Annotated in this window: 108 protein-coding genes and 1 other annotated feature (1 of these 109 running past the window's edge); of the genes, 21 read left to right on the forward strand and 87 right to left on the reverse strand. The window is 44.5% G+C overall.

From position 1 onward, the window contains the following. Positions 1 to 318: 318 nt before the first annotated feature. Positions 319 to 2,091 (reverse strand): methyl-accepting chemotaxis protein, encoded by a 1,773-nt coding sequence (locus GC098_RS18245; protein ID WP_171644625.1) that lies wholly within the window; start codon positions 2,089 to 2,091, stop codon positions 319 to 321. 243 nt (positions 2,092 to 2,334) lie between these two features. On the opposite strand from GC098_RS18245, the gene GC098_RS18250 reads away from it, so the two are divergent. After that, positions 2,335 to 3,270, forward strand: a complete 936-nt coding sequence (locus GC098_RS18250) for a diacylglycerol/lipid kinase family protein (protein WP_171644627.1) — start codon at positions 2,335 to 2,337, stop codon at positions 3,268 to 3,270. A 1-nt stretch (position 3,271) separates the two neighbouring features. On the opposite strand, the gene lplT is transcribed toward GC098_RS18250, so the two are convergent. The 5 genes from lplT to GC098_RS18275 all read right to left on the reverse strand — a co-directional run bounded on the left by lplT (position 3,272) and on the right by GC098_RS18275 (position 8,292). Continuing rightward, positions 3,272 to 4,441: a lysophospholipid transporter LplT gene (gene lplT, locus GC098_RS18255; RefSeq protein ID WP_171644629.1), complete on the reverse strand. Its 1,170-nt coding sequence runs from the start codon at positions 4,439 to 4,441 to the stop codon at positions 3,272 to 3,274. Between the two features lie 15 nt (positions 4,442 to 4,456). Beyond that, the gene (locus tag GC098_RS18260; RefSeq protein ID WP_171644631.1) at positions 4,457 to 6,616 is read right to left on the reverse strand and encodes an AMP-binding protein; all 2,160 of its coding nucleotides are present in this window, start codon (positions 6,614 to 6,616) and stop codon (positions 4,457 to 4,459) included. Positions 6,617 to 6,954: 338 nt separating this feature from the next. After that, complete coding sequence (locus tag GC098_RS18265) at positions 6,955 to 7,113, reverse strand: hypothetical protein (RefSeq protein ID WP_171644633.1); 159 nt, start codon at positions 7,111 to 7,113, stop codon at positions 6,955 to 6,957. Between the two features lie 22 nt (positions 7,114 to 7,135). Next, a complete protein-coding gene (locus tag GC098_RS18270) occupies positions 7,136 to 7,549 on the reverse strand; it encodes a VOC family protein (RefSeq protein ID WP_246358700.1) in 414 nt (137 codons plus the stop codon). An 11-nt stretch (positions 7,550 to 7,560) separates the two neighbouring features. Beyond that, a complete protein-coding gene (locus GC098_RS18275) occupies positions 7,561 to 8,292 on the reverse strand; it encodes a glycerophosphodiester phosphodiesterase (protein ID WP_171644635.1) in 732 nt (243 codons plus the stop codon). 207 nt (positions 8,293 to 8,499) lie between these two features. On the opposite strand from GC098_RS18275, the gene GC098_RS18280 reads away from it, so the two are divergent. The 3 genes from GC098_RS18280 to GC098_RS18290 all read left to right on the forward strand — a co-directional run bounded on the left by GC098_RS18280 (position 8,500) and on the right by GC098_RS18290 (position 11,761). Beyond that, a complete protein-coding gene (locus tag GC098_RS18280; protein ID WP_171644637.1) occupies positions 8,500 to 9,456 on the forward strand; it encodes a carbohydrate ABC transporter permease in 957 nt (318 codons plus the stop codon). Then, positions 9,453 to 10,274, forward strand: coding sequence for a carbohydrate ABC transporter permease (locus GC098_RS18285; protein ID WP_171644640.1), 822 nt, complete (start codon positions 9,453 to 9,455; stop codon positions 10,272 to 10,274). The genes GC098_RS18280 and GC098_RS18285 overlap by 4 nt, the downstream gene beginning before the upstream one ends. A 95-nt stretch (positions 10,275 to 10,369) precedes the next feature. Then, on the forward strand, positions 10,370 to 11,761 hold the full coding sequence (locus tag GC098_RS18290; protein ID WP_171644642.1) for an ABC transporter substrate-binding protein: 1,392 nt from the start codon (positions 10,370 to 10,372) through the stop codon (positions 11,759 to 11,761). Positions 11,762 to 11,894: 133 nt separating this feature from the next. Here GC098_RS18290 and GC098_RS18295 read toward each other — a convergent pair whose 3' ends face one another. The 8 genes from GC098_RS18295 to GC098_RS18330 form a co-directional block, all read right to left on the reverse strand. After that, a complete protein-coding gene (locus GC098_RS18295; protein WP_171644644.1) occupies positions 11,895 to 13,595 on the reverse strand; it encodes a methyl-accepting chemotaxis protein in 1,701 nt (566 codons plus the stop codon). 38 nt (positions 13,596 to 13,633) lie between these two features. Further along, positions 13,634 to 14,491 carry a protein phosphatase 2C domain-containing protein gene (locus GC098_RS18300; RefSeq protein ID WP_171644645.1) on the reverse strand — a complete coding sequence of 286 codons (858 nt, stop codon included), beginning with the start codon at positions 14,489 to 14,491 and terminating at the stop codon, positions 13,634 to 13,636. 41 nt (positions 14,492 to 14,532) lie between these two features. Next, entirely contained in the window at positions 14,533 to 15,771 is a 1,239-nt protein-coding gene (locus GC098_RS18305; protein ID WP_171644647.1) for an extracellular solute-binding protein, read from the reverse strand. Between the two features lie 100 nt (positions 15,772 to 15,871). Then, positions 15,872 to 17,539 (reverse strand): ABC transporter permease, encoded by a 1,668-nt coding sequence (locus GC098_RS18310; RefSeq protein WP_312880197.1) that lies wholly within the window; start codon positions 17,537 to 17,539, stop codon positions 15,872 to 15,874. Next, complete coding sequence (locus tag GC098_RS18315; RefSeq protein WP_171644651.1) at positions 17,526 to 18,626, reverse strand: ABC transporter ATP-binding protein; 1,101 nt, start codon at positions 18,624 to 18,626, stop codon at positions 17,526 to 17,528. Before GC098_RS18315 ends, GC098_RS18310 begins: the two co-directional genes overlap by 14 nt. Positions 18,627 to 18,699: 73 nt before the next feature. Further along, positions 18,700 to 19,761, reverse strand: a complete 1,062-nt coding sequence (locus GC098_RS18320; RefSeq protein ID WP_171644653.1) for an ABC transporter substrate-binding protein — start codon at positions 19,759 to 19,761, stop codon at positions 18,700 to 18,702. Positions 19,762 to 19,918: 157 nt separating this feature from the next. Then, positions 19,919 to 21,520, reverse strand: coding sequence for a response regulator (locus tag GC098_RS18325; protein WP_171644655.1), 1,602 nt, complete (start codon positions 21,518 to 21,520; stop codon positions 19,919 to 19,921). Continuing rightward, positions 21,513 to 23,327, reverse strand: a complete 1,815-nt coding sequence (locus GC098_RS18330) for a sensor histidine kinase (protein ID WP_171644657.1) — start codon at positions 23,325 to 23,327, stop codon at positions 21,513 to 21,515. The genes GC098_RS18325 and GC098_RS18330 overlap by 8 nt, the downstream gene beginning before the upstream one ends. Before the next feature lie 232 nt (positions 23,328 to 23,559). On the opposite strand from GC098_RS18330, the gene GC098_RS18335 reads away from it, so the two are divergent. The 3 genes from GC098_RS18335 to GC098_RS18345 all read left to right on the forward strand — a co-directional run bounded on the left by GC098_RS18335 (position 23,560) and on the right by GC098_RS18345 (position 26,662). Next, on the forward strand, positions 23,560 to 24,450 hold the full coding sequence (locus GC098_RS18335) for a prohibitin family protein (RefSeq protein WP_171644660.1): 891 nt from the start codon (positions 23,560 to 23,562) through the stop codon (positions 24,448 to 24,450). Positions 24,451 to 24,880: 430 nt separating this feature from the next. Further along, positions 24,881 to 25,969: a 3-phosphoserine/phosphohydroxythreonine transaminase gene (serC, locus tag GC098_RS18340; RefSeq protein ID WP_171644662.1), complete on the forward strand. Its 1,089-nt coding sequence runs from the start codon at positions 24,881 to 24,883 to the stop codon at positions 25,967 to 25,969. 108 nt (positions 25,970 to 26,077) lie between these two features. Then, positions 26,078 to 26,662: a YdeI/OmpD-associated family protein gene (locus GC098_RS18345; protein WP_216625321.1), complete on the forward strand. Its 585-nt coding sequence runs from the start codon at positions 26,078 to 26,080 to the stop codon at positions 26,660 to 26,662. An 86-nt stretch (positions 26,663 to 26,748) separates the two neighbouring features. Here the strand turns inward: GC098_RS18345 and lpdA are convergent, their stop codons facing one another. From lpdA to pdhA, 4 genes are all read right to left on the reverse strand, one after another. Further along, positions 26,749 to 28,164, reverse strand: a complete 1,416-nt coding sequence (gene lpdA, locus GC098_RS18350) for a dihydrolipoyl dehydrogenase (protein WP_171644666.1) — start codon at positions 28,162 to 28,164, stop codon at positions 26,749 to 26,751. Positions 28,165 to 28,168: 4 nt separating this feature from the next. Then, a complete protein-coding gene (locus GC098_RS18355; RefSeq protein WP_171644667.1) occupies positions 28,169 to 29,497 on the reverse strand; it encodes a dihydrolipoamide acetyltransferase family protein in 1,329 nt (442 codons plus the stop codon). 31 nt (positions 29,498 to 29,528) lie between these two features. Continuing rightward, positions 29,529 to 30,509, reverse strand: a complete 981-nt coding sequence (locus GC098_RS18360; RefSeq protein WP_171644669.1) for an alpha-ketoacid dehydrogenase subunit beta — start codon at positions 30,507 to 30,509, stop codon at positions 29,529 to 29,531. 96 nt (positions 30,510 to 30,605) lie between these two features. Further along, positions 30,606 to 31,688: a pyruvate dehydrogenase (acetyl-transferring) E1 component subunit alpha gene (gene pdhA / locus GC098_RS18365; protein WP_171644671.1), complete on the reverse strand. Its 1,083-nt coding sequence runs from the start codon at positions 31,686 to 31,688 to the stop codon at positions 30,606 to 30,608. 265 nt (positions 31,689 to 31,953) lie between these two features. Between pdhA and GC098_RS18370 the strand changes: the two genes are divergently transcribed. Beyond that, positions 31,954 to 32,685 (forward strand): alpha/beta hydrolase, encoded by a 732-nt coding sequence (locus tag GC098_RS18370; RefSeq protein ID WP_171644673.1) that lies wholly within the window; start codon positions 31,954 to 31,956, stop codon positions 32,683 to 32,685. Between the two features lie 60 nt (positions 32,686 to 32,745). On the opposite strand, the gene GC098_RS18375 is transcribed toward GC098_RS18370, so the two are convergent. Beyond that, positions 32,746 to 33,570 carry a lipoate--protein ligase family protein gene (locus GC098_RS18375; protein ID WP_171644676.1) on the reverse strand — a complete coding sequence of 275 codons (825 nt, stop codon included), beginning with the start codon at positions 33,568 to 33,570 and terminating at the stop codon, positions 32,746 to 32,748. Positions 33,571 to 33,865: 295 nt separating this feature from the next. On the opposite strand from GC098_RS18375, the gene GC098_RS18380 reads away from it, so the two are divergent. Then, positions 33,866 to 35,080, forward strand: a complete 1,215-nt coding sequence (locus GC098_RS18380; RefSeq protein WP_376773903.1) for an ATP-binding protein — start codon at positions 33,866 to 33,868, stop codon at positions 35,078 to 35,080. Here the strand turns inward: GC098_RS18380 and GC098_RS18385 are convergent. The 10 genes from GC098_RS18385 to alaS form a co-directional block, all read right to left on the reverse strand. Beyond that, the gene (locus GC098_RS18385) at positions 35,066 to 36,880 is read right to left on the reverse strand and encodes a peptidoglycan D,D-transpeptidase FtsI family protein (RefSeq protein ID WP_171644680.1); all 1,815 of its coding nucleotides are present in this window, start codon (positions 36,878 to 36,880) and stop codon (positions 35,066 to 35,068) included. The two genes, GC098_RS18380 and GC098_RS18385, sit on opposite strands and share 15 nt — an antisense overlap. Positions 36,881 to 37,032: 152 nt before the next feature. After that, positions 37,033 to 39,198, reverse strand: coding sequence for a methyl-accepting chemotaxis protein (locus GC098_RS18390; protein WP_171644682.1), 2,166 nt, complete (start codon positions 39,196 to 39,198; stop codon positions 37,033 to 37,035). A 188-nt stretch (positions 39,199 to 39,386) separates the two neighbouring features. Continuing rightward, positions 39,387 to 40,670, reverse strand: coding sequence for a peptidase U32 family protein (locus tag GC098_RS18395; RefSeq protein WP_171644684.1), 1,284 nt, complete (start codon positions 40,668 to 40,670; stop codon positions 39,387 to 39,389). Between the two features lie 26 nt (positions 40,671 to 40,696). Further along, the gene (locus tag GC098_RS18400) at positions 40,697 to 41,626 is read right to left on the reverse strand and encodes a peptidase U32 family protein (RefSeq protein ID WP_171644686.1); all 930 of its coding nucleotides are present in this window, start codon (positions 41,624 to 41,626) and stop codon (positions 40,697 to 40,699) included. Between the two features lie 46 nt (positions 41,627 to 41,672). Continuing rightward, positions 41,673 to 42,770 (reverse strand): endolytic transglycosylase MltG, encoded by a 1,098-nt coding sequence (mltG, locus tag GC098_RS18405; RefSeq protein WP_171644870.1) that lies wholly within the window; start codon positions 42,768 to 42,770, stop codon positions 41,673 to 41,675. 114 nt (positions 42,771 to 42,884) lie between these two features. Continuing rightward, on the reverse strand, positions 42,885 to 43,181 hold the full coding sequence (locus tag GC098_RS18410; protein WP_057306100.1) for a DUF1292 domain-containing protein: 297 nt from the start codon (positions 43,179 to 43,181) through the stop codon (positions 42,885 to 42,887). Then, entirely contained in the window at positions 43,178 to 43,486 is a 309-nt protein-coding gene (locus GC098_RS18415; protein WP_047676265.1) for a DUF1292 domain-containing protein, read from the reverse strand. Before GC098_RS18415 ends, GC098_RS18410 begins: the two co-directional genes overlap by 4 nt. Before the next feature lie 6 nt (positions 43,487 to 43,492). After that, positions 43,493 to 43,909 (reverse strand): Holliday junction resolvase RuvX, encoded by a 417-nt coding sequence (gene ruvX / locus GC098_RS18420; protein WP_171644688.1) that lies wholly within the window; start codon positions 43,907 to 43,909, stop codon positions 43,493 to 43,495. Between the two features lie 18 nt (positions 43,910 to 43,927). Further along, positions 43,928 to 44,188 carry an IreB family regulatory phosphoprotein gene (locus GC098_RS18425; protein WP_028555746.1) on the reverse strand — a complete coding sequence of 87 codons (261 nt, stop codon included), beginning with the start codon at positions 44,186 to 44,188 and terminating at the stop codon, positions 43,928 to 43,930. A 111-nt stretch (positions 44,189 to 44,299) separates the two neighbouring features. Then, positions 44,300 to 46,927 carry an alanine--tRNA ligase gene (gene alaS / locus GC098_RS18430; protein WP_281367090.1) on the reverse strand — a complete coding sequence of 876 codons (2,628 nt, stop codon included), beginning with the start codon at positions 46,925 to 46,927 and terminating at the stop codon, positions 44,300 to 44,302. A gap of 498 nt (positions 46,928 to 47,425) precedes the next feature. Here alaS and GC098_RS18435 point away from each other — a divergent pair, with 498 nt between their 5' ends. Beyond that, the gene (locus GC098_RS18435; RefSeq protein ID WP_246358704.1) at positions 47,426 to 47,671 is read left to right on the forward strand and encodes a DUF3951 domain-containing protein; all 246 of its coding nucleotides are present in this window, start codon (positions 47,426 to 47,428) and stop codon (positions 47,669 to 47,671) included. A 204-nt stretch (positions 47,672 to 47,875) separates the two neighbouring features. Here GC098_RS18435 and GC098_RS18440 read toward each other — a convergent pair whose 3' ends face one another. The 5 genes from GC098_RS18440 to cymR all read right to left on the reverse strand — a co-directional run bounded on the left by GC098_RS18440 (position 47,876) and on the right by cymR (position 51,443). Next, positions 47,876 to 48,946: an AI-2E family transporter gene (locus GC098_RS18440; RefSeq protein ID WP_171644692.1), complete on the reverse strand. Its 1,071-nt coding sequence runs from the start codon at positions 48,944 to 48,946 to the stop codon at positions 47,876 to 47,878. A 158-nt stretch (positions 48,947 to 49,104) separates the two neighbouring features. Beyond that, positions 49,105 to 49,308: a YrzR-like zinc ribbon domain gene (locus GC098_RS18445; protein ID WP_029196901.1), complete on the reverse strand. Its 204-nt coding sequence runs from the start codon at positions 49,306 to 49,308 to the stop codon at positions 49,105 to 49,107. A gap of 7 nt (positions 49,309 to 49,315) precedes the next feature. Beyond that, complete coding sequence (locus GC098_RS18450; RefSeq protein ID WP_171644695.1) at positions 49,316 to 49,837, reverse strand: PRC-barrel domain-containing protein; 522 nt, start codon at positions 49,835 to 49,837, stop codon at positions 49,316 to 49,318. A gap of 28 nt (positions 49,838 to 49,865) precedes the next feature. Beyond that, entirely contained in the window at positions 49,866 to 51,014 is a 1,149-nt protein-coding gene (locus GC098_RS18455) for a cysteine desulfurase family protein (protein ID WP_171644697.1), read from the reverse strand. Between the two features lie 9 nt (positions 51,015 to 51,023). Next, entirely contained in the window at positions 51,024 to 51,443 is a 420-nt protein-coding gene (cymR, locus tag GC098_RS18460) for a cysteine metabolism transcriptional regulator CymR (protein WP_171644699.1), read from the reverse strand. A 311-nt stretch (positions 51,444 to 51,754) separates the two neighbouring features. Here cymR and mnmA point away from each other — a divergent pair, with 311 nt between their 5' ends. From mnmA to GC098_RS18475, 3 genes are all read left to right on the forward strand, one after another. Continuing rightward, on the forward strand, positions 51,755 to 52,843 hold the full coding sequence (mnmA, locus tag GC098_RS18465; protein ID WP_171644701.1) for a tRNA 2-thiouridine(34) synthase MnmA: 1,089 nt from the start codon (positions 51,755 to 51,757) through the stop codon (positions 52,841 to 52,843). A gap of 30 nt (positions 52,844 to 52,873) precedes the next feature. Further along, entirely contained in the window at positions 52,874 to 53,575 is a 702-nt protein-coding gene (locus GC098_RS18470; protein WP_171644703.1) for an AlkZ-related protein, read from the forward strand. Between the two features lie 155 nt (positions 53,576 to 53,730). Next, positions 53,731 to 54,144 (forward strand): DUF3889 domain-containing protein, encoded by a 414-nt coding sequence (locus tag GC098_RS18475; protein ID WP_171644705.1) that lies wholly within the window; start codon positions 53,731 to 53,733, stop codon positions 54,142 to 54,144. Here the strand turns inward: GC098_RS18475 and GC098_RS18480 are convergent. The 7 genes from GC098_RS18480 to GC098_RS18510 all read right to left on the reverse strand — a co-directional run bounded on the left by GC098_RS18480 (position 54,139) and on the right by GC098_RS18510 (position 62,683). Further along, the gene (locus tag GC098_RS18480) at positions 54,139 to 55,458 is read right to left on the reverse strand and encodes a replication-associated recombination protein A (protein ID WP_171644707.1); all 1,320 of its coding nucleotides are present in this window, start codon (positions 55,456 to 55,458) and stop codon (positions 54,139 to 54,141) included. The two genes, GC098_RS18475 and GC098_RS18480, sit on opposite strands and share 6 nt — an antisense overlap. Before the next feature lie 129 nt (positions 55,459 to 55,587). After that, positions 55,588 to 57,123 (reverse strand): MFS transporter, encoded by a 1,536-nt coding sequence (locus tag GC098_RS18485; protein ID WP_312880201.1) that lies wholly within the window; start codon positions 57,121 to 57,123, stop codon positions 55,588 to 55,590. Beyond that, positions 57,116 to 57,670: a PadR family transcriptional regulator gene (locus GC098_RS18490; RefSeq protein ID WP_171644709.1), complete on the reverse strand. Its 555-nt coding sequence runs from the start codon at positions 57,668 to 57,670 to the stop codon at positions 57,116 to 57,118. The genes GC098_RS18485 and GC098_RS18490 overlap by 8 nt, the downstream gene beginning before the upstream one ends. 368 nt (positions 57,671 to 58,038) lie before the next feature. Continuing rightward, positions 58,039 to 58,794, reverse strand: a complete 756-nt coding sequence (locus tag GC098_RS18495) for a tRNA threonylcarbamoyladenosine dehydratase (protein ID WP_029196910.1) — start codon at positions 58,792 to 58,794, stop codon at positions 58,039 to 58,041. Between the two features lie 24 nt (positions 58,795 to 58,818). Beyond that, positions 58,819 to 60,600, reverse strand: a complete 1,782-nt coding sequence (gene aspS / locus GC098_RS18500; RefSeq protein WP_171644711.1) for an aspartate--tRNA ligase — start codon at positions 60,598 to 60,600, stop codon at positions 58,819 to 58,821. Positions 60,601 to 60,663: 63 nt separating this feature from the next. After that, complete coding sequence (gene hisS / locus GC098_RS18505; protein ID WP_171644713.1) at positions 60,664 to 61,929, reverse strand: histidine--tRNA ligase; 1,266 nt, start codon at positions 61,927 to 61,929, stop codon at positions 60,664 to 60,666. A 448-nt stretch (positions 61,930 to 62,377) separates the two neighbouring features. Continuing rightward, on the reverse strand, positions 62,378 to 62,683 hold the full coding sequence (locus GC098_RS18510) for a winged helix-turn-helix transcriptional regulator (protein ID WP_056836252.1): 306 nt from the start codon (positions 62,681 to 62,683) through the stop codon (positions 62,378 to 62,380). Positions 62,684 to 62,805: 122 nt separating this feature from the next. Between GC098_RS18510 and GC098_RS18515 the strand changes: the two genes are divergently transcribed. Both GC098_RS18515 and GC098_RS18520 read left to right on the forward strand, forming a co-directional pair. After that, positions 62,806 to 63,198, forward strand: a complete 393-nt coding sequence (locus tag GC098_RS18515; RefSeq protein ID WP_171644715.1) for a DoxX family protein — start codon at positions 62,806 to 62,808, stop codon at positions 63,196 to 63,198. Between the two features lie 292 nt (positions 63,199 to 63,490). Continuing rightward, positions 63,491 to 63,784 (forward strand): hypothetical protein, encoded by a 294-nt coding sequence (locus GC098_RS18520; protein WP_171644717.1) that lies wholly within the window; start codon positions 63,491 to 63,493, stop codon positions 63,782 to 63,784. A 106-nt stretch (positions 63,785 to 63,890) separates the two neighbouring features. Here GC098_RS18520 and GC098_RS18525 read toward each other — a convergent pair whose 3' ends face one another. From GC098_RS18525 to GC098_RS18570, 10 genes are all read right to left on the reverse strand, one after another. Next, positions 63,891 to 65,846, reverse strand: coding sequence for an FAD-dependent oxidoreductase (locus GC098_RS18525; protein ID WP_171644719.1), 1,956 nt, complete (start codon positions 65,844 to 65,846; stop codon positions 63,891 to 63,893). A gap of 204 nt (positions 65,847 to 66,050) precedes the next feature. Continuing rightward, entirely contained in the window at positions 66,051 to 66,224 is a 174-nt protein-coding gene (locus GC098_RS18530; RefSeq protein ID WP_171644721.1) for a hypothetical protein, read from the reverse strand. Between the two features lie 74 nt (positions 66,225 to 66,298). Next, positions 66,299 to 66,739: a D-aminoacyl-tRNA deacylase gene (gene dtd, locus GC098_RS18535; protein ID WP_171644723.1), complete on the reverse strand. Its 441-nt coding sequence runs from the start codon at positions 66,737 to 66,739 to the stop codon at positions 66,299 to 66,301. Between the two features lie 35 nt (positions 66,740 to 66,774). Beyond that, the gene (locus GC098_RS18540; RefSeq protein WP_171644873.1) at positions 66,775 to 68,961 is read right to left on the reverse strand and encodes a RelA/SpoT family protein; all 2,187 of its coding nucleotides are present in this window, start codon (positions 68,959 to 68,961) and stop codon (positions 66,775 to 66,777) included. Positions 68,962 to 69,152: 191 nt separating this feature from the next. After that, entirely contained in the window at positions 69,153 to 69,665 is a 513-nt protein-coding gene (locus GC098_RS18545) for an adenine phosphoribosyltransferase (RefSeq protein ID WP_171644724.1), read from the reverse strand. Further along, positions 69,662 to 72,109: a single-stranded-DNA-specific exonuclease RecJ gene (gene recJ / locus GC098_RS18550; RefSeq protein WP_171644726.1), complete on the reverse strand. Its 2,448-nt coding sequence runs from the start codon at positions 72,107 to 72,109 to the stop codon at positions 69,662 to 69,664. The genes GC098_RS18545 and recJ overlap by 4 nt, the downstream gene beginning before the upstream one ends. A 108-nt stretch (positions 72,110 to 72,217) precedes the next feature. Then, complete coding sequence (locus tag GC098_RS18555) at positions 72,218 to 73,171, reverse strand: cation diffusion facilitator family transporter (RefSeq protein WP_171644728.1); 954 nt, start codon at positions 73,169 to 73,171, stop codon at positions 72,218 to 72,220. Between the two features lie 65 nt (positions 73,172 to 73,236). Continuing rightward, positions 73,237 to 74,163 (reverse strand): protein translocase subunit SecF, encoded by a 927-nt coding sequence (gene secF, locus GC098_RS18560; protein ID WP_171644730.1) that lies wholly within the window; start codon positions 74,161 to 74,163, stop codon positions 73,237 to 73,239. Further along, positions 74,153 to 75,388, reverse strand: coding sequence for a protein translocase subunit SecD (secD, locus tag GC098_RS18565; RefSeq protein WP_216625326.1), 1,236 nt, complete (start codon positions 75,386 to 75,388; stop codon positions 74,153 to 74,155). Before secD ends, secF begins: the two co-directional genes overlap by 11 nt. A 96-nt stretch (positions 75,389 to 75,484) precedes the next feature. Then, the gene (locus GC098_RS18570; protein ID WP_171644732.1) at positions 75,485 to 75,835 is read right to left on the reverse strand and encodes a post-transcriptional regulator; all 351 of its coding nucleotides are present in this window, start codon (positions 75,833 to 75,835) and stop codon (positions 75,485 to 75,487) included. Between the two features lie 165 nt (positions 75,836 to 76,000). On the opposite strand from GC098_RS18570, the gene spoVB reads away from it, so the two are divergent. Further along, the gene (spoVB, locus tag GC098_RS18575) at positions 76,001 to 77,566 is read left to right on the forward strand and encodes a stage V sporulation protein B (RefSeq protein ID WP_171644734.1); all 1,566 of its coding nucleotides are present in this window, start codon (positions 76,001 to 76,003) and stop codon (positions 77,564 to 77,566) included. An 8-nt stretch (positions 77,567 to 77,574) separates the two neighbouring features. On the opposite strand, the gene GC098_RS18580 is transcribed toward spoVB, so the two are convergent. Then, positions 77,575 to 78,255 (reverse strand): DUF421 domain-containing protein, encoded by a 681-nt coding sequence (locus tag GC098_RS18580; RefSeq protein WP_171644736.1) that lies wholly within the window; start codon positions 78,253 to 78,255, stop codon positions 77,575 to 77,577. 106 nt (positions 78,256 to 78,361) lie between these two features. Beyond that, positions 78,362 to 79,702 carry an ArsB/NhaD family transporter gene (locus GC098_RS18585; RefSeq protein ID WP_171644738.1) on the reverse strand — a complete coding sequence of 447 codons (1,341 nt, stop codon included), beginning with the start codon at positions 79,700 to 79,702 and terminating at the stop codon, positions 78,362 to 78,364. Positions 79,703 to 79,811: 109 nt separating this feature from the next. Between GC098_RS18585 and GC098_RS18590 the strand changes: the two genes are divergently transcribed. After that, on the forward strand, positions 79,812 to 80,192 hold the full coding sequence (locus GC098_RS18590) for a TIGR04086 family membrane protein (protein ID WP_246358713.1): 381 nt from the start codon (positions 79,812 to 79,814) through the stop codon (positions 80,190 to 80,192). Positions 80,193 to 80,287: 95 nt separating this feature from the next. After that, positions 80,288 to 81,124 (forward strand): phosphatase PAP2 family protein, encoded by an 837-nt coding sequence (locus GC098_RS18595; RefSeq protein ID WP_171644742.1) that lies wholly within the window; start codon positions 80,288 to 80,290, stop codon positions 81,122 to 81,124. A 44-nt stretch (positions 81,125 to 81,168) separates the two neighbouring features. On the opposite strand, the gene yajC is transcribed toward GC098_RS18595, so the two are convergent. From yajC to GC098_RS41225, 8 genes are all read right to left on the reverse strand, one after another. Then, positions 81,169 to 81,477, reverse strand: a complete 309-nt coding sequence (yajC, locus tag GC098_RS18600) for a preprotein translocase subunit YajC (RefSeq protein WP_171644744.1) — start codon at positions 81,475 to 81,477, stop codon at positions 81,169 to 81,171. A 15-nt stretch (positions 81,478 to 81,492) separates the two neighbouring features. Continuing rightward, on the reverse strand, positions 81,493 to 82,632 hold the full coding sequence (gene tgt, locus GC098_RS18605) for a tRNA guanosine(34) transglycosylase Tgt (protein ID WP_171644746.1): 1,140 nt from the start codon (positions 82,630 to 82,632) through the stop codon (positions 81,493 to 81,495). 43 nt (positions 82,633 to 82,675) lie between these two features. Then, entirely contained in the window at positions 82,676 to 83,761 is a 1,086-nt protein-coding gene (gene queA, locus GC098_RS18610; RefSeq protein WP_171644748.1) for a tRNA preQ1(34) S-adenosylmethionine ribosyltransferase-isomerase QueA, read from the reverse strand. A 9-nt stretch (positions 83,762 to 83,770) separates the two neighbouring features. Then, the gene (locus tag GC098_RS18615; RefSeq protein WP_171644750.1) at positions 83,771 to 85,969 is read right to left on the reverse strand and encodes a SpoIID/LytB domain-containing protein; all 2,199 of its coding nucleotides are present in this window, start codon (positions 85,967 to 85,969) and stop codon (positions 83,771 to 83,773) included. A 607-nt stretch (positions 85,970 to 86,576) separates the two neighbouring features. After that, the gene (ruvB, locus tag GC098_RS18620; RefSeq protein ID WP_171644752.1) at positions 86,577 to 87,584 is read right to left on the reverse strand and encodes a Holliday junction branch migration DNA helicase RuvB; all 1,008 of its coding nucleotides are present in this window, start codon (positions 87,582 to 87,584) and stop codon (positions 86,577 to 86,579) included. A gap of 77 nt (positions 87,585 to 87,661) precedes the next feature. Then, positions 87,662 to 88,291 (reverse strand): Holliday junction branch migration protein RuvA, encoded by a 630-nt coding sequence (gene ruvA, locus GC098_RS18625; protein WP_171644754.1) that lies wholly within the window; start codon positions 88,289 to 88,291, stop codon positions 87,662 to 87,664. After that, complete coding sequence (ruvC, locus tag GC098_RS18630; RefSeq protein ID WP_057306137.1) at positions 88,288 to 88,791, reverse strand: crossover junction endodeoxyribonuclease RuvC; 504 nt, start codon at positions 88,789 to 88,791, stop codon at positions 88,288 to 88,290. Before ruvC ends, ruvA begins: the two co-directional genes overlap by 4 nt. Before the next feature lie 123 nt (positions 88,792 to 88,914). Then, positions 88,915 to 89,595: a BofC C-terminal domain-containing protein gene (locus GC098_RS41225; protein ID WP_171644756.1), complete on the reverse strand. Its 681-nt coding sequence runs from the start codon at positions 89,593 to 89,595 to the stop codon at positions 88,915 to 88,917. Between the two features lie 562 nt (positions 89,596 to 90,157). On the opposite strand from GC098_RS41225, the gene sigW reads away from it, so the two are divergent. Next, complete coding sequence (sigW, locus tag GC098_RS18640; protein WP_060648579.1) at positions 90,158 to 90,769, forward strand: RNA polymerase sigma factor SigW; 612 nt, start codon at positions 90,158 to 90,160, stop codon at positions 90,767 to 90,769. Between the two features lie 72 nt (positions 90,770 to 90,841). On the opposite strand, the gene GC098_RS18645 is transcribed toward sigW, so the two are convergent. The 5 genes from GC098_RS18645 to thrR all read right to left on the reverse strand — a co-directional run bounded on the left by GC098_RS18645 (position 90,842) and on the right by thrR (position 96,152). Beyond that, positions 90,842 to 92,164 carry a LysM peptidoglycan-binding domain-containing protein gene (locus GC098_RS18645; protein ID WP_171644758.1) on the reverse strand — a complete coding sequence of 441 codons (1,323 nt, stop codon included), beginning with the start codon at positions 92,162 to 92,164 and terminating at the stop codon, positions 90,842 to 90,844. A gap of 322 nt (positions 92,165 to 92,486) precedes the next feature. Further along, a complete protein-coding gene (gene pheA, locus GC098_RS18650; protein ID WP_171644760.1) occupies positions 92,487 to 93,350 on the reverse strand; it encodes a prephenate dehydratase in 864 nt (287 codons plus the stop codon). After that, positions 93,347 to 94,324: a homoserine kinase gene (gene thrB, locus GC098_RS18655; protein ID WP_171644762.1), complete on the reverse strand. Its 978-nt coding sequence runs from the start codon at positions 94,322 to 94,324 to the stop codon at positions 93,347 to 93,349. The genes pheA and thrB overlap by 4 nt, the downstream gene beginning before the upstream one ends. 27 nt (positions 94,325 to 94,351) lie before the next feature. Beyond that, a complete protein-coding gene (locus tag GC098_RS18660; protein WP_171644764.1) occupies positions 94,352 to 95,638 on the reverse strand; it encodes a homoserine dehydrogenase in 1,287 nt (428 codons plus the stop codon). 31 nt (positions 95,639 to 95,669) lie between these two features. Beyond that, positions 95,670 to 96,152 (reverse strand): transcriptional regulator ThrR, encoded by a 483-nt coding sequence (gene thrR, locus GC098_RS18665; RefSeq protein WP_084595049.1) that lies wholly within the window; start codon positions 96,150 to 96,152, stop codon positions 95,670 to 95,672. 166 nt (positions 96,153 to 96,318) lie between these two features. Between thrR and GC098_RS18670 the strand changes: the two genes are divergently transcribed. Beyond that, positions 96,319 to 96,828 (forward strand): NUDIX domain-containing protein, encoded by a 510-nt coding sequence (locus GC098_RS18670; protein WP_057306144.1) that lies wholly within the window; start codon positions 96,319 to 96,321, stop codon positions 96,826 to 96,828. 59 nt (positions 96,829 to 96,887) lie between these two features. Here GC098_RS18670 and GC098_RS18675 read toward each other — a convergent pair whose 3' ends face one another. From GC098_RS18675 to GC098_RS18770, 20 genes are all read right to left on the reverse strand, one after another. Then, a complete protein-coding gene (locus tag GC098_RS18675) occupies positions 96,888 to 97,676 on the reverse strand; it encodes a C40 family peptidase (RefSeq protein ID WP_171644766.1) in 789 nt (262 codons plus the stop codon). A gap of 230 nt (positions 97,677 to 97,906) precedes the next feature. Continuing rightward, a complete protein-coding gene (locus tag GC098_RS18680; RefSeq protein ID WP_171644768.1) occupies positions 97,907 to 98,980 on the reverse strand; it encodes an anthranilate phosphoribosyltransferase in 1,074 nt (357 codons plus the stop codon). Positions 98,981 to 99,367: 387 nt separating this feature from the next. Further along, positions 99,368 to 100,669 (reverse strand): GTPase ObgE, encoded by a 1,302-nt coding sequence (obgE, locus tag GC098_RS18685; protein ID WP_171644771.1) that lies wholly within the window; start codon positions 100,667 to 100,669, stop codon positions 99,368 to 99,370. A gap of 52 nt (positions 100,670 to 100,721) precedes the next feature. Beyond that, complete coding sequence (locus GC098_RS18690; RefSeq protein ID WP_171644773.1) at positions 100,722 to 101,516, reverse strand: Spo0B domain-containing protein; 795 nt, start codon at positions 101,514 to 101,516, stop codon at positions 100,722 to 100,724. Positions 101,517 to 101,668: 152 nt separating this feature from the next. Next, the gene (rpmA, locus tag GC098_RS18695) at positions 101,669 to 101,980 is read right to left on the reverse strand and encodes a 50S ribosomal protein L27 (protein ID WP_029194675.1); all 312 of its coding nucleotides are present in this window, start codon (positions 101,978 to 101,980) and stop codon (positions 101,669 to 101,671) included. Positions 101,981 to 101,984: 4 nt separating this feature from the next. Further along, positions 101,985 to 102,338 (reverse strand): ribosomal-processing cysteine protease Prp, encoded by a 354-nt coding sequence (locus tag GC098_RS18700; RefSeq protein ID WP_029194674.1) that lies wholly within the window; start codon positions 102,336 to 102,338, stop codon positions 101,985 to 101,987. Between the two features lie 11 nt (positions 102,339 to 102,349). Further along, positions 102,350 to 102,661: a 50S ribosomal protein L21 gene (gene rplU / locus GC098_RS18705; protein WP_029194673.1), complete on the reverse strand. Its 312-nt coding sequence runs from the start codon at positions 102,659 to 102,661 to the stop codon at positions 102,350 to 102,352. Positions 102,662 to 102,673: 12 nt separating this feature from the next. After that, positions 102,674 to 102,762: a sequence feature (ribosomal protein L21 leader region), on the reverse strand. A gap of 52 nt (positions 102,763 to 102,814) precedes the next feature. Beyond that, on the reverse strand, positions 102,815 to 103,978 hold the full coding sequence (locus tag GC098_RS18710) for an Rne/Rng family ribonuclease (RefSeq protein WP_171644775.1): 1,164 nt from the start codon (positions 103,976 to 103,978) through the stop codon (positions 102,815 to 102,817). Positions 103,979 to 104,001: 23 nt separating this feature from the next. Further along, positions 104,002 to 104,877, reverse strand: a complete 876-nt coding sequence (locus tag GC098_RS18715) for a M50 family metallopeptidase (RefSeq protein ID WP_246321306.1) — start codon at positions 104,875 to 104,877, stop codon at positions 104,002 to 104,004. Next, positions 104,870 to 105,763, reverse strand: coding sequence for a M23 family metallopeptidase (locus GC098_RS18720; protein ID WP_171644777.1), 894 nt, complete (start codon positions 105,761 to 105,763; stop codon positions 104,870 to 104,872). Before GC098_RS18720 ends, GC098_RS18715 begins: the two co-directional genes overlap by 8 nt. 110 nt (positions 105,764 to 105,873) lie before the next feature. Next, positions 105,874 to 107,022, reverse strand: a complete 1,149-nt coding sequence (locus GC098_RS18725; RefSeq protein ID WP_171644779.1) for an FtsW/RodA/SpoVE family cell cycle protein — start codon at positions 107,020 to 107,022, stop codon at positions 105,874 to 105,876. 7 nt (positions 107,023 to 107,029) lie between these two features. Further along, positions 107,030 to 107,824, reverse strand: coding sequence for a septum site-determining protein MinD (gene minD, locus GC098_RS18730; protein WP_057306153.1), 795 nt, complete (start codon positions 107,822 to 107,824; stop codon positions 107,030 to 107,032). A 40-nt stretch (positions 107,825 to 107,864) separates the two neighbouring features. Further along, positions 107,865 to 108,524 carry a septum site-determining protein MinC gene (minC, locus tag GC098_RS18735; RefSeq protein WP_171644781.1) on the reverse strand — a complete coding sequence of 220 codons (660 nt, stop codon included), beginning with the start codon at positions 108,522 to 108,524 and terminating at the stop codon, positions 107,865 to 107,867. Positions 108,525 to 108,596: 72 nt separating this feature from the next. Further along, on the reverse strand, positions 108,597 to 109,124 hold the full coding sequence (gene mreD, locus GC098_RS18740; RefSeq protein WP_171644782.1) for a rod shape-determining protein MreD: 528 nt from the start codon (positions 109,122 to 109,124) through the stop codon (positions 108,597 to 108,599). A 13-nt stretch (positions 109,125 to 109,137) separates the two neighbouring features. Next, a complete protein-coding gene (gene mreC, locus GC098_RS18745; RefSeq protein WP_246358705.1) occupies positions 109,138 to 110,001 on the reverse strand; it encodes a rod shape-determining protein MreC in 864 nt (287 codons plus the stop codon). A gap of 21 nt (positions 110,002 to 110,022) precedes the next feature. After that, positions 110,023 to 111,057, reverse strand: coding sequence for a rod shape-determining protein (locus GC098_RS18750; protein ID WP_056836326.1), 1,035 nt, complete (start codon positions 111,055 to 111,057; stop codon positions 110,023 to 110,025). A 36-nt stretch (positions 111,058 to 111,093) separates the two neighbouring features. Beyond that, positions 111,094 to 111,783, reverse strand: coding sequence for a RadC family protein (gene radC, locus GC098_RS18755; RefSeq protein WP_171644785.1), 690 nt, complete (start codon positions 111,781 to 111,783; stop codon positions 111,094 to 111,096). A 111-nt stretch (positions 111,784 to 111,894) separates the two neighbouring features. Further along, positions 111,895 to 112,344 (reverse strand): RrF2 family transcriptional regulator, encoded by a 450-nt coding sequence (locus tag GC098_RS18760; RefSeq protein ID WP_057306156.1) that lies wholly within the window; start codon positions 112,342 to 112,344, stop codon positions 111,895 to 111,897. A gap of 120 nt (positions 112,345 to 112,464) precedes the next feature. Further along, positions 112,465 to 113,067: a Maf family protein gene (locus GC098_RS18765; protein ID WP_171644787.1), complete on the reverse strand. Its 603-nt coding sequence runs from the start codon at positions 113,065 to 113,067 to the stop codon at positions 112,465 to 112,467. A gap of 57 nt (positions 113,068 to 113,124) precedes the next feature. Continuing rightward, entirely contained in the window at positions 113,125 to 113,367 is a 243-nt protein-coding gene (locus GC098_RS18770) for a DUF4321 domain-containing protein (RefSeq protein WP_047675969.1), read from the reverse strand. 146 nt (positions 113,368 to 113,513) lie between these two features. Between GC098_RS18770 and GC098_RS18775 the strand changes: the two genes are divergently transcribed. Beyond that, positions 113,514 to 114,758, forward strand: coding sequence for an N-acetylmuramoyl-L-alanine amidase (locus GC098_RS18775; protein WP_171644788.1), 1,245 nt, complete (start codon positions 113,514 to 113,516; stop codon positions 114,756 to 114,758). 49 nt (positions 114,759 to 114,807) lie between these two features. On the opposite strand, the gene GC098_RS18780 is transcribed toward GC098_RS18775, so the two are convergent. Next, positions 114,808 to 115,343: the final stretch of an SPOR domain-containing protein gene (locus GC098_RS18780; protein ID WP_171644789.1), read on the reverse strand. Its footprint extends 814 nt past the window's final position; only the last 536 of its 1,350 coding nucleotides appear in the window; its start codon lies off the right edge, out of view; it ends in the stop codon at positions 114,808 to 114,810.

Below are 115,343 nucleotides of genomic sequence, written 5' to 3' on the forward strand. Positions count from 1 at the left end.
CGCCACTTTTGCTGCATTCCGGTCCTCCGAGACGCCTATTTCTGCCTTCTCAGAACGCAACATGCTACTTTACTTAGAACATCTGAAAAGTGCATTTTGACCTCACATTGCGCTTTAGCACCATTCCCACACTTTAGCAATGAATTTCATCGCCTCAGCAGACATTACGGAGGTTCCGGACGCATACTCCGATTTTAAGCGTGTTTTTCTCACTATCAAGTCTCTTCCACGCGCTCCCCGTACTTTAGCGATGAATACATCCGTTTCCGCGGCAGCACAAACAAAAAAACCGCAGGCAAACCGCCCGCGGTCATCTCTCTAAACCGTAAATTTCTGCAAAGAAATTTGTAATTCCTCGGCCAGTCCTGCCAAGGATTTGGCCGAATTCTCAATTTCCTCGGTCGTCGACATTTGCTGTTGGCTGGCAGCCGATGTCTCTTGACTGACGGAAATCCCTGTTTCCGAAACAGCACTCACGATACCCATCACTTGTTCTATGCGTAAATTAGCATCAACAAGTTGGTGTATATTCGTGTTCACACTCTCCACTTTCGCATTCACTTTCTCAACGGATGATTCGATATGGACGAAGGATTCTTGCGCCTTCCCAGAAATCGATAATCCAACTTCCACTTTGCCTGCTCCTGCATGCATGGAGCTTACAGCGTGATTGATTTGTCTTTGAATCGTGGAAACAAGCTGTGTAATGTTGCGTGCAGACGATGATGATTGCTCAGCAAGCTTACGCACTTCCCCTGCTACAACCGCGAACCCGCGACCCGCTTCACCAGCACGAGCTGCTTCAATTGCAGCATTCAAAGAGAGAAGATTCGTTTGAGTAGAAATTTCGTTGATCACATTGACAATCTCACCGATTTTGTGCGCATTTTTACCTAATGCTTCAATCACATCGTTGACTTCGCGAACAGCATCGGAGATTTCGGTCATTTGACCGGCAATCGAGACAACGGATTGTTTGCCGTTTTGTGCTGCTTGGGTAGCTTGTTCTGCGAGCTCAGCAACCTCTTGGGCTGACTCATCAATGAGCTTCGTACTTGTAAGCATTTGCTGAACAGCCTCATTCGCTTGATTCACGCCAGCAAACTGCTTATCAAAATCTTCGGATAGCTTCTGGCTGGATGTCGCTACCTGCTTCGCAGCCATGGAGCTTTGCTCCGAACTCGCTAAAAGTTCTTCTGAACTCGCTGATAGTGTCAACGCATTCTCAGCAATCTGTTTGACTAAGCTGCGCAAGCTTTCGGTCATGACATTAAAGGAGCCTGTTAATTTACCGACCTCATCCTCATAAGGGTAGTCACCTTTTATAGAGAGATCACCGCTCGCCGCTTTCTCCATATGCTCTTGCAGTTTGCGAATTGGCATCGTAATAATCATATTCAAAGCGAGTGCATTTGCCGTCATTACGATGATTGCGAAAACAATGGTAAGGATAATGACCCAGTGAGAAGTCTTTGAGTCTGCGCTGCTCGAACGCTGAAATTGTTCTGCTGCAAATTCTTTGAGCAGTACCAATTTGTCCAATGCCTCAATCGTTTTATCACCTTGAGGTGAAACCTCATTGTTATACACTTGGTAAGCTACTTGATTATTTTGGGTAGCATGTTCAATCGTTTTAACGATAACATCGCGGTACTTCAGATTCAGTTCCTCAAAGCTTTTAAAAGCATCAGTTTCCTCTTGATTTAAAGCAATTCCCGCTAGTTTAGTAACCAACTCTTTATTCTTGGCACTGTTTTCATCTAATTTAACTTTTAATTTGACCTTGTATTTCACATCAGTCGAAAGCATCATCTCTAGCAGATTCGCTTCGGTTTCATTAAAATTTGATTTCAATTGATTAATCCATTTGACAGATAGCAGACTTTCCTCGTACATTCTAGTAGAATTACTAGACATCTTATCCATATAATAATAACCCGTAATACCTACAATTAGTAGGAACAAAATAGCGATAGCGTTCATAAGCAGCAGTTTAAAACGTAATTTAAGGTTTCGAAGGATGGACAGGTTAGCTCTCATATTTCTTACGTTCTTCAAGTTACTCGCATTCAATTTCGTTTTGAATTTCAAAGTCTCCCGTTCTCCTCCCGAGTGATAGATCTTGTAGTCTTACTACTTGTCCAGTACACTACTAAACCATTCCAATTGCGTAATGTTATGAAACATCACATGAAAGATTTTTAATTAACCTACGGTTTATTCTACAAAACAGTGTTCACGATGTAAAGACAAAATTAGGTAAAAAGTATCATAAAACCAAGAAATTACACATACAATTTATTCCATTTTCATGATAGATCGGAGATAAATGAAATGAAGTTGATCGGAATTATCGTGAATCCTCTTTCGGGGGATGGTAGAGGAGCTAGCATATGGAGAGAAATAGAGACTTATCTACAGTTAAACCATATCTCACATCTGGCAAAAGTAACGACAAAGGCGGGAGAAGCCACTGAGCACGCCATCACTCTTGTTCAAGAGCACCGTGTCGATAAGCTGATCGTGATCGGTGGGGATGGAACGATTCATGAGGCTTCCGGAGGGTTATGGCACATACAAAATACCGGATTAAACTGTCCACTTGCGGTCATTCCTGCTGGAACAGGTAACGACTTCGCCAAAGCTTATGGCATTCCTACTCAACCTTTACAAGCCCTGGAAGCCGCAATATCGGAGACTAAAAAAGTTCAAATTGATATTCTACGTACAAGCAACGGAATGATTGCTGTGAATAGCATTGGGGCAGGTTTCGATGGCATGGTGGCTAAATTGACAAACGAGGCTGGCTACAAAAAATTTCTCAATCGCATTGGTCTCGGTAAACTGTCCTACTTTATCTCGATCCTAAGAGTGTTCGCCACTTATCAACCTTGCACAGCATGGTTAGAAGTTGACGGCACGGTTCATGAATTGCCAAACATGTGGCTGGCAGCTGTCGCCAATATTCCCTTTTACGGTGGCTCCATGCAAATATGCCCTGCTGCCTCTCCTCACGACGGCGTAGCCGATATTGTCGTGATTCAAAGCAGAGGGCGATACCAATTGCTGCCGATTCTTTTCACTGTTTATCAAGGTAAGCATATTCATCATCCCGCTGTTTCTTTCTATAAAGGAACGTCGATTTCACTTCGCACACAAATTCCTTTACTGGTCCAAGCGGACGGAGAATTCGCCGGATCAACACCGCTCCAAATCGAGATTGTACCTTCTGCATTAACTGTAATCGGGTCATCTCTGAATGAAGGTTAACTTACACGACGATTTTCAAGCGTTGACGCTGTATAATCAGGTATCCTACGAAGCCAGCGAGTATAATAGCAATTCCAATGATCGAGATATCAGGTGATAAACCATCCTTGGATATTTGTGTATAAATGCCTACACCTGCAAGCATCATGGAATTTTCGAGGAAATTTTGAACAGCAATTGTTTTGCCTGCCCCCACCATTCCCTGTCCTTTATCTTGAAGCACGGTATTCATCGGTACGATAAATACGCCGCCGCTGAAGCCTACGAGAAGCAGAAGACCTATGGTGACATATAAGTTAGTACTAAGCGGGAACAGCAATATACTGATAATCATGACAATCCCAAATACATAGGAATTATAATATTTGCGAGCCGGAATCAATTTGGGCGTCATGAGTGCGCCAACCATAATACCTATGCCTGTGACGGCAACGAGCATCGAAATCTGATCAACAGACTGTATGCCTAGATGCGCTGGCACCCATGCGATAATCGCAAGACGGACGACGGAGGAAGTCATCCAGAATGAGCCCGTACCTACCAGAGAAAAGCGAGTCGTTCGATCTTTTAGCAAAAGCTTCATATCCGTTAGAAATGCCTTGGCCTCTTTGACGTATCGTATGCTCGAATTGCCTGAAATTCTAGGAATTTGCAGCGTTAAAAGTAATGAAATCAAGTATAGCGCGAAGCAAGCAACAATAGACCCAGTAAGCGAGATTTTCGCCAAAACGCCGCCACACACAGAGCCAATGAGAATAGCCATAATCGTATAGCCCTCAATACGTGCATTGGCTCTCAGCAGTTCGCTTTCCGAATGCGTAAGTGAAGGCAGGATGCCATATTTGGCAGGTGAATATACCGCGGCTCCTATCCCGACAATTCCGTAACTGACAGCAGGATCAAGATGTAGGAACAGGGCTATAATTCCAATGGCTTTGATGGCGTTTCCGACGAGAAGGACCTGTGATTTCGCATTTCTATCTGCAAAAGCCCCAACGAACGGTGCAAAAATGACGAAGGCAATAAGAAAGCAGGCTTGCACAACGCCAATATAATAATCAGGGAATGCCTGTTGTTTAATGATCGCCAAGGTAATGAAGAGAATCATATTATCGGCAAAAGCGGAAAGAAATTGTGTCACATACAGCGTCTGAAGTGGATTCATTTTCATAACTTTTCGCTCCCTTTAGGTTTCGTGATTATCCTTCAAAGCCGATCGCTTGATCGTCACATAGTCTACTTTTCCACTTCCTAGAAGCGGCAGCTTTTCGGCATAACGAAGCTCCGAAGGCATGTAGAAGGAGGGATGACCCTGCTGTTTCATCGACTCTCTGATTTGCTGAAGCTGGACACCGGGGACATTATGATAGACAACAATTCGCTCCCCTTTACGCATATCCGGCACACTAACCGCTGCGCATATCGCCTCAGGCGGCAAGCTTGCAGTCACAAGCTCCTCCACCATCGGCAGTGACACTTTCTCCCCACCAATTTTGGCAAAAGACTGCAACCTTGCTTGAATCGAGATATACCCTTGATCATCCATTTGAACAACATCTCCGCAGCTATACCACTCTGGGCAAGGGACGAAGCCTTGACCATGAATGAGATAACCTTTCATCACATTCGGCCCCTTCACCAACAAGTTACCGCCAAGCTCAATTCCTTCTACCTTTTCCAAACGGTAATCCATACCTGGCAGTATTCGCCCCACTGTACCCTTCTTAGCGTACATAGGTGTGTTAAGCGAAATGACGGGCGCTGTCTCCGTTGTCCCATACCCCTCTAGAATACGAATCCCGAATTTATCAGACCAGGTTTGACGGACCTCCTCCTTCAACTTCTCAGCACCAGCCACGACATATTTCAGCGAGTGGGCAAAATCATACGGATGCGCTGTTCTCGCATAAGCCGATAGAAAAGTTGAAGTCCCAAACAGAATCGTAATATTGTGATCGTAGACTAGCTCCGGAATGACTTTATAATGTAAGGGATTAGGGTAAAGCACGACTTTCATACCGGAAAGGATGGGCAGCATCGTTCCTGCAGTCAATCCAAAGGAATGAAACATCGGCATCGCGCCAAGCACAATATCCGACCCGTTAAAGGCAATTACAGCCTTAGCCTGCTGAATATTAGCAAATACATTGCGGTGTGTAAGGACGACCCCCTTCGGTTTACTCTCACTGCCTGATGTAAAAAGAACAACTTCATTCTTTCCGGAGCCAACAGGTCCTTGAACTTTCCGAAGATAGTGAAAAATCCCGACACATTTATGTTTAAAAGTGATACTTTGTTTAACATCTTCGAGATAAACAATCTTGAAAGCGCCGCTAGCGGTATCAATAAAATCGGCAAGTCCCGCTTTGTCGATAAAAGCTTTAGACGTAATGATCGTCTTCACAGCGGCTGTTTCGCAAGCATCCAACATCGTCTGCTTACCAGCCGAATAATTCAATACCGCCGGTGTTACTCCTAATCGGAATAATGAAAACAAGGTGACCACATGTGCAGCAGCATTAGGCAATAAAACTGCAGCACGGTTCTGTTCCTTAAGAAGCTGCTTTAGAACCCCCGCCATCGTATACGTTGTGAGCAGTAATTTGCGGTATGTTAAAGCGGAGCCACTTATGATGTCTTCACATATAACCGTAGAAATGCCATGAAGTTTGGCAGCTATCAGCATCTCGTTGAATAAATTAAGCTCAGGCTTCATTCGACTTTCCAGCAAATGATTCTGCATGCGGTCGCGAATGATATCCGTTGCCCGCTCCTTCTGAATTCGCCTCGAGATATGTTCACTCATGGGTACTTGAAAAGCTTCGCCAAACGTGATGCTCACTGCCGGAAACCAGAACTGCTTCAATTTGCCGCGAAGATAAGATAGCTTCGAATGCTCAAGTCCATTAATCGCAATTGGCTGCATGCGTGCCTGTGATCTCAGAGCAATATAACCAATCCCACCATACACCTTCATCATGCCACCGGTTGTCGTGATTCGTCCTTCTGGAAAAACAACAAGCGGTGTTCCATTTTGCACGGTTTTCAGCATCTTTCGCACGGAGTATGGGTTCAACGGATCTACCGAGATATGCGTCCGAAAAAGGAGCAGCCAAGCAAAACGCTTTGCAATCCTTGTGTTTACAACAAATGCCACTTCCTTCGGCAGAATCAGAGCTAAAAGCACAGCATCCAGCAACGATACGTGATTAGGAATAAGCACCGTTTTCTCCGTCAAATCGAGCCGCTCCATCCCCCTAACTTTAACCTTAAAGCTTGTCATCAAGACTGGACGCAATAGAGGAAGTAACAGCTTTAACAGAGCAACAAACAACCATTTGATCATTGGGACTCCTCCTAAGAGCTTTGCTTTAGCAAAGCTATCTTCGTAAGCATCGGCTGAGCTTTGCTTTAGCAAAGCTATCTTCGTAAGCAACGACTGAGCTTTGCTTTGGCTAAACTGGATTCGTACGCATAAGCTTTTTAGGCTTCTATTAATACCTGATCATAATTCCATTGTATGCATTTGCCTGGAATCTGATAGTACTAACTTTGCGTAGTACCCGCTCTTGGAGGAATTATTTTCTGTGACTTTAACGTCCAATTTGCTTATTAGGGCGGAACGTCAGTTCGCTATTCGATAATAAATAGCCCTTTTCCGGCTCGAAGAGGAACGACGATTCGCTATTTGCCCTTTTTTGCTTGTTTTGTACAGGATTTGAGCGAAATAGCGAACTGACGTTCCGCAATTTGGTTATTTTCGTTAAAAACATCAAAATAGCGACCTCTCGTTCCGCCAATGAAGCTATCAATGAAAAAAAAGACCCATGCAACCAACTGCATAGGTCTCTCTCTCTAAAACATTTTAATTTCCATTAGGGACGTCACTGGTAATCGCCAAGGTATTTCCCTCTGTATCCCAGAAAAAAGCCATCCAAATATCGAAGCTGCCCATATTAGCTACCATATGCGGCTCACTAATAAAGGACACACCTCGTTCTAGAAAAGCCTCATAGACCTGCTTAATGTCCCCAACCTTATAATAAATGACAGAGCCAGGATGATTAAATTCAGGTTTTTCAGGAAGGCTTATCATCAATCGAATACCATTACAATCAAAAAAAGCCATTTGAGAAGCTTGAAACAAAAACTTCATGCCTAATGTGTCGCGGTAAAAAGCGACGGCTCTTGGAATGTCAGCTGCATTTACTGAAATTTGCCCAATTTGAGTTAAGCTGTTTTCGCTCATACGTTTCCCCTTCCAAACTATGATACCCATATTCTACCATACTACAGGTTTAATAGCTCCCTAAGTCTAGCTGGGTAATCGGTAATTATGCCTGAAACACCGGAAGCAATCATCCTACGATAATCGGCCAAGCTATTTACCGTATAAGGATAAACAGCAAGTCCAGAGGATACTGCCGCAGCAACATCTTCTTGTTCTATGAAGTGGTGATGAGGATGCAACGAAAACACGTCTACACCCATTTGCTCTGCATAAGCTGTATGATCAATAAGGTTTGCAGCGTACAACAACCCTACATTCACCTCTGGCTCGGCCTGCTTAATTCTGCGAATCACCTTGTGATCGAAAGAAGAAATGACCACATCCTCCATTCGGCTGCTTTCACGCAAAAATGCTAGAAGCGCCTTCTCCATTCGTCCTTCATAAGCATGCTTCACTTCCACATTGATGAAGATTCCTCGCGGCAATAAATCGAATACTTCACGCAAAAGTGGCAACCGTTCCCCCGTGAACGCCTCTGAGAACCAAGACCCAGCATCCAACGACGTCAACTCACTCCAACTGTGTTCGCAAATAAGTCCGGAGCCATTCGTCGTTCGATCGAGCGTAGCATCATGACATACGACAATCTCTCCGTCTTTCGTTATATGTACATCTAGTTCAATGCCTTCTGCACCTTGCTCCATAGCTAGTGCAAAAGAAGCTAGTGTATTTTCCGGTGCTTCCCCAGCCGCTCCGCGATGTCCAATTACAATCGGTTTATGTTTGTTCATTGATTGACACTCCCAACGTATAAGCTTCTACTATGATTAAATTATAGATGAAATGACTCGCTCTTGCCCAGTATTCATTCGTAAAGGTTACGTAAACATACTGGAAAAATATACAAATTATTAATCTCTATTTAACACGGGTCAAATAATGCATCGTTAAGCTAAAAACATAGTAATAGTCTAATAATGTTCGTGAAGGAGCACCACATGAATACGATGGATAGAGATTTACCACTTGCAACAACTAAGCCAAAAGCAAAAGCGGGACAACCTCCCCGTACGCTTATCAATCAAAAATTGACGGAAACGCTGATTGGTTATGTTTTCTTACTCCCTTCGATTTTGCTGTTTGCAATCTTTCTTTTTTACCCACTGCTTCAAACCTTTTATCTGAGCTTACACGAGACGGATCCGCGAGGCAGAGTTGCTTCTTACGTCGGTTTTGATAACTTCATTGCTATCTTCACTTCTGAGCGATTTTATAAAAGCTTGGAAGTCACAGGTCTTTTTACACTTCTTACGGTGCCAACTGGCATTGCTCTTGCGCTTTTACTCGCTGCACTTACACACAATCACTTGAAGGGTATGCGAATTTTTCAATTCATTTTCTCGCTGCCTGTTGTTCTATCCGTAGGAACCTCTGCGGTGATCTGGATGATGCTATTTCACCCGAGTGTCGGGATGTTGAATTACTTGCTGAGCATGGTTGGCTTAGAGCCAGTAGCTTGGTTAACAGATCCAAGGTGGGCACTGCTTTCCGTCTCGATGATGACGGTCTGGATGAATCTCGGCTTTACTTACATCGTTCTTCTAAGTGGTCTACAAGGAATTCCAGAAGAAATCTATGATAGCGCCAAAATCGACGGATCAGGTCCATTCCGTACCTTTATCCAAATCGTATTCCCCTTGCTTTCACCGACGGTGTTCTTCGTCACCATTGTGTCGATCATTGGTGCTTTTCAGTCCTTCGGACAGATTCACATTTTGACCAAAGGCGGACCTGTTAATTCCACAGATGTCCTTGTATACAGCTTGTATCAGGATGCTTTCATTAACTTCCGATTCGGGACTGGTAGTGCTCAAGCCCTTGTCCTGTTCACCATCATCCTTATTTTCACCGTTATACAATTTAAAGTTTTTGAAAGGAATGTGCACTATCAATGACCCATCGATTACAAAATACCTTCGTGTATGTACTGCTTGTCGTATTCGCTGCACTCGTTCTGTATCCTATTTTCTATACGTTTACCGCAGCATTCATGACACCGGAGGAAGCATCGGCCTATCCGCCCCGCTTCTGGCCGAGCAGCTTGTATATCGGCAGTATAGTCGCCGTGTTCCAATTAGTCCCCATCGGCAAATTTATAGCCAACAGCTTGGTCGTCTCGATTATCATTACCGCTGGACAGCTCATTACATCCAGCATGGCCGCTTACGCCTTTGCTAACATTCGTTTCAAGGGTAAAGCTATCTTCTTCGCGATATTCATGGCCACCATGATGATTCCATGGGAAGTCACCATCATTCCCAACTATTTGACGGTCAAAAAGTGGGACTGGCTCGATAGCATTCAGGGCTTAACCGTTCCATTCCTGGCGACTGCTTTCGGCACTTTCCTGCTGCGCCAATTTTTCTTACAGCTGCCTAAGGAGCTGTTCGAAGCAGCACGAATTGATGGCTGTGGGCACTTCCGCTGCTTTTTCCGAATTGTGCTGCCCCTAGGCCGCCCGGCACTTGCAACGCTAGCCGTCTATGCGTTCCTAAACTCGTGGAACATGTATTTATGGCCGCTTCTCATTACGAACAGCGAAGAAATGCGAACGGTTCAGATTGGCATCGCCATGCTTCAATTCGAAGAATTAACCGTTTGGAACTTGGTTCTAGCAGGCGTAACTATTGTTTTACTGCCTTCACTATTGCTTTTAGTACTCGGGTTGAAGCAGCTCGTTCGAGGGCTTACTGCTGGTGCTGTGAAAGGTTAGTCCCCATGTGTGATGGCTGCTCTGTTCAGCAATACGCTGACCCAGATTTCCATAAATAAAAAATAAAGAAACCAAAAGGGAGAGAAACAAAAAAAATGAAGACATTGAAAATGAGAAGTACTGCTATCGCAATTACAGCACTCATGGTGCTATTGACTAGCGCATGCGGCAAAGCTGAACCGACGACATCTGGCAGTACAACAGATACCAAATCATCCGCTTCTCCTGCTACCGCAGAAACGAAAAAATCAGCTGAACCAGTTAAGGTCATCTGGTGGCACTCGATGAGCGGTGAGCTCGGCAAAGCTGTAGATAAACTTGTAACAGACTTCAACTCTTCCCAGAAAGATGTTCAAGTAGAAGCTGTTTTTCAAGGCACATACGATGAAAGCTTAAATAAAATGAAAGCATCTATGGATAGCAAAAGCGGTCCTTCTCTTATTCAAGTATACGAAATCGGTTCCCGTTTCATGATCGATTCCAAGGCTATTACACCAGTTCAAAAGTATGTCGATGCTGATAAATTCGATCTCACCCAACTAGAAGATAACATTCTGAATTACTATAAATTCGATGGCAAACTGTATTCCATGCCTTTCAACACATCGAATCCGATCCTCTATTACAACAAAGACATGTTTAAAGCTGCCGGTCTTGATCCTGAAAAGCCACCAACAACCTTTGAAGACGTTGCCAAGGCTTCTCAAGCATTAAGCAAAGACGGTAAAGCAGGCGCATCCTTCGCTATCTACGGATGGTTCTTGGAGCAATTCTTTGCTGGACAAGGTGCCGAGTACCTTAATAATGGTAACGGTCGTACGACCGCAGCTTCGGAATCTATGGTGGGCAGTGAAGCGGGCGTGAAGACTTTGACGTGGTGGAAGCAAATGGTCGACAGCAAAACAGCTACTAACCTAGGACGCAAGACAGACGATACGAAGAAAGCGTTCTTGGCTGGACAAGTCGCTATGACATTAGATTCCACAGCCTCACTCCGCGGGATCGTAAGCGGTGCTGACGGTAAATTCCAAGTCGGAACCAGCACCCTGCCTAAACCAGCTGATGCGAAGGATGGCGGAGTTGTTGTCGGTGGTGCAAGTCTCTACATCTTAAACAACAAATCCGAAGCTGAGCAAAAAGGCGCATGGGAGTTCATTAAATTCCTGACAAACCCACAAACACAAGCTTGGTGGCACGTCAACACTGGCTACTTTCCAATTACAAAGAAAGCTTACGACGAGCAGTTGGTGAAGGATAACCTTGCCAAATATCCGCAATTCCAAACCGCAATTGATCAACTGCATAATACAAAAGCAAATAAAGCCACACAAGGTGCAGTAATGGGTGTCTTCCCAGAAGCGCGTCAGCTTGTAGAAACGGCGATCGAAGAAGCTCTTACAGGTAAGAAGGCGCCGAAAGAAGCACTGGACGCTGCTGCGAAGAGCATCACGGAGAAAATTGCCGCTTATAATAAGACAGTAAAGTAACTTGCAAACAACCAGCAGAAAAAGCAATTAGAAAGATAACTGGCGTCGGGACTACACCGGCGTCAGTTTTTTCGTATAAAAAAAGACCTAACCGATAACAGTTAGATCTTAGACTCTTTTAAGCACAAGATAACTACAGCTTGAACTTAAGGATCAAGTGCTGTAAACTTTCAGCCATACCAGACAGATGTGAGGCGGATGAGGAAATACCTTCCATGGAAACCAACTGCAGATCAGATGCGTTGGCTACAGCCTGGGTGTTATCGTTAGCATTTCTAGCAATGGATGCAGTGGAGATAATAGATGCAGTAATTTGCTCGGATGAGGCGGCCATTTGCTCTGAGATAGCTGAAACCTCTTGAATTTCGTTGTTGATATGCTGAATGGAATCGAGTATAGAGCCGAACTTTTCACTAGTCGTTTCAGCCACAGAGATCCCTATCGTAACTTCACGAGTAACGGATTGTATGGCTTCTACAGCAAGCCTTGTTACTGATTGAATTTCATGGATTAACGCAGCAATTTCGTTAGCGGATGAACTGGATTGTGCAGATAATTTTTTCACTTCATTCGCGACGACCGCGAACCCTCTTCCTCCTGCACCCGCTCTTGCTGCTTCGATGGAGGCATTCAGTGCCAATAAATTCGTCTGGGTTGCAATGTCAGATATCATCGATACAATCGCGCCAATTTCCTCTGATCGCTGCCCCAGCCGCCCAACAAATTCTGCCGTTGTGGTTGCTGAATCTTGAATGAATCCCATTTGAGTAACGACTTGTCGGATAGCTTCATTTCCTTGCTCAGCCTGTGTCGAGGTTTCAACGGACTTTTCCGAAACGACGGAAGACGTTTCTGCAATTCGTCCGATTCCTATTGCCATTTCTTCCATCGCCTTAGCTGCTTCCTCTGTACTGATGAGCTGATCGGCGGCCCCTCCAGCAACTTCCTGAACAGCGGTGGCAACTTGTCTCGAAGAGGCGGCAGTTTGATTAGCACTTGCTGCAAGCTCTTCGGATAAAACAGCGACTTGAGCTGAGGTTGTTGCCGTTTGCTGTAAAGTTTCCCTCAAATGAACAACCATGTCGTTTGCTGCTTTGGCCAATTGCCCCAACTCATCCTTGCTTCTTACTTTTAAAGGCTGTACATCTAGTTCCCCTTTGGCTACTTGGACAATATGGGAAGTAACCTTATGTAAGGTTTTGGAAACTAGCAGATGAACACTCACAATGACTGCTACCGCTGCAAGCAAGCTAAAGATCAACAATAAGGTCAGACCCGTCTTCGCTGAAGAGAAGGCGCCGATTGCTTCATTCGTTGCATGGACGGCCTCGCTATCGTTGTATATTTTCATTTTGTCAAAGATAGCCTGTATCGTCACATTCAACTCTTCCGCTTGTGCAAGCAATTGCGCAGCCTTAGCGCCATTTTTAGCTTGACTTGCTTCTAAAGTCTGTTTATTGACGTCTTTAAATTCCTTCCACTTGCCTTTAAATTCATCCAGATTTTTGCGATCTTCCTCCATAACAGCCTTTTTTTCATACTCGGCCAATGTCTGATCGATTTTACGGTATACGAGAGCAATACTGCTTTCCTGTCTGTCTTTACCGGTCTTAAGCGTTTCATCTAGATGCATGACGGTCAACCGCATGACATGCTCCACCTCGAAATTCAACTCATTGATTAACTCTACGCCCGGCAAAGAGACAGCCGTTATGGAATCAATCCGTTCCTTCATGATATTCATTCGATTGATTGAAAATAGAGCCATGATTAGCATTAACACAAAAATGATGGCAATCCCGAGCATGATTTTTTTTCCGACAGATAATCTCATATATCAACTACCTTCTATTCATAAAATGGCTGCTCACTCTATTCAAATTGAATCCATATCCCTGTCTTATCATCCGACACCTTGAAACGAGGATAACGCAGGCAATCCTTATCATCTAATTCAAGATTGAACAACCAATCCGCATAACCGGCCAATGTGCTATTTGTAATGGAAGTAGTTAACTCCTGAATGACGTCAATCGGCTCGCCTCCGCGTTCTGTATGCGGGAAAAGACCGTCGGTAACAAGCAGCAATGACTTCAACTGAATGCGGTTAATTCTTCCGTATTCGATGAATTCAGCTAGATGCGGTTCACCGCTCATAACAGAGTAGCCGGCCATCGTATTCATTTTCGATTTATTTTGCAAAATGATCGGTTTAACGAGTTCCCAAAGGTCCTCTCGCTTCACAATGCCATTCTCGATGCCTTGCTCCCAAATGTGTTTGGATTCAAGATCAATATGCGCGACCTGATCACGCGAAATCGTCCGAAGCGACCCGTCCTGATAAACTGCCACGATCATACAATCTCCAACCTGTGCATAATCGATATAGTTATCCTCAATTCGGATGAGAGCGAGCGAACTCGTCCACAAAGCACCTTTATCCGATGTATGGATCCCAGCTGCTTCCATTTTCTCCCTCAATCGGATATTAGCTTGAACAACCAGCTGCTTGAGATCCAAATCAGCGACATCCTCCGCTTGAAGCGACTCCAAATACTGTTTGATCACTTGTGAGGCCAAGTACCCCCCCGTTTCGTTGTTAGGACCCCGAAAGGGATGCAGAGAAGTTGCACCGTCCAGTACCCCAAATAAATGTAACTGTTCATTGTCAACGAGTGCATCTTCATTCCATTCACCGCTACCCGGTAAGGATATTTTTTCTACATGCATAGTTGTACGCCACCTTCATCTCATGTCTGTATATTCTTCGTCTATTTGCTAAGCCAAGTCTCGTATTCATCCTCAAAATGCTTTTCCTTCGTATCGTTTGGTTCTTGTTCTAATTGCTCCAGCATGGATTGGGTGAAGCTCCACCGTTCGAAGTCCATCTTTGCGGGCCTCTTGGCCGAGAACATTCGCACCGAATCAAGAATCATCTTTTGACTCGCATTCCACTGTCCTTCTTCTTGCAGCTTTAGTAGAACATCGGACCTCGAAGGAATTAAACCGTTGCTGCGCCATAAAGCGTTTTGCGTGTTCTCATGGATCATATAGGAAATAAAGCTGTTAGCCGCCTTCACTTTGGTTGCTGTTGAATTTAAAACAATCATCCCATCGATGCTAGGCACAATTCCCTGTTGTTCCAGCCCAGGTAACAACTGGGCATTATATTGGAACTTACCTCCAATATATCGTTCAACAGTCATCAGCTCTTCAGAAGTACTCAGGAATAAACCGATTTTCCCATTAATAAAATCACTCGCAGCCCGACGGTGAGTGAGCGGCTTCATAATTTGCAAACTATGAACCCACTTTCCCCACATGGATATAGCGGAATCGAACTTACCATATTCCTCGGTTTCGCCATGGTTATCCTTTACGTTTAAGCTCTCTAGATACCAAGGCAATTCCTTATCAATAGCAATTCCCCAATGCCCCTTGATACCTCCGTCGTTCCCAATCAAGTTTGTTTCCATTGCAGCATTCGACACTTCATCCCATCCGGTAAACGAGCCCTTTTGAGAGTTCTTTAACAGTTCCTCCCGGTAATAAAGCATCGGTATGCTCCCACCAATCGGCACTGCCCAATCCAGATCCGAATAATGAAAAGGCTCGATAAATGTTGACTGCAGCTTCTTCCATTCCGGTATGGTTAGATTATCTACGGGAAGCACCGCTCCGGCATCCACTAGCTGGGCGATCCCATAATAACTTTTAATTTCAGCAATCTGTGGCGCCGCATTAGCGGATATTGCCGCCATCAACTCCGTAAATAAAAGATCACTTGAGCGGAAGTATCTCACATCCACATCAATATTCGGATAAGTTTGATGAAACTCATTAATAGAGGTTTCCAAGCCTTGACTGTAAACCCAGATGGATAGAGCTGTTCCACGAACAGATTCTCCGCTTGTAGTCGTCGATTTCTTATTATTAAACATATAGGAGGTTGCAACTATAAGGGTCAGTTGTAACGCTATGCCCCAAATTATCCATCTATTTAGCTTCATGGTTCCTCCCGGTAAGCTCATCATGACAATCTTTTTCATTGTAGCACGACAAGTTCCCGAAATCATGAGCCTTCATGAAAGACGCTTCTCACGCAAACCGTTATAATTGCAGCCCCTTCTTGCTAAGCTTATTAGCTATGATCAAGGAAATTAATGTGGTGAGGGACAGAATCGATGCTAGAGCTGCACCTGTACCGTAGTTAGCGGTAAATACCTCACTGTAAATCGTCACAGTAATGGTTGCTGTCGCCCCGTAATAAAGAACAATCGTAGAACTTAATTCATTGATGGTCGTGACCCAGCTCAAAATCGCTCCGGACAAAACGCCGGGTGCCATTAAACGGCCCGTGGTCTTGAAGAATGTCTTCATCGGTGGAACGCCAAGGCTGATTGAAGCTTCTTCTACGCTGCGATCCAATTGATACAGGATCGCCGTACTGGAACGAATCGTGTATGGCAGCTTGCGAACCACGTAAGCGATGACCAGAATGACCCATGTCCCCGTTAGCACTACAGGAGGCTTATTAAAAGCAATAATCATACTGATCCCCAGAACAGTTCCCGGCATGACATAAGGTATCATGATCAAGGAATCGAGCATCGCCGTCAGCTTCGATTTCCTGCGCACCAACACGTAGGCTACGAGCATCCCCATCACGACCATGATCACGATGGATATTAAGGAGTAGGTATACGTATTCAAGATCGCCTTTGGTACGCGGAACAAAATTTCTTTATAACTATCTAAACTAAATCCATTTTGAAATACCGGTCCTTTGGTTTTGATGAAGGAGGTCACAATGACCGTCGCCTGAGGAATAATCGATACACATGCGACCAACAAAGCAAAGCCAGTAAACAGCCATTTCTTCAGCGGCCCCAGTATTTCTACTTTCGGTGTACGCATACCCGTCATCGTATAATTTTTGCGGGAGACAAAGTATCGTTGAAGAAACAAAATACTCGTAGAACAAATGATAAGGATCACGCTTAACGTACTAGCCATGGCTGGGTTTCCACCCATCTCACTGATGAACTGCTCATAAGCTAAGATTGGCAATACCTTGAAACCTTGACCCAGCAGCATCGGCGTACCAAAATCTGCAAACGACGCCATGAAAACCATTAATGCGCCAGCTGACAGTGTAGGAAAAATCAACGGAATCGTAACCGTACGCAGCCTGTGGAAGCTTGAACGTCCCAAGCTTTCTGCCGCCTCTTCTAGCGAAGTGTCAATCGTTTTCAGTGCACCAGAAACATATAAGTAAATATGCGGATAGAACTGAAGTGTAAAGACGAACACAATGCCCTTCCATCCATATATAGAGGAAAATGGAATCCCAATATCATGCAGGAAGCGTGTTAGAAAGCCGTTATTCCCTAACATCAAAATCCAAGAATAAGCTCCGATAAAAGGAGGGGAAAGTAGGGACATAATAACAAGAATTTGAATAATGCCTTTAAATTTCACATTGTAGCGAGTAGTGATATACGCGAGAGGAACACCTATTAGGATAGAGAACACAGTAGTAAGTACGGATACCTTCAAACTGTTCCAGAGCGCACTGTAATAATACTTCAACTTGATGAAATTCGCGTAATTGGCTAATGAGAACATCCCTTGGTCATTAAAAAAACTGTTGAACAGCAAGGAGAATAAAGGGTATACGATAAAAGCGAGTAGAAAGAGATACACAAACAATGTCACCCAAGACCAGAAGTCCCATTGTTTGAAGGAGAACCACCGGCTTCTCTTAACGGCTTGCACGGTAGACCGCCTCCTTGCCGCTTTCATCAAACATCGTTGCTTTATCTAGCTGTAAATTCACATAAACAACCTGTTTCACCTTACGCAGCTGATGGGGTTCTACAGCATGCTCTTGAACGTCGATCACAAAACCATTTGGAAGCTCGATTAAATAGCTTACTTTTTCGCCAAGGAAAGTAACGGACTCGACAGTACCTCGAATCAAATTCTCGCCTGTGTTCTCGGACTCAAGCCGAATACGCTCGGGACGCAGAGAGAACAGCGATTTTCCTTCGTACGGCTTCAAAAGAGGCAGTCGGAAGGACGTTCCAAGAAGTTGAATCTCCGCTTCGTTTTGATTGCTTTTACTGCCGCGGCACTCAGCCTCAATAAAGTTCGATGTACCGATAAAGTTGGCTACAAATTGGTTAGCTGGATAGGCATAAATGTCCTCAGGAGGAGCAATTTGTTGAATGATACCTTCGCTCATTACGGCAATGCGGTCGGAAACAGCCAATGCTTCTTCCTGATCATGCGTCACATAAATCGTTGTAATGTTCAGTTCCTTTTGCAATCTCCGGATGTCCGATCTCATCTTGATGCGTAATTTGGCGTCAAGGTTGGACAAAGGTTCGTCCATTAACAGCAAGCCTGGACGGATAACGATAGCCCGTGCCAATGCAATACGCTGCTGCTGACCGCCGCTCATATTAGAAGGAACACGATCTCGCAAGTGCTGCAGCTGAACCATCTCCAACGCTTCCATTACGCGCTGTTCCGTTTCTTTCTTATTCACATTCCGAGCCTTTAATCCATAAGCCACATTTTCAAACACGGTCATATGTGGAAAAATCGCATAGTTTTGAAAAACCATCCCAATGTTTCTTTCATGCGTCGGCACATCATTTATCTTACGATCGCCGAAGTAAATATCGCCTTCTTCTTGACGATAGAAGCCTGCAATTGTCCGCAGCAGCGTTGTTTTTCCGCATCCGCTTGGTCCAAGTAAGGTGAAGAATTCCCCTTCTTGGATGGTTAAATGAGCATCATTGACCGCCTTGGCGGTTCCGAAATATTTGGTCACGTGGTCAAAGACGATTTTTTGCATGTTATTTACCTCCGATGTCTAAGAAAAAGGTGCCTAGACCGTTAAAGTAAGGCACCGCTCATTTGATCAAATCTTATTCTTGTCCAGATACAATTTTGCCAAAACGTTTAATATTTTCGTCTTTCTTGCTGGAAGCCCAATCGAAATCATAGTCAACGAGCTTGATATCCTTGGCTTGTGCGATACCTTGAATCACTTCTGCATCCTTACGAACGGAACGGCGTTTGAATTCCTTTTGAATGAGAGACTGCACGTCTTTACTTACTAGGAAATCGATAAATTTCTTCGCATCTTCCATATTTTTAGCACCTTTGATAATTGCAGCTCCATCAGGTACAGCTGAAGTTCCTTCGGTTGGATAAATAATGCCGACTTTAGCGCCGCCTTCCACATAACGATAAGCAGCTTCCTCGAGTGTAACTCCAAGCGCAAATTCTTTATCAGCTACCCCTTTATATACCTGGCCTGAGCCTGACAATACTTTACCATCCAGGTTGGTTACAAACTTCTTAATAAAACCCCACCCTTGGTCTTTTCCGTTTGCTGTCAGCATGGTGATTAATTGCGTATAGGAAGAACCGGACTTTGCAGGATCCGCATAGGCAATCTTCCCTTTCCATTTCGGATCCAGCAGATCCGTCCAGCCCTTAGGCTCTTCGCCTGCTTTAACAAGTTCTTTGTTGTACATGATGATCATTGGCAGTGCGGCAAATGGTGTCCACACATTGTTTTTGTCTACATATTGCGGAGAAATATTGTCGTATTCTTTTGTTTTGTAAGGTTCAAAATATTTTTTATAGGCTTCAAGAGAATCAGCACCGCCAGCCCAAAATACATCGCCCAGCGGATTGGTAGCCTCGGCTTGTACACGTTTCAAGAGGTCACCTGTACCACCGGAAATCAACTGTACCTCAATGCCTGTACGATCCTGAAACTCCTTAATAATCGGGTTATTGAGCTCAGCTGCATTCGGGGAATACAAGGTAAGCTTACCGCCCGTCTTTGGTGAGGATTGACTAGCCGCAGGTTGTCCAGAAGTTTCGGTCGGTTTCGCTGTTGGGGTCTCTTTTGCACCGCATCCGATCAGAGAACCGACAAGCAGCAGAGATAGAAGACTGGTTAGTGATTTTTTCATTTTGTTAACCCTCCATATGTTTTGTGTCTTTATCTTTCTAGTTTTACTATACGTTCAGATGTAAGCACTCTCAATGTGACGAATTTTCGTATTTGTTGAAATTTTTGTTCAAAATAAAAACCCCACCCAGTCATGAAGTGGAGTTTTCCTATTATGCCTATAGCGGAAGGGTCTCAATCCCGAGCCGTTTGCGAAACTCTGTAGGGGTTTCCCCCGTATATTTGCGAAATAGTTGGCTGAAATATCGCGGATCCTGGTAACCGACTTGTACGGAGACCTCATAAATTTTAAGACGGGGATTCGTCAGAAGCTCCTTCGCTTGTCGTACACGAATTAAAGTCACATATTCGAGAAAGCTGGTTCCAACCTGCTTTTTAAACAGTCTACTGAAATAACTTTCACTCATATGGTAGCGCTCTGCGATACCTTGCAGAGAAATATCCTCAGCGTAATGCTCTCGGATAAACAGCTCGATCTCCTCGAACCCGCTCTTCTTTTGAGGATCGGATTGCTCCGTACATTGCCGATTCCACTCAAATAACGTTTCGTTTAAGCGAATCAGCCATTGTTCAAGCGAGTCATCCACTCGCTCAGCTGATGTTAAGAGAAACCCGCTATCAATAACGATGTTATGCAATTCGTTATCTCGCAGCAGGAGGGAATTTAACGTTACGATAAATTCGAAAAAGCTTCTTCTTGCCGTAAGTCCATCTGCATGGAGGTGTATGAGATTCGAATACCACAACCGAGTTTGGGCTTCGATGGATGAAGGACTTCCCCATTTGACCAATTCGATCAATTCCTTAAGCACGCTGTGATTTACACTGACCGTTTCTTGCTGCCGTTCGATATCTTCAAACCAAATCATTTTCTCGCCGCCTAAAAAGACAGTTTGATACAAGGCCCGCATGGCTTGAATATAGGCAGCTGGAATCAAATCGATCGTTGTAAACGAGTGGCTGACCGTTAGAACGCATCTTTGCGCAAAGGAAGTCAATAACACCATTAGGTTATCAAATAAGACGGCCAGATCGTCTCGTTCGACTTGACGATTGACCAAAAGCGCATATCGCGTCTCGTTTATTCGCACCAAAGTAAGGGTGGACAGCTCTTTGATCCGTTCATTGATCTGATCCCGAAGCTGGGTGCTATCCGTCCCCATATCCTTAAGACCGTCCAATTGCAGCAGTAAAACGCGATAAGGAGGGATAACAGCTCCGTCTTCTTTATTTTTTATACCCGTGCCAAACTCTACAAACCATTCTTTTTCAAGTGTTCCCGCATAATCCAGCATAAGATCATAGAGAACCTTTTCTTCAATCAGCGGCTGCCCCCAGCCATACTGAAGTTTCAATCGCTCCTGCTGTGATTGCAATCGACGTTCTTCATCAAGCTTTGACGTAATGCGTCCAATAACTTGGATGAGCTCGTCCGGATTGGTAGGCTTGAGCACAAAATCAGCAGCCCCCAACTTAACTGCCTTCTGGGCATATATAAAATCATCGAAGCCCGTAAGAAATACAATTTTCACTTGTGGCAGAAGCTCAGCCACTTTCTCAGCAAGCTGAATGCCGTCCATCGCAGGCATCCGAATATCCGTCAGTAGGATGTCTGGCGGGTTAGCTATAATTCCTTCTAAACCCGATTGTCCGTCCCTTGCTTCGCCAATCACGTTACAGCGCATTTCTTCCCAAGGAATTGTTAGTTTCAGCCCTTGCAAGACGAGCCACTCATCCTCCACTATGAATAGTTTATACACGATGATCCTCTCCTGAGCGCATAATGGGAATTTCGATAAGAATAGTCGTTCCTTGCATGATCTCACTCTCGATTTCAAAGCGATAATTCGAGCCGAAGTATAGCTGAAGCCGTTTGATCGAGTTTTCCAGTCCAATACCCGTATTCTGCTCACTATCCGATACGTATTTGCCGCTAAGGATACGCTCCACCATATCTGATGTCATACCTACACCGTTGTCTCGGATTTCGAAGCGGACACATTCCTGGGCCCGCCATCCCCTAATGGAAAGCTGCCCTTTTCCGGGTTTGATCTCTAATCCATGTGTGATGGCATTTTCCACGATCGGTTGAATCAACAGCTTGAGCGTGTATAAGGATTCGATTTCTTCATCGATTTGAATCTCGACTTCCAACTTATCCCCATAGCGCATCTGTTGAATAAAAAGAAAATTGCGGATTTGATGCATATCCTCCTTCACTTGGATGAAGGGTTGTCCTTTACGGATACTAAACCGCAGCAGCTCTCCAAGCGAAATAACCGTTTGACTAATATCCGTCATTTTATTAATACGTGCCATCCAATTGATCGAATCCAGAGCATTATAGAGAAAATGCGGGTTGAATTGGGCGTGAATCGCCTTGATCTCCGCCTCCTTCAACATTAATTGCTTCTTGTAGACCTCATCGATCAACTGCTTGATCCGCTGTACCATTTTATTAAAACTGAGACCTAGCTGCCCAACTTCATCCCTATATTTAGAAGAAAATGCTACGTCCATGTTGCCGTTTTCCACTAGATACATCAGTGATTTTAGCTTGCGCAGCGGATTCGTAATCGTCACCGACAACACATAGGCAACCCAACAGGACACAACGCCGAACAAGATGATAATAAATAACATCAAATTACGGATGCTGCTGCTCTCCTTTGTCAAAACGGCAACCGGCACAATACTAACCAGCTTGAATCCCGTAATCTCAGAAGTATCATAAACGACCATAACAGGAGCAGAGCCTTTGTTAGCTGGTTCGAAAAAACCTTTGCTACCTGTTAATACTTTATCTAAATAAGGTTCGTTTAACTTCGTGCCCACGATATGCTTGGATGGCGTACTCGAAATGACATACCCATTGCGGTCCAACAGCAGCATCTGTCCGCCTGGTTGTAACTGGGCCTTGTTATACTTGTCAGCCAAAGCATTTTCCATAATATCCACGACCATGAAACCAAGCGGTTTGTTCGTTTCAATCTTCTTCAGCAGCCTGCCACTGCTTAAAACAATGCCAAAATCCTCCGTCTTCTTCATGCTGTAATGCGTATCCCAGATGATATTGCCGCCTGCTAGCCGCATTTTACGAAACAATCCCCAATTCAAGTTATAATCGTCGTACTGATTAGGTAGAAGGTTTCCTGTAAAATAACGATCCCCGTTCTCCCCAAGCAAGTAAATGGCGATATTCCAGTTTTTGAAGCCCAGGAAGGTATCGAGAATATCATTGACCCTTTTCTCATCCTGCTGCTTCTCCGCTAACGTTCTGCCCTGATCTTTAGACAGCACATCCTGTATTTCTCTGTTACTATAAATGTACATGGTCAACTGTTCGATATCTTTAACGAAATAGTTCAAGCTGTAATTCACTTGAGACAAGCTTTCAAGAATCGTCTTGCTCACTTGCGTTTGTACGACCTGTGACGATTTGTAATAGGAGAAGGTTCCCAGAATAGATAAGGGGATTATAGCCAACGGAAGGAATAGGATAATGAGCTTTTTCTGAAGGCTTGTTCCAAGTAAATAGTTCTGCAATCGATTTCGTATATGGGACAAAACCTCACTCCTTCCGTTTATTTTTAGTATGAATTTTCTTTATCCAATGAATTCTCTTCAATGACAAGAGTACAGGACAATAGTATGAACTTCAACCCCTGTATGATCGTACCTTCTGGGATTACAAGCACGGGCTTTGAATGATGGATTAAAGGGGAGTTAGATGAATAGATTTTGAAGTAAAGATATTACGGTACTAATAAACTAATTCACTATTCAGGAGAGTGTAACTATGGAAACAGGTATGAACACAAGAAAGGGATCGACTTTAACCAAAGGGATCAAATATGGAGCTGGAGGAGTTGCGATACTTCTTTTGATTTTGACTGCGTTTAGTACAGTAGAGAACGGTCATGTTGGATTCAGAAAAACCTTAGGTAGTGTTAACTCAACAGTACTGGAGCCAGGTCCTCATTGGAAGTGGCCGTTCATTTCAAGCATTGTAGAAGTCAATACTCAAGTAGCTAAATCGGAAGCAGACGCAGCAGCGTCTTCAAAAGACTTGCAACCTGTTCATAGTCATGTAGCTGTTAACTATACAATCCCTAAAGGGGTAGCTTTCAAGTTACTTCATGACGTAGGTCTAGACTTCGACGCTAAAGTAATCAATCCTCACGTGCAGGAGATTTTTAAAGAAGTTACAGCTAAGTACAGTGCAGAGGAGTTAATTTCTAAACGTGAACGAGTAGCATTAGAAACAAACGAATTATTAAAAAAAGCTCTAGAGGCTTACAACATCCAAGTAGGGGATATCTCTATTGTTAACTTTACATTCTCTGATGCATTTAATCAGTCTATTGAGCAGAAACAAATTGCGGCACAAAATGCAATGAAAGCTCAGAACGATCTAGATAAAGCAAAGATCGACGCTCAACAAAATGTAGTAAAAGCGGAAGCAGATGCTACAGCGGCGAAAGCTAAAGCGGATGCCGATCTTTATGTTGCACAACAAAAAGCTAAGGGTAACATAGAGCTTGCAAAGTCAATTACTGCTGACTTGGTAGATTATAAATTCCTTGAGTCTTGGAAAGGCGATGTACCTGACGCTTGGGGTAACGGTTCTTTGATTAACATGTTACCGAGCAAAACTCCAGTACAACCTACTGAAACTGCTAAGAAGTAATCTAATGAGTGGAAAGTCATCATAGAAAAAATGAAGAACGGAACGTCCGGAAACTCACAAAACGATTGACCTTTTCTACGAATAGGCTTATACTTCTACACAATATCCATACCTGATCGTGCCTATGATGAGATTCCAACTCGGAGGCGTTTTCGCCAAGAACAACCCTTTGCGCTCAGCAAAGTCAGTCATTCTAAGTTAACCGGCACCGCCCGTTACCGCGGAACCAAGTGGAGAAGCATTCACCAGAATGTTTCTTAAATTGGGTGGCACCGCGAGCAAACGCTCCTCGTCCCAATATGGATGAGGGCGTTTTTTGTGTTTTTTTCGGGGCCCCCGCAAAGTAAAAGGAATATGCTTCGAAGGGTACACATCACTTTGTGGGGTAATTGTGTTCGTTTTACCACATTCATACGGGAGGTAATTAGAAATGACAAAAAGACTTTACAATTTCAACCCAGGACCCGCTGCACTGCCTTTGGAGGTACTTGAAGAAGCACAAGAGCAATTTGTGGACTATCAAGGGACAGGTATTTCACTGCTTGAAATGTCTCATCGGAGCCGTACGGTTGAGGATCTGAATCAAGAAACCCAGCAGCTTCTTCTAAAATTGCTCGACCTTCCTAGCGGGTATGAGGTGCTTTTTATGGGCGGAGGGGCAAGTACACAGTTCGCTCTGCTTCCGCTAAACTTTGTAGACACGAATCAGACGGCCAACTATGTATTGACGGGGAGCTTTTCGGAAAAAGCTTTTAAAGAAGCTTCTTATGTCGGCCGCACACATATCGCTGCAAGCTCCAAAGACCAGCAATGGCGCTGTATCCCTGAGTTATCGGCAGACCAACTAGCACCTGATTCAGCATACATTCACATCACCATGAACAACACGATTGAAGGTTCCCGTTACAATGCAATTCCGGAAGTAGGCAGCACGCCTCTTATAGCTGATGTGACGAGTGAGATACTGAGTAGAAAGCTTGATCTGCAAAAGTTTTCCATGATCTATGCTGGCGCTCAGAAAAATCTCGGACCCGCAGGCGTTACAGTTGCCATCATCCGCGAAGATTGGCTGGAGAAAGCGTCCAAGAAGATCCCTGAGATCATGCGCTATGAAACATTTGCCAAAAACAAGTCACTGTTCAATACGCCACCTGTTCATGCCATTTACATGATGAATTTAGTACTTAAATGGGTAGTGAACAAGGGCGGCGTAGAGCAATTAGAACAGCTTAATCGCATAAAGTCTGGCCTAATTTATGATGTTATTGATCATAGCGGCGGATTCTACAACGGAATCATTGAAGTTAACGATCGCTCGCATATGAATATCACTTGGCGCATGGCCAATGAAGGAATCGAACGTCGGTTTATCGAAGAATCAGAGGCTAACGGCTTTGAAGGTTTGGCTGGTCATCGAAGTGTAGGGGGTCTGCGCGCTTCGGCATACAATGCTGTTCCATTTGAAGCCTGTCAGGCTTTGGCTGATTTCATGGTAGATTTTGCGCGAAGAAATGGTTAGATCATTAAGAAATGAGGAAGTTCAGTGGAAAACGCACTCGCTAAGAAGCTACGTTTAGGAAGTTGTAAACGAGCACTCATCATGAACGCGCCGGAGGGGTATCTCAACATGCTGAATCCCCTCCCTGAGGGTGTTTTGTTGACGGATCAAAAAGAAGGCACTGAGGCTTATGACTTTGTCCAGGTATTCGTCCACACGCTTGCTGAAGTCCAGCAGCTGGCTCCCAAAGCCATTGAGGCCGTAACACCTGAGGGCATGTTATGGATTAACTATCCCAAAGGAACCTCTAAAATAAAAACGGACATTAATCGCGACTCTGGCTGGCAGACGGTCACCGATTTGCAGTATGAAGGCGTGAGTCTGGTGTCCATTGATGAGACGTGGTCAGCTATGCGTTTTCGCCCTATCGGCCTCGTCAAGTCGCCGCGCAGCGAACGATTAACTAACCTGGCAAATGTTAAAGCAGAATCAGCTTCCGGTGAGAAAGTGGTTATTGTACCGGATGATCTTGCAGGAGCTTTTCGCGAGAATCCTAATGCAGCTGATTTCTTTTCAACGCTTTCCTACAGCAACCGCAAGGAATACGTGCAGTGGATTACAGAAGCCAAACGTGAGGAAACACGCAGTGCTCGAATCGTCAAGACGATAGAGAAGCTGCTGCAGGGTATCAAAAATCCAAGATTCAAAGAATAAAAACAAAAGAGTCCCGTAGAGCGGCTAATGCCAATCTCTCGGGACTTTTTATCTAAAGGTAAGGGAAAATAAAGGAATAAAACTAGTTATTTACCAAGTTGGTGAATCGGGTGACCAAGCGCACCTTCCGCGGCATCCATGATCATTTCTGTCAATGTTGGATGTGCATGAATCGTAAGTGCGATGTCTTCCAAATTAGCGCCCATCTCAACCGCAAGAGCAAGCTCTCCGATTAAGTTCGATGCTTCTGGGCCAACGATTTGACCACCAAGCAGTTGGCCTGTTTCTTTGTCGCCGACAAGCTTCACGAAGCCTTGACCTGCGTTCAAAGAGTTAGCGCGACCATTAGCGGCATAAGGGAATTTACCAATTGTTACATTGATGCCTTGTGCTTTGGCTTCTGTTTCACTTAGACCTACGCCAGCAATTTCCGGATCCGAGAATACAACAGCAGGCATTGCTTTGTAATCTACGATGCTGGAGTGACCCGCGATCGCTTCAGCAGCCACTTTAGCTTCATAGGAAGCTTTGTGTGCCAATGAAAGACCAGGTACAACATCACCAATCGCGAAAATATGGGGAATGCTCGTTCTACCTTGGTTATCGACTTCGATCAAACCGCGATCTGTCAGTTTCAAGTTAATGAGATCAAGACCAAGCTCGCCATCTGTATTCGGACGACGACCAACGGTTACTAATACGTAATCCGCTGTTACTTGTTTCTCTTCCCCTTTTACTGTGAACGTAACAGTTACGTCATTTTCTGTCTTCGTGCAGGATTGTGCCAGTGCTTCGGTATGAACCTCTACGCCGACTTTCTCCAGATTGCGCGCTACAAGCTTCGTCAATTCTTTCTCGAAGCCTGGAAGCACATGATCGGAGCCTTCAAGCACGGTTACTTTTGTACCGAACTTCGCATACGTTTGACCCAGCTCGATTCCGATGTAGCCGCCGCCGATAACGATCATGCTTTTCGGAATTTCAGGCAAGTTCAACGCTTCCGTGGAAGAAATGATTCTTCCGCCGTAAGGGAATGCTTTCAGCTCGATCGGACGGGAACCCGTCGCAATAATGCAATGCTTGAAGCGGTAGCGAGGAGCTTCTGCATCATTGAACACACGTGCTTCATGCTCATTGATGAACATCACTTCGCCTTGGAACGTTTGAATCTTGTTGCCTTTGAGCAGCGCGCTAACGCCACCTGTTTGTTTAGAAACAATGCTATTTTTCCATGCTTGTACCTTCGCAAAGTCCACTTTCACGTTCTCAACTGAGATACCCATGCTGTCAGCGTGCTGTGCATGTTCATACGTGTGAGCGGCAGAGATCAAAGCTTTGGAAGGGATACAGCCGCGGTTCAAGCACACGCCGCCCCATTCCGCTTTATCTGCAATCAGAACGCTTTGCCCAAGCTGAGCAGCACGGATGGCAGCTACGTAACCGCCGGGACCTGCACCAATGACCAACAAATCAATATCTAAAGAAGCATCTCCTACTACCATGCTGTTACACCTCCAAGACGAGAAGCTCTGGATCAGCCAGAAGCTGTTTGATGTAGTTCAGGAAGCTTTGTGCTGTCGCCCCATCCACGATACGGTGGTCGAAGCTCAGGGAAAGCGCCATTACGTGTGCTGCAACGATTTGCCCGTTTTTCACAACTGGTTTCTCTGTGATACGGCCTGCACCTAGGATTGCAACTTCAGGGAAGTTGATAACCGGTGTGAAGAACATACCGCCTACGGAACCGATGTTCGTAATGGAGATCGTGCCGCCTTTCATTTCGTTTGGAGCTAATTTGCCGTCGCGACCACGAACAGCAAGATCTTTAATTGAAGAAGCGATCGACCAAATATTTTTGCGGTCTGCATCATGGATAACTGGAACGAGCAAGCCGTTGTCTGTATCTGTTGCAATCCCGATGTTGTAGTACTTTTTGTAGACGATTTCTTGCTTCTCTTCGTCGATCATTGCGTTGAGCGCTGGGAATTGGCGACAAGCCGCAACCAATGCTTTCACGATGAAAGGCAGGTAAGTCAACTTAACGCCTTTTTTCTCGGCGAGTGGCTTCGTGCGCTCACGCAGTGCGACAAGTGCCGATACGTCGATTTCGTCCATCAATGTCACGTGCGGAGCCGTGTACACGGATTTAACCATAGCGTTCGCGATAATTTTCCGGATTCCTTTGAACGGAACCCGCTCTTCAACGCGATCGCCTACGACAACCTGCTGCGCTGCCGCCGCAGGTGCCGTTTCACCAGCTGCTGCAACTGCAGCTGGTTCTGCTGCTTCCGGAGCCGCGGCCGTGCCCGCTCCGTTAAAGCCAAGCACGTCCTCGCGTGTTACGCGGCCGTGCTTACCTGTAGGCGTCACCTCTGCGAGTGTGATGCCTTGCTCTCTTGCCAGCTTGCGTACGCTAGGCGTCGCAAGCACTTCGCGGCCTGCGCCAGCGCTTGGCGCGGCTGCTGGAGCAGCTGCTGCAGGAGCTGTTGTAGGTGCCGGTGCTGCCGCCACAGGGGCAGCAGCTGGAGCTGGAGCCGCTGCAGGCGCAGCGTGGCTGTCGGTCTTGTGATGCATGGATTCAGCAGGCAGTTCGCCTGTCACTTCAATCGTCATAACGAGCTCGCCAATATTACAAACTTGTCCTTCTTTAACGGCAACAGCAACAACTTTACCTTCAACTGGACAAGGAACTTCAACGACTGCTTTATCGTTCTGTACTTCCATAAGAATCGTTTCGTCTGTTACGGTGTCACCCGCTTTAACCAACAGCTTTACGATCTCGCCTTCATGAATGCCTTCACCAAGCTCTGGGAACTTGTATTCAAACAAAGCCACGTGCACAACCTCCTATTACCTTCGACTGTGATTAGAATTCGAGTACTTGATTAATGCCTGCAATGACACTTGCTGGACTAGGCAACCAAGCGTCTTCGATTTGTGCGAACGGATAGATTGTATCTGGAGGAGCAATACGCAAAACAGGAGCTTCCAGATGCAGAATCGCCTTTTCATTAATCTGTGCAATTACTTCTGCGGCTACCCCGGATGTTTTTTGCGCTTCTTGTACGATAATCGCACGGTTTGTTTTCTTAATAGAAGTTACAATGGTTTCGATATCAAGCGGAATTAGGGTACGAAGATCGATAACTTCAACTTTCACACCTTGTGTTTTCTCAATCTCTTCAGCTGCTTTCACAGATGTGTGAACCATAGCCCCGTAAGTAATAATCGTAACATCGGAGCCTTCGCGAACAACATTCGCTTTACCAAGCTCAATGGTGTATTCGCCTTCCGGTACTTCAGCACGGAATGCGCGATATAAATTCAAATGCTCCATGAAGAAGACAGGGTCATTATCGCGAATCGCGGAAATGAGCAGTCCCTTCGCATCATAAGGGTTGGAAGGTACAACAACTTTAATACCTGGTGTTTGAACAAGTAAGCCTTCAAGTGCATCCGTGTGCAGCTCAGCCGCTTTTACACCGCCACCAAATGGTGTACGGAATACGATTGGTGAGTTGTAACGTCCGCCGGAACGGTAACGCATACGAGCTGCTTGCACGCAAATTTGGTCAAGCGCTTCATAAATAAAGCCTACGAATTGAATTTCAGCAATCGGACGGAAGCCTTGAATACCAAGACCAACAGCGAGTCCGCCAATAGCAGATTCAGCAAGAGGCGTATCGAATACGCGATCTTCACCGAATTCTTTTTGTAAACCTTCCGTAGCACGGAATACGCCACCAACATGGCCAACGTCTTCGCCGAACAAAATTACATTAGGATCTCTTTCCAGTTCAACGCGCATTGCGTCTTTTATCGCTTGAATCATCGTCATTTGTGCCATGACTTCTCCGTGCCTCCTAATTGTTTTCGTGAGAAAACTTGCTTCGTAAGCTTAAGCTGAGTTTTTCGCCAGAAAAACTGGCATCGTAAGCCTAATTTATTTAAACGCTTGCTTCTGTTCTTCGAGATGTGCCGGTGTTACTTCGAACATGGAGTCAATTAGGCCTGGAACAGTCATTTTCTCTGTTTCTTCCGCTTTTTTGATATGTTCAGCAACCGTTGCTTTCGCTTCTTCTTTCACTCCAGCTTCTTCTTCTTCGCTCCAGAGACCTTTTTTAGTCAAGAACAGACGCATACGCGTAAGTGGATCCTTAGGCTCCCAGTCGCTCTCTTCATCTTTGGTCCGGTATTTCGTCGTATCATCCGCCAAGGAATGCGGACGGTAACGGTAAGTTAATGCTTCAATCAACGTAGCGCCTTCGCCTCTGCGTCCTCTTTCAGCAGCTTCGGTAACCGCTTGAACAACAGCCAATACGTCCATTCCGTCAACTTGCACGCCTTTGATACCGGCAGCAAGTGCTTTATGCGCAACTGAAAGCGCACCTGTTTGCTTCGAATAAGGAGTCGTAATTGCGTAACCGTTGTTTTGTACAAAATAAATGACAGGCAGCTTGAATGCTCCTGCAAAGTTCATACCTTCGTAGAAATCGCCCTCGGAGCTTCCTCCGTCGCCTGTGTACGTAATCGCTACACGCGGTTGGTTACGTTTCTTGAATGCCATAGCCACACCGGTAGCATGTAAAATTTGAGCTCCGATGATGATTTGCGGCATAAGTACGTGTACATCCTGTGGAATTTGTCCGCCATGCTGATGACCACGGGAATACAAAAATGCTTGATAGAGCGGAAGTCCGTGCCAAACGAGCTGCGGCATATCGCGGTAACCCGGGCAAATGAAATCGTCTTTATTTAGTGCAAATTCACTACCGATCATCGAAGCTTCTTGTCCGGATACCGGGGCATAGAAACCAAGACGTCCTTGGCGTCCGAGATTAACTGCTCTTTCGTCCCATACACGTGTGAATACCATTCTTCTCATTAATTCTTTTAATTGGTCGTCACTAAGTTTAGGCATTTTGTCGGAATTAACAATTGTGCCGTCTGGAGCTAGAACCTGTAAAGGCTCAACCTTCTCTGTGGTCACTTCATAATTCGCTTGGCTGACAAGTGGCTTACTCATACCATTTCACCTCTTATATGATTTTGATGCCTGCTAGCTTCACTTCTGTTATAGTATTATTATAAACCTGTTTTTGTGAATTGTACACCAGCATCCCTGTGGTATATGACCTTTTTTCACCAGAGTGAATAGTACAGTTCCCGAAAATGTATAATACAGTTAACACAAAATTTACAACTGCTATAATACACATTACCCTCTAAACGACAAGCTTACACTTACTACACTAAATTAGATCTAAAGAGAAAGTTAAAGGAGCACAACCATGTCGGATGACTCTCGCTTTTATAAAAGAACGATTGTGAAAGATGAACTCACCTCTGTCCTTCTCGGAGAAAATCGCTCCCTGCGAATATATCTTCCTCCCGGTTACAACGAACTGCTCTCCTATCCGGTCATTTATTGCCAAGATGGTGAACAATTCTTTAATTTCGGCCGAATTGCGACGACGATCACTCGCTGTATTCTGGATGAAGGCTTGGAGCCCGCCATTGTTGTCGGTGTCGATGTGAATAACATGAACCGCACTTCGGAATATGCGCCTGAGGGTGAACGACATGATGCGTACTGTCGTTTTTTTGCAGAGGAACTCCTCCCTTATGTAGAAAGCCGGTATCCGATTCGATCCGAACGGAACGAACGCATTGTGGCGGGTGATTCCCTTGGGGGGACCGTGTCCTTACATCTCGCCTTAGATTATCCTAGCCTTTTTTGCCGTGTTATATCCTTATCGGGCGCATTTTTCGACATTACCAGAGAACGTATCAAAGCGGAGGACGACTTGTCGTGGCTGGAGCTATATATGTTAATTGGCTTGGATGAGACAGATGTAAAAACGGAACGAGGGACTTTTGATTTCGTAAGAGAAAACCGTCTGACCAAAGCTGAGATGGAAAATAAAAATGTTACCCTTCACTATATCGAGAAGCCAGGGAAACATTTATGGGGATTTTGGCAAGGAGAGTTGGACGCGGCTCTGCATTATTTTCTAGCATGATAACGATGAAAAAAAGCGGTCCACTTTCCGTCTCCTGACGCGAAGTTGGGCCGCATTTATTTATTCTTTAATCGCATAACGCTGCTCCAAAAGCTCCATCATACCCTGTATCTCTTCTTCACTCGGATAGCCGGGGATGTCCCTAGGACTCTGTACCTTCACGCCTTTGGCGGCCATGATTTGTACTAAATTGTCTGTGAAACGTGTTGCACTTAACTCTATTTGTAAGCATTCCGATAAACTCGCCATACTCCCAGGCGCCACTACCGGATAGTCGTTTGGTGATGCTGAGCCCGCCGCGCGCTCGTAAAAGCCTCTGGCCAAAGATGCTTTTGCTTCTCCTAGACCTTCCACGATAATGAACGCTTGTACCGATAAGGCGAGCTGTTGTCTGCGCTGTGCAATGCCGCAAAACTTACGTCCACCGACACTTAAATCGAATTCCCCCGGACAAAACGAACCCATCACTTCACCCTGATCGATACGATTGGTAATAGTGCTCATGACGTCTCTTATCAAGGCTACCATTAAATCGAAATCCTTGCGATGCTCCATATCCCCCGCGTTTTTTGGTAACAACAGGGATACATTCACGACGCCCAAATCGAGAGGCACCGCTGCACCTCCAGAGTTTCTGACAGCCGTATCATAGCCTTGACTTAGCAACCATTCGTTTGCTTCGGCCGCTTTGGGAAGACGACTATCTCTCAGTCCCATCACAAGGGCTCGTGGATGCCTCCATATATGCAGAATCGGTGGTGCTGTTTTACCTATTGCTCGACATAAAAGTTCTTCCAGAGCAAAAGCATATAAGATCGGTTGTGTTGCCGTTTCACCGGATCGATCATGAATGACCATGGAAGAAGGTAGTTCTAAAGTCGTCATTAGCTTAATCTCCTGAGCCTACGATTTGTATCCATGTACAGAATTGTAAGCGATACAAGCCTTTGCTGCAATAAAGAGCATGTTCAGGAAGAGCAACATTTTTCCTGAAAAATGGATATACAGCAAGTTTCCGTCAGAACTTGTCAAAAAACATCAAAATTTTGGGAAGAAATCAAAGGAATTTCAAGTTTTATGTCGAAATAAAAATAAACCCAAATATTTAATTAAGTAGGCGAGATCCTTGAATGTAATTGACGACTTACTCCTCAATATACTTGTGTTAACTCTCCCCATCATGGTATGTCATATTTTATGGCTGGATCGGCCCGGTCCCATTAGCTTCAATCCTGCAAATCGAGTATTTATAGGGCTCATTTGTTCATTGGCAGCCATATTTTGCATGTCTCATCCCTTTTTTACGATAACAGGCAACAACTTTGATCTGCGCACGATTCCTGTACTTGTTGCTTTCCTTTACAGTGGCATACGTTCAGGACTTACTGTCTCCGCAGCTATACTAGCCTATACCTACTACATCGATGGTTCAGATTTTTTATGGATGGTTACCTTGTCCGCTCTGCTCGTACCCTTCATCCTGACTTTCATTGACCTAAGCAATTGGAAGTACCGAACCCCCAAAGTGATGTTTCCCAGTCTTCTTGCCTTTATTAGCGCTCTAGCTACTTTCTGCATGACGATGCTATATCGCATCGATTCGAATGTCTCCGTAGATAGGAGCTTTCTGCTTTACGGCTTAATGTGCTGTATTGTTCACATGCTGACGATGTGGTTGATAACCTATTTAATTGTTCGTATCCGAGAAAATATAGCGATGCGCCAAGAAGTCCAGCGTTCCGAAAAGATGAATGTATTAAGCGAATTAGCTGCTTCGGTCGCCCATGAAATTCGCAACCCGATGACAGTTGCCCGCGGCTTTATGCAAATACTCAGCCAGTCCGAAGTCACGGAAGAGAAAAAACGTATTTATACGACCATGGTTATTGAAGAAATCGACCGAGCACAAAGCATTATTACGGATTACTTATCCTTCGCTAAACCGCAAGCCGAGAAGCTTGAAGAGGTGGATGTTTCCACGTTATCTCTCAAATTAAGCAATTTCATAAATCCTTACGCGTCAATGCGCGGTGTAGAAATTCATATCGACATGGAGTCTTCTCTTCTAATTAAAGCCAACAGCGAAAAAATGATTCAATGCCTAGTTAATTTAACGAAAAACGGCATCGAGGCTATGCCTAGCGGAGGCACTCTGTTAATAACAGGCTTCAAGAAAAGCGCTAAAGTTATTTTACAAATTAAAGATAACGGTATTGGCATGACTCCTGAGCAGGTGAACCGTCTTGGAACACCCTTTTACTCAACGAAAAATAAAGGCACCGGTCTTGGCATGATGGTTTCCTATAAAATCATCAAAACATTTGGCGGACTCATAGAAGTAACAAGCCAGCCAGACCAGGGAACCTGCTTCACGATTTCTTTACCTACCGTTTGAGTCACTTGCTAAAATATCCATAATCCCTTTAAACAAGGGGATGGCCTTATTGCTCTCAGTAGGATCCATGTTCTTAATGACAACAGAAACGGCATATTTCGGTGAATCAACAGGACCATAACCAATAAACCACTGATTCACCTTTTCTTGCTTAACAGTCTCAATTTGTGCCGTACCAGATTTTCCAGCCAGCTTCCACTTGGCATCCTTTAAGCCTTGTCCCGTTCCATCGGTTACCACTTCTCTCATCCAGTTTATTAATGTATGACTGGTCGCTGCAGAAACCCGCCCCGCCTCAGAATCTAATAATTGAACAGGAAATTTCTCCATCACACGATCCGTCTGATACCGAATTTCTTGAACAACTCTTGGTGAATAACCCTTTCCACCATGCAGCAAGGTAACAATCATATTAGACGCCTGCAAAGGGGTCATCCTGACATCTCTTTGACCAATCGCCGTTTGCATAAGCACTCCCTCATCATTATGCGGAGTATGGGCCCCAAATAGCTGTCCGTTCTCTTCTGTATCCAATTGACGGAGCATTTGCTCACTGTCTGTCTTCCCTGTCCAGCCCACTTCATCCAATACACCAAGCTTATGTGCATAGCTTTCCAACTCAGCAGGCGTCAGTCGCTGCATCACTCTGGCAAACACAATATTACAGGATTGCGCAAAGCCCTGCTCTAAAGTTAAAGGCCCGTGTCCATCTCTTCTCCAGCACGTAAAGCCATATTTCCCGAGGGCACCTTCACAATTGAAAGTTTCTTTGGGATCAACGACCCCTTTATCCAATGCAGCTGCGGCTACGATTGTTTTGAAAATCGAGCCAGGCGCCGTCGCCTTGAGTGCATAATTACTCCAGTTATTGCTAGCCAGATCGACTTCTGTCTGATCAAAATTGGGTCTGCTCGCCATCGCGACGATATCCCCTTGTGCCACTTCCTGAACAACAGCAGCACCTTCACGAATATTTAGCTTATCCATAAGGACTTCAATTCGCTGCTGCACGCTTAAATCCAGTGTCGTCACTAGTTTGACGGGATAGAAGGTATTGTCCGGTGCAATCATTCGGGCATCTAGGCCAGCTAACGGTCTTTTTCCTGCGTCTGTAAAATAAGAGATTGACGTCTCACCAATGCCTCGAAGCCACAGATCGAACGTTTTCTCCAGTCCAGCACCTCCGATTTTCGAGGTTAGCGCAACCTTGCCTTTCTCCAGATCAGCACCGTAGATACTCATCACTCTATCCGGATTTTGCCCAATAAACCCGATCAATTGACGCGCTATCATACCTGACGGATAACGGTCCTCCATCTTCACGACTTTCAAATAGGGTAAGCCGAGGGCATTAATTTGCTCCTCCTGCTGATCGCTTAGCACAACAGGTTTCCCTCCCTCAGCAGTGCGCCACACTTGCGGCTCTTTCAAATCACGAGAGAATGCAAGCCAATGATCTGTATTCGTCCGCAAAATCCGGGCCAATTGATTCACTTGCTGCGGCTCACCTTGGAAATCGCTATTTATAGGAAATGCCACAAGGGCTTTAATCATTTTTCCCGTCATGGGCTTTAGATCACGATCTAAGATTTCCCCACGCCCACTTTCTAGCACAAGGGCACGTTGCCTCTGCACGACAGAGTTTTTGACCAAATTAACCCCTCTTGAAGAGTAGCTTTCCGTTGTCGCAATTTGTATCCAAAAAAGCTTCCCAACGATCCCTATAAACAAGAGTAAGATCGTGAGGAGAACAAGAAAGATTCGACGTTTTTCTAAAGACGATAATTGTTTAATCCTCATGTTACTAAACTCCTTTTAACTAACAATAACTGCTGTTGCTTTCAGTATCGTCATTCCTGATCTTGGTCAAACTATCCGATCCACGTTAAAGCTCAATAAAACAAAAAAATCCACCCTCCTAAATGGAGAGTGGACTACGTATTCTATGATACTTATACTTCGAATTTGGATAAAGTGTCGTTAAGCGATTTGGACAGCTGATCCAGCTTGTCCGATAGTTTAACTAAACCGTCGCTGATGCTAAGCTGTTCTGAGCTCAACGAAGCAACTTCCTCCGATGTAGCTAGTGATTCCTCAGCTACTGCGCTGACATTCGTCATTGCATCGGAAAGTACAACTTGTGATTGCTCCAGTGTGGAGATCGAATCACTTACCGTACTTAGCTGTGTAATGAATCCACCCATGTGATTCGTTACTTGTTTGAAGATGGTGTCGGCTTCTTTAACAGCTAATATTTGTTCTTGGAAAATTGGTGTTGCCGTTGAAAGAACTTTCACCGTCTCATCGATTTCTTTCGTGATGGTTTCTGTAATTTGACCTACGACATCAATGGATTGTCTGGATTGATCCGCTAGTTTACGAATCTCATCTGCAACTACCATGAAACCCTTACCAGCTGCACCAGCACGTGCGGCCTCAATTGTCGCATTCAAAGACAAAATATTCGTTTGCTTCGTCATATTATTAAGAACATCCAGGATTTTACGAATAGAACGGGTACTGTCTTTCAAATTATCGACTTTATCAACCATCGAGCGGATCATTTCTTCTGTCAGGTTCGTTTTCGAAATAAGTTCAGTCATATACTTCGTACCTTGCTCACTGGAGCTTTGAACATCCGCAGCAGCCGTTCCCATCTCGAGGTTGGCTTCGATGACCTGCTTCATTTGCTCGCCAATATGATAAGTCAACTCATTGCCTCTCTCAGACTCCGTCGCCAATCCTCCGGCTCCATTGGAAATCTCATCCGTCGCCACAGCAATTTCTCTTGCAGCTGTAGCCGTTACCTTCGAGGAATTCGTTAACTCTTGTGCAGTTTCGAAAACAGCTTGAGCAGAAGTGCTTGTTTGTTGAACCAAGGTTGTAATCTGCTGCATCATCACATCAAAGCTTGCACCTAGCTGTCCAATTTCATCTTGTGTTTTGTAGTTCGCACGCACCGTAAGTTTCCCTTTAGCACCTTGCTGCATCAAGTTACGTAGATTAATCAGAGGACGTCCGATCATTCTAGCTACGAATAGACCGATTAGCACGGCAGCAATAGCCGCGAACAAGGCGATTAGAAGCGTATAGTTGAAGATTTTCTTAGCATCCTTCACAAGGGCGCTCACAGGAATATCACCAACGAGATTCCAACCGGATACGGACGATTTATAATAGGCAACCAAGTGATCATCTTTCGTAATAAAAGAACCGTGTTCTTCTTCTAATTGTTCTTTCGTCAATTTGACAGCAGAATCTTTTTCTAATTCCGAGATTTCTTTATTAGCTATGTATTTGTTCTCTGTATTCGTAATGACAACCTTACTATCATCACCTAATGACATCCCAGTAATCTCTTTAGTCAATAGATCTGTACTAAGCTCGATTAGAAGAATGGCTGATGTGGAATTCGTAAGCGTATTCCTCATTACACGACCAATGGCAAATGTATTCGTCGAACTGCTGGAATATCCTTTGACTTTACTATCTAACCAAGTCACTTTTCCACCGTTCTCAACAATCTTCTTAAACCAATCATTCGTGCTTGAATTGTCGCTAAATGCCGTTCCTCCAGAACCTGTAATAACAATCAGTTTCCCATCAGGTCTGTAAAGATGAAGCGTTTTAATTGCTTTGTTCGAGAAAGTCACCACATTCAATTTTTCTGTCAATTGACGAGTAACGTCAAGAGCTTCGTAAGAGGATGGGTCTAAGGTAGGAATTGACGTAAGCAAATCCTGCAGGTCCTTGTTAAGCATAATTTGTAGAGATACTTCATCAAACGTTTGATAAAGGAAATCTAGCTTTTGCCCCGCTTGTGTTACAGTTTGAAGACTGGATGCAGACACTTTGTTCTTAATCACATTTTTCGATACCGAGTAAGAAATCATACCCACAGTGAGGACGAAAAAAAGAATGCTTACAAAAAACATTAAAAACAGCTTCATACCTACGGATTTCACAGGGTTCTCTACCTTGACTTGCTTCATTTCTTTAAAAGCAATCGAGCCCATTTGCTTAGATTTCTTGCTTGCCACGCCTACAATACGACCCCATGGAACATTACGAATTGCTTGAACTACTTTGTCTAAAATACGTTGAAGTTTCTCTTTCATTTTGTCACCACCATTAGTTTCTACTTCCAGTCTATACCTTACTTTTGAACTAGAATGTAAAGGGTTCACTTTACGTTTTTTAATAATTTCGACATACTTTACCATTATCCTTCAAAATCCGATCTAAAATAAAATAAAAAAAGAAACTTTATCCAATATACTCGAGTTTGGATAAAGTTTCCATGGTATTATTTTCCCGTTTTTTTGCGCATCATATCCCATTTTTTTACAGGTTTATCCGTTTGTAATTTGATCAATTGAAGTGGATGTCTAGCTGCATCTAGTTCTTGACCATCTTCATTTCGTATGACGCCAACCTTTTGCTTAAAATGCGTACCATCCGGCCCGAAAAATTCAATTTCTTGGCCAGGCTTGAAATGATTTCTTTGCTGTATGAGCGCCGTACCCGATTCAGCATCATATCCCATAACCAGACCAACAAAATCAAATCCAACGACTTTATCTTCTGGCTCAAAAATATGATCCTCATGTCCAGGCGCTTCATAGAAGAAACCGGTGTTCAAAGGTCGGTTTGCCGCTTTATATATTTCATCCTGCCACACAGGGTTGACCTCAAAATGCTCTGGATCGGCAAAGTAGGAATCAATGGCTTGGCGGTAAGCATTAACAACCGTAGCCACATAATGAATGCTCTTCATCCTGCCCTCAATCTTGAAGCTGTCTACGCCAGATTCGATCATTTCCGCAATATGATCAATCATGCTAAGATCCTTCGAACCCATCGTGAAAGCATCATCTTCCTCGCCAAACATCGGCAAATCTGTGGCCAAAGGAGCAGAAAGAGGTTGATCCTTGGCAAATAAATCGTACTTCCAACGGCATGATTGCGAGCAGCCGCCACGATTGGAATCTCGATCAGTAAAATGATTAGAAAGCACGCAACGGCCCGAGTACGAGCTGCACATAGCCCCATGTATGAAGGCTTCAATCTCAACATCGACATGATCTTTAATCGCATCGATTTCTTCCATGCTGACTTCGCGGGCTAGAACAACTCGTTCAATACCCTGGTCTTTCCAAAACTTCACAGTTTGCCAATTCATAACGGATTGCTGAGTGCTCACATGAACTTCCAACTTAGGAGCTACTCTTCTGCATGTCTCCATAATAATTGGATCAGCTGCAATAATAGCAGAAATCCCAACCTCTTGAAGTCCTCTCAAATAATCATCAAGGCCTTCTATATCCTCATTATGAGCGTAAATATTCGTTGCTACGAATACTTTTGCCCCATATTGATTAGCAAACTCTACGGCTTCGCGCATTTCCTCCAGCGAAAAGTTATCCGCGTTGGAACGGAGACCATACTTCTGGCCACCGATGTAAACCGCATCCGCTCCGTAATGGATCGCAAATTTCAGCTTCTCTAAACTGCCTGCCGGAGCCAGTAATTCCGGCTTGTTAAGCCTAACACGCTTTCCTCTAGCTCGGGCTTCTATGGCTGTTGTCACCACGAAAACGCACCTTCTTTCATCTATCAATATACCTGTTCTTTGTAGAAAAAACCGTATGACAATTCACGTTCAGGATCTTGCAGCTTAACTATCGCATCCAACCATTCCTGTTGAAAGATATATCCTTCAGGATCAGCAGCATAAGCATCGATTACAGCCCGATAGCTTCTCACAACCGTTTCGTTATACAAAGAAGATTTCAAAAGACCTTCGATTTTCAAACTATCTATTTGACCGTCCATAAGCTCAGGTAAATTTTCCAACATACATATATCTTCGGAACTCATAATGTGCGTGCCATTACTATCTTCGTACACAGGGTAACGCTGATCACGACGTTCATGCTCAATGAGGAAAAGCCCTCGCTCAATGGAACGATCCTGGTCAGTTGCATCATTCCCTTGGTGCTCGATATAATTCTTCACTAGCTCTCGCTTAGAGTGATAAATGTTAGTGATGCCATGTACCTGTACTTCAACAGCCAACTCGGCATGCTCTTTAAAAGCCAAAACCTGCTCCATATTCAGTTCTCTAGCCAGGACCACACAGGTAGCTCCTTGTTTAGCCCAATAGTTCGCAGTCGCATAATTGGTTGATGTCATCTCTGCATTCCAGTGCAGCGCTAGCGGCTTAGGTAAACTACGTGCATTCATAAGTACCGCTGGATCACCGAAAATGATTGCATCCACACCGTATTCCTGTAATTTGGCTAAATAATCATACAGCCCCTCAAGGGCATTATTGTCAAAAATATTGTTTACAGCAACATATACCTTAGCCTTCTGTTCATGTGCCCAAGACACAGCTTCCTGCATCTCATCCAGTTTCACTTCTCCCGGCAGACGCATGCCGTAGCGCGCTTCGCCAATAATAACCGCATCTGCGCCTACTTCGATCAATCTTTTCAGTTCTGCCACAGTGCTGCAGCTTACTACTAATTCTGGTTTTTTCAATTGCTTACCCTACCTTCTGTCAGCTTCCTATCATAAGTTCGTACTACTAATTCGCGGCCTTCTTGCTTTCTGCAATATTCTTCTTATGCTCTTCAAAAGTTTCTGCGAACAAATGCCCTTTGGTCCCATCTTTCTTTGTTACATAGAATAAATACTTCGTCTCTTCCGGATAAATAGCTGCCTTCATCGAGGCAAGGCTCGGACTCGCGATTGGCCCCGGAGGTAAACCTGTGTTTAAATACGTATTATAAGGACTTTGTATTTGAAGATCCTTCTCCAGTAACCTCTCTTTGGACTTATCAAATAAATATTGCACGGTTGCATCAATTTGCAGGGGCATATTCTTCTTCAACCTGTTCTGGATAACGCCAGATACAAGTGCACGCTCTTCATTTACAACCACTTCACGTTCAATTAAAGAGGCAATAGTCAACATCTGGTGTACGTTAAGTCCGCGCTCCTTGAGCTTGTCCTTCCAGTCTGGTGGAAGTGTCGCCAGCTTCTTATCCAGCTGCTGCAGTGTTCGCTCAATGAAATCTTGTTCCGTGGAGTCTTTCTTAAACTCATACGTTTCTGGGAACAGATACCCTTCGAGACGGTGTTTGATGCTTTTATTATCAGGAATCGTTGCGATTGTTTCTCCCTTGAGCCCAGCAGGCGCATCCGCCATCTGTAGAAAAACTTCCTTTTTCCAAGGAGTCTGCTCACTTAATTTGGCTGCAATTTGATCAATGGTATAGCCCTCAGGGATCGTAATACGGATGACTTCTTCCTTCACGGTCTCCCCTTTATTAAGCTTATTAATCATTTCTTCGAAGGTCATGCCCGGTTTCATACTGTACTCGCCTGCTTGAAGTCTGGAGCCCAGTTTCTTCACCTTTAAATAATACGTAAAAATCGTAGAATTTTTAATAAGTCCCTTCGTTTCAAGCTCCTTGGCGATTTGCAAAGATCCGGCACCTTGTGGGATTGAAATCCTTACTTCTTGCTCTGAAGCAGCTACAGGCTGGAGAGCACTCGCGATATACAATCCGATGCCGCCTGCAGTTCCAATGATAATGAGCAGCAATAGTCCAAAGACAAGAAGGAAGACCTTAAGCTTACTTCTTCTAGGCTTATTCTGTTCATTCTCCTGTTCAAGCATGTTGTTCACAATAATCCTCCTAAAAGTTTTCGTAAGAAAACTAACTTCGTAAGCATTCATATACCCCAAAGCAAACAAAAACGAGCGGATGCGCTCCGCTCGGTTGTATGCTTCTTACAATTCATCCTGTTCTGGAAAGACCATCTCGTCGTAGAGCTCTGAAACGGTTTCCCATTCCTCGTCATCCTCGATGGTTTCCAATTCATACTGTCCGTCGCTATCTGTCGTTACTCGGAAAACAGCAACCTCGTCTTCCTTCTTGAGTTCATCGGATTGCAGAACAGCATACGTATAATTTCCATAAACGAATTCTTTAAGAAGATGATACACCGTTGATTCATTTTGCTCATCAAACAAAATAATATCATCCCCGTAAGTTTTGCGCAATACGTCAGAAGGCGTCGTACTCATGCTTCTTCTTCCTCATCGAATTCTGCCATTAAGGTATTGAATGTTTCTTCAACAATATTCCATTCTTCTTCATCCTCGATGGTAAACAGCTTCAAATCCTCGCCGTCATCATCCTCTTCATAGCGAAATGCGTACACTTCATCGGATTCTTCATCTCCGCCGTCTGTAGGCACTACCATCATATACTTCTTGTCAGAACCGTCCACTTCGAATTTCATGATAACCTCGAACTCTTCTTCGTTGCCTTCATCGTCCGGGATGTAAATGATTTCTGGTTGTTCTTCATTCAATTCTTCTTTGGACATGTTCGTTCACCTCTTCATATTGGCATCCATGTACCCTTGCAGAATGAGCTGTGCGGCCATTTTATCAATAACCAGCTTGCGTTTCTTCCGACTCACATCAGCTTCTAGAAGTGTGCGTGTCGCAGCTACGGTCGTTAACCGCTCATCCCACAAGTGTACAGGTACACTTAGTTTTTGCTCTAATTCTTGCGAAAATGCGATAGCAAGCTCGCCGCGTGGCCCTATAGTATTGTTCATATTTTTGGGCAAGCCTACCACTATTTGAGTAACACCGTACTGTTTGACAATGGCCTCCAGCCGAGCGATGTCTTCCCCAGGCTTACGACGATGTATGACTTCAAGCCCTTGAGCCGTCCAACCAAGCTCGTCGCTCATCGCTACACCTATCGTCTTGTCCCCATAATCCAAGCCTATCCATCTCATGCCGGTTCACTTTTCCTTCTATTTGTGTTGACCCAGATAAGCACGAACTAACTCTTCAATGAGTTCGTCCCGTTCCCGTTTACGAATGAGGCTCCGAGCATTGTTATGCCGTGGAATATAGGCAGGATCTCCGGAAAGCAAGTACCCGACAATCTGGTTGATCGGATTATACCCTTTTTCCTGAAGAGCATCGTACACCGCTAATAGCACGTCTTTAGGCGATGTCTCAATTTCTTCTGCCTTTACGTTAAACTTCATCGTTTTATCCATGGAACTCATCAGGAGCACCTCGCTTTCCTTTTGATACCTTGAAAAATATTTGAAAATTAAACCATGTATACTGGATATATTCTCTATGGGTTTAAAAATTCCTGTCCCACAGAAAAATAATTATGCAAATTTGGAAAGAAGTCCTTCAACTCCGGACAAAGCAGCTTGCAATTTGGATGCATCCTTACCGCCTGCTTGTGCCATATCCGGGCGACCGCCTCCGCTACCGCCAACAGCCTGAGCCACTTCTTTAATGATTTTGCCAGCGTGGAAGCCTTTAGCCACAAGATCTGGCGTGACAGCAGCTACCAAATTGACTTTATCATCTGCAACTGCGCCGAGTACGATAACAGCGGAACCTAGCTTCGTCTTCATCTCATCCACAATATTACGAAGTGAATCCATATCCGCCGCATTGACTTGTGCAGCCAACACCGAAACCCCCGCTATTTGCTTCACTTGGTCTGTAAGTGAACCCGCTTCGATTCGCCCAAGTTTGCTGCGCAGCGACTCGTTTTCACGCGTCAATTCCTTCACTTGCTGAAGCGTAGCTTCCACACGTTTAGGTACATCTTGAACATTTGATTTGAGCAAGCCCGCGGATTCTTTCAGTAATTGCAATTGCTGATCAAGGTATTCATACGCACTGCGGCCAGACACCGCTTCGATCCGACGAACTCCTGAACCGATACCGGACTCACTGATGATTTTGAATAAGCCAATTTGACCCGTATTTTGAACGTGGCAACCGCCGCACAGCTCTAAACTGTAATCGCCAACTTGCACAACACGAACAATATCACCGTACTTCTCGCCGAACAAAGCCATAGCTCCCATTGCTTTCGCGTCAGCGATTGCTTTGAGTGAAATATCTACATTCGTATTGTTCCAAATCTGACGATTCACACGCTGCTCTACATCCTGCAACTCTTCGCTGCTAATGCTTCCGAAATGCGAGAAGTCAAACCGTAAACGGTCAGGTTCAACCAAAGACCCCGCTTGGTTAACATGCGTTCCAAGCACATCCTTAAGCGCTTTGTGCAGCAAATGTGTAGCTGTATGGTTCTTAATGATGTCCCCACGTTCAGCGGCAGCAACAATTGCTTCTACCGAATCACCTTTACGCAGAACACCCGACACAACAAGAACTTTATGAACGTGTTGGCCATGAGGCGCTTTGATAACATCTTCAACCTTCAATGACACTTGGTTACTTCGAATTATACCATAATCACTGACCTGACCGCCGCTTTCAGCGTAGAAAGGAGTCCGATCCAATACGACCTGACAGGTCTCGCCAACTCCGACAATGTCAACGAGTTCATTCTCATGAACGATCGCCACGATACTAGCAGTAACTACCAATTCATTATAACCAACAAATTCGCTTTTAATCGTCAAATCAGACAGCGGTCCGCCTTGTACCTTCATTCCGCCTTCTTTATGACTAGCCGCTCTAGCACGGTCACGCTGTTCCTTCATGGAAGTATCAAACCCTGTACGGTCAACCGTTAAGCCCTTCTCAGAAGCAAAATCTTCGGTCAAATCGAATGGGAAGCCATACGTGTCATACAGCTTGAAAGCATCCGGTCCGCTGATCTGATTTGTACCCGCTTGACGTGTCTTTTCTACCATCTCGGCCAGAATGACCAAACCATCACTTAACGTTTCATGGAAACGCTCCTCTTCGGTTCGAATAACCTTCTCGATAAATTCTCGTTTATCTACAACTTCCGTGTAGTAAACGCCCATTATTTCTCCAACGGTTGGTACGAGTTTATGAAGGAATGGCTTATCCAGTCCAAGCACTTTGCCGTATCGTACAGCGCGGCGCAGCAAACGGCGGATAACATAACCGCGTCCTTCATTAGAAGGCAGCACGCCATCACCAACGGAGAAAGCAACGGTGCGGATATGGTCAGCGATGACTTTGAGTGCAACATCATGCTCTTCGTTCACATGATATTTCACACCTGTAAGCTCACAGGTTTTATCAATAATCGGCTTAAACAAATCCGTGTCAAAGTTTGAGTCCACATCTTGCAGAATCGAAGCAAAACGTTCTAATCCTGCACCGGTATCAATATTTTTGTTAGGGAGCGGTGTATAGCTGCCGTCCTTATTATGGTTGAATTGCGTAAACACGAGGTTCCAAACTTCTAAGAAACGCTCATTTTCCCCACCTGGCCAGCATTCTGGATCAGACAGATCACCGTATTTATCACCGCGATCATAGAAAATCTCTGTACAAGGACCACATGGACCCTCGCCAATATCCCAGAAATTATCTTCTTTGAGCTTATAAATACGCTCTTCGGGTATACCAATTTGTTTGTTCCAAATTTCAAAAGCTTCCTCATCATCTTCATGCACAGTGACAGAAATGCGATTCGGATCAAAGCCGATCCATTGCGGATCAGTCAAAAACTCCCAAGCCCAAGGAATGACTTCTTTTTTAAAGTAGTCTCCGATGGAGAAATTCCCCAGCATCTCAAAGAACGTATGATGTCGACGTGTTTTACCTACATTCTCAATATCATTCGTACGAATACATTTCTGGGCATTCGTAATCCGCGGATTTTCAGGAATTTCGCGTCCATCCAAATACGGCTTTAAAGGAGCAATCCCCGCATTAATCCACAAGAGTGAGGGATCGTTATGTGGGACGAGCGATGAACTTGGCTCTATCTTATGCCCTTTACTTGCAAAGAACTGCAACCACTTGGAACGTATTTCACTTGCTTTCATCTTATTCAAGCCTCCATATTTATCAATTGTTCGAAAAACAAACAAAAAACGCCCCTGTAACATACAGGGACGAATAATCGCGGTACCACCCTGGTTATTGTGTTCGGCTCACCTTTGCTTAAAGCAAGAGGAAACAAACGCAATCTCCTTGTGCGGATCTGTAACGGGTCCAACCGGTGGAGTTCATCCACACTCCGAAACGAGCTTTGGGCCATCCTAGCACCGAAAGGTTCTCACAGCCGCTACTCGCAGTAACACTGCTCTAGCGGAACCTTCTCTCTGACAATGGACTATGGCTTACTAAAGTTTCATCAACGCTTTCAATTCAGATATAGATAAGGCAAATTATAACTATATGCTAGTACCCTGTCAATATTCAAGTGAAGCTTTGGGCTCTACTTCCATTCAATGTAACAAATGTTAATGAAACCAAACCTTTAAGGGAATCGTATGTACAGTACGCTTGTGTCATTTATATGATCTTCGGAGGTGTTTCAATTGGATTTCTCAACCCTCACCCTACTCGGTGTAATCACACCTATCTTTGTATTAATCATCTACATCATGGCCAAAACTCTCATAAAAAAGGAAATTCCCGATAGCCGTTATAATCCTTTTGACTATATTACAGGTCAAACTCGGATAGAATTTCAAGAACAAAAAGAGCAAAAAGAAGAAAAGGACGACCAAGGAGACGACAAAGATAAAAATTTAAAAATCACAGTTGACAATCATTCTCAATGAACGTATACTAAGTTTAATGATAATGATTTTCATTATCGAACAAATGACATATAGCAAGAATTCGTATACTTATTCCGTACCATTCGATGGTTTACGCATGGCCACACCTTTCATATCCTCAACCCTCGTGCAGAACCCCTCTGAACCATGATCCCGCAAGTCATGGCTCAGAGGGGTTCTGTGCGTCCACTCCTAATGAAACCCTCATGTCGTAGGCTTATGAACATAGTAAAGGAAAATATGTTGAATGATAACCTTCATGACGGCAAAGAAAGGTACAGCCAATATTAACCCCACTATACCCGCGACTTCCCCACCTACAAGTAAGGCGAAAATGATAAACAACGGATGCATATGAAGCGTTCTTCCTACCACTTGTGGGGAGATCACGTTGCCTTCGAGAATTTGTACGGCTAAATTAACGAGTGCGACGAATAACAACATTTTCAAAGAGACCGTTGATGCCATAATGATTGCCGGCGCTGCTCCAAAAAAAGGCCCTAAGTAAGGAATAATATTAAACACCGCCACAACGCTAGCGAGCAGCAATGCATATTGCATACCAATAAGCCAATACCCCAAATAGGCCAGAACTCCTATAATCAAGCAAACTAATAATTGACCCCGGATATAATTACCAAGAGCTGTGTCAATATCAATGAGCAGCTTGATTGTTTTCTTACGATGCTCTTTCGGCACAATAGCCAAGGCTGTTTTCTCAATAATTTGAAAATCCTTTAAGATATAGAACGCAACGAACGGTACGATAAAAGCGATGAACAGCATATTGATGGTATTTCCAATCTGATTCATGTAGTTCGAGATGGCCATGGAAATGCTATTTTCCAGCTTCGTAAGTGAATGATTAAATCCATTGCGCACACTGTCTGGCAGCAGTTGATTTTGATTAAAGCCGTCTACAAGCGATTGCGCACGCATAGCCATTTGCGGCATATGCTCATTCAGTTCCGCTATTTGGGACACAAACATCGGTGTCATATTCATGATAATAACGGTCAGAGATGTGAGAAAGACACTATAAATAAGCAGTACAGCAATGGTTCTTGGCACTTTCCGCTGGTTAAGAATATTTACGATCGGGTTTAAAATGTACGAAATAATCACAGCAATAAAAAATGGCGTCAAGATGGCTTTGATAAATGTAAATACGCTAAACATGATTGGCTTTATTTGCAGCAGCATATACAAGCTGGCCAGAACAAGTAGGAGGTAGACCAACCCGACAAACCATTTATTTTTCCAAAAACGTTCCATTCTCTTCACCTCTGTTAATCCTTATAAACATACGCTCATACAGTATATGTACAACCCGTCCAAATTAACCCGTTAAATCATGAGCTAAACAAGAAAAAACGCTACTTCTTAAGCGCCACTGCGCTCAAAAAATAACGTTTCGTAATGTGTATTATTGATTAATTTGCATGTTCGTGGACTTGAGGAATTTCTTCCTCAAAAAATAAATCATCCAGAGAACTCAACGTACCGTCTTCCTCTACTTGATACACGGACATTTTGTCTCCGTTAACACTGAGTTCAATAAAGCAACCCCAGCAGTAGAATTGATGGGAACCGATCTTTCCAATATCTTTGGAATTACAGTTTGGACAACGCATAATGCTCACCCTATTCTTCTTTGGATACGAAGAGTTCTTCTACTTCCTGAGCGCAATGTACAGGCACTATGATGGCATCTTCCCCTTTGGTTGCCGCCACCGGCATGGGAAGCCATCTTCGCCCTTCCTTTAAATCAGAAATAAACCCTTCGGACAATTCATAACCTACTATTTGTTTACCCCAATTCTGGTTTAAATAAACATCTTCTACCACGCCTAATTTGTGCCCTCCCACCGTAATGATGGGAAGACCTTTAATTTTGCGGCTTCCTTCAAGAAAAGCATGACACTCTTCCACATGCTCAAACTCGCGAATGACACTTTCGTTCGGTATGGTAATGGCATCTTCTCCGGCAGCGACGATTCCCTCCCACGGTATGTAACGTAAGGAGGAGAACCAAATCTTCACTTCGAGCATGATACCTCGTATGTTCCAATCAGGGCCTACCAATAAATCTTTAACTTGACCAATTTGTTTACCGGAATCTACCGTTAACACGGGAAGCCCGATCAAATCATGCGCTTTGCGCAAGTTGTATTCCTCCTAGAACCACCCGGTACTATGTAGTACGCAACCGCTTGACAATGGTTGCAATTTTCTGGGCAGCTGTTTCGATTTGTTCTTTAGAATTCCCCATTCCAAAGCTAAATCGAACCGCGGAGGCTGTAACATTTTCTGGGAGCTTCATGGCTTGTAATACGTGCGATACTTCAAGTGAACCTGACGTACATGCAGAACCGCTTGCAGCAGCCACTTCTTCTAAATCAAGATTCATAAGAAGTGTTTCTGTTGAGATACCTGGGAAGCTGATGTTCAGAATATGCGGGATACACTGTTCCTTGTGGCCATTAATCGTGAAGCTATCAAAGCCTAATTGCTGCTCAAGTATGCTTATCATAAGCCTGCGAAACTCTGCGACTTTGGATTGCATACTGTCCATCATTGGGAGAGTAACTTCCAAAGCTTTGGCAAAGCCTGCAATTGCTGCTACATTCTCCGTACCTGCGCGGCGCTTTCTCTCCTGAGCACCGCCAAAGACGTGAGGTGTCAACCTTGTGTTCTTAGATACAAATAAAGCACCTGCACCTTTGGGTCCGTATATCTTATGAGCTGAGAAACTCATTAAATCAACAGGAAGTTCACTAACATTCAGCGGCAATTTACCTAGAGCTTGCACCGCATCTACATGAAAAGGAATTTGCCGATTCCGAGCTAAATGACCTACTTGCTCGATCGGTTGAATCGTACCCACTTCATTATTCACATACATCATGGAAATGAGAGCTGTGTCAGGACGTATAGCCGCTTCCACATCTTCTATTTGAATAAGACCGGTCGGACCTACTGGAAGGTAGGTCACCTCGTATCCGAGGCTCTCCAATCGCTCACAGGGATGCAAAACAGCATGATGTTCGATCTCTGTCGTAATGATATGCTTCTTGCCATCCTTGTTTGCATTCATGATCCCGAAGATCGCCATGTTATTGCTTTCGGTTCCACCGCTTGTAAAAATAAGTTCAGCAGGTAAACAGCCTAACGATTTCGCCATAGCGTCCCGAAACCGGTTGAGTGCTGTTCTAGTAGCTCTGCCGAAGCTATGTGTACTCGAAGGATTACCAAAAAAGGCTGTATAGAATGGAAGCATCGCTTCTAATACTTCAGGATGCACGGGTGTAGTTGCTGCATGATCAAGATAAATGGGATTCATAGGACACCCTTAAATGTAAAACATGTAGTTGTCGTTCTTGCCTTGGTCTTCGAAAGAAATCAAGTTCGCAAGTGTAGTAGAATCTAGCACATCCGCAATACTATCACGAATACGAATCCACAGATCACGCTTAGCCGGATCATCTTCCTCCGTAAAGTCGACAGGACTAATCGGTCCTTCTAATACACGAATAACCTCGCCTGCTGTTACTGTATCAGCGGATTTGGAGAGAATATATCCACCGTAAGCACCACGAATACTTTTGACCAATCCTGCATTGCGAAGTGGAGCTACAAGTTGTTCCAGATAATGCTCGGAAAGCTGATGCTTTTCGGCAATACTTTTGAGTGAAGTCGGTCCTTCACCAAATCGATTGGCCAGCTCCATCATGATCGTTAAACCATAGCGGCCTTTTGTAGAAATTTTCAAAGTTACACCTCATTCAACATTATATGCCATCAAGGAGTCTGATCGATATTGCTAAAACTTCTGTTTGCCTACCATCTATTTTATCCACGTTCAGACACTAAGGTCTTCCCTATCTTGGTACACAGCGTTTCCATTTTTCGCAAAAACATTCCTAAACATCCGTATATCGTATATATGGTATCATAAATTCCTTGTTCTGTGGGGGAAAAACAATGACATTCTCATGAAATATTTTAATTTTGAACAATAGAGAGGTATAATAGTAAGAGTTTTAAAAAAAGTCCCACAAGATAGAAAAGAGGTTCACAGCTATGAGTAAAAAAACACGTGTCATTTTGGGAATGTCCGGAGGTGTTGATTCTTCGGTTGCTGCGCTGTTGCTTAAGGAACAGGGCTACGAGGTTATTGGCATTTTCATGAAAAATTGGGACGATACCGATGAGTTTGGACATTGTACCGCAGAAGAAGATGCAGAGGATGTTAGAAGAGTGTGCGATCAGCTCGACATCCCTTTCTATACAGTAAATTTCGAGAAGCAATATTACGACAAAGTTTTCGCCTATTTCCTAGACGAGTACACCAAGGGCCGCACGCCGAATCCGGATGTGATGTGTAACCGTGAAATTAAATTCGGGGAATTGCTTCAGAAGGTCATTGATTTAGGTGGGGATTACATTGCAACAGGTCACTATGCACAAGTGAAAGAGCAAGATGGTGAATATGTGCTCTTGCGTGGTAATGATGCCAACAAAGATCAAACGTACTTCCTAAACGTGCTGAATCAACAGCAGCTGTCCAAAGCTATGTTCCCGATTGGCCACCTACCGAAACCAAAGGTTCGTGAAATTGCTGAAGCAGCAGGTCTAGCCACAGCTAAAAAGAAAGACAGCACCGGAATTTGCTTTATCGGCGAGCGCGACTTTAAACAGTTCCTCAGCCAATACTTGCCTGCAAAGCCCGGCAATATGGTCGATATTCGTAACGGTAAAGTTAAAGGACGTCACGACGGCTTGATGTACTATACCCTGGGTCAAAGACAAGGACTTGGCATTGGCGGTTCAGGCTCTGGCGAGCCGTGGTTCGTTGTAGATAAAGATTTGGAAAGCAACCAACTGCTTGTTGTTCAAGGTGAGCAGTATCCAGGACTATATTCTAAGGGCTTAACAGCTACTGATGTGAACTGGATTTCATCGAACAAACCGGTGGGTGCATATGCTTGCACAGCCAAATTTCGTTACCGTCAGCCCGACCAAGGCGTAGTTCTTACGTTTATGGAAGATGGTACATGTGAAGTTGTCTTCGATAAACCACAAAAAGCCGTAACGCCCGGACAATCCGTCGTTTTCTATGATGGAGACGTGTGTTTAGGTGGCGGAGTTATTGATAAGGTTCATAAGTAAGTTTGATTAGCGGATATAGGAACAGGAAGGATGATCGATTTGGTCAAAGTGAATGATGTTGGATGGAAAGCTGCTGCTTATGAGGATGTTACGAAGATCGTGAAAGAGGTCGGTATTCTCCCCCTCTCTTCGTTCATACCGGATCATCCTTCACTTGAATCTATAACTGTGCACGAACAATGGCATACGGGGCTAGAAACAGATCCTTGGTTATGGCGAGATCGTCTGCCTGGCGACGGCATTGCCGCTTATGGCCGCTTTTTTGCGAAAAAGCCTCTGTTGATTTCTGCTGAGCTCTTTCCATTGATTAAGAATTTATTAGACGAACCTTATTCTGTAGAAGAGCGTTATGCAGATGGCGAGCTTCCCAAATCGGCTGTCGAGCTTTTTCAAGCTGTTGAAGAGAACGAAGGCATCGATGTTAGGGAGCTTCGCTCCAAAATCGGGATGAAAGCCAAGGAGTCGAAAAATGAATTCGACCGTGCTCTGATAGAACTACAAAGCAAAACAGATATCGTCATAGCTGGTATAAGCGAACGCCTGAATGCCAATGGCACCAAGAACGGCTGGAACAGCACCTGCTACATGACCGCCAAGCATTGGATGGAGCTTCATGGGATTAAGGCGAATACACTCCCAACTCCGGAAGCGAAAAGTCAACTCAGAGAGCTGCTTCAAAAACGGTTTAGTGCTGCCGCGGGTGTTTATTTAGGGAAGGTTTTTAAGTTATAGAAATGATCATTAATAGGAGCCCTGAGGGCTCCTATTTCTGTTTTCAGCACTGTTGCCAGCACAAATAATCCGGCTTCTTGTAGAAATTTACCGTTTGCCTTTCAAGTATGCAGGCTTAATTCTAAGCACAGGATAATCGCGAAAGGTGTGAGTGAATGGGTAGAATCTTAGCCGTATTTCTCATTATTTGGGTTGGTTGGGCTGGAAGTTTGCAAGCAAGGGTAGAGACAAGTGCAGAAGCAAGTACAAAGACAAGAACAGAGATAAGTACAAAGATAAGTACAGAAGAAATTTTCGTAAAATATAAGCCTGAGCAAGATCCTGAATATGCCAAATGGAGCCGTCTTGCTTTTCAGGAGGCTGGCAGATTATACACTTTATTAGATTATAAATATTTAGGCCGTTCAACTATAGCACCCGGTGTTGCACAGCAGCAGTTTCGCTTCTGGGTAAGACATCATGGTGTCGAATTTCCACTAATTGTTTCGATTCGGTACGATCCTATTACAGAGAAGGTTTTCACAATCGATATGGAAAAAGAAAAAAGAGGGGACCTACTGATTTTATAAACCTGCAGGTGTCCCTCTTCTTTTATGCTGATTGAGCTTCATCTTTTCTTCTGTTCCCTGTTCGCTAGCAGCAAAAATGATCTCATTTCGAATTTCGTCTGGTAAGTACTGCTGCTTCACATAGTGTCCCGGATAATTATGCGGATACATATAGCCTTTATGTCCGAGCTGATCAGCACCTTTGTAGTGCGTATCACGCAGATGAAGCGGTACATTTGCAGATTTCACTTGGTCCATCAACTGTTCCGCGCGAGAGATGGCAATCGGTATCGAATTTGACTTTGGACTCTCCACGGCGAATAAAATTGCCTGGGAAATGATGTACTTTGATTCCGGCCAACCAATCTTATGATAGGCGTCCATGGCCGTCACGGACTGCACCATCGCCTGCGGATTCGCAAGGCCGATATCTTCGCTGCAGGCGACGATAAGACGCCGCAGGAACGTCATGGGATCCATGCCGAGCTTCTCGACGGCATATAGGAACCAGAACAGCGCGGCGTCGCTGGAGCCGCGCACGCTCTTGTGAAAAGCGGACAAGACGTCGTATTGCGTCGACTCATCCGCTTTCACGATAGGGCGGCGGATCGACTCTTCCGCCACCTCGAGCGTAACCTGAACCGTTCCATCCGGTTCAGGTGAAGTTGTCAGCGCTGCAAGCTCCAGCGCGTTAAGTGAACGGCGGATGTCGCCATTAGCCATCCGCGCGATGTGCTCCAGCGCCTCCTCGTCTACGTGGAGGCGCATGAAGCCGAGCCCCTTCACGGGGTCGGTGATGGCTCTTCGCATGGCGATGAGCGCATGCTCCGCCGTTAGGGGCTCAAGCTGAAACAGCGTCGAGCGCGACAGCAGAGCCCCGTTCACGTGGTGAAACGGGTTCTCTGTCGTCGCACCGATGAAGATGAGGATGCCCTGCTCTACCGCAGGCAGCAGCGCATCCTGTCGCGAGGTGTTGAAGCGATGCACCTCGTCCAAGAATAAGGTCGTCTTACGACCGTACATCGCTTTATTGGTCTTCGCTAGCTCGATAATCTCTCGCACATCTTTGACCGAAGCATCTACGGCGTTCAGCTTCATAAACTCACCCTGTGTTCGGTTCGCTATGATGTTGGCCAATGTTGTTTTGCCTGTGCCTGGAGGTCCATAAAGCAAGATTGAGGTCACTTGATCGGCCTCAATCGCTCGTCTTAGCAACTTCCCTTTTCCGACGATTTGCTCCTGACCAATATACTCATCGAGCGATGTTGGCCTCATACGATCGGCTAACAGCTTTCCTGTTGGTTCTTGTGAAGAAGCATATGTAAACAAGTCCATAAGTAGATTATCCTTTACTTTGCATTGAAAGATATAAACTCTATTATAACCCGCATACGCAATCATGTCATGTTTTGTCAGTAAAAGATCCCCCCGATACGAAACCAGGAGGATCTTTCTTGATACCATTTATACAGACTGAGGAGTTGCATTGTCATTCTGCGGTTCCGGACGTTGGACAGGTACCGTGAAACGAAGTGGCCCTGCTATGAATGTAGCCGCTAGTCCGACAATACCGAACACGATACTTATGATAAAACCATGGTTAATCGCTGTTCCTAATGAATCTCGGAGGAAATTCATCGTTTCTTTAGGCAATGCAGCTCCCGCTCGGATCAAATGTTCTGGATTGGCTAAAGACGACAGTTGATTAAGAGGCATGTTGTGCTCAGCTGCGCCTACTTGAATAAGACTGTTGTATCTCGTGTTGACGACAGTCGCCATAATCGAAGCTCCTAGAACCCCTCCAATATTACGCCAAAAGCCAATGATAGAGGAGCTGACCCCGATATACTTTTGATCTACACTGAGAGCAACTGCATTCTGAGCAACACTCATTAACGGACCAATTGCCCCTACGCCAAGTATAACCATCAGGGTAATCATATACAGATTACTTGCGTCATGACTGACTACACTTAACAAATAGCTAATGACAATACCCGTAATCATACTGGACGCGATAACCGCACGGAAGCTAAAGAATCGTTGAAGGAAACCAAACAAAACAGCTCCCACCATTAAAGAAAACATCATCGGGGTCAAAAGCACATTTGAATTCACCCGACCTAGCACGGCAGTTGAGAAAATAGGCAAGTAAGCAATTGCCGAGAACATAATCGCTCCTTGGCAAAGGCAAGCTAACATCATGCCGAGAACCATTCGGTTTTTGAATAAGGGTAGAGGCAGCATAGGTTCTTGGGCCCTACGTTCAACCATAATGAACAGAAAGCCTACAACAACGGCAACAGCTAACAAACTTATAATTTGCCAGGACGCCCAAGTATAATCTTTACCACCAAACTCTAACGCGAGCATGAGTGAGACGGTAGAGATTATGAGTAACAGTGTCCCTAAATAATCAATTTTCGGACGGCGAGTCGAACGAGTTTCCTTAAGAGCAAAAAGCAAAACAAAAAATGAGAGTAAACCGAGTGGCAAATTAACATAAAAACACCAGCGCCAGCCCCAAGATTCGGCGAGTAATGTACCGATTTGAGGCCCTGCTACGGACGAAAGGCCGAATATCCCCGCGAATACCCCTGATAGCTTAGCCCCCTCTTTGGGATCTGAAAAAAGCGTGTAAATAATGGTGAAACTAATGGGAAAAATAGCTCCTGAACCTATCCCCTGAATCGCTCTGTATACGATAAGCTGCGTCATATCCTGGGCCGTACCACAGAGTGCCGAACCGATCAGAAATATGGAAATTCCAATCAAATAAAAGAGTTTTCTGCCAAACATATCCGATAGCTTCCCGAAAACAAGCATCGTGCTCGTCGATGCAAGCATATACGCTGTGAATACCCAACTGATCTTATCGAAACCATTAATGTCGCCTATGATATGACTTATGGCAGCCGCCGTAATTGTATTATCTAGTGCAGACATCAATAGCCCTAGAGCCATTGCCAATATTATAAAACCTGTTTTTTTATTACCCACTTTCGTTTTTCCCCTTTTCCACTTTTAAATTACTCAAACGTTCTATTCCGGACATTAATGTTCGCAGCGTACTTTCCATATTTTCGATACCAATCTGAATACAAAGTTCCTGAGTCTGAGACATTAACGAGTTTGACTTACCGTTCTCATACATGTTCCGCAAACGCTCAAGGTCATCTTTCGTACTCGCTATGCCAATTTCCAAATATTCAATAATGACCTCGACCTCAATAAATTCACCAAAAAACAAACGAGTCATCGCATCAGACTTGAATTCATTGGCTTGCATGGGACTGTACATATAGGCTTTGAAATGTTTTTGGCCTTCCTCCGTTATGGAGTAGACATTTTTATTCGGTCTTCCCTCTTGGATAACACTTTCTTTCGTAATGAGACCTTCCTTCTCCATCTTGCTAAGCGTAGGATAAATCGTGCCAAAACTTGCATTGTAAAAATAGGAAAATACCGTCTCAAACATATGCTTGATGTCGTATCCCGATAGACTGCGTTTCATTAAAATACCTAAAATGACATCCTGACTAGTCATGCTGTAAGTCCTCCTTATTTTCTTGATGTGCTTCTTAATTAACAATTTATCAGATTATATATATCGAGTCAACATATAAATGATTGATATATGCCATACCGATATATTAATTTTTCGATTTCAACCTTTACAATATCTCCGACTCCATGTGAAAGGGAACGTAGAAGCGTTATTTCCTCTTAAAACTGCTTATTTCAAGTTTTTGCGGAACGAGGATCCGCTATTTCCCACTTTCGAGGTGTAAAAACCTCCAAAACACCCAAATAGTGTTCCCACGTTCCCCGTAGGCGGCGCATAAATAGGATGCTCCATATCCTTTTAGGTAAATAAAAAAACGGATGCCCTCTTTCCAAGGGCATCCGTTTTTCCTATTTCTTCTTTAAACCAATTTCCAATAGTTCTTTCACAGCCACACTCACCATGATCAGTCCAGCCACAGGCGGAACGAAGGCGTTGCTCGCTGGCGGTTGTTTCGCCTTGCGAATTTCTGGTGCGTTCGCAGGAACGATTTGCTGCGTTACATCTTCGCGTGGTTTCATCGGCTCTTCGGTCGAGAATACGACCTTCACACCCTTTTTGATCCCTTCCTTGCGCAGTTTTTGACGCACCACACGTGCAATAGGATCCATGCTCGTTTTGGAGATATCCGCTACTTTGAACTGTGACGGATCCATTTTGTTAGCTGCGCCCATGCTGGAAACGATTGGGATCTTCCGCTCCAGACACTGCTTGATCAGATGGATTTTATAAGAGATGGTATCACTTGCGTCCAACACGTAATCAATTGGATATGCGAATACTTCCTCGTACGTTTCCTCTGTGTAAAACATCCGGAGCGCGATAACATCGCATTCCGGATTAATCAATTTGATTCGATCGCGCATCAGGTCGGCCTTTGGCTGACCTACTGTTGTCGTAAGCGCATGAATCTGACGGTTAATATTCGTGATGTCGACAACATCTTTGTCAATCAGAATAAGACGTCCAACCCCTGTACGCGCTAGTGCTTCAGCAGCGATTGAACCTACACCGCCAATACCTAGGACAGCAACTGTACTATTCTTCATGATTTCAAGCCCCTCAGGGCCAATCGCTAGTTCAGTTCGTGAAAATTGGTGAAGCATAGAAACACTTCCTCTTCTATGTTCTTAGGCTTTAGCAGCAGGCTGCTTAAGCGCTAAGCGAATCGACAGCTGTTCAAGCTGTTTGTCGTCTACTGTCCCCGGTGCATCGGTCAACAAGTCTGTTGCGCTTGCCGTTTTCGGGAATGCAATCGTTTCTCTGAGATTCGTGCGGCCTGTGATCAGCATCACCAAACGGTCGAAACCAAAAGCAAATCCACCGTGCGGAGGTGTTCCATATTCAAAAGCTTCAAGAAGGAAGCCGAACTTCTCAACAGCTTCTTCTTTGGAAAAGCCCAGCGCACCGAACATTTTCTCCTGTACTTCACGTTGGTAAATACGCATCGAACCGCCACCCACTTCGTATCCGTTCAAGACAAGATCGTAAGCTTGAGCACGAATTTGACCTGGGTCTGTATCGAAGTAATGAACATCTTCTTCATTTGGACGCGTGAACGGATGATGCTCAGCCACATAACGTTTGGCTTCTTCGTCGTACCCAAGAAGCGGGAAGTCCACTACCCAAGCATATTTGAACTTCGAGTCATCGATAAGGCCAAGCCCACGACCGATTTTCAAACGAAGGTTACCTAGAACATCAGCAACAACTTTTTTCTTATCAGCGGAGAATAGAAGCAAATCCCCTTCTTCAGCGCCCAAACGCTCTGTTAACGCGGCAATTTCAGCTTCATTGAAGAATTTCACGATAGGCCCTTTGAATTCGCCGTCTTTCACTTGAATCCAAGCTAAGCCTTTGGCTCCATAACGTGCTGCGAATGGCAAGAGGTCATCGATTTCTTTACGACTCCATGTGCCGCAACCTTTAGCGTTCAAAGCTTTTACTTGACCGCCGCCTTTAACGACGTTTGCAAACACTTGAACACCTGAAGTTTCAACGATATCAGAAACATCTTCAAGTTCTAGACCAAAACGTAGATCCGGTTTATCCGAACCATATTTCGCCATAGCATCCGCATACGTGATACGTTGGAATGGACGCGGGATTTCAACTTGAGCTGTTTCTTGCATTAATTTGACTACGAGTTCTTCCAAGATTTCAAGCAGTTGATCCTGAGAAATGAAGGAAGTCTCAATGTCGACTTGTGTAAATTCAGGCTGACGGTCTGCACGAAGATCCTCATCGCGGAAACAGCGTGCGATTTGGTAGTAACGCTCCAAACCACTAACCATCAACAATTGTTTAAAGATTTGCGGGGACTGCGGAAGCGCGAAAAATTCGCCCGGATGCACGCGGCTTGGCACCAAGTAATCGCGAGCGCCTTCCGGTGTGCTTTTCGTCAAAATCGGTGTTTCAACTTCAACAAATCCTTGATCATCTAAGAAATTACGGAATACTTTGGACGCTTTGGAGCGAAGCATTAATGTTTTTTGCATTTCCGGACGACGTAGATCCAGATAACGATATTTCAAACGAACGGCTTCATCCACATCAACGCCGTCTTCGATGAAGAACGGAGGTGTTTTGGCAGCATTCATAATTTCGATTTCAGTTACCTGAATCTCAATTTCACCCGTTGTAATATTTTTGTTAACCGTTTCGGCATCACGTTCTACAACTTTCCCTTTAACAGCAAGCACGTACTCATTACGAGCGCGGTCAGCAATGGCAAGTGCATCCCCTGAGAAGTCTGGGTTAAATACAGTCTGTACAAGCCCGCTGCGATCGCGTAGATCGATGAATAGAACGCCACCTAAGTCACGTCTTCTTTGTACCCATCCGTTTAGTGTAACTGTCTGTCCTACCTGAGCTTTAGTAAGCTGCCCACAATGATGTGTTTTGAGCATCATGATTATTTTTCCTCCTAATATAGGGATCTTTGAGCGGAGCTCAAAGTCTCTCCTTTTGTTTATCTATTCGAAAAGTGTCTTTGCAGCGTTCGAAGCAAGATCGGCTAAACTCACAGTCAATTGACTGCCTGTATCCATCTTCTTCAGCGTAATTTCGCCACGCACCAATTCGTCATCTCCAAGAATCGCCACATAGGTGGCTTGAAAGCGGTCAGCTGATTTCATTTGTGCCTTCATTTTACGGCCTTGGTAATCTTTCTCCGCTTTCAGTCCTTGCACTCTAAGCTGGTGCAGCAGTTTCGTTACTTCCTTCTCCGCCGCGTCCCCTAGACCAATCAAATATACATCGAGCGGCTCTGGCTTCGGAATTTCGACTCCTTGTGCCTGCAGTACGAGCAGAATACGCTCAAGGCCAAGCCCCAAACCAACTCCCGGCTGATCGGTGCCACGGCCGCCAATCTGCTCAACTAGACCATTGTAGCGTCCGCCTCCGCCAATCGTATCAATCGCGCCGATCCCGGCCGCTTTGTACTCAAAAGCTGTATGCGTGTAGTAATCAAGACCGCGAACGAGGCGAGGATTAATCCGATACGGGATTTCCATCGCTGTTAAATGCTCTTGGACTAGCGCGAAATGCGACGTGCACTCTTCATCCAAGTAATCTAAAATTTCTGGAGCGCCTTCGCCATACTTTTGATCCACTTTGCAATCAAGAATACGCATCGGATTACGATCAAATCGGGACTGACAATCTTTACAAAGCAAATGCTTGACAGGTGCAAAGAACTCCTGCAGTTTCTCACGGTAAACCGTTCTAACCGCTGGTGTGCCAACGGAATTAATTTCAACGGTTACTTCCTTAAGACCAATTTCTTTATAGAACGTATAACCAAGCGCAACCACTTCAGCGTCAATGCTTGGATCAACGGACCCGAAAGCTTCAATGCCGAACTGATGGAACTGGCGATATCTCCCAGCTTGCGGCTGCTCATAGCGGAACATTGGTCCTACGTAATAAAGCTTCGTTAAATCCGGAATCCCGTAAAGCTTATTCTCAACATAAGCCCTAACAACACCGGCTGTTCCTTCCGGACGAAGCGTCATGCTGCGATCCCCTTTATCGAGAAAGGTGTACATTTCTTTACCCACGATATCTGTCGTTTCACCGACGCCTCTAATGAACAGATCGGTTTCCTCAAATATCGGCGTACGGATCTCTTTGTAATTAAATCTTTGGCACAAGTCTCTAGCTTTGCTCTCTAGGTACTGCCACTTCTCCACCTCACCGGGAAGAAGATCCTGTGTGCCTTTTGGCTTTTGTATGCTCATGTGCGGGGCCTCCTCTTATCTGTCGTTCCTGTCAAATAACAACAAAAAAACCTCCCACCCCCGACTAACGTCAGGGACGAGAGATTTGATTAACAAATTCACCCGTGGTACCACCCACATTCAGAAATGCCTGCTATCGTTTGCCAGAGGCAACGAAACAGAATTCTGCTCTTTACGGTTAACGCCCGCTACACGCACAACTGCTACTAGACAAGTTGACATCAGCCAATATGCTTTTCCCAGCCGGTCCTCGGGGAGGTCTTTTCGTTCGCTCATCATTAGGAAGCTTGCAGCCTAGACTTCCTTCTCTGCTTATGTGGGGGCGACTTACTTTGTCCCTTCAACGGATCACAAAAGTATCGAATTACATTATTGTTTATTGTAAACATTGGCAGATACAAAGTCAAGAGATAGAAGTACTAATCCTCCTATACCTCCACTATATTAGTTAATGTAAGTCCGCCCATTTTTGCAACTCGTCCATAACGGGTTTAAGCCCTTTTCCTTTGGCGGTTAATTCATACTCAATTCGAACCGGCGTTTCTGGGTATACATGACGGATGATGATCTCTGCAGCCTCGAGCTCCTTGAATCTCTCCGAAAGCATGCGATCACTCATACTCGGGATGAGAACTGATATATCTTTAAAGCGCTTCGGTCCAGAAAGCAAGACATGAACAATAAGTCCTGTCCAACGCTTTCCTAGAAGTTCAAAAGCATTCTCGAATTTGGGACACAGTTGATAGTCTTCCATATAAATCATCTCCTTAAAAACAATTTTAGCATAGTCGCTTGACAAAAGTAAGTGCTTCGTAATAATATACTAACATAAAGTAAGTTATTAAACAAAATATATTAAACGAGGAGTTGTTAGTGATGGCGTTAGGCCTACTTATTATTCGTTTAGTGATCGGTTTATCATTCGCGGCGCACGGTTCACAAAAAGTATTTGGATGGTTTGGTGGCTATGGTCCCAAAGGTACCGGAGGTTTCTTCGATTCAATAGGAATCAAGCCAGGTGTGCTCATGGCTGTTCTTGCAGGTTTAGCTGAAATTGCAGGTGGGTTGCTCTTCGCCGCAGGTCTTTGGACACCATTAGGTGCTGCTCTTATCGTACTGATTATGCTTGGTGCTATTATTAAAGTTCATGCCAAAAACGGTTACTGGGTAACTTCCAATGGTTATGAATACAATTTAACGCTGATTGCTATCGCCGTTGGTGTTGCACTTATCGGAGCCGGTGAATATTCCTTAGATGCTTTGATGTGAAAATGATGTTAAACCGTCCAGCTCATGCTGTGACGGTTTTTTTGTGTAAAGAAAATAGCCTGCAGCACAAGGGCTGCAGGCCTCAAATAAATATATATTTTAAAGGGGGTCGACTATTATTATATCCCCTCTTGATTAAAGAGATATGAAAATTAAATTACAATTTCATTACAGTATTTTCTCCGTATTTTCAATCATTTTCATTTATTTTCACCGTATATTCAGACCATTTTCACATATACATGTACAACAAGGCAGATGGCCTTGAATTTATCATCAGGAGGCTGTAACAATGACAATACAAAACGAGTTTCAAGAGGAACGGCAAGATCTAGTGGTGCTCTTCTCTGAAGATTCCGAAACCGAAGCCGAAGTTGAAGAAGAAGTAGCTGAAGAAACAGCCGAAGAAGAGGCCATTGAAGAATCGGACGAAGCTGAGGAAGCGGAAGAAGAAGCATCTGATGAGGAAGAAGTAGAAGCTGAGGATGTGTCCGAGGAGGACGCCGAAGCGGAAAGTGAAGAATCAGCCGAAGAAGATTCGGAAGATTCGGTGCAAGCAGAAGAGGATGCTGCGGACGCAGACTGAACAAAGTAAGAATGTAAGCGCAGTCACAAAAACTTCCTTAGCTTCTAAAAGTTAAGAGCCCTAGTGCCACATCTATAAAGCGGCATTAAGGCTCTTATTCGTTCTTCTATGGCTTACCAGTAACGCCAACTTTTAAATCTTTAATAAGTAAATACGTGTCCGCATTCGTTAACTTTTGCTTGTCGGCAATAAGTTTTACAGTCATTTCTGTGAGCAGCTTATTCTCCATTAGCTTGGATTGTGCTTCAGTAGATGTAGCTTTCAACCCTAATGCTTGTGTGATTGTATAACTGGCTTGTTCTAGTGTCAGCGGTATTTTATCTGCGTTTTGCAGATTCGCAATAGCCTGACTGACATCCCCGCCCCAGGCATCAGGTTTCATCTTCTTCGCGCCACTGACGAGATTAACCATCCGCTTTGGATTGGCCGCGTCATCCAAGTGAAAATTATTGTCATAAGCACCTGAAGCTAAGCCCAGCATCAGAGCGGATTTCAAACCTTCATAGGCTTTATGTTCCATAAAAGGTTGAGGCTTGATTGAAATAGGCTGAAGCTCCATGCCTTGTTTAATCAAATGTTCCTGCAATTTGGCAATAACTTCTTTGGATCCAGCTAATTGACGAAATGTCATTTTTTCTTGCTTAGCAAGCATAGCAGCTGCCCCTGCCGCTTCACCTTCAGCCATTCCAGTCGGCATCACTCGAGCACTTCCATGCGGAAGCGTATCGTAACTAGCCGCTCTACCGACAACAAGTAGTCCATCCACCTTCTGTGGGACGATACTGCGGAAAGGAATAGCGTACTGTGTCGGAGAACATACCACGTTACCGGAATCACTTGGTGTCACACGTTGGATATCTACAGGATAAGAACCGAAGCCAATACGGTCCCATTGATCCCCATTCGTACATACATCAACTATGTTCATTCGGTATTCTCCCTGTATATGCCGTGTTTCACGCACATATAACTCAGAAGCAGTCCCCGCTAGCTCCACTCCCGCAAACTCAGGGAAAGTTTTCTGCATATAGGCAACCACATTCGGTAATTCTTGATTGGCAATATCAAAAGCATCTTGAACAGATTTCGGATTAAATGTATCTACGCCAAATATTTGCAATGAGTTCACAAGTACAGTATTATCGTTCTCTCTTCCCATGTTCAAGCCACGCATTTTAGCACGTTCTTTATTAAGAGGTGGATAATTACTCATTTCTTTATAGCCCCAGACACTAACTTCATTAACGCCGGAATTCACGTCATCGTCTCCATTTAGACGCTTTGCCATTAGACTCCATACTTCTGGAGTTATGTTTTTAAGACGAAAAACAAGTGTAACAGCCATTCTAGACTGAGGATCACCCAAATCTTCTCGACCAAATGTAAAAGGAACACCTGCCGCAGCTGCAAAATCAGCATCTTGTGTGGCATCGATGACAGAGGCTGCTTTCACCGTTTGTTTGGTTCCATCTGACAAAGTTAGTGCTGCTCCTTGTAACTTCGCATTTCCAGATCCTGACGATTCAATAATAGGATCTATTTTTTGCGTTTGCAATAAAATATCTATATTTTTCTCCGCACGAACCATGTCGTAGAAAGCATTAGCTGCTGTGTTAACATCGAATGAATCACCTTCGATTTTGCTGTACCACTCTGAGAAAAAGCCCTTGTTAAACACCTCATGTTTGCTGAGCGGATTCGTTTTGGGCGCGTAGTTCATATCAATCGTATTAAGACCACCTTGCGTCATCAAACCACCCAACATAGTCCGATTCCGCCCGTCTACGAGCAGTGTACTTAATCCATTACGAGCAGCCGAAACGGCAGCAGCAACCCCCTCAGGGTCCGTACCCACTACAATGACGTCGTATGCCTCTTTGGCTTTCTTTACTGATTTCACTTCTTGAATAGCTTGCTTTTTTAAGCTATGTTCACCGTGTGAAAGGTGTTTATACTGATAGTAGAGAGATGCTGCAGCTGCCAGCACCGCAAGTACAATCAATGTCCCCATCAACCAAAGCCATCCTTTGGATGTGGAATTGTTACGATTCGAATTTGCCATTGGAACGAAAGCACCCACCTTGTCTCCTGCTTTTCATACGGCTTACCAGATAAATATGTAATAAGCTTCTTGGAGCAGTTGATTTATTTCTAGCCAAAAAACATCACATGTTAGTTTACCACATTTCGAACGTGTAGAGAAATATTGCGGCATTAACAAATAAAGCCGCGCATGGCTGAACGAACAGCACGCGTGGCTTTATGGTTACCGATAGGATTTTTTGGGAATGCTTTTCATCTTTTCTTGTTCGGATGTGAATTCAGCACTAATTTCTAGATCAGCAAGCGCAGGTGCTTGACTCATCCGCTCAGCAAGTGTGGTATGGAGCAGTTGCTGCTCCGGTGCTGTCATGGCTCTGTGTTTGATCGATTGACGCATCTGGGTGCTCCTAACCGCTAGTATATACACATTAAGTATAACCAGTCAGCTAGCTTATTATCCTTCGGAGCAACCTATTTGCTGTCGATAACCAACGTAACAGGTCCCCAATTCGTCAAAGATACATCCATCATTTCCCCAAAAGCACCCGTTTCCACGTGTATGTCTAGAGACCTTAGCAGCTCATTAAACTTATCATATAGCGGTTCAGCAAGCTCTGGTCTTGCCGCTGACATGAAATTAGGCCGTTTCCCTTTACGGCAATCGCCATACAAGGTAAACTGCGAAACGGATAAGATTTGTCCTCCCGTCTCCAGGACGGAAAGATTCATTTTGCCGGTTTCATCTTCAAAAATACGCAGTCCAGCCACTTTATCCGCCAAATACTTCGCATCCTGCTCGGAATCGTCATGGGTAATCCCGACAAGGAGCATCAACCCCTGTTCAATACGACCAATGGTTACATCATTGACTGTTACTTCGGCACGTTTACAACGCTGAACAACTACTCTCATTACCTGCCCTAATCTCCTTAACTTTATAACATCGGTTAGCTTTGCATAATACGCTGAACGGAATAAACATCTTTAACACGTTTAATTTTCTCAACAACGGACTGCAGATGGTCAATATTTTTGATTAAAATGGTCATATGAATCGTAGCCATCTTATTCTTATCTGATCGCCCGGATACTGCGGAAATCATCGTTTTGCTTTCTGAAACAGCTTGGAGTACTTCGTTTAAGAATCCACGGCGGTCATGACCTGTGATTTCAATCTCTACGTTGAAATTGGATTCGACAGCTTCGGCCCAATCGACCTCAATGACCCGTTCCTCTTCCCCCATACTCGTAGGAATGTTTGTACAATCAGAACGATGCACAGACACGCCGCGTCCTCTTGTGATGTACCCAATAATCAAATCGCCAGGTACAGGATTACAGCAGCGAGCGAAACGGACAAGCAGATTGTCGACGCCTTTGACCCGAACACCGTTGGTTGGACGGCTTTTGCGTTCGGATGAAGCCTGCGCCTTGACCTCCTTGACCTCACTAGTAAGCTTCAGCACCTGCGCTTCTTCGGCTTCCTTACGCAGTTTCTCCGTTAGCTTCGTACATATTTGTGCAGCTGTAATACCGCCAAAACCTACGGCTGACAGCATATCTTCAATATCGCTAAAATTAAACTTCTTCGCGGCTTCAAGCATTTTATCGTCACTCATCAAAGTCGGTGGATCGATCGCTAATCGTTTGAGCTCACGCTCAATCATGTCTTTCCCTTTTTCGACGTTCTCTTCGCGTTTCTCTTTCTTAAACCACTGCTTGATCTTACTTCGAGCATGAGAGGATTGCGCGATTTTAATCCAATCCTGACTAGGTCCATAAGAGTGCTTAGAAGTTAGAATTTCAATAATATCCCCTGTTTTCAACTTGTGGTCCAAGGGAACGATCCGGGAATTTACTTTGGCACCAATTGTGCGATTGCCGACTTCAGTATGAATCCGATAAGCAAAATCCAGCGGCACAGAGCCGGCAGGAAGCTCGATCACTTCCCCTTTTGGCGTAAAGACGAAAACAAGGTCTGAGAAGAAATCCATCTTCATGGATTCCATAAACTCGGAGGCGTCATTGGTCTCGTGCTGCAGCTCCAGAATTTCACGGAACCAGCTCATTTTGTCCTCGAAAGTGCCCGAAGGTACAACAGATCCGCCTTCTTTGTAGGCCCAATGCGCAGCGATACCGAACTCTGAAGTCCTATGCATCTCCCATGTGCGAATCTGTACTTCTAGCGGCTCTCCCTTAGGACCAATCACCGTCGTGTGCAAAGACTGATACATGTTCGGCTTCGGCATCGCAATATAATCCTTGAAACGTCCAGGCATTGGTTTCCATAAGGTATGAATAATACCTAAAGAAGCGTAGCAGTCCTTGATGCCATCAACAATAACACGAAGTGCCATGAGATCATAAATCTCATTGAATTGCTTGCCGCGGGAGCTCATTTTTTTATAAATACTGTAAAGATGTTTAGGTCTTCCGGAAATATCTCCCTGAATGCCCATTTCATCCAGCTTTTCTTTAATGCTGTGAATAACGTCCTCAATATATTGCTCACGCTCAGTACGCTTCTTCTGCATGAGATTTACGATCCGGTAATACTGCTGCGGATTCAAATAACGGAGAGCAATATCCTCCATTTCCCACTTAATCGTGGAAATACCGAGTCGATGCGCAATCGGACAGAAGATCTCCAGCGTTTCCTCCGCAATACGGCGCTGGCTCTCTTCGGATTGGTACTTCAATGTGCGCATATTGTGCAAACGGTCCGCCAATTTAATAAGGATAACGCGAATATCCTGCGCCATAGCAACGAACATTTTGCGGTAGTTCTCGTTCTGCTGCTCCTCTTTGGACTTGAACTTGATCCGTTCCAACTTCGTCAAGCCATCCACTAGCATCGCGCAAGTTTTCCCGAATTTATCTAGAACAGTTTCCAGTGAAACTGTTGTATCTTCAACGACATCATGCAGAAGTGCAGCAATAATGGATGTAACATCCATCTGCATGTTCACCAATATATCTGCAACAGCGAGTGGATGCAGAATATAGGGCTCACCCGATTTGCGTACTTGGCCATGATGGGCTTCATCCGCGAATTCATAGGCCTCCCGAATCCTCTGCAAATCATTCTCTTTCAGATAGGTGGCGGCCTTCTCCAGCAGCTGCTCTATACCCATGCATCTACCCATTCCCTTTAATCGATTTTTATTCATTATGCCTGCAAGGCAGGCTCCACGTCAACTGTTCGCGCCATGCATTCGACAAAAAGCAGCATTTTCTCCCAATTCACTGAAAGTATTCGTGAATTGTTAGCTTTCATTGTATAAAAAAGAATCGAACACTAATATTCGATTCTGGGCTTTTAATTTTAATATTGAACTAAAGAAACCACGTCAATCCCATTAAACTTACTTCTACCGTCTAAGTAGGATAACTCGATCAAGAACGCAGCCCCTACAACTTCTCCACCAAGCTGGTTAATCAAGTCGATCGATGTTTGAATCGTTCCACCTGTTGCAAGTAAATCATCCGCGATCAGTACCTTTTGACCTGGTTTAATAGCATCCTTATGCATGGCTAATTTATCCTTGCCATATTCAAGCGCATAGTCAGCCTCAATCGTCTCGCCAGGCAATTTGCCACTTTTACGAATCGGAATAAAGCCTACTCCAAGTGAATAAGCGAGCGGAGCGCCAATGACGAAGCCACGTGCTTCAGGACCCGCAATAACATCGATTTGTTTCTCTTTAATTAATGCTTTCATTTGGTTGATAGCTTCTCTATAAACAGGTCCGTTTTGCAATAACGTTGTGATGTCCTTGAAACGAATGCCTGGTTGTGGAAAGTCCGGGATAACGCGAATGTGTTCTTTGAAATTCATATAATTTCCTCCAAAATGTGATTTTCTTTTATTATTTGATCGGCAATCCATTCCTCCAGCTCTTTGGCTGAGGAGTACATGACAATGGATTCAACTTCCTGGCGATGCAATCTATGTTGATACAAGCGGGATGCTGTTAGATCTCTCTTTGCCGGTGATGCATGCAGTTTAACGAAGCCGCCTTGTTTCTCAACAAATCCAAGCTCCTCAAAAACGGATAAAATAAATTGAATCATGGCAGGAGAAAGACCCGATCGTTTACTAAACGAGGTCATTAATCGTACATCCTGAACATTCAGCGATCCTTCTTTTTGCAAAGTGCCATACAACATTTTAAACATTTCTCGGGATGGCAGGGTACTGCCGCTGTCAGGCCCTAGCTCTGCAAATACTGGATAACAGCGCATCATTCCACTGGCCTGATGAAGCACACTTTGCAAACTAGCAACGCTGCGTGGGATCGTGTACAAAATAATATCCTGCATGTTAGCAAATTCCAATTGCTTGGCTGATTCGTTACCCGGCCGTAATTGTTCACTATCTTGAACAACCCAATAAGGCACTGATCCACCTAACTGAAACGCCGTTGAAGTGAACAAGGCTGCGTCTGCTTCGTCAAACAGAACGATAGCTGGAATTAGTGTGCGGTTGCCATTCCCCGCAGCAATCGTGCTCTGAAGTACGCTAAGCTTTGTGCTCAATTGTCCTGCTCCACGCCAATCAAACAGCTGCATATGCGTTATACGAAGATCCTGCATCATGATTTGCGGCTTCCTTACACCGTTCCACTCGTTAATTGAAAGCTCTCCCAGCACGTCTACCTTAGCAGCAGGTGCGATCAGACCAGCCAAGCTTCCTTTGCCGAAGCCGACAGCTTCCACTGAGCAGCTTACTTCTTCCTTAATCTGGGAGAGCGCTAGCTTGAGATGCTGTTTCTCCTTGCCCATCGTCCGGATATCGCCGAGCGATAAATCGTTGAACATGAACCTCGGTGCAGGATTGCCCATACCGAAGGGCGCAAGCTTTTCTAACTGCTCAATACTTGCAATCGGAACATCTGACAAGCTGCAAGCCGCATCGGCTTTCAGAAGTGGAATGAAATCCTGTTCCGTTAACGCAGCAGCAGCTAGTTCGTTCATCTTATGAGTGAATGCCTCCAAATGACTGCTATTCAAACTCATACCCGCAGCCGCTTGATGGCCACCGTAGTGGTCGAGCATCTCATCACAAGCCGTCAGAGCTTTGTGCAAATCAAAGCCAGTAATCGAGCGAGCAGAACCTTTGGCCATACCCGTCTGTGGATCTATGCTTAGCACTAAGGTCGGACGGTAAAATTTCTCTACAATCTTGGATGCAACAATACCGACAACACCGACGTTCCATTGTTCCTTAGCGACAACTATCACTTTATCTAAACCTTTGGCTTGCTGCTGTTCGGCTAGAACAAAAGCTTCTTTCACCATGTCTTCTACGATAAGTTGACGTTCTTTATTCAGCATATCCAGTTCAAAGGCAATTTGCTCCGCTTCTTTCTCATCCGATGTTGTGAGCAGCTTCACGGCTATATCTGCAGCTTCTAATCGGCCGCTTGCGTTAATTCTCGGTGCTAGCGAGAAACCAATATGAGATGCCGTCACTTCCTTATTTTCAATACCGGATACACCAATGAGTGAACGAAATCCTGCATAAGTAGAATCCTGCATTCGCAGCAGCCCCTGCTTTACAATTAAACGATTCTCCCCCGTGAGAGGCATTAAATCAGCAACCGTACCTAGCGCTGCAAACTCCAGCAGTTCTTCAGGCAATCGATCAAGTATGGCATGGGCCAGCTTGAATGCAACGCCAACACCTGCAAGATGTTTAAAAGGGTATGGGCAACCTGGCTTCTTCGGATTAATGACGGCTAAAGCTTGAGGCAGTATCTCAGGAGGCTCATGATGATCCGTTACGATAACATCTAGGCCTAATTCCTGACAATAGGCTATTTCTTGAACGGCGCTAATGCCTGTGTCAACGGTGATTAATAGCGTGACGCCTTGTTCTTTGGCTAATTCGATCGCAGAGCGATTCAGCCCATAGCCTTCTCGAATGCGATGAGGGATATACGTATCGAAACGAGCGCCTAGGCCTTTTAACAAATGGGCCATCAATGAGGTGCTGCTTACACCATCTGCATCGTAATCACCATATACACGTATTAATTCATCATTCTGAAGAGCTTTTCGGATGCGTTCTACAGCTAGGAGCATCCCGTCAAGCAGATACGGGTCAAAATAATAGTGGACTCCGCCATGCAAGAATTGTTCAGCATCTGGCACGGTGCGTATATCTCGAAGAACAAGCATCCTGGCAACGAGCGGGTCTATCTGCAGCTCGCGCACAAATGATTCAACGAGCATTTCATCCGCATTTCCTATGCTCCATCTTGCCTTCGGTGCTAGCACTCGGTGTGTCCTCCTTAGAGTTTTCCGTATGGAAAACTTTCTTCGCAAGCATAGTCTTAGAGTTTTGCTGTGCAAAACTTTCTTCGTAAGCATAGTTTTTTCGCTTATTTAGTGAATAACGGATGGAAATTCATTTAACTCGGTATCCGTATTATTTTTGTAAGGATATCCAGCATCATAGGGGTTTACTTGAACAAAAACATCGGAAACATGATGGAATCGTTTCATCAACTGCTGTTTGATCTTTTTGGAGATTTCATGCCCTTCCCATACAGATACCCTTGGATTCACGCTTATTTTGATATCGACAACGACATAATGGCCATGTTCCCTTGCTTGCAAGTCATCGACGGTTATTACACCTTTTATCATCTGTACGGCAGCAATCAATTCAGCGGCATCTTCCTGCAGCAGAACATAATCCATTTTCGTATGTAAAGCTTCCTTAAGTAACGAATACCCCATCTTCAATACCATTAGAGATATAAATAATCCCGCAAGTGAATCCAAATAATAAAGAAAAGATATGTTTAGGTATTTGCCCATTAAAGCTCCTAGTACACCAACAAGAGCTACAATAGAAGAGTATATATCGGAACGGTGTCCCCAGCTATTAGCAATTAATTCCTGAGATCCTAAACGCTTGCCTATCCTGTATGTATATTGAAACATAATCTCTTTTACCAAGAGCGAAATGCCAATTGCAACAAGAGCGTACACCTTAGGAGCATGCTCGACGTCAACCCATATGGATTTGATGGTAGAGATACCCAGTTCAACACCTAGGACTAAAATAACAATCGACATTAAAATGGATGTGATAGATATCTTCTTATCATGACGATTGGGGTAAGCTTCTTGAGGCGCCGCTTCTTCGGTTCTTTGTTTAATTAATGCTGAAGATGAACTTACTGCCTCAGATGCTGAATGTACCGCGTCAGCGAGAAGTGCTTTACTCTGCGACATAAACCCAACAATAACATTGAGACAGGCAAGAGCTATATTGCCAGCAATACCTACCCAGACAGTGAGTTCTGTCTTTTGAAAACGCTCGTCATTCACGTGGACACTCCCCCTGAACGGATACAAAGGCCGCGCAACATTCACGCGGCCGGTTATTATGGTTATTACGCTGCAGCTTTCTTTTTAGAACTACGCAAAGATTTTCTTTTCAATAAATACCAGAGTGAACATGCAATGAAAATAGACGAATAAGCTCCACTTGTTAAACCGATTAATTTCGCAAGTGCGAAAAGTTTAATGGACTCACTACCGAAAATATACAAACATCCTGCGGCTATCAATACTACTAATACGGTATTGATATTACGCGCCATCGTTTGCCAGATACTATCGTTGACCAATGCAACGAGATCTTCGTCCGTTTTGAGTTTTGCAAATCGCAGATTTTCACGAATACGGTCAAAAATAACGATTTTATCATTGATGGAATAACCGATTGTGGTCAAAACTGCCGCTAGAAATGGTAAGTTGACTTCAAAGCGGAAAATCGCAAACATAGCGATAACCATAAAAGCATCATGAAGTATGGCAATAATCGCTGCTACGGCAAAGCGCCATTCGAAACGAATACTTACATACAAACAAATCAAAACGCTGGAAATGGCAACGGCATATACCGCTTTAAGCAACAATTCCTTCGCTAATTGTGGATCAACTGTGTTGATTTCTTTGGAAACCTCAGTGCCATAAGCGGTTGCGAACGCTTTTTGGATCTTATTTACCGTATCATCATTCAGAACATCATCGAATCGAATGGAGACACGATCACTGTTATTACCGCCGATTGTTGGATCCGCAAAGTTCGATTTCACATCGCCATTCGTTGTAAGAGTATGCAATATCTCTTCAACCTTGGCCTTGTCTAGTTGTTTGCCCACGACAAGATCAATATTCGTTCCTGCTTTGAAATCGACACCGAAATTCATGCCCGAGAACAGCATAACAGACAGACCAATAACAAGAAGAGCAATCGAAATAATGAAAAACTTATTGCGATTTCTCACAAAATCATACTTTTTCTTAAAGCCCACGGATATCTGCCTCCTTCACACCGAAATAACTTGGCTTTTTCAGCAAGTTGCCCCGTATGATAAGATGCAGCAGCCATCTGGAGAACAATACGTTCGTTAAGATACTGATAATAATACTCATCATCGTAATAACCGCGAATCCGCGAATTGCGCCGTTTCCGACGTAGTACAGAACAATACCAGCAATTAAATTCGTTACATTAGCATCCATAATCGTACGGAAAGAATGTTTCGAGCCTGATTTCAAAGATGAAAGAATGCTCTTACCGGCACGTATTTCTTCACGGATTCTTTCATAAGTAATAATGTTCGCATCGACCGCCATACCTGCTCCTAAGACGAGGGCCGCAATACCTGGCAGCGTAAGTGTTGCATTCATAAAGTCGAATATGGCCAACAATACCCATACATAAGTAATCAGTGTAAAGGCAGCCACAAGACCCGGTGCGCGGTAGTATAGTACCATGAAGATAAAGATTAAGATCGAAGCAATCAAACCAGCTCTAGCCGTTTGGTGCAGCGATGCACTACCTAAAGTGGCATCCACACGCTGAATATATTTCTCTGTTAATTTCAATGGCATCGCACCCAAGTTAATCATCTTGGCTACATTCGTTGCTTCAGTTACACTCGTTTGTGTAATAATCGCCGAATCACTGTCAATGGGAAAATTAACAGATGCTGTCGACTTCACTTCATCATCCAAATAAATGGAAAGTGTGCTTCCAGTAAGTTTAGTTGTCACTTCTTTAAATTTCTCTCTGCTTTTCATCTTGATTTCGACAATCGGTTGCTTCGTATTCGGATCGTAGCTTAATTTAGCCGCGTTTTCTACGAAATCCGTTCCGTTCATATAAACCGTTCCATCCGGACCTCTAAAGGTAAGAACCGAGGGCTTAGACATTAAGCCTCTAACTTCTTCTTCATTTTTCACGCCCGCAAGACGTACACGAATGCGATCCGTTCCTTCCGGATAAACCTCAGGTTCGGCTACACCAAGTTTGTCAGCTCGTTTCGCAAGACTCTCTGCTGCTTGCGTAAGCGTTTCCTTCGTCAATGGTGCACCTGCTGCCAAAGGTTCCGCGGTGTATAAAATTTCAAACCCGCCTTTTAAATCCAATCCAAGCTTAATTCGTTCTACAAGACTAGGGCTTGTTACTCCGATCGCTCCGAGAACAATAACAACCGTTAGAAAAAAGAACGATATTCTTTTCCAATCCACCATCTCTTGCTTGTCTCCCTTCCATACTCAATATTCCTATTATACTCAGGTCTGAAAATCGAGTCAATTTAAGTCGTTTCACGAAAAATAAGCCCATCCTTAGAATTGGGCTCCTCTATACATGCTTATCGTCATCCAGTTCATGAACGCCGTTGATTTGAGCGACAAAATGTCATTTACGATTTGATGAAGCGAAGGGACACCCGTTTTGCGGTATTTGTCGCTAACGCAATCCCATATATCTTTACCACTCACGTGTTCGTAGCCAAGCATAATAAATTCTTCAACCTTGCTTAAACATAAGCTTTCGATAACCTCATTAAGTTCCAGATCGGTAAGAGAAACCCCTTCTCCCTCAGAGTCAATGGATGCTGCCTCGCTAGCCTCTACCTGTTCATTCTTCTTGTCCTCAGGATGATGAGGTACTTGATCGTTATCTTCTCCGTTCATTGGGAGAACCTCCTAAGGTGTGATTTACCTTTACTCATTAGAATAATTCGATGTTCATCCACCATTTTCCTGCCAAACTGTGACCTGTCCACAAAATGTTAGCATGAGCTTGGCCAACCCTCGCATAGTCATAGGATATGACACGTATCGGAAGAGGGAATGGCAGTGACTAAGCAGTCGTTTATTAGAGGCACGATGATCCTGTTAGCCGCAGGCATTTTGAACCGTATTCTTGGCTTTATACCTAGGATTACTTTACCGCGTGTCATCGGTGCTGAAGGTATCGGTATTTATCATATGGGTTGGCCATTCTTGTCCGTCATCTTAACCATTATAACAGGCGGGATACCTGTCGCGATTGCCAAGTTGATAGCAGAAGCAGAGGCTGAACACAACGAAACGAGAATCCGCAGCATTCTAAAAATTTCATTGGCTATTACGATCTGTCTCAGTATCGTATTTACAATCGCTTGTGTTGTAGGTGCTTCGTGGATTACCTCTCATTTATTAACTGACTCACGAGTTTACTACACATTCCTATGTATGAGTCCAATGATTCCGATCATCGGTATCTCCGCTGTCTATCGCGGCTATTTTCAGGGAAGACAGAATATGATTCCTACCGCTACTTCTCAAATTATGGAGACACTCATCCGTATTGTCATGGTTCTCGTTTGTTCGTATGTAATGATCCCTTATGGGATCGAATATGCAGCAGCTGGTGCCATGATGGGAGTCCTAGCGGGGGAAATTGGCGGCCTAGTTGTCTTAGCCATCCATTTCAAGTTCGACAAGAAAACATCTCCTAAAGCTCCTATCGCGCAAATTGGCACGAATAAAACGAATGGCCGACTTTCTAATTTTCGTAGAATCATGCGAATTTCTATCCCTATAACAGGAAGTAAATTGATTGGGGCAAGCTCCTACCTGTTCGAATCCATTCTCATTGCACAAAGTCTAGCGTTAGCGGGTATTTCAACTTCATTGGCAACAGCCCAATACGGCGCCTTACAAGGGATGATTATCCCCATCATACTTCTGCCTAGCGCACTTACGATGTCATTGTCGGTCTCGCTCGTCCCCTCCTTAAGCGAAGCAGCCGCCCGCAAAGATATCAAAACCATTCACATGCGGCTGCATCAATCCTTGAAGTTGGCTTTAGTAACCGGCGCTCCATTCGCTGTCCTTATGTTCGTTCTTGCTGAACCGATCTGTACATACATGTACAATCAACCTGATGTAGGGGTCATGCTGAAAATGATGGCTCCTATCGCCATATTTATTTATTTTCAAGCTCCGTTACAGTCCGCCTTGCAGGCTTTGAACAAGCCAGGAGCCGCTTTAATCAACACGTTGATTGGCTCATCTGTTAAGCTTATTCTCATATATTGGCTAGCCAGCAAACCTGAAATGGGTATTCACGGAGCTGTTTTCGCCATCAATGTGAACATCGTCTTGGTAACGCTTCTGCATTGGAATAGTGTTGTACGCCTGTTGAAATTCCGTATGGAAGGCAGTGACTTCGGTAAAATCGGGGCGGCTATGGCACTTTCAGGGCTTTGCAGCTACTTCGTCATGTATACATCTTGGACTTCAACCGATTGGCTTCGTTTTGCAACCTCTTTTCTAATAGGATTTATTGTATATTTATTATTCATCACTGTATTTCGTCTGATTAGCTTAAAGGATATAACCCGGCTTATGAACATGGGCAAAAAAATCATACGCTGATGAGAAGCTTATCTTTTAAGATCCAAAAACATTCGCCCTCTATGATCAATGGAGCAATAAAACACTTCTTTAAAATCACGGGCTCCTTTAACTTGGAGTTGATTTTTCAACCAAAATCTGGTTTTTCCTATTTTCTCCAAATTCTCGTCCTGCACTTTACCATCCATAATGAGAGGCAGCGGAAGTCCTTCAAAGCGAATCGTACCCCCTATTCCATCATTGACTTTAGCTGTCTCTTTCACTTCTTTCTCCACTACACTTAATTTCCCCGAAGGTTCTAACACTGCGAACTCCACGTCTGCCACATTCATAATCTTATTTTGTCTTAGCTGCAGCATCAAATCATCTAAATTATATCGATGCTTCTTCATTTCCTCTCTGTCAATCATTCCCTTGTTGATTAAGAGGCTCGGCTTCCCGTCAAAAAAGATCCGTAAAGCTCTGCTCTTTAACGCTAGGACGGCGAGCAAGATTTGGATGAGCACCAATGTTGCCATAGGGACAATCCCATCCATGAGCGGTTTATTGACATCTTCAATCACGAAGACTGCAATTTCAGCAATCATGATCGAGATCACTAAATCAAACAGCGACAGTTTACCAATTTCACGTTTCCCCATGAGCTTTAACATGAGAAAAACGACAAAGTAGATCAGCACGGTACGTAAAAAAATGGTCAGAATATCCATTGTTAGCCTCCCCTGATCTAAGCTCTTGCTTCTCGGAGTTCAATGGTATTCTGACCGCTCATGCACTTCATCATGCAGAATTTACGTATTCAATTGTTGGCAATTCCTACAGAAATAACTTGAAATAAATTGTAGCTGCTATGAATAAAAGCAGGGAAATCGGAGCGGCCACGATCATATATCCACGCTGAGTTAGCCCTCCCCCCTCCTGATCAGAAAGAGCGGCCGCATACATGCTATTCATGGAACTTAGAAGAGTTACCCCGCTGCCAATGGCAGTTCCAACGATTAACGACCACCATAATGAAGAAACGGATGAGATACCGGCTGCACTTGGCAGCATACTCCCCATATGCTCTACGACTGGAATCATGGCAGCAGTGTAAGGAATGTAGTCCATCATGGCAGAGCCAAAGCCAGTAAGCCATAAAAGAAGAATGGATAAGAAAGGGATGTTTCCTTGACTGATTTCTAAACCTCTCACTGCAATAAATCCGGTAATCCCGGCATACGTTAAGCCACCGATCATGATGAATAATCCAAAGAAAAATAGTAATTGTGTTTCTCTCAAGCCTTGCCATATGGAAAGATAGTCTCTTCGTTTAAAAAGTTGGATTAGTTCTTTGTAGTTTAATGCCAATAAGGTCACTGCCCCACATGCAGCAATATACGAGGCATTCCACCCTAGAACGCCTTGAAGCAACAATGCCAACGATGTAAGTCCGGTGATTAAACAGCTCCCTGCAAGAAATCCTCGATCTGAAGCTAAATAGGATGCGGGTTGTAAAGTAAGTAGCTCTCTTTTATACGATTCTGCTACAATCATTTTCTTCCCGTAAATTAACCATATCACGAGATATACGATGGCTAGCAAGATGATTACAAGAGGCCCAAGCTTTATTAGTATCTCCCCAGTTGATATGTTCTCTGCTGCTCCAATCATTCGGTTAGGCAAATTCCCCATGAGCGTTGCAGCTCCGCCAATATTCACGGATAAGAGAATGCTAATCAGAAAAGGAACTGCAGATAATTTCATCATTTTCGTCGTCTTCAGCAAGATGGGTACTAGTACAACTATAGCTAGCAAACCGCCCAAAAGCGCTGATATTATCGCTGAAAGGACAGACAAACTAAGTAGAACCGAAATAGGCTTTAATCGAAACTTTCGTAGGATATGACTTGCCGTATAATCGATAATTCCTGCTTTCTGGAAAATGCCAGAAATAACAAATAAGCTTGTGATAAGTAAAAGAACATGCCAGTTCGCGTAACTTGTAACTGCCTTGCCAAGAGGAACAATCCCCAACATTATCATCAGAAGGGCTCCACCTAATGCTGTATACATCCGATCCCATTTCTCAATCAAGATACACACATAAGCCGCGGCAAAAATGATCAAGGCAACGATAGCTTGCCATAAAGCTGGACCTTGAGAAAATTCCGTCATAATTATCCCCTTCCCTTTGAACAGTCTGTACTAATTCTATGTGCTTGGCCATACAATGATGTTAATGAAACGAACGAATATACGAAAGGATTGGTGGCCTGTGAACCCTATGAAAACGGTCAGTCAGGTTCGAATAACGTCTCCTTTATTTTCCGGACTTGTTTATTCATTATGTATGATGACAATTGGAACAATAGTGACGTCATTATTTCTGCTTTTAACCAGCACACAAGAAAGCTCTCTGCATATGTTAACTACGATTATTCATGCAGTTTCTCTATTTATTGGAGGCTGGGTTTCAGGCAAAAGAGCTGGAAACCGCGGCTGGTATCACGGGGGTATTGTTGGCTTTGTCTATTTTATCCTTATTTTTTTGGTCGGATTTCTTGCTTTCGATGCAGGTTTGAATCTTCAATCCCTTCAATTACTTAGCATTCTTTTCGTGTCAGGAGCATTGGGCGGAATACTCGGCGTTAACACACAAAAATAAGACGTTTCCGTGAAGATATCACTTTCCCCCTTAGATTGTGGTATAATATCATAGTTATTGCCGCAAATAATTTCCAATATTAGGGGGAAAACACCATGAGCCCTTTTCATTCTATGACACATGCAACGGTCTATATAGTAATTACTGTTTTAATTTTTCTGATCGCTGCGACCCGTAAAAGTCCATTTAATATTGCTGGAAGTTTTGTTCAAGAAATATTTACTTCTCGTAAGTATCTCCTTCACTTTGTGGCACTGATTACGATCCTATTTTTTAATAAAGTCGAGATGTGGGTTGAAAAAGGGATCGATATCAAAACCGATTTCACCAAGTCGATCTATGGCATTGAAGGCAACTTTGTTTCAGCCATTCAGCACTTTTTCCATAATGATACATTGACTTTAGTTAGCAGTTATTTTTATGTGGTCGTTTTTCCTGCTGTAATGATAACATCGATTGCACTTTATACGTACCAGAAAAATTATAGACTCTTTTACGCCATTTGCTACGCACTCATGTTTAACTATATGATCGCCATTCCATTCTATCTGTTTTTCCCAGTTAACGAAGTTTGGTCGTTTCATCCTAATGTTAAGCTTTTGATACTAGATGTGTTCCCAACCTTTGAGCAAGATTATCGGCCACTTTCTGGACTTGATAATTGTTTTCCAAGCTTACATACATCGATCTCGGTTTCGATGGCTGTAATTGCAGTGAAAAGCCGCAGTACGTTTTGGAAAATATTCGTGCCCTGCTCTTCGGCCTTCATCATCTTCACGATCTTTTATCTAGGTATCCACTGGTTATCAGACATGTGTGCAGGTGTTGTGCTTGGTGTAGTAGCAGCCAGAGTGGGATTACGCATTTCCGATGGCCGTCTCGTTCTTGGCGAGCAAGCTCTGCTGAAACGGTTAAAGAATAATGAACTATAATAATAAAAAGCGAGAACCTGATTGAAGGATCTCGCTTTTTTATTTTATTCTTTTGCTGTAGTTTTAGAAACAGCATTGATAGCAGAACGATCAAATGTCATTTTCGTCGCATCGTTGACACGAAGTACACAAATGTCATCTGTGATTTCCATAATCGTTCCGTGAAGCCCACCAATCGTAACGACCTTATCCCCTTTTTTCAATCCTCCAAGCATTTGATTACGGGTTTTCTGTCTTTTCTGTTGTGGACGAATAAGTAAGAAGTAAAGAACGACAAACATGAGCACTAAAGGTCCGTATGTATACAAATACCCAACTGCACCTGTATTCGCAGTGTCTGCTGATAGTAACATAGGTATCCTCCTTTCTTAAAATCCTCTTTCATTATCATTCAGCCCATAAGCGGCAAAGAACTCATCACGGAAATCAAGTAAACGATCTTCCTGGATGGCTCCTCTTACATCACGCATGAGCTGTAGTAGAAAGTGAAGGTTATGAATCGTAGTCAATCTGATTCCGAAGGTCTCATCCGCTTTTATTAAATGGCGAATATAAGCCCGGCTGTAGTTCTTACAGGTGTAACAAGTACATTTAGGATCCAGCGGACCAAAGTCGGTCGCATGCTTAGCATTACGAATAACAAGACGGCCTTCGCTAGTCATACATGTCCCATTCCTAGCTATCCTTGTTGGTAGTACGCAATCGAACATATCGATACCGCGGATAGAGCCTTCAATTAAAGCATCTGGCGAACCTACACCCATCAAATAGCGAGGTTTATTCGCAGGCATAAGAGGTGTTGTGTAATCCAGCACTTCATACATTAAATGCTTAGGCTCTCCAACACTCAGTCCACCAATAGCATACCCCGGGAAATCCATGGAAGTCAACTGCTCAGCACTCAACCTCCGAAGATCTTCATGCATGCCGCCTTGAATGATGGCGAACAATCCTTGATCATTCGGTCTGCTATGACTTTGCAGACAACGCTCGGCCCACCGCGTCGTACGCTCAAGTGATTTCTTCACATATTCGTACTCTGCCGGAAAAGGAGGACATTCGTCAAAAGCCATCATAATATCAGAACCAAGTGCATTCTGAATCTCCATGGCTTTCTCTGGGGAAAGAAACAGCTTGTCCCCGTTCAAGTGGGACTTAAACTGTACGCCTTCTTCCGTAATCTTACGCATGTTACTAAGACTGAATACTTGAAACCCGCCGCTGTCTGTCAAAATAGGCCGGTCCCAATTCATGAATTTATGCAAACCGCCAGCTGCTTTCACAATATCATGACCCGGTCTGATGAAGAGATGATAAGTATTACTTAAAATAATATGAGCATCCATTGTCTTCAATTCCTCAGGGCTCATCGTTTTTACCGTTGCTTGTGTGCCAACTGGCATGAAGGCTGGCGTTTCAATGACTCCGTGAGGGGTGTGAACGCGTCCAAGACGTGCTCCGGATTGTTTACATGTTTTGATTGGTTCGTACGTAACTGCTGCTGCCAATACATCCACTTCCTATTCTAAGCGTCTTTCTGACTACTGAATCTTAGTAAATTAACATAGCATCTCCAAAACTAAAAAAGCGATATTGCTCTCGAACAGCTTCTTCATAAGCTTGCAACACATTCGTTCGCCCAGCCATTGCGCTAATGAGCATAAGCAGGGTTGACTTAGGTAAGTGGAAATTGGTTAACAAAGCATCCACCACACCGAACGTATACCCCGGATAAATAAAAATTGAAGTCCAGCCCTGTGAAGGTTGAATTACTAATTGTTCGTTAGTCTCATTACCTGCGTACTTACGACTTAAGCCAGCTGCCGTTTCTAACGTGCGCGCAGATGTAGTCCCTACGGCAATCACACGCTTACCATTCATTTTGGTTTCGTTAATTAGTGCTGCCGTTTCAGCTGACAGCATGTAATATTCCTCGTGCATTTGGTGTTCTTCAATGGTGTCCACAGATACAGGACGGAAAGTCCCGAGCCCAACATGCAAGGTGACAAATGCAAGACGAACACCCTTAGCTTGAAGTTTATCCAAGTAGGCTTCGGTAAAGTGCAGCCCTGCCGTTGGTGCGGCAGCTGAGCCTTCATGCTTTGCGTATACCGTTTGATAGCGTTCCCGCTCGGACAGCTGCTCCTTAATATAAGGAGGAAGCGGCATTTCGCCCAATCGATCTAGAATCTCATTGAAAATGCCTGCATAACTAAATTGGAGCACTCGACCACCCATATCTCCAACTTCCACAACTTCCGCCGTTAACAAGGGTTGTTCGCCATTAGTTGAGTTGACGTTCACGCCGAAAACCGCCACAGCCCCTAATTGCATGCGTTTTCCAGGCTTTACCAAGGCTTCCCAGCGATCCTCGCCAAGGGGCTTCAGGAGCAAAATCTCCACTTTGGCGCCGGTGTCTTTCTTCGCACCAAAAAGCCGTGCTGGAATGACTCGTGTGTCATTCATCACGAGCAAATCCCCGGCTTCTACATAATCAATAAGTTGTTCAAAAGTCCGATGACTTATCTCACCTGATTGTTTGTTCAGTGTAAGAAGTCTAGACGCCGTACGATCAAGCAGCGGCGTCTGGGCAATCAATGATTCAGGTAGTTCAAAATCGAAAACTTGTACATCCATGTTGTGTATTCATTCCTTAGTTATGTTGACTCCAGCATAATAAGACTGAAGTATTTTCTTATAATCGTAGCCTAATTCGGCATAACCTCTTGCACCCCATTGAGACATGCCAAGTCCGTGTCCAAAGCCTGTTCCACGGAAAATGAACTGATTGCCTTGACCTGACGTTTGTGGATTAGGAGGGATCACAGGGGTTACTGACGGAGACGTCGGTTTCGACTGTCCCGTTGTGCCTAAAGCCGTTAAATCGGTTATCTTCAAAGCTGTAGGCTGTGATTGACCACCAGACAGCACATAGACCGAATCAGATCCAGCACTACTTGTCTCGCTACTTCCTGCACCTGCAATCGCTAAGCCAATAGGATCTGGGGTATTACCAGTATAACTTCCTGCTTGTACAATTTCAAACCGGGTGCTGGGTAATCCCCCAAGTGCCGCACGTAAGGCATCGGGATAAGGCACCTTCACCACAACTCCGTTCGCTTTAAGCTCGGTCACCCTCCCTGAAGGTCCTCGCTTCGATATTTCAAGTGATTGCAGATCTCCGCTTACAACTACATTGGCTGCCGCTAATTTACTTTTAATTTCATTACCTGTATAAGGACCTCTAATCCAAGAATAGGCATTCGATTCTTTTTCTTGGCCCAACACTAACACTTTCTCTTTATTGGAAAGCTGAGCGATCGAAGGATTACCTGCATTATCTACATAAGGTGCCGTACGGACATTTACACCTTGTTCCGTGGCCTCGTAGTAGGATGCGCCCTCTTTGCCCTTCTGACCACTGTCTTTGAGGTACATGCTGTGTACGTAGCCGGTTCGACCATCGGTTAACTGAATGCGATACCAGATGGCCTTCCCTTTTTCAGCACCATCATCCGGACTTGGTACACTACGCAAATAAGCTAATGGATTCCCCCATACTTCAGAGGGATCCGCAGTCATCCCGCCTGAATTCGAAGAAAACACAGGTGAAATCAGTCCATTTTTATCTGATAATACTTCGTCTTTCGTTGCATCAACAGCTTGTATTCCCGCAGCAAATTCCTTTTGTATCCCATAGTAAACCTGATCTAACGTTGTATCCGTAACTTGTGCTATCTCGTACTTATTTCCCTGTTTGATTGCAAAAGTACGGGCAGCTACAGCTTGTGCTTTCAACGCCTCTGTTGGCCAACCGGAGTTAAGCTCTGAGCCTACGACAGCATATAAATATTGCTCCATCTGCACTTCATTCACTAAAGCTAACTTACCATGATAGGTACTTATCTCCATGTCTCCGCGGTAACTGAGGTTAGCCCGCTCCTTGATTGCAATTCCCTGACTTTTCGGATGGATTACTGTCTTTTGATCACCTGCTGCCGCGGCATAATGAGACACCGAAGCGGAGCCATTCGAGGAAGCCGTTACATCCGATCTGCGTATTAAATAGGATGATTTCGTATTCACGGGTTGTAAAAGCAAGTTGGGAGCTGCGCGTAACGCAGTCTGTTTTACTGCTTCTAACTGTCCTGTAGTAGCTTCATTACCTACCCATACGCTATAGGTTAGTTTACCTGCCGCATCTTCTTGCAGCGCAATATCTGCATCGAGTCCCGCTTGGTTAAATACAAGCAACTGCTGCAAAGCAGCTGCCTCATCAGCATACGTACCCGCACTCCAATGCAGTGGACCTTTAAATACAGGAGGAGCCGATTTCGTTAATGCTGAAACTGTTGTATCTTTAAGCGCTTGCGCCGCAGCGTCCTCGGCTTCTTCCTTAGAGGCGAAGCTGCCGTAATAAACTTGATACACGGTTCTACCTTGTTTCACTCTACTTAACACATAGCTATCTTCGGGCATCGCCGTTAATTTAGCATTTAAGGCTTTGGCTGCTATGTAGTCTATCGTTTCGAGCATAATTACACTGTACTGATCAATCGACATTCGAATCGAAGCATCCGGTATCGATGCCCACGGTTTAGCAGCAGTACCGGCTGAATTACGTACAGCAATATCCAGACCGCCAGATGCCGTAAGGGTAACTACAGGTTCTACTTTCTTATATTTGGTTGAATCTATCAAAAGTGCAACACGAATCTGATCCAAGTGTTTGATCCCCTCTGCATTTGCATGGGGCACCAGCGCAGAGAATGTTCCAAAGGTCAAAGCAGCCGTCGTTATTAAAGCTATTCTCTTAGGGGTAAGCAGCTTATTTCTCCAATTCATTCGACACAATTTCCTTTCTTTTGCAGCATTCTACTAAATTAGACTCTAGAAATTGGAAGAAGTTTTGGTTGATAGAATTTTACATAGGCAAAAAACATCGTAGATTCATTGCTGCTTCATTTGTAACATTCCAAAATTCCTTCTGCTAAGCCTTAAAGAACCTCGATTGTTGCGGAAAGTGCAACAATTCGTTCGGATTTCCCCTCATATTCCTCCTTATGTTGCAAAAGATACAACAATTTCTCCTGTAGAAGACTAAATGAGCAGGTGTGGCCTTAAATTGTTGTACTTTGTACAACAATCGCTTAGTAAAACCATTTAAAGCCCTAAATTGTTGCAGAAAGTACAACATCGCTATAAATTGTGCTCGAGCTTCTGAGATTCCCTCACTTACACCTCCAATTTGGAGAAAGTGCAAAAAGCTTTCTAATACAAGCTAAACTCGAATGGAAACAAAAGCTTTCTTGTACCGCTAAGCTCGATTAAAACTAAGAAACTTCTTGCTCAGCAAGCTCGACCGAAAAAAAAACACTATCTAGCGCTGTACAACTCTACAGAAACAAAAAAATCTTTTGCCCGCCTTTCAGCAGCGGCAAAAGATCTTAAATTACCGTTGTTCCGGCACCGGTAACCCTAAATGATGATAGGCCTGAGGCGTTACCATCCGGCCTCTAGGGGTACGCTGCAAGAAACCAATTTGCAGCAAATAAGGCTCGTAGACGTCTTCGATCGTCTGACTCTCTTCGCCGATAGTGGCGGCAATCGTTTCGAGCCCAACTGGGCCGCCCTGGAAGTTTTGAATGATGGCGCGCAGCATCTTATGATCAATCTCATCAAGCCCAAGGTCATCGACCTGTATGAGCTTGAGTGCCTCTTTGGCGATGTCCAGCGTGATAATGCCATCGCCCTTCACTTGCGCGAAGTCGCGCACCCGCTTCAGCAAGCGGTTCGCGATTCGCGGCGTTCCACGCGAGCGCATGCCGATCTCGCGTGCAGCTTCACCGACGATGCCGACCTGTAGGATGTCGGCCGTTCGGCTGACGATGTAGGTGAGCTCCTCCACCGTATAAAACTCCAGCCGACTGACGACCCCAAAACGGTCACGCAGTGGCGCAGAAAGCAATCCGACGCGTGTCGTCGCGCCGATCAAGGTAAACGCCGGCAAGTCTAGACGCACCGAGCGTGCACTCGGCCCCTTGCCGATGATAATATCAAGGGCAAAGTCCTCCATCGCCGGATACAGCACCTCTTCCACCGTACGGTGGAGGCGATGAATTTCGTCGATGAAAAGCACATCGCCCTCCTGCAAATTCGTCAGGATGGCAGCTAAATCCCCCGGCCGCTCGATCGCAGGGCCGGAGGTCGTTCTTATATTCACGCCAAGCTCGTTGGCGATGATGTTGGACAGAGTTGTTTTGCCAAGGCCAGGTGGCCCATACAGCAGCACATGATCAAGCGCTTCCTTACGCATCTTGGCAGCTTCAATATAGATCTTGAGGTTCTCCTTCGCCTGCTTCTGGCCGATATATTCGGCCAAATAACGAGGACGTAGGCTGTACTCAATCGTGTTGTCCTCCATCATTAAATTAGCCGATATAATCCGGTCATTGTCCATGTTGATCCTCCTAAGAGTTTTGCATTAGCAAAACTAACTTCGTAAGCATTGGCTAAATCATGCCCAATCCTCATCCACTACATCGTATACAAAGCTTGCAGCGCAAGCTTCATCAATACATCAACAGAATCAGACGGATTCGCTTTTGGCTTCACTTGCAACCAAGCACGATCAGCTTCAGCTTCCGTGTAGCCAAGCGTCATCAACGCTTCCTTCGCTTCGCTCCAGGCATGACCGCCATCGCTCAGCTGCGCCGATCCAACCACGCTTAAAGCTACCGCAGCTTCCGGACTTGAGAAGCTCACCGAACCCAATTTGTCCTTCAGATCCAAGATAATCCGCTGTGCTGTTTTCTTACCGATGCCTGGGAGCTTTGTCAAGAACGCTAGATTCTCCTGGCTAATTGCTAGAATAACAGCCTCTGGTCTTCCGCCCGCAGCAAGAATGCCCAGCGCAACCTTTGGCCCAATTCCCGACACATCGAGCAATAAACGAAACAAGGACTGCTCATCCCGTGACATAAAGCCGAATAGCAAATGAGCATCTTCACGTACATGATAATGAATGAACATCGTGACAGCTTCATCTTCCTTATGCGGCAGCGCATAGGGATTCGGACAAAACACACGATAACCTACGCCATTTACATCCAGCACCGCATAGTCGCTCTCGCGTGCAGCAACTTTCCCTCTTAAGAAATCTATCATCTTTTCCTGACCTCATTTATCCTAGATTGCAAAGCAGAAGAATGGGCATGGCAAATAGCAATAGCAAGCGCATCGGCTACATCATCAGGCTTAGGCACTTGGGACAGTTTTAGTAATATTTTGACCATTTCCTGTACTTGGTGTTTCTCAGCTTTCCCGTAGCCAACAACGGATTGTTTAACTTGAAGCGGAGTATATTCAGCTATCGACAACCCAGCCTGAACACCCGCAAGAATCATGACACCCCGCGCTTGTCCTACTGTAAATGCCGTCGTTACATTCCGATTAAAGAACAATTTCTCTATCGACATCGCGTCCGGTTTATACTTCTCTATTAATTGCGTCGTAGCATCATAGACATCTTTCAGCCTGATCCCAGGATCCGTGTGTGCTTCGGTTTGAATTGAACCATACTGCACAGGAATGAGCTTACTTCCAATCTTATCAATAAAGCCAAAACCAACTATCGCGATCCCCGGATCAATACCCAGAATACGCACTGCAATTCTCTCCCATCTTTAAAAAAGCGAACATATGTAGTCATTTCATTATAGCAGATAACAAAAAAAAGAGATAGACTCAGGAATCTCCCGATCTACCTCTTCATCCTACTATCACCTTATTTAAGGTCTTGTCATTGCCCGTTCAGTCTCTTGTGGCGGCATGGCATAATCACTGAAAGTTGATAATACGCTATTATACTCCTCCAAATCAATGACTCGGATCCCTTCGTGGAGCTGATCCACCGTTTCGCGTGGAAGACTGCTTTCTAAATGCTTAATGTTCAATTGAAAAAATGTTCGAATCACATTATCCTTGGCTGGTGTTCCATTAAAAAGGGACAGATTGCTGCTTCCGTCGATGCCGAATACCGCCTTTTCCTTGCATGCCGGCGATAAATCATCGATACTTTCGGTAAAAGTGACCTCTCCATTCGCACCTATGCTCAGCAACCAATTAGGGTGCTTTATTTGCATTTTCAATAATTCTTGAGGGGTCTGCAGGCCCAACTGACTGCGCTCCTCGCCACAAACATAAGTCTTAAGCAAATAGCTCTCCCTGCTATTCGTTATGCTTTTCAACGTTGTCGTCGCTTCTTGAAGACGTTGATCGTCCACCGGTGTAAGTCCAGCAAAGGTCGATCTAACGACTCCACTTGGGCTATCACCAGCACTTAGAAGGCTTCCAGTTGCATATAATATATAGCTAACCACTACGACGGCAAAGAACATTCCTAAAGTCAACCAACTACGTTTCCAACGCAGCTTTCTTTTCAAATGCTTCAAAAGTTGTAGTACATTCACCGATATCCCCTTCTATTCTCGTTTTTCCGTATTGTTTCCATTTGCATGAGACACTATACATCATTTACCATAGAGAGAGAGTATGAAACCAATCAAGACGGACGGTGAAGCCCTTATCATGAACGGTAGAAAACGAATCAAACGTACAACACTCCTAATTATAGGAGTTGTCCTGTTGTGGGGGGCAGTTGCCATTTGGAATGAAGTACAAAAAAACGAATCAGGTGTAACCTCACCGCGTTCAACCTCAGCCTCATATCCATCACCATCTCAGAAAAGTCACCAAACTTCCATGAATTCGGTAACAAATGGATATAAAATGAGCTCTCCCTAGCTTTATAATTTGACTGTAGCCACAGAAATGATATAGTCAGAAGTAGATGAAATATTCGCATACTTATCCAGGGAAACCGATATAGATTTGAAAAGGCAAATACTAAGCTTACGATACAAGTTTTCTTGAGAAAACTATAAACGGAGAGACTTTGAGCTAATCTCAAAGATCCCAAAAAGGAGAGACTTTGAGCCAGCTCAAAGATCCCTATATTAGGAGGGGAACAGCATGAATGTGGCAGAACTTCAATTAATTCAATTATCCAGACGGGGCGACCGCAACGCTTTCGTGGAGCTAGTCGAGTTATACCGTAACAAAATACAGAAGCTTGCTTTTCGCATGCTTCATAACAGGCCTGATTCAGAGGACATTGTTCAAGAAACATTTATCCGTGTTTATTTGAACTTAAACCACTTTGATGAAAGTCAGAACTTCTCTACTTGGATTTATCGGATTGGTAAAAATGTCGCCATAGACTTGCTGCGCAAAAAGAGGCCTGTTCAATCCTTAGATGCCGAGCTGAACGATTATGACGATGATTACAGCTACTACAGTAAGCTTGCAAGTCAAGATCAGTCTCCTGAGCACGTTGTTCTCCAAACAGAAGTTCAAGAGCATATGCATACATCCATTAATAAATTAGCTGATAAATATAGAAGTATCATTACGCTATACTATCTGGAAGAGCTTTCCCTTCAGGAAATAAGTGATAAACTGAACTTACCGATTACAACAGTAAAAACTCGTTTACATCGCGGACGTGAACTGCTTCGTAAAAAATGGGGTATGAATTTCGTTGTCGGTTTAATGACCTTTTTCACTTTGGGTATGATTGCCTAATCCTTAGCATAACGAAACTAAGAAGCCTCCTATTCCACAAATCCTGTGGTTTAGGAGGCTTCTTCTTCATTTTCAGAAATTAATCCAAGGTACATTTTGCTTAGCGTCTTGCTTTTCAGAAGCTCTCTGCTGCCGTTTCAAGAAAGCATTGAGTGCTCCTGAATCTGACAATTTCACTTTTTTTGAAGAACTGCCGCTGCTTGACCTATTTGCCTTTTTATCATTACGGATGTCAATTTCAACAATTTCTTCTGTATCAGTCTCTTCCGTAAGCTCATGCGTATGGACTTGTGGCATCATAGGCGACTCATAAGGTGCTTGGTAATGAGCTCCAGCATAAGGAATCCCATAAGGACCCTGTTGGTAGTCATATGGATTATGTGCAGTTTGTTGCATGTCATAGGGACCCTGCTGGTAGTCATACGGATTATGTGCAGTTTGTTGCATCTCATAGGGAGAAGCTGGTGGATATAAACCAGGAATTGTTGGAAAGCCATGCTGATAACCATCCCACGGGCTTTCTACGGTTCCAGTTGGATAACCCGCCGGGAATGTCGTCCACGGTTGCTCGATCATCGATGGACCACCGCAGCCACAGCCATCTTGACTCTTTGGATAGGAGGTTGGCTCAGCATGATGAGGAAATTGCTCATATGGTGAATGCTGATACGGTGAAAAAGCTGGATATGTTGACATCTCTTGTTGCTCGGAACCCGGATAAGCAAATACCTCAGTCGCTGTAATGTGAAACTGCTGGAAAGGATGAACCGCTTGCTGCTCGTAAGGTGCGTTGAGACCAATAACCCCAGACTCAGGCGCAGGAATGACTGGCTCAGAGGGCATCGGCGAAGGTACAAACGGTTGCTCAGCCAACGGCATCGATTCTACATACGGTGCTGACGGCGCTGACGGCATTTGACTTATCGGTTCTTCTGCAATAGGCATAAATGGTTGCTGATTCGATTCTGCAACAGTCCATGGTTGAGCTGAAGGGACTGGAGCAAATGGTTCTGTCGATGGATTCGACACCGATAGTGGCTTAACTCCTACCTGCTCATGATGCATCTTGGGCACATAAACAATTTCTCCCGTCATAAGTACATTGGGATTCTTCAGATGAGGATTCGCTTTAATCATCTCTTGAAGGGGTACATCCCAAGCCTTACCAAGCTTCCATAAGCTATCACCCTGCTCCACAACGTGTTTATAGACATAATCTGAAGCAGGTGGATCTACTGGCTTCGGTTTGGAAGGTATTTTCACCTTCATCCCGATGTCAATATGATCCGGTTGTGCAATTTGCGGATTAAGTGCGATGACTTCGTCCAACGTGGTTTGATATTTCTTTGCAAGCTCGTACAGGGTATCGCCCTTTTTGACAATGTGGATTTTCAACACCATACCTCCTTAGAGTTTTCGTTAGAAAACTTACTTCGTAAGCATTAACTCGAGTTTTCGCAAGGATAAACGACTCCGTCGTCCTTCTGGGACGAGCGCGTTTGTCAAGGTAGATGCGAAGCAAAAGTATAAAACTTATACTTTCTTATCTACTTAGAAAACTTGCTTTGTAAGCATAATCTCGAGTTCTCGCAAGAAAACTTGCTTCGTAAGCATTCGCTTAGTCACAATGATATTACAGTTTATGCAAGTTCCTAGGCTTTTGCCCCTTTTGGACAAAAAAAATCCCTCGCGTAATGAACGCAAAGGAAGAATGGTATTAACTTGTGTACGAATAACTCGGATAACAACCCAAAATTCGAACTTGACAACCAATCGCTTCAATTTCTTGAATGGCAGATGGCAGGAGAACTGAATCCATGGACCCAGCAATATCGATATAGAAATAATAAGTACCAAGTTTCTTCTTTGTCGGCTTGGATTCAATCTTCGAAAGATTAATTCTGCGCCACGCGAAGGCAGAGAGCACCTGATGCAGGGCACCTGGGTAATCTTCAGGCAGCGTGACAAGAATAGTTGTTTTCATGTCTTCCGAGGACTTCAGTTCTGACGCTTCGGTACCAACTAGTAAAAACCGGGTCATGTTGTCTTTATGATCCTGAATTTCCCTTTGCAGCATTGGAACAGCATAGTTTGTAGATGCTATAGCCGTTCCGATAGCTGCAACAGTCGGGTCCTGCAGCGTCGATACTATTCGTACACCCTCTGCTGTGGAGCTTACTTGCTCAAATTCTGCTTCGCTCAAATACTGCTTCATAAATCTACTGCACTGTGCAGGGACGACCTGATGAGATAATACCTTACGAATATGTCCATATGGATTCGAAGCTTCCGTTTGCCCGTCAGGATTCGAATAGCCAATGAGATTCATATCAATGGGAAAAACCCACTCCGCCCGAATGGGCAGATCAACCTCGTGAACGAGCCAGTCGACATGCAAATGAACGGAACCTTCAAGCGTATTTTCAATGGGAATGACACCTAATTCCGTTTCGCCTGACGCTGTCGCATTGAACACTTCAGAAATTAGTTTATATGAAACGTAAGTAAAGTCTTCACCCAAAAAATGACGGGTGGCTTCTTCCGAAAAGGTACTTGGTCCTAGGATGGCTACCCGCTTCATGCAAGAACCTCCCCTTCAACAAAAGATAATAGATCCCCGTCACCTTCTTGCAGCAGAATTGCCGCAACGCCTTCACCGCTCGGCTTTAACCATAGCGTCTGTGCTTCAATACCTTCCTTAGCAAGCGTGCCCTTCAGGAATGCCTCCAACTCCTCTTTCTGGTCACTTCGAGCATCCACTAGCGCAAGCATCGTCGGTCCAGCTCCGCTAAGTGCAACCCCTAGCGCACCATGGTTCTCCGCTTGCTCAAGCAGCGTCTTCATGCCCGGAATGAGCTCTGCACGGTAAGGCTGATGCAGCGCGTCCTTCATGGCATGGCGGATCATACCCAGGTTGCCTGTGCTTAGCGCGGCAACAAGCAAAGATGAATGGCTGAGGTTGAACACCGCATCCTTCATGGCTACTTGCTTCGGCATGACGCTTCTCGCCTTCTCTGTAGCAAGCTGGAACGCTGGTATCGCCACCAGCACTTCCAAATTAGCGTCCGGCTCTATTCGAATAGATTCGGCTTTCTCACCGTCCCAGAACGCAACCACGATCCCGCCGAACAAGCTAGCCCCGACATTGTCCGGGTGCTTCTCCAAGCGGCTCGCGATTTGGAACAGCTCATATTGCGTGAGCTTGTTCCCGATTAGGGCATTGGCGCCGGCGAGCGCACCAACAATGGCTGACGCGCTGCTGCCTAGACCACGCGTGAGTGGAATATCGCTATACATGGCAATGTCCAGCTCAGGGTGAGAAACGCCCGCCTGTTCAAATACCATTTGCGCGACTTTATATATTAAATTGGACTTGTCCGTTGGAATTCCGTTCATCTGATCACCGATTAAATGAATCGCCGTTTCATCCGATATCGCCATATCAATCCAGGCATATAAGTTCAAGGCCATCCCCAGTGAGTCAAAGCCAGGACCTAAGTTTGCCGTACTTGCCGGCACTTTCACTCTTACCTTTTGCACTGCCTTATAACTCATTTCGAAATTGCGCCTCTTTTCAATAATTTAGCCTTCTACGCGATAAACGCTTTTGATGGCGTGAATAACATCCATAGATTCGAATTGTCTCAGCACATTTTTCATACTGGCTTGGTTCGCATCATGTGTGATAATAATAATTTCAGCCTTCGGATTGGACTGGTTCGGGTGCTGGAACACTGACTCCAAACTAACTTCGTGCTGAGCAAAAATTTGTGTAATTTGCGCAAGTACGCCCGCTTTATCTTCAACATGCAGAAGAATAAAGTTTTTGGAAGCAATCTGATCGTCCGTCTTCAGCTTCATTTCTTTATAAGGTGCCAGCACTGTTCGTCCATTCACGCCCAGCCTCAAGTTACGCACAACGGCAACCAAATCTGCTACTACTGATGTTGCAGTCGGCAACTCGCCTGCTCCAGCACCATAGAACATCGTTTCGCCTACAGCTTCGCCTGTTACATACACAGCATTGAAGACACCATTTACGGAAGCAAGCGGATGCGAGTTTTTCACCATAGTAGGCTGTACACTCACAGAGATATGACCATCATGGTTTTCAGCAATTCCAAGCAGCTTCACTTCATAGCCTAATTTTTTGCCATATTGAATATCTTCTTTAGATACTTTCGATATGCCTTTCACTTCAACATCACTAAGCGCAACATTTGTGTGGAAGCCAAGTGTTGATAAAATGGTCATTTTACGAGCTGCATCCAGCCCCTCAACATCAGATGTTGGGTCTGCTTCTGCGTAGCCAAGATCCTGTGCTTCTTTCAAGACATCCGCATAAGCAGCGCCTTCTTGACTCATTTTGGTCAAAATGTAATTGGTTGTTCCATTCACGATGCCCATAATCTTCGTAATACGGTCAGAGGAGAAGCCCTCTACGAGTGCACGAATGATCGGAATGCCGCCGGCAACACTAGCTTCGTAAAATACGTCGCAGCCGTGTTCAGCAGCTTTTGCCAAGATTTCAGCACCATGCATGGCCATAAGATCCTTATTCGCCGTCACGATGTGCTTGCCGTTGCCTAGCGCAGTTAAAATATGCTCTTTGGTAGCAGCAATGCCGCCCATAACTTCAACGACAACATCGATCTCACTATCACCAATAACGTCCCATACTTGTTCAGTCAGTTTATCTGCATCCACTGAGATGTTGCGAAGCTTTGATTTATCTTGTACTAAAATTTTTGAAATTTCAATGGACGAGCCTGTTTGACGCTGTAAATCCTCCTGATGTCCTTCGATAATGCGGACAACACCTGTTCCTACTGTACCTAATCCAAGCAAACCAACCTTGATGGGTTTCATGTATGTTACCTCCTGAATAGTTTTTCTTATCTCAACTGCCCTGACCGATGACCATGGCACGCTTGACCCCATCTTGCGCTTGAAGTCGATTAATCATTTGACGGATCTCTTCCCCCATCGACGAAGTCTCTACCGAAATGACGACATTCGCCATACCCTGCAGAGGAATTGTCTGATGTATTGTTAACACATTCCCATCCAAATTAGCAATGAGAGCCAGTACACGAGACAGAATCCCGGACCGATGCTCCAAATCCATGGATATTGTGATAATGCGCTCTCGTTCTAGTTTGCTGAGAGGGTGAATACCGTCCTTATACTTATAGAAAGCACTGCGGCTGAGTCCGACTTGTTCGACGGCATCGTGAATTGTTTTCACTTCACCCCGTGCAAGCAGCTCCTTAGCCTGAGCTGTCTTGAGTACTCCTTCTGGCAATATATCTTCCCGGACTAAGTAGTACCTCTCAGGACCGGTGTGCTTGATCGTTTGTAAAAACTCTTTGCTTTCCGGCACTTCACCACCGTCCTCTCTGGAAAGACCAATGTTCCTCTATAGAGGACATTATATCGAATCGCACGGATTGAAGCAATAGGCAATTCACATCTTATTCTTTCATCTTTTGCAGCATCTAACTACACTATGATAAGCTGATAGTACTAGATTAGAAGGGATCGCCTCCATGATTACATTACGCATGATGTCTACGGCTCTCCTATGGAACAGCCAGAACGAATTACTAATGATGAAACGCTCCTTAACGCGTTCACTTTCGCCAGGTTTATGGGCTGCTATTGGCGGTCACCTGGAGCCAAGTGAATTAAATAACCCGCGGGCAGCCTGTCTGCGCGAAGTGTGGGAAGAGACTGGCATTGAACATGATGAAATCCAAGGGCTGCGCATGCAGTATGTTTTACTTCGATTGAATGGACAAGAGGTTCGCCAGCAATTTTTTTATATCGGAACCACGGATGTGAACCCACGAATCGTTACACCAGAAGGGGATCTACATTGGATTCCTAAAGAACAGGTGCTGGAGCGCCCAATCCCTTTTATTTTTCGATGCTTGCTTGAACATTATTTCAGCGTAGGCCTTACTGAGCACCCCTGGGTAGGCTCAGCTGGAATTCAACTGGACACAGGTGAACCTACTATTCACTGGAACCCATTAGTAGATCCCCTGCAGACTTAAAAAGAATAGCAAAAAAGGCAGACATCGATTTCTCGAGTTCTGCCTTTTTTTACTGCTAATTATAACGCACTGCCTCCAAATAAGAAACGATACTCCCAGTGGCGATTCTCGATAGAATCAATCCGAACACCACCGCTATCTTTGGAGTATGTCGACAAAATTTGTCCATTTCCTAAGTAAATAGCCACGTGCGTAATGGTCTGAGTAGACTTATTAATACCGCTGTAATTCGATTGGCTTGTCCCTTTGTAAGACATGAAAAACATGAGATCGCCAGGCTTCAGATCGTGCCAATTTGTCTTGGCATGCCCGAGAGATTTCACATAACTCCCTTGGCCTCTAGAGTCACTTGGCAGCTTCTTTCCAATGCCATCCAAGAAAGCTTGCCGGACAAAGTCAGAGCAATCAAACGTTCTTGTATTATCACGACTTGATCCATATTCATAGGGCGTACCTAGATACTTCTTACCCGCAGCAATAATTTTTTGAACATTCGCACTTGTTGAACCGCTAGAACCACTGCCGGAACCACCATTCGTGTTGGAATCTCCAGGGGATGTAACACCCGATGCTTGTATGTATTTGGCGCTTGTACTTATGTAACCCTCACGGCCATCAGAAGCTTTCACTTTGTACCACCAACTGTTCACTTTGGACAGGATGGTAACTTTCTCGCCTTCCTTCAAGTACCGGATACGCGTAGAATTCTCATTCGCACTTTGGCGAAGACTGACACTGTTTATAATACGACCTGTTGATGCAGCCGAAGCTTCTTTAGGTAAAGGAATTGTCACAGCGCCAAAGATAAGGGCTGGAACAAGTACGAGGGTCAGTAGTTGTTTTTTCATGATGTTGCCTCCTAGCTTTTTGTATGCAGAACGAGTATCATTCACATCTTCTTCCATTTCGCCGGACTACCTGGCTTCGAAAGTTGTCGCCCTTCATATCCATTCGTAATATAGACCTCCTTTAAGTGGGTAAGAGCACAATTGTTTGGAAAAATAACTAATCCCTCTAGTTGATGGAAACAAAAAAGCCTTCCTTTAGCTGGATACAATACAGCACATAGAAAAGGCCTTTATCCAAATTTGGCGGAGGAATCACTGATTTTCGGATGATCTTTAAGCGTAAAGTGATGACTCTGATCCACCCATCGCTGCATGACTTTGTGGGCTTCCTTCCTTTGCAGCAGCGATTCCGCTAGTTGAAAGCCTTCTTCATAACTCCCCACTTTATCAAACCACGTCAATCGAAGTCCCGTATTAAAAATGACATGATCACGTTCCCGCTTCAATTCCTCTGAATCTTCTCCAGCAATAATGCGCCGCACCATGGCAACCTGATCATCTTTACTTAAAGGCAGCAGTGGCTCACTCAGAAAACCAAATTTCTGCGGTTCAACCACTCGCGACTCATCTCCCCAAGTGGTTACAATCCTTATCGTACTGTTCTGGTAGATCGGCAAATCTTCGGATCCTTCAATCCCATTGACAATATACACATTTTGAAAGCCAGATCGGATGGATATGGGAATCAAAGATTCCATCGCTTTTCGCTGATTGACGCCTATAATCATATTCATTGAACGTACGGGATTTATAACTTTCTCAACGGTATTCATCACAGTTCGCAATCCTAACTGCTCACGAACCTGCTTCAGCTTACCAAGCGGCGGACAAAGCTGTTCGGTATGAAGAAATCCAATATGCAGGTGAAACAACATCGTTTCCCATGCTTTCACTGACAAATCTATCGCAACGCCGAAGCTTTCTAATAGTTCTTTCATTGCGGTACCCTGTCTCGGCGGAAGTGAGTCACCTCCATGCAGTACCTGGGAGAAACCCACTGAAGCAAGCAAGAGGCTAACTGGCAGTGTGATGGGAAAATATTGCCGGCCTTCCGTTGGTCCCGCACAATTGAGTGAATCCGCAAAAGTGTGGTATTTCAAGGAGTAGCTGCGGAAAACATCAATGAATGCCATCAACTCTTCGTCAGCTTCCCCTTTCATACATAAGGCCATTAAGAAAGCTGCGCATTGAGCGTCAGTGGAATCTCCTCTGGCCATCTCATGAGCTGCTTCTACAGCTTCCTCATAAGATAAATCACGTGATCCTAGCATACCTGTTCCCATCGCTTGTATCCATCTTTTCATCAAAATCCCTCCTTTCTCATATAGTCACACTTCATTTAATGTTATATTTAATGACATAATATTATGATTAATAATAAAATCGTAATCTTTTTCCTTTTATGTGTCAAGTTTCATGACATTAACCCGCATTTTAACGTAAAAAGAACAGCTTACGCCGTCCTTGAGTGAGAGTATTTATAAGGTTGTTGCAAATAAGCTACAACGCGCGCGAGCCATATAGCATGGGAATGGGATAAATTGTTGTACCACGTACAACTTGCGTATCTAATTCCCCATTTTCTTCCGAAAACCAGAAATAGAAATCAAAACATTGAAAACCAACCACAGAAAAACTAAACGCAAAAAAAAACACTCATCCTTAGGATAAGTGTTTCTATCGTTCTAATTCTAATGCTTCTCATCAAATTCGAAGTCAAAATCACCAATTTGGATCGTCTGCCCATGGACAGCTCCACGTTTACGCAATTCGTCATCGATCCCTATATTACGTAAAATACGAGCAAAACGAGCGATACCGTCCTGTGTACTGAAGTTCGTTCGTTTGATCAACTTCTCAATCGAAGGACTTTCAACAATGAATACATCGTTCTCTCGACGAATCGTGTAATCATTCTCCTCGCGTTTCTCGAAGCGATACACTTTACGCTCTTCTTGATCAGCTACACCCTCTACTTCAGGAGCATTCGGAATACTTTCTACTATGTCTGAGATCTTGTAGAGAAGCTCCTGTACACCGCCACGTGTCAAAGCAGAGATCGGATAAACCTCAAACTCTTTGCCATCTGCCGCCATCTGCTCCTTGAATAAAGCCAGATTGTCCTCGGATTCCGGCATGTCCATCTTGTTGGCAACAACAATTTGCGGACGCTGCTCCAGCTTGGCATTATAGAGCTTAATTTCCTCATTAATCTTGAGGAAATCTTCGTAAGGATCGCGGCCGTCTGCAGCAGACATGTCCACGACATGCACAATCACTCGTGTCCGTTCTACGTGACGCAAGAACTCATGACCGAGTCCTACGCCCTCGTGGGCCCCTTCAATCAGACCGGGAAGGTCTGCCATGACGAAGCTGCGTCCATCACCAACATCCACAACCCCGAGGTTCGGGGTAAGGGTTGTAAAGTGATACGCTGCAATTTTCGGTTTTGCGGCAGAGACAACTGACAATAGCGTGGATTTCCCAACGCTTGGGAAGCCTACTAAGCCGACGTCGGCCATGACCTTCATCTCAAGTACAACCCAACGCTCCACGCCTTCCTCGCCGTTCTCAGCAATTTCTGGCGCTGTTACGCGTGCTGTTGCGAAGCGTGTGTTGCCACGGCCGCCTCGACCGCCCTTGGCCACAACAACCTCTTGACCATGACGCGTCAAGTCGGCGATAACCTCCCCAGTATCATCATCGATGATGGTTGTGCCCGGTGGGATACGTACAACCATATCCTCTGCGTTAGCGCCATGCATCGACTTGTTACGGCCTTTCTCGCCGCGCTCCGCTTTAAAGTGCTTCTGATAGCGGAAATCCATCAATGTACGCAGGCCTTCGTCTACACGGAAGACAACATCGCCGCCATTTCCTCCGTCGCCACCTGCTGGTCCGCCCTCGGGTACATATTTCTCACGGCGGAAAGCAACTAAACCGTCGCCACCGTCGCCACCTTTAACAAATATCTTCGCTTTATCAACAAACATTTCTACACCTCAACTAAGGAGAGACTTTGGTCTTGGACCAAAGATCCCTTTATTATGTACGAAACGGTAACCGCAATGTGATGACCGCTTCTTCCTCTTGCCAATCATTATGCTCCAGTGAATAAGAATTTACTTTCGAAAGTAGGGTTTCCTTCACAGCTTTCTCAAGTTGCTCCCGGTTATAGGGGCCTTGATATACAAAATCAAGCAGTAAGCCATCTTCTTGAACATCAAATTCCAAGCTGAGTGTACCGCTTTCACCGTCGCTTGCCGCAGCATGCTCTTGAACGCATTCCACAGTTTGACGAACCAATCTTTCGATGAGGCCGTCATGCAGAGGAAGTTGTCCAAGATTGATTTCTTGATCTAATTCAACTTCCAGCTCTAATGATTTCGACTGGACGCGAAACAGCAGCAAGAAAGCAATTAACGATGGAATACCTAACTTGGAGAGATTACTTTCCTGCTGCATAGTCATTTTTATTTTTTCCATATAGGGCTGTAAATTATCAAACTTCTTTAACTGAATATAACCAAACAAAATTTGGGTATCATTCATCCAATCGTGACGCAAGCGATTTATGACCTGAATTAATTTATGGTGAGACTGTTGTTCCTGTTGACGGAGCTCTTGGCTCCACTTCTCTTCCATTCTACTCGCTTCCAACTTGAAGGCGGTATAACCGCAAAAGACTATGATCAGTAGTAATGCACCCCTGACAATCCAGGGTTCCACAAACATCATTCCCGTCAATCCTATGAGCACAAGTGCTAATAAATAAACTTGCGTGCTGCCCGCTCGCTTCATTTCCCGTTCGCTCCGTTCTCCTGCTTTGTATCCGTTCATCCAGTATATCATGATGTACTAGCAAACTTCACCAAACAAATGAGAAAACCTCCGCCCTCGGCCATTCGAGATGAGTGACCGCGTTTAGAGGTTTGTTTCGTTACTCAGGAAAAAAATCCCTGGGCGGGCTTATCGCTCGCCAGGGATTCATATTACGCTTCTAAAGCTGCAGCCACAGGAGCTACATCAACTGGGTATACGCTCACTTTTTTGCGATCGCGGCCCCAACGCTCGAATTTCACTACGCCTTGAACCAAAGCGAAAAGTGTATCATCCGAACCGATGCCTACGTTCGTTCCTGGGTGAATTTTCGTACCGCGTTGGCGGTAGAGAATGCTTCCAGCAGTAACGGTTTGACCGTCAGCACGTTTAGCGCCAAGGCGCTTAGAGTGTGAGTCACGTCCGTTCTTTGTGGAACCCACCCCTTTTTTGGAAGCGAAAAACTGGAGATCCAATTTCAACATGGTGTTATCCTCCTTTGTGATAGATTGTTTCAATCGTTATATAGTCACCGTAATTGTCTGCAATGGTTTGTAGCATGACGACCATCGATTCTAGAATCAATTGGACCTTATTCCATGTCTCCGGAACAGATCGTGTACTTTCTGGAATTGTAACATCCATCAAGCCTCGTTCCATCTCGTGAATGGGAATCACGCCCGTCAGGGATTCAATCGAATTATAAGTACCAAACGTTACCGCCGATACTGCAGCGCAGACTAGGTCTTTGCCAGGTACGTCATATTCAGCATGGCCTTCCACTACAAAAGATGAGATCTGAGGTGAATCCGGTGCAAGACGCTCTATGGTCACATAGATCATAAGGCTGCCTCTTACGCTTGGATTTTCTCAACTACTACTCTTGTGTACGGTTGACGATGACCTTGCTTTTTGTGATAGTTCTTTTTCGGCTTGTACTTATAAACGATGACTTTAGCGCCTTTGCCGTGTTTTTCCACTTTCGCGGAAACTGAAGCACCAGCAACCAATGGAGCACCTACTACTAAGCCACTCTCTTTGGAAACCAAGAACACACGATCAAAAGAAACAACTTCACCTTCAGCTGCGTTCAATTTTTCGATGTAAAGAACATCGCCCTCTTGAACTTTGTACTGTTTACCACCTGTTTCAATAATTGCGTACATTTTCATTACCTCCTCATGTCTCAGACTCGCCTTGTCCAGGTGACGGTTAGGATCAAATCCAAATCCGTGCTTAAACCCGATTCGTGCGGTTACAGCATGCCTAAACAACACACTCCGAGTATTATATCACAGAAACATTTTGTAATGCAATTATTATTTCCGCTTACGCGTCATCTCAAGCAGGCCTAGCTTGGTCCAACCAACAATAATCGTTTTGGAGCGATCCTTACGCACGGCTTGGGTGATGTTCTCCATCACAGCTGCTCGATTCAATTCCGAACTCATGTCTATAAAATCAACAATAATAATGCCTCTTATATTACGAAGACGCAGAAGCCTTGGAATTTCACACGCCGCTTCTCGATTAATATCGGTAACTGTCTGTTCTAAATCAATGGATCCGGTATACCTTCCTGTATTCACATCAATCACGGTAAGTGCTTCGGTTTGATCAAATATTAAATATCCGCCGCTAGGCAACCAAATTTTACGCCTAAAGCTCTGATTCAACTCTTCCGTAACACCAAATTGATCAAACAACGGTATTTTGCGGTCATAATAAGCAACGCGTCCCCGCCAACTCGGCTGCTGCTTACGAAGTAACTGTTTCATCTCTTCGTACACTTTGGCATCATTCAGCCAAACTTCATGAACGTCATCCGAAATGACATCACGGGCTAATCTAGGCAGGAGATCAAGATCCTGATATAGCTGCGCGGGCGCATGTGCCTCTTCCATTTTGGATACAATGGCACTCCATAATTCTCGTAAATTTTGCAAATCATCACGAATAGCTTCTTCGCTTTGACCAATAGCACCCGTTCGTATAATAACACCTTCACCAGGAAGCAAGCTGCCTTCGGCAAGCTGTTTGAGGCGCTGTCGTTCTGCGTCCAAATCAATTTTACGAGATATAGCAATATAATCAGCTCCTGGCATGTAAACAATCCAACGGCCAGGAATGGAAATATGCGTTGTTACTCTTGCACCTTTAGTACCTTGCGGATCCTTCGTTACCTGCACCATCAACGTCTGACCTACTTCGGCGAGCTCCGTTATTGAGGGTTTAATCTTAGGCTGCTTGTCCAAGTGGACGGGTAGGAGGTCGTCTATATATAGAAAGGCATTCTTCGCAAGACCGATATCGACGAATGCCGCCTGCATGCCGGGAAGGACGTTGACGATGCGACCCATGTAGATGCTGCCTGCTCTTTGAGAATCAAGCGGATACTGCGTATCATACTCAACAAGACGACTTTCTTCAAGCAATGCCGCTTGTGTAAGATCAGGTGCGCAGTGAATTATAAGTTGCTTCATACACGTTCACCTCAACAGTTATTTTACATGAAAAGATCGGAAACTGCACTCCCCGGTTTTTTCCCATCCAAATAACCGCTCACTAATTGCTGTTCCGGCAAAACGGCTTGTATGCGCCCCGTTTCTCCTACGATATAGATTAAATGATATTTTTCCCGCATAAAAAGTTTCAGTGTTTCCGCCATTGTGCGGTGTCTCGTTATGACAATTGGCTGTGCTAATGTCCCGCGGCTCAACAGCCTGCTCATTCGATTCCCGCGACCAATAAGAAAGCGAAAAAAGTGATAAGGCAGCTGCCGATAGGCAAACCAATTGGATACAAGCAAGAAAATACCGATGACTAATATATTGAGCGGGAGTTGTCCGTTGATCAATTGGATAATGGCTATGACTATTATAGCCAGACTTAGGATCATACTGATCCATGCTGTATATAAAATCGTGTTATGGTAAGACAATAAATACCCTAACAATGACTGCATCACTTTGCCACCATCGAGCGGCATGACTGGAATAAGATTAAATAAGCCAATCATCAAATTAGCTTCAATGAAGTAATCCCACCAACTGCTTGCGCCCACATCCACCCATTTCATCAGCAACGCAACGAGAATCATCCATACGTGCTGCAGCGGTCCAGCTAGGGAGACAATCAGCTCTTCACGCGTCGGAGCCGTTCCTAGCTCATCAACGATCAAGACTCCACCAAAAGGCAGAAGCTGCACTTCCCGCACCCTCCACCCAAAGCCGTTGGCGGCAACCAAATGACCAATCTCGTGAACCAGTACGATGCCAAATAACGTAACGGCCTCCAGGAAGTAGCCTGTAATGGCAGAACCAATCATAATGAGTGTAAATAAGGGGTGGAATCGATACGTAGTTCCGGCCCATTTAATCAAAGCTGATCACATCCGATGGATTGACTGGATGCCCGTCCTTCGTAACGGCAAAGTAAAGCGTCCCCTTCGCAGGATCCTTCTTGGAAGCCTTACCGATGGGTTCACCAACTTTCATCCAGTCACCTACCTCGACACTTACCTCACTTAATCCGCCGTACAAAGATTGAAGTCCTCCAGGATGGCGTATCACAATCGTTAGGCCCGTTTCTGCAGCTTCACCGGAGAAAATGACCTGTCCTGTATCCAACGAATAAACCGGTGCAAATTCAATGGTATTCAAATTTACTCCCATATGGGAAGTTCCGTCATATCGCGTAAGAATGCTTCCCTTTGCAGGAGAAAAAAAGGTACGCTTAGAGGCATTCACTCTAATGGCCTCATTCCCTTCTCTGTTGAAACTGGGAATGAACGAAGGTGACCCACCAAACTTATCGCTATACCAAGCTGACAGTGACGAGAAATCGTACGACTGTGTAAGAGAGGCGGTCACGATTTGCTTCCCTTTATTAGCCCAAGGCTGATTAAGCTGGAACATCCCGTACAGCGCTGCAAACAAAACACAGCTAATGAGCAGCTTGACCGCAATCTTGCGAGGCGAAGGCGGCGCTAATAGCCCTCTTTCACCATCCCTCATATAATCACGCCCGACTAATGTTGTGTCCATTAATAATTTTTGCTGCCATGCGTACTCAGGATCCTCCATTCGCCGTTTCCAATCGGGATCCACATAGAGAGGTACTTCGGAATGATGATGTATGGGCAACGAATTCTCCCTAAATCGAGAGGGTCTCACCGGACTTCCACTCCCGTTAGAAGGATCTGTCGTTTCGCGCAAATTACGAAGTCGCTCTATCCTACGCTGTTTCACTTTATCTTTGACTTCCATGGAAGCCCCTCCCCATCCTTTACCTTTGTACAGCCTATGAGAAGAGGGACAAGATTATGTGGACAAAAAAAGCCCCTGACCAAGGTCAAGGGCTTGAATTTCATATACGTTTAGAAAAATTCTGGCTCACGTTCCTGATGCAGCTTTACGCTCATCACAAGGCCTAATGAAAGCATGTTAATCAGTAGAGAAGTTCCCCCATAACTGACGAATGGAAGCGTGATTCCCGTTAACGGCATGATGCCAATCATCATCCCGACATTTTCAAAAATTTGAAAGACGAACATGGAAACCACACCAACCACAATATAAGCACCGCTAAGCTGAGTACTCTGGATCGAGATGAGGATCATGCGGTAAATGAGTAAAAAATAGATCAACAATAGAACCGCTGATCCGCGGAAACCGAATTCCTCACCGACTACGACGAAAATCGAATCGGAATACGCAAATGGGATGAAATTACTATGAACGGAGGTCCCTTTCAGAAAACCTTCGCCTTCCAAACCTCCTGAACCGATCGCTCTTACAGCATTACGGACTTGATAATTATCATCAGCAGACACATCTTGCGGATAAAGGAATGTATCGATACGATCCATCCAATGACTAAAACCATAACCCTTAAGCAAATCAAACAAGGATTGATGGAAATACTTATACAACGTCAAAAGCAAGAATCCAGCGCCGATGAGTACGACTGTGCTAAGCAAGACATGCGAATATTTAATGTTACCAATCCAAATCATACCCAAAAGTATGATCACAAAAATAATCGCATTCCCTAGATCTGGTTGAATGAGGACCAAGATAAACGGGAGCAACACAGCCACACCGACTGGGATAATATCATTCGTGATTTGCAGTAAATCACCTTTGCGTCTTGCCAGCAGTGCAGTAACAGCCACGATTAGAATTAATTTCACTAATTCCGCTGGTTGAAAGGTTAAGCCACCTGGGAGCTCAAACCATCCACGCGCCCCATGAATTTTCGTCCCAAAAAAGTAGACGGCGACCAAAGAAAAGATGCCAATACCATAAAGATAGGGAGCGATTCTAATTAGTACTCGATAATCAAATAAACTGCTTGCAACGAACGCTGCGAGACCAACGCCATATAAGACGAGTATTTTCGTGATACTAACGTTAATTTTTGGATGATCGATAGATGCACTGTACACAAGCATCGTACTAATGACCATAAAAGCAATCAAAATGACAACAATAGGAATATCTATGTTTTTAAGTTTGGCAAGCATTGGACGATCAACCTATTCCGATAAACTTTTTCATACGTTTGACCCAGCCGCTTTTGTCCTCCAACTGCATGAGAGGTACCGTGTCTCCTAATATGCGACGAGCGATATTGCGGTAAGCAATAGCAGCGCGCGACGACGGATTCATCACTGTGGGTTCCCCTAAGTTGGCTGCTTTGATCACATGCTCGTCATCTGGAACTATCCCTAACAAATCGATGGCGAGTACCGAGCATATTTCATCAATATCCAGCATCTCGCCTTTTTTCATCATTAATGGACGAATGCGGTTAATAACTAACTTAGGCGAGGAAATTTTCTCATTTTCCAGCAAACCGATAATGCGGTCAGCATCACGTACTGCCGCATTTTCCGGTGTGGTAACAACGATCGCTTTGTCTGCTCCGGCTACGGCATTCTTGAAACCTTGTTCGATACCAGCTGGACAGTCGATAATGACAAATTCAAAATCTTTTTTGAGCTCCAAAATAATATCTCTTACTTGCTCTGGCGATACGGCATGTTTATCCTTCGTTTGAGCAGCTGGCAAAAGATAAAGCTCATCAAAGCGCTTATCCTTAATTAAGGCTTGCGGCAAGCGACAACGGCCTTCAGCAACATCCACAAGATCGTAAATAATACGATTTTCCAGACCCATGACCACATCCAGATTGCGCAGTCCAATGTCGGTATCTACCATGCAAACTTTTTTCCCTAAAAGCGCTAGTGCCGTTCCAAGATTCGCAGATGTCGTTGTTTTACCAACGCCACCTTTTCCTGAAGTGACGACGATTGCCTCTCCCATATTTTCTCACCCCACACGCTATTTTCATAAATACAAACAATTATTTCACATTCGGTTCCGGCCAAATACGATGAAGCTGGTGCAGCTTGTCGATTTCCATTTTACCTTCTTTTACATATGCAAATTCCATGAAAGCCTCATCGATTCCCCATTCATCTGGTGGGCGGCTAATGATTCCGGCAATCCTAAGCTGCGTGGGACGCATATGAGAAGCAGCAATAATCGCTGTCTCATCACCATCCACACCCGCATGGGCCATGCCGCGAAGAGACCCCATTATATAAATGTTCCCTGTAGATGTAATCGTTCCGCCAGGATTAACATCGCCTAAATATAATAAATCACCCTCGTTGTGTAGGGTTTGTCCCGACCGAATCATTCCTTTGAGCGTTGTCATAGAAACCACAGTCTCTTCTGCAGCTTCCTCTTTAGGCGACTCACTGTCGATCGATTGGATGAGCAGGTTGCCTTTTTGCCTGATGACGGACCGAATTTCTTCCTTCTGTTCTTCGGTCGCTTCTCTGCTGCCTAATTTAACGTGCACATGAATAATCGGCCCAGTCAATATTTGTTGATGCGTTTTCTCAAGCTTGTGCTGCAGCTCTTGCAGCAAGTCCTGCCATTCGCATGCGTCGTTTAGCAAAAAAACAAGGCCATCCTTGACCCCTTTTATCATCACATGGTGCTTTGTTACAGACATAATTGCGCTACGACCTCCCAACCTATACATTTCGGTTCATGTCCTGGATTCTCCTGCCTAGAGCCTGGAAAATTAATCTTCGTTTCCGGACGGCACAATCCGCTTTCCTTCAAGCAGCTTGCGGATGGGAACGTAGCAAATCAAGGCGATTAGCAGATTAAATAGAACACTTGGAAGCATGTAATGGGTGAGAGCAAACTTCAAATCAATATCAATGAGCTTGAACAACCGATTGATACCATAATTAATAAACTCAAATAAGAGCAAACCAACCCCTGTTATGAGTAAGTTATAAAAAATCAAATTAGGCTGTCTTCGCTGCGCTAGTCCGGCCAAATATCCAGTAAGCCCCATACCAAAGGAATACACACCAAGCATCGATCCATAGTAGTTAAAGTCGTGCAATAGTCCGAACAAAAGCCCATAAATTAAAGCGGTATGACGATGATGAAAAAGTCCGATAAACAAAATGAATACAAGTGTTAAATGGGGTGTAACATTAACGTTAGATTGCCATGATGACGGGATCAGCCAAACAAGCAAGGTTCCTTGCAAGATAAACAAACCGAGTAAAATGAGCCACAATAGATGTCGATTCACTTAACGGCTCACCTCATTTCACTTCCGGGACTTCGACAACAAACACTTCACGGATACGGTTGAACGAAGCTTTGGGCTTCACCATAACCTTGTATGTAATGCCGAATTCCCCTGGACCTATGGAAGAGATTGTCCCTACCTCAATGCCCTTAGGAAATACTTGCCCCATGCCTGATGTAATAATTGTCTCCCCGATTTTCATATCGTCAGCATGTTCGACCTTGTTCATCACAAGCTCGCCGGTTTTGGAGTCATAAGACTCAATCATCCCGAAAGGTTGATTCTCATTCCCCTTCACCGTGACAGCAATCGCCTTAGAGTTATTATCGGTATCATTGGTTTCAGTAAGTAATTGAACATTCGAGTGGAAACCAAACACCTTACTCACCCTACCGACCAATCCATCTACGGTCATGACGGCCATATTCTCCTTGATGCCATCTTTATCGCCTAAATTAATTGTAACCGTGCTATTATACGGATCCGGATCAATGGTTACAACCTCAGCAATGCGATACGTATACACGTTAGCCTGACGCTGTCTTTCTGTGAAGCCAAGAGCTTCCATTAACCGCTTGTTTTGTGATTCTAGCTCATTCAAACGCTGTGTATCTCGTGCATACTGCGTAAGAGTCAGTTTCAGCGTCTTATTTTCCTCGTAGATAACTCTTAGCTGACGGATGTCTTCAAAGAAACCCGCTACCTGCGCAGCGGGCTTGTAGAAGAGTCCTTGCGTCCATGATACCGAGTCTTTAACAAATTTCTCCGGCCACGTCATGGGTGCCCGGTTCCCGAGTGTCAGTCCCATCAAGATAAAGAAGCAGACTAGACCGAACATCAGAAAAATTAACCTCTTGTTGCCCATAAATTTAAACAAATTAGCACCTTCTAACGAATATTAACGCTTATATCTCGAACTGGATCCTGATCTGTTCTTGAACAAATGGATATTTTCCAAAGCGCGACCCGTTCCAATCGCCACACAATCTAGCGGATTCTCAGCGACGAGTACGGGCATTCCGGTTTCTCTGGCAAGCAAGCGGTCAAGATTACGCAGTAAGCCGCCGCCACCCGTCAGCACAATTCCCCGATCCATAATATCCGCTGATAATTCAGGCGGACACTTCTCGAGAGTAACCTTCACAGCTTCAACGATCGCATTCACCGTGTCCGTCAACGATTCCGTAATTTCATCGGAAGAAACGCTTAACGTTTTCGGTAATCCGGAAACAAGGTCACGTCCTCTTATTTCGAGGGACTCAGGCTTGTCCATAGGAAGTGCCGACCCGATTTCCAGCTTAAGCGTCTCGGATGTACGTTCCCCGATCATCAAATTATACGTACGTTTAATGTATTGAGTGATAGCTTCGTCCATTTCATCGCCTGCAATTCGGATGGAACGGCTCGTTACAATCCCCCCAAGAGAGATGACAGCAACCTCCGTTGTTCCCCCTCCAATGTCGACAACCATGCTACCAGTTGGTTCCCACACCGGAAGATCGGCACCTATCGCTGCTGCGAAAGGTTCTTCAATCGTGTAAGCTTCGCGCGCTCCAGCCTGCTTCGTTGCATCTTCAACAGCACGCTTCTCAACAGCTGTGATGCCTGAAGGCACACAAACCATAACATTCGGGTGACGCGGGAACAACCAACGCTGCTTCTGTGCTTGTCTCAAGAAATAGCGAATCATCGTCGCGGTTGTCTCAAAATCAGCAATAACGCCATCCTTCATCGGACGAATTGCACGGATGTTGCCTGGTGTACGACCGATCATTTTTTTAGCGGCGTCTCCGACAGCCTCGATTGTTTTTGTATCAGTACGTAGAGCAACCACGGACGGCTCCCTAACGACAATTCCTCTGCCTTTTACATAAACCAGTGTATTCGCTGTACCTAAATCAATTCCTAAATCTTTCGTAAAACCACCGAACATGGCAGTTGCTCCTTTCCTATTGCGATATCTATTATATTACATAAACCCTTGTTCCTTCAAACTTATGAATCTCTGATCACCAATGATAACATGATCAAGCACTTCAATACCAATTATAGTTCCTGCCTCCATAAGACGATGTGTGAGCTGAATATCCTCCGGACTTGGAGTTGGATCACCACTAGGATGATTGTGTACACAGATGATCGAAGCACTGCTGCGTTTGATTGCCGCGCGAAACACTTCACGAGGATGAACAATGGACGCATTCAGGCTGCCCATCGATAATGTTTCCTGCGCAAGCAAATGGTTCTTTGTATTGAGAAATAAGCAAACGAAATGTTCTTTCTGCAAATAGCGAAGATCTTCACTCACTAAATCTGCGATATCCTTGGGTGAACGAATCGTAACTCGCTCCTCAAATGTACTCTTAGCTAGTCTGCGTCCAAGCTCAATCCCGGCTTGAATTTGCAAAGCCTTCGCATCACCGATTCCCTTGATTTGGGTAAGCTGATCTTTGCTCATGTCAACAAGGCTGCGCAGTCCGCCGCTTTCACTTAATATGCGACCCGCTAAACGCAGCGCTGACTCCGACACAGTCCCTGTTCGAAGTAAAATAGCCAGCAGTTCTGCGTGACTTAATGCACCTGCTCCGTATTGGAGCATTCGCTCTCTAGGTCTTTCCTCCTGCGGTACTTCTCGTAACATCAAACTTGTGACTTCCATGAATTCCCCTCTTTCATTGTGTAGGTTGTGTTACTTAAACGCATCCCATTCATACGGATAAGTGCTCATAAAAACAAAATAAAGCCCGCGGATTTGTAGATCCGAGGGCTTCTAGGACAATTGCTCTTTATTCGATTGTGGACATTCGAACGCTCTGATTTGTTCCAGCATACTGCCGATGGTATGTCCATCAAAGTATATTTCCATCTGCTTCTCTGCGTCAATGAAAACCTTCCCCATCAATAGATCCATTTTGGACGATATGACGCAGGTCTTATTCTCATCACCAGAGCACCAGCTCGGTTTCAAGGAACCTTGACAAGTTAATCGGTAAATTTCGCCGAGTGTCACCTCGTTCGGGTTGCAGCTAAGTATGAATCCGCCACCGATTCCTTCTTTAGTCGAAACGTAACCTGCTTTTCGTAGAAAGCCCATAACTTTACGTATACGAGCAGAATGGGTAGATACATTCACAGCAATTTCTTCGCTGGTTGCCATATGATCCGGTAAATGAGCCAGAAATACGAGACTGTGGACGGCTATTGTAAATTCGCTGTTCATGGCAAATACCTCCCTGAAGAATGCGAAGTCATGTCGCTTACTGTCATTGTAACCGTTACAGATTACACAGTCAATGTATGAGTCCTCTTTTGGACATATATTCCAACCTGGATCGGATGATTATAGAACTTGAATTTCAAAGTTTACCAGTAAGTCACTGAGCAGAGAAAGCGGCAATCCAACAACGGTAAAGTAATCACCTTCAATAGATTCCACGATCGTTGCCCCGATCCCTTGAATCGCATAAGAACCGGCTTTATCCTTAGGTTCTCCTGTGGCGATATAACGTAGAATTTGTGCGTCAGACATGGACTTCATCTTCACATGTGTCACACGATGAGAGACTACCTGCTTACCTGTAGCCGCGTCCACACAAGCAACTCCGCTGTAAACCTGATGCGTACTGCCTTGCAGTGCTTTAAGCATCCGGAAAGAATCCTGTTCATCCACCGGTTTACCTAGAACCTCATCTTGATAGACAACAACGGTGTCAGAACCGATGATGATTCCTTCTTTTTCACTGGCTTCAAGCATTTCCAAAACAGTTGAGGCTTTACGCACAGAGAGCACTTCTACGAGCTCAGCAGGCGATATTTTTTCTTCGACGGTCTCATCTGCGTCACTCACTCGAATGATATAGGGTAAACCAAGTGATTGAATAAGTTCCTGCCTCCGAGGCGAAGACGAAGCAAGAATAAGTCTTTGTTTAGGGGAATTACTCAAAAGAAACAACTCCTAGCTGATTGTAATATTTAATATGGCCTTCCAAATACAATCCAGTTACACCTTACGATACAGGAGGTAAGCCCCCACTAGTCCAAGAATACTGCACAAGTTTAGTTTCACCAAAAGATGGAACTCATATTTCACGACTTGTAAATCGGCTTTGGGCTCCCATGATATTTGCGCCGATTTGGTCAAAAATGCGAGAGCAGGCACTGCAGCCAGCAGCTGGCCTATGATAATCCCGGTAATTAAACCGACGATTAAAAATACGATCAATGTGAAGGTACCTTTTTTCATTCCTGTCATCCTCTCTTTATGTACAAGCCCTATTATACGGGTAGACTCTTCTTTTTTCCAAGTAAAAATATGATAGGATGGTGATTCTTACCAGCTTACAACGTAAGCCTATCCTAGTAAGATAGTTAGCGGAGGTATTTCAACTTATGACTCTACTTAAAAGACTTATCCTTTTATCCTTATTACTTACATTTGCATTTCCTTATCAAGCATTCGCTTACAAAGTTGTCCTCGATGCCGGACATGGTGGAAGTGATCCTGGAGCAACGGGTGTAAACGGTCTTCGTGAAAAAGATGTCAATTGGGACATCACCCAGAAGGTACGGGACGAGCTAATCGCAAAAGGTTACGAAGTTGTCTTAACAAGAACAGATGACTCCTATTGGTCACTCGCACAGCGCGTCGAATTTACAAATACTCTACAAGCGGATTTATTCGTATCTATCCACGCCAATGCGCATCCGGACGGCAAAACGAAAGGAACCATGGTTCTTTACTACGACAATGATTATCCGCAAGAGGATTATCCAGCAAGTGAAGCAATGAAACAATTAACTCCGTACAGCAAAGACCTCGCACAGCGTGTTTTGGATTCACTAGTCACTGCTGCCGGCACCAAAAACCTAGGTCTCGTTCCAAGTGCTGTTTATGTAGCCAGAATGGGAACAATTCCGAGTATTCTAGTAGAAACCGCTTTTCTCAGCCAAACAAGTGACGCAGCTTTGCTTGCAAGCGATTCGGCCCGGTCTAAAATGGCTGCGGGCATTGCAAATGGTATTGCCGCTTATACGCCGCCCCTCTTTACAGATTCACTTGGTCATTGGGCCAGAGAAGCGATTATTCGGATGAAAAATAAAGGGATCATTGAAGGTATTGCTAATCGGTATGAACCGGAACGTGCTTTAACAAGAGCAGAATTTCTCACATTAATGGACCGGGTATTTACGTTCAGCAAGTTGAAGGCCGTCTGTGAGCCGAGCAATACCGTGACATCCATCGTTTACGGCTGCCAAGCTACCGCTGAGCAAAGTTACAAAGATTTGCCGTCTTCCCATTGGGCAAGCCCTGTATTTGCCAAAGCCAAAAACTTAAACCTCCTGCAAGGCTACTCCGATGGAACGATTAGACCCGATCAGTCGATTACGAGAGGCGAAGTCGCTTTTCTCTTCGATCGTCTTTTACAAATGTCGTCTTCCACAACGAATAACCTGCCTTCTGCAGCATCATCGGCATCTTTCAACGATGTACCTGAGACATTATGGAGTGCTAAGGCCATTTATGCATTAAAAAATAAGGGTATCATTGATGGTATAACGGATACCGCATTTAAACCAAGTCAAACCATTACGCGTGCAGAGATTGCTGCCATGCTCAATCGCTACTACAAATAAAAAGCAGTGTGTCCAAACTCCTTAGAGTTTTGGGCACACTGCTTTTTCATTAGGATACGCTTATTTTCTTAAGCAGCTCTCTCTGAGCAATAATGTACTGCATCATGGACGATTGAGCTTGCCATAGCATAGCCGTGGAAGGACTCTTCTTGTACTCTTCCATCGATTGAACCGCACTATTGATCGATGTGGTCATTTTTTGCACGAATGGCTTCGTATCATCACCTAACCCCTCGCCTAGCGAGGTCGACAATGTCGTAAGCAGCTGATGGGAAGAACGAATCGATTGCAGCGACGTTTCAGCAAGCGGGGTTGGCTTCGTCTCAGCCAAATGAACAAGCGCTAATCCATTTATCGTATTCACTAGTTTATCACCTTCGGCAATGAAGGTTGGAACCGACTCCGGCTTCGAGCCGCTCCAACGAATGCCTGTGGCCGCTGGGATATCCACATTTTTCATATAAACCTCAATGGATTTATCTGTTGTTTGCAGTTGTTCTCTTAATGCGAGAGCGTCATCTCGGTTTTTGGCAAATCCAACGAATATGGTCAGCTTATCTGTCGTGTCAAGCGCAGTGGCTAACC

The sequence above is a fragment of the Paenibacillus phytorum genome (assembly GCF_013141715.1).
GTDB classification, from domain to species: Bacteria; Bacillota; Bacilli; order Paenibacillales; family NBRC-103111; genus Paenibacillus_E; species Paenibacillus_E phytorum.

Bases quoted from the DNA above. Each gene is read 5' to 3' on its own strand.
- GC098_RS18360 (WP_171644669.1), bottom strand. From the start codon at position 30,509: ATGGCACAAATGACGATGATTCAAGCGATAAAAGACGCAATGCGCGTT.
- GC098_RS18490 (WP_171644709.1), bottom strand. From the start codon at position 57,670: ATGACTAGTCAGGATGTCATTTTAGGTATTTTAATGAAACGCAGTCTA.
- GC098_RS18470 (WP_171644703.1), top strand. From the start codon at position 52,874: ATGATCGATTTGGTCAAAGTGAATGATGTTGGATGGAAAGCTGCTGCT.
- GC098_RS18275 (WP_171644635.1), bottom strand. From the start codon at position 8,292: ATGAACAAACATAAACCGATTGTAATTGGACATCGCGGAGCGGCTGGG.
- lpdA (WP_171644666.1), bottom strand. From the start codon at position 28,164: ATGGTAGTAGGAGATGCTTCTTTAGATATTGATTTGTTGGTCATTGGT.
- GC098_RS18770 (WP_047675969.1), bottom strand. From the start codon at position 113,367: ATGAAAAAAGGTACCTTCACATTGATCGTATTTTTAATCGTCGGTTTA.
- GC098_RS18515 (WP_171644715.1), top strand. From the start codon at position 62,806: ATGGCGTTAGGCCTACTTATTATTCGTTTAGTGATCGGTTTATCATTC.
- GC098_RS18305 (WP_171644647.1), bottom strand. From the start codon at position 15,771: ATGAAGCTAAATAGATGGATAATTTGGGGCATAGCGTTACAACTGACC.
- GC098_RS18595 (WP_171644742.1), top strand. From the start codon at position 80,288: ATGAGCCCTTTTCATTCTATGACACATGCAACGGTCTATATAGTAATT.
- minD (WP_057306153.1), bottom strand. From the start codon at position 107,824: ATGGGAGAGGCAATCGTCGTCACTTCAGGAAAAGGTGGCGTTGGTAAA.
- pheA (WP_171644760.1), bottom strand. From the start codon at position 93,350: ATGAAGCGGGTAGCCATCCTAGGACCAAGTACCTTTTCGGAAGAAGCC.
- GC098_RS18295 (WP_171644644.1), bottom strand. From the start codon at position 13,595: ATGAGATTATCTGTCGGAAAAAAAATCATGCTCGGGATTGCCATCATT.
- GC098_RS18700 (WP_029194674.1), bottom strand. From the start codon at position 102,338: ATGATCTATGTGACCATAGAGCGTCTTGCACCGGATTCACCTCAGATC.
- GC098_RS18410 (WP_057306100.1), bottom strand. From the start codon at position 43,181: ATGAGTACGACGCCTTCTGACGTATTGCGCAAAACTTACGGGGATGAT.
- GC098_RS18585 (WP_171644738.1), bottom strand. From the start codon at position 79,702: ATGACGGAATTTTCTCAAGGTCCAGCTTTATGGCAAGCTATCGTTGCC.
- GC098_RS18660 (WP_171644764.1), bottom strand. From the start codon at position 95,638: ATGAAACCCATCAAGGTTGGTTTGCTTGGATTAGGTACAGTAGGAACA.
- GC098_RS18250 (WP_171644627.1), top strand. From the start codon at position 2,335: ATGAAGTTGATCGGAATTATCGTGAATCCTCTTTCGGGGGATGGTAGA.
- GC098_RS18675 (WP_171644766.1), bottom strand. From the start codon at position 97,676: ATGAAAAAACAACTACTGACCCTCGTACTTGTTCCAGCCCTTATCTTT.
- GC098_RS18375 (WP_171644676.1), bottom strand. From the start codon at position 33,570: ATGACGACTTTAGAACTACCTTCTTCCATGGTCATTCATGATCGATCC.
- GC098_RS18580 (WP_171644736.1), bottom strand. From the start codon at position 78,255: ATGGATATTCTGACCATTTTTTTACGTACCGTGCTGATCTACTTTGTC.
- GC098_RS18725 (WP_171644779.1), bottom strand. From the start codon at position 107,022: ATGCTTGCCAAACTTAAAAACATAGATATTCCTATTGTTGTCATTTTG.
- GC098_RS18270 (WP_246358700.1), bottom strand. From the start codon at position 7,549: ATGGGTATCATAGTTTGGAAGGGGAAACGTATGAGCGAAAACAGCTTA.
- GC098_RS18370 (WP_171644673.1), top strand. From the start codon at position 31,954: ATGTCGGATGACTCTCGCTTTTATAAAAGAACGATTGTGAAAGATGAA.
- GC098_RS18385 (WP_171644680.1), bottom strand. From the start codon at position 36,880: ATGAGGATTAAACAATTATCGTCTTTAGAAAAACGTCGAATCTTTCTT.
- dtd (WP_171644723.1), bottom strand. From the start codon at position 66,739: ATGAGAGTAGTTGTTCAGCGTTGTAAACGTGCCGAAGTAACAGTCAAT.
- GC098_RS18760 (WP_057306156.1), bottom strand. From the start codon at position 112,344: ATGAACAGCGAATTTACAATAGCCGTCCACAGTCTCGTATTTCTGGCT.
- GC098_RS18290 (WP_171644642.1), top strand. From the start codon at position 10,370: ATGAAGACATTGAAAATGAGAAGTACTGCTATCGCAATTACAGCACTC.
- GC098_RS18525 (WP_171644719.1), bottom strand. From the start codon at position 65,846: ATGGCAAATTCGAATCGTAACAATTCCACATCCAAAGGATGGCTTTGG.
- mltG (WP_171644870.1), bottom strand. From the start codon at position 42,770: ATGCTTGAACAGGAGAATGAACAGAATAAGCCTAGAAGAAGTAAGCTT.
- GC098_RS18710 (WP_171644775.1), bottom strand. From the start codon at position 103,978: ATGAAGCAACTTATAATTCACTGCGCACCTGATCTTACACAAGCGGCA.
- GC098_RS18510 (WP_056836252.1), bottom strand. From the start codon at position 62,683: ATGGAAGACTATCAACTGTGTCCCAAATTCGAGAATGCTTTTGAACTT.
- queA (WP_171644748.1), bottom strand. From the start codon at position 83,761: ATGGATGTACAAGTTTTCGATTTTGAACTACCTGAATCATTGATTGCC.
- GC098_RS18720 (WP_171644777.1), bottom strand. From the start codon at position 105,763: ATGGAAGTCAAAGATAAAGTGAAACAGCGTAGGATAGAGCGACTTCGT.
- GC098_RS18670 (WP_057306144.1), top strand. From the start codon at position 96,319: ATGATTACATTACGCATGATGTCTACGGCTCTCCTATGGAACAGCCAG.
- hisS (WP_171644713.1), bottom strand. From the start codon at position 61,929: ATGAGCATACAAAAGCCAAAAGGCACACAGGATCTTCTTCCCGGTGAG.
- rpmA (WP_029194675.1), bottom strand. From the start codon at position 101,980: ATGTTGAAATTGGATCTCCAGTTTTTCGCTTCCAAAAAAGGGGTGGGT.
- GC098_RS18680 (WP_171644768.1), bottom strand. From the start codon at position 98,980: ATGAAAAGATGGATACAAGCGATGGGAACAGGTATGCTAGGATCACGT.
- pdhA (WP_171644671.1), bottom strand. From the start codon at position 31,688: ATGAGTAAGCCACTTGTCAGCCAAGCGAATTATGAAGTGACCACAGAG.
- alaS (WP_281367090.1), bottom strand. From the start codon at position 46,927: ATGAAAGCAAGTGAAATACGTTCCAAGTGGTTGCAGTTCTTTGCAAGT.
- ruvB (WP_171644752.1), bottom strand. From the start codon at position 87,584: ATGGACAATGACCGGATTATATCGGCTAATTTAATGATGGAGGACAAC.
- secD (WP_216625326.1), bottom strand. From the start codon at position 75,388: ATGGTGGATTGGAAAAGAATATCGTTCTTTTTTCTAACGGTTGTTATT.
- GC098_RS18775 (WP_171644788.1), top strand. From the start codon at position 113,514: ATGACTCTACTTAAAAGACTTATCCTTTTATCCTTATTACTTACATTT.
- mnmA (WP_171644701.1), top strand. From the start codon at position 51,755: ATGAGTAAAAAAACACGTGTCATTTTGGGAATGTCCGGAGGTGTTGAT.
- GC098_RS18545 (WP_171644724.1), bottom strand. From the start codon at position 69,665: ATGAATTTCAAAGAACACATTCGCGTTATCCCGGACTTTCCACAACCA.
- GC098_RS18475 (WP_171644705.1), top strand. From the start codon at position 53,731: ATGGGTAGAATCTTAGCCGTATTTCTCATTATTTGGGTTGGTTGGGCT.
- GC098_RS18265 (WP_171644633.1), bottom strand. From the start codon at position 7,113: ATGCAGTTGGTTGCATGGGTCTTTTTTTTCATTGATAGCTTCATTGGC.
- GC098_RS18345 (WP_216625321.1), top strand. From the start codon at position 26,078: ATGCTGAATCCCCTCCCTGAGGGTGTTTTGTTGACGGATCAAAAAGAA.
- GC098_RS18285 (WP_171644640.1), top strand. From the start codon at position 9,453: ATGACCCATCGATTACAAAATACCTTCGTGTATGTACTGCTTGTCGTA.
- GC098_RS18615 (WP_171644750.1), bottom strand. From the start codon at position 85,969: ATGAATTGGAGAAATAAGCTGCTTACCCCTAAGAGAATAGCTTTAATA.
- obgE (WP_171644771.1), bottom strand. From the start codon at position 100,669: ATGTTTGTTGATAAAGCGAAGATATTTGTTAAAGGTGGCGACGGTGGC.
- GC098_RS18750 (WP_056836326.1), bottom strand. From the start codon at position 111,057: ATGTTCGGTGGTTTTACGAAAGATTTAGGAATTGATTTAGGTACAGCG.
- radC (WP_171644785.1), bottom strand. From the start codon at position 111,783: ATGGAAGTCACAAGTTTGATGTTACGAGAAGTACCGCAGGAGGAAAGA.
- thrB (WP_171644762.1), bottom strand. From the start codon at position 94,324: ATGAGTTATAAGGCAGTGCAAAAGGTAAGAGTGAAAGTGCCGGCAAGT.
- GC098_RS18480 (WP_171644707.1), bottom strand. From the start codon at position 55,458: ATGGACTTGTTTACATATGCTTCTTCACAAGAACCAACAGGAAAGCTG.
- GC098_RS18495 (WP_029196910.1), bottom strand. From the start codon at position 58,794: ATGCTTCACCAATTTTCACGAACTGAACTAGCGATTGGCCCTGAGGGG.
- GC098_RS18530 (WP_171644721.1), bottom strand. From the start codon at position 66,224: ATGCGTCAATCGATCAAACACAGAGCCATGACAGCACCGGAGCAGCAA.
- GC098_RS18380 (WP_376773903.1), top strand. From the start codon at position 33,866: ATGGTATGTCATATTTTATGGCTGGATCGGCCCGGTCCCATTAGCTTC.
- GC098_RS18315 (WP_171644651.1), bottom strand. From the start codon at position 18,626: ATGCAAAAAATCGTCTTTGACCACGTGACCAAATATTTCGGAACCGCC.
- GC098_RS18520 (WP_171644717.1), top strand. From the start codon at position 63,491: ATGACAATACAAAACGAGTTTCAAGAGGAACGGCAAGATCTAGTGGTG.
- GC098_RS18390 (WP_171644682.1), bottom strand. From the start codon at position 39,198: ATGAAAGAGAAACTTCAACGTATTTTAGACAAAGTAGTTCAAGCAATT.
- GC098_RS18690 (WP_171644773.1), bottom strand. From the start codon at position 101,516: ATGAACGGATACAAAGCAGGAGAACGGAGCGAACGGGAAATGAAGCGA.
- yajC (WP_171644744.1), bottom strand. From the start codon at position 81,477: ATGTTACTATCAGCAGACACTGCGAATACAGGTGCAGTTGGGTATTTG.
- GC098_RS18540 (WP_171644873.1), bottom strand. From the start codon at position 68,961: ATGGGTATAGAGCAGCTGCTGGAGAAGGCCGCCACCTATCTGAAAGAG.
- GC098_RS18455 (WP_171644697.1), bottom strand. From the start codon at position 51,014: ATGAATCCCATTTATCTTGATCATGCAGCAACTACACCCGTGCATCCT.
- GC098_RS18260 (WP_171644631.1), bottom strand. From the start codon at position 6,616: ATGATCAAATGGTTGTTTGTTGCTCTGTTAAAGCTGTTACTTCCTCTA.
- GC098_RS18570 (WP_171644732.1), bottom strand. From the start codon at position 75,835: ATGAACGGAGAAGATAACGATCAAGTACCTCATCATCCTGAGGACAAG.
- minC (WP_171644781.1), bottom strand. From the start codon at position 108,524: ATGTCTGTAACAAAGCACCATGTGATGATAAAAGGGGTCAAGGATGGC.
- ruvA (WP_171644754.1), bottom strand. From the start codon at position 88,291: ATGATAGATTTCTTAAGAGGGAAAGTTGCTGCACGCGAGAGCGACTAT.
- aspS (WP_171644711.1), bottom strand. From the start codon at position 60,600: ATGATGCTCAAAACACATCATTGTGGGCAGCTTACTAAAGCTCAGGTA.
- GC098_RS18335 (WP_171644660.1), top strand. From the start codon at position 23,560: ATGGAAACAGGTATGAACACAAGAAAGGGATCGACTTTAACCAAAGGG.
- GC098_RS18320 (WP_171644653.1), bottom strand. From the start codon at position 19,761: ATGAAAAAATCACTAACCAGTCTTCTATCTCTGCTGCTTGTCGGTTCT.
- GC098_RS18415 (WP_047676265.1), bottom strand. From the start codon at position 43,486: ATGTCCAAAGAAGAATTGAATGAAGAACAACCAGAAATCATTTACATC.
- GC098_RS18425 (WP_028555746.1), bottom strand. From the start codon at position 44,188: ATGAGTTCCATGGATAAAACGATGAAGTTTAACGTAAAGGCAGAAGAA.
- ruvX (WP_171644688.1), bottom strand. From the start codon at position 43,909: ATGAGATGGATAGGCTTGGATTATGGGGACAAGACGATAGGTGTAGCG.
- GC098_RS18590 (WP_246358713.1), top strand. From the start codon at position 79,812: ATGAAAACGGTCAGTCAGGTTCGAATAACGTCTCCTTTATTTTCCGGA.
- sigW (WP_060648579.1), top strand. From the start codon at position 90,158: ATGAATGTGGCAGAACTTCAATTAATTCAATTATCCAGACGGGGCGAC.
- rplU (WP_029194673.1), bottom strand. From the start codon at position 102,661: ATGTACGCAATTATTGAAACAGGTGGTAAACAGTACAAAGTTCAAGAG.
- GC098_RS18440 (WP_171644692.1), bottom strand. From the start codon at position 48,946: ATGGAACGTTTTTGGAAAAATAAATGGTTTGTCGGGTTGGTCTACCTC.
- GC098_RS18300 (WP_171644645.1), bottom strand. From the start codon at position 14,491: ATGCATGTAGAAAAAATATCCTTACCGGGTAGCGGTGAATGGAATGAA.
- GC098_RS18280 (WP_171644637.1), top strand. From the start codon at position 8,500: ATGAATACGATGGATAGAGATTTACCACTTGCAACAACTAAGCCAAAA.
- lplT (WP_171644629.1), bottom strand. From the start codon at position 4,441: ATGAAAATGAATCCACTTCAGACGCTGTATGTGACACAATTTCTTTCC.
- serC (WP_171644662.1), top strand. From the start codon at position 24,881: ATGACAAAAAGACTTTACAATTTCAACCCAGGACCCGCTGCACTGCCT.